94 protein-coding genes, 1 tRNA gene and 3 pseudogenes (2 of these 98 running past the window's edge) are annotated in these 115,343 nt (G+C 40.2%); 36 read left to right on the top strand and 62 right to left on the bottom strand.

Translation table 11 applies throughout. The features are described 5' to 3' along the window. From nrdB to PNIG_RS08125, 3 genes are all read left to right on the top strand, one after another. A protein-coding gene (gene nrdB, locus PNIG_RS08135; RefSeq protein ID WP_011328097.1) for a class Ia ribonucleoside-diphosphate reductase subunit beta crosses the window boundary here: on the top strand, positions 1 to 389 show its end. The gene continues 742 nt to the left of window position 1, outside the view; 389 of the gene's 1,131 nt are visible here — the last part of the coding sequence; its start codon lies off the left edge, out of view; it ends in the stop codon at positions 387 to 389. Next, positions 389 to 658, top strand: a complete 270-nt coding sequence (gene yfaE / locus PNIG_RS08130; protein WP_011328096.1) for a class I ribonucleotide reductase maintenance protein YfaE — start codon at positions 389 to 391, stop codon at positions 656 to 658. Before nrdB ends, yfaE begins: the two co-directional genes overlap by 1 nt. Positions 659 to 937: 279 nt before the next feature. Continuing rightward, positions 938 to 3,304 carry a TonB-dependent receptor gene (locus tag PNIG_RS08125; RefSeq protein ID WP_089368231.1) on the top strand — a complete coding sequence of 789 codons (2,367 nt, stop codon included), beginning with the start codon at positions 938 to 940 and terminating at the stop codon, positions 3,302 to 3,304. 230 nt (positions 3,305 to 3,534) lie between these two features. Here PNIG_RS08125 and bamJ read toward each other — a convergent pair whose 3' ends face one another. From bamJ to PNIG_RS08095, 6 genes are all read right to left on the bottom strand, one after another. Next, positions 3,535 to 4,155, bottom strand: a complete 621-nt coding sequence (gene bamJ / locus PNIG_RS08120; RefSeq protein WP_011328094.1) for a BamJ family beta-barrel-assembly machinery protein — start codon at positions 4,153 to 4,155, stop codon at positions 3,535 to 3,537. Between the two features lie 69 nt (positions 4,156 to 4,224). Then, positions 4,225 to 4,611 (bottom strand): hypothetical protein, encoded by a 387-nt coding sequence (locus PNIG_RS08115; protein ID WP_011328093.1) that lies wholly within the window; start codon positions 4,609 to 4,611, stop codon positions 4,225 to 4,227. A gap of 50 nt (positions 4,612 to 4,661) precedes the next feature. Further along, positions 4,662 to 4,752: transfer RNA gene (locus tag PNIG_RS08110), tRNA-Ser, on the bottom strand. A 154-nt stretch (positions 4,753 to 4,906) separates the two neighbouring features. Further along, complete coding sequence (locus PNIG_RS08105) at positions 4,907 to 5,284, bottom strand: hypothetical protein (RefSeq protein WP_011328092.1); 378 nt, start codon at positions 5,282 to 5,284, stop codon at positions 4,907 to 4,909. Positions 5,285 to 5,608: 324 nt separating this feature from the next. After that, positions 5,609 to 6,157: an NAD(P)H nitroreductase gene (locus PNIG_RS08100; protein WP_089368956.1), complete on the bottom strand. Its 549-nt coding sequence runs from the start codon at positions 6,155 to 6,157 to the stop codon at positions 5,609 to 5,611. Positions 6,158 to 6,377: 220 nt separating this feature from the next. Next, positions 6,378 to 8,339: an oxidoreductase gene (locus PNIG_RS08095; RefSeq protein WP_089368230.1), complete on the bottom strand. Its 1,962-nt coding sequence runs from the start codon at positions 8,337 to 8,339 to the stop codon at positions 6,378 to 6,380. Between the two features lie 316 nt (positions 8,340 to 8,655). Between PNIG_RS08095 and sppA the strand changes: the two genes are divergently transcribed. Then, a complete protein-coding gene (gene sppA, locus PNIG_RS08090; protein WP_089368229.1) occupies positions 8,656 to 10,521 on the top strand; it encodes a signal peptide peptidase SppA in 1,866 nt (621 codons plus the stop codon). Positions 10,522 to 10,593: 72 nt separating this feature from the next. Continuing rightward, positions 10,594 to 11,604: an asparaginase gene (gene ansA / locus PNIG_RS08085; RefSeq protein ID WP_011328088.1), complete on the top strand. Its 1,011-nt coding sequence runs from the start codon at positions 10,594 to 10,596 to the stop codon at positions 11,602 to 11,604. Positions 11,605 to 11,687: 83 nt separating this feature from the next. Here the strand turns inward: ansA and gndA are convergent, their stop codons facing one another. Then, entirely contained in the window at positions 11,688 to 13,061 is a 1,374-nt protein-coding gene (gene gndA, locus PNIG_RS08080) for an NADP-dependent phosphogluconate dehydrogenase (protein ID WP_011328087.1), read from the bottom strand. Positions 13,062 to 13,398: 337 nt separating this feature from the next. Between gndA and pyk the strand changes: the two genes are divergently transcribed. Then, complete coding sequence (pyk, locus tag PNIG_RS08075; RefSeq protein ID WP_089368228.1) at positions 13,399 to 14,835, top strand: pyruvate kinase; 1,437 nt, start codon at positions 13,399 to 13,401, stop codon at positions 14,833 to 14,835. An 81-nt stretch (positions 14,836 to 14,916) separates the two neighbouring features. On the opposite strand, the gene PNIG_RS08070 is transcribed toward pyk, so the two are convergent. From PNIG_RS08070 to thrS, 10 genes are all read right to left on the bottom strand, one after another. After that, positions 14,917 to 15,741, bottom strand: coding sequence for a LytR/AlgR family response regulator transcription factor (locus PNIG_RS08070; RefSeq protein WP_089368227.1), 825 nt, complete (start codon positions 15,739 to 15,741; stop codon positions 14,917 to 14,919). Then, positions 15,741 to 16,811 (bottom strand): sensor histidine kinase, encoded by a 1,071-nt coding sequence (locus PNIG_RS08065; protein ID WP_011328084.1) that lies wholly within the window; start codon positions 16,809 to 16,811, stop codon positions 15,741 to 15,743. The genes PNIG_RS08070 and PNIG_RS08065 overlap by 1 nt, the downstream gene beginning before the upstream one ends. Before the next feature lie 195 nt (positions 16,812 to 17,006). Further along, on the bottom strand, positions 17,007 to 18,563 hold the full coding sequence (locus tag PNIG_RS08060; RefSeq protein ID WP_011328083.1) for a SulP family inorganic anion transporter: 1,557 nt from the start codon (positions 18,561 to 18,563) through the stop codon (positions 17,007 to 17,009). A gap of 133 nt (positions 18,564 to 18,696) precedes the next feature. After that, entirely contained in the window at positions 18,697 to 19,155 is a 459-nt protein-coding gene (locus PNIG_RS08055) for an Lrp/AsnC family transcriptional regulator (RefSeq protein WP_011328082.1), read from the bottom strand. A 94-nt stretch (positions 19,156 to 19,249) separates the two neighbouring features. After that, the gene (locus tag PNIG_RS08050) at positions 19,250 to 19,891 is read right to left on the bottom strand and encodes an MBL fold metallo-hydrolase (protein WP_011328081.1); all 642 of its coding nucleotides are present in this window, start codon (positions 19,889 to 19,891) and stop codon (positions 19,250 to 19,252) included. 1 nt (position 19,892) lies between these two features. Then, the gene (locus PNIG_RS08045; protein ID WP_011328080.1) at positions 19,893 to 21,710 is read right to left on the bottom strand and encodes a M14 family metallopeptidase; all 1,818 of its coding nucleotides are present in this window, start codon (positions 21,708 to 21,710) and stop codon (positions 19,893 to 19,895) included. Positions 21,711 to 21,983: 273 nt separating this feature from the next. Beyond that, the gene (rplT, locus tag PNIG_RS08040; RefSeq protein ID WP_011328079.1) at positions 21,984 to 22,346 is read right to left on the bottom strand and encodes a 50S ribosomal protein L20; all 363 of its coding nucleotides are present in this window, start codon (positions 22,344 to 22,346) and stop codon (positions 21,984 to 21,986) included. Positions 22,347 to 22,361: 15 nt separating this feature from the next. Beyond that, positions 22,362 to 22,562, bottom strand: coding sequence for a 50S ribosomal protein L35 (rpmI, locus tag PNIG_RS08035; RefSeq protein ID WP_004587840.1), 201 nt, complete (start codon positions 22,560 to 22,562; stop codon positions 22,362 to 22,364). Between the two features lie 211 nt (positions 22,563 to 22,773). Beyond that, positions 22,774 to 23,334, bottom strand: a complete 561-nt coding sequence (infC, locus tag PNIG_RS08030; protein WP_080516827.1) for a translation initiation factor IF-3 — start codon at positions 23,332 to 23,334, stop codon at positions 22,774 to 22,776. A gap of 61 nt (positions 23,335 to 23,395) precedes the next feature. Next, a complete protein-coding gene (gene thrS / locus PNIG_RS08025; protein ID WP_089368226.1) occupies positions 23,396 to 25,306 on the bottom strand; it encodes a threonine--tRNA ligase in 1,911 nt (636 codons plus the stop codon). Between the two features lie 382 nt (positions 25,307 to 25,688). Here thrS and PNIG_RS08020 point away from each other — a divergent pair, with 382 nt between their 5' ends. Together PNIG_RS08020 and PNIG_RS08015 are read left to right on the top strand one after the other, a co-directional pair. Continuing rightward, positions 25,689 to 26,135 carry a DUF3010 family protein gene (locus tag PNIG_RS08020; protein WP_011328076.1) on the top strand — a complete coding sequence of 149 codons (447 nt, stop codon included), beginning with the start codon at positions 25,689 to 25,691 and terminating at the stop codon, positions 26,133 to 26,135. Between the two features lie 182 nt (positions 26,136 to 26,317). Next, positions 26,318 to 28,051 carry an AMP-binding protein gene (locus PNIG_RS08015; RefSeq protein ID WP_089368225.1) on the top strand — a complete coding sequence of 578 codons (1,734 nt, stop codon included), beginning with the start codon at positions 26,318 to 26,320 and terminating at the stop codon, positions 28,049 to 28,051. Positions 28,052 to 28,315: 264 nt separating this feature from the next. On the opposite strand, the gene hflX is transcribed toward PNIG_RS08015, so the two are convergent. From hflX to PNIG_RS07980, 7 genes are all read right to left on the bottom strand, one after another. Next, positions 28,316 to 29,668 carry a GTPase HflX gene (gene hflX, locus PNIG_RS08010; RefSeq protein ID WP_089368224.1) on the bottom strand — a complete coding sequence of 451 codons (1,353 nt, stop codon included), beginning with the start codon at positions 29,666 to 29,668 and terminating at the stop codon, positions 28,316 to 28,318. Between the two features lie 208 nt (positions 29,669 to 29,876). Beyond that, positions 29,877 to 31,229 (bottom strand): NADP-specific glutamate dehydrogenase, encoded by a 1,353-nt coding sequence (gdhA, locus tag PNIG_RS08005; RefSeq protein WP_011328073.1) that lies wholly within the window; start codon positions 31,227 to 31,229, stop codon positions 29,877 to 29,879. A 433-nt stretch (positions 31,230 to 31,662) separates the two neighbouring features. Continuing rightward, positions 31,663 to 32,136: a YehS family protein gene (locus tag PNIG_RS08000; RefSeq protein WP_089368223.1), complete on the bottom strand. Its 474-nt coding sequence runs from the start codon at positions 32,134 to 32,136 to the stop codon at positions 31,663 to 31,665. 134 nt (positions 32,137 to 32,270) lie between these two features. Then, on the bottom strand, positions 32,271 to 33,515 hold the full coding sequence (locus PNIG_RS07995) for a lipoprotein-releasing ABC transporter permease subunit (RefSeq protein ID WP_011328071.1): 1,245 nt from the start codon (positions 33,513 to 33,515) through the stop codon (positions 32,271 to 32,273). Next, the gene (lolD, locus tag PNIG_RS07990; protein ID WP_011328070.1) at positions 33,505 to 34,203 is read right to left on the bottom strand and encodes a lipoprotein-releasing ABC transporter ATP-binding protein LolD; all 699 of its coding nucleotides are present in this window, start codon (positions 34,201 to 34,203) and stop codon (positions 33,505 to 33,507) included. The genes PNIG_RS07995 and lolD overlap by 11 nt, the downstream gene beginning before the upstream one ends. Beyond that, on the bottom strand, positions 34,196 to 35,413 hold the full coding sequence (locus PNIG_RS07985) for a lipoprotein-releasing ABC transporter permease subunit (protein WP_041454692.1): 1,218 nt from the start codon (positions 35,411 to 35,413) through the stop codon (positions 34,196 to 34,198). Before PNIG_RS07985 ends, lolD begins: the two co-directional genes overlap by 8 nt. A gap of 138 nt (positions 35,414 to 35,551) precedes the next feature. Next, on the bottom strand, positions 35,552 to 36,424 hold the full coding sequence (locus PNIG_RS07980) for a LysR family transcriptional regulator (RefSeq protein WP_086996014.1): 873 nt from the start codon (positions 36,422 to 36,424) through the stop codon (positions 35,552 to 35,554). Between the two features lie 129 nt (positions 36,425 to 36,553). Between PNIG_RS07980 and PNIG_RS07975 the strand changes: the two genes are divergently transcribed. The 3 genes from PNIG_RS07975 to PNIG_RS07960 all read left to right on the top strand — a co-directional run bounded on the left by PNIG_RS07975 (position 36,554) and on the right by PNIG_RS07960 (position 39,702). Beyond that, positions 36,554 to 37,675, top strand: a complete 1,122-nt coding sequence (locus PNIG_RS07975) for an S-(hydroxymethyl)glutathione dehydrogenase/class III alcohol dehydrogenase (RefSeq protein ID WP_011328067.1) — start codon at positions 36,554 to 36,556, stop codon at positions 37,673 to 37,675. 58 nt (positions 37,676 to 37,733) lie between these two features. Continuing rightward, positions 37,734 to 38,576 carry an S-formylglutathione hydrolase gene (gene fghA, locus PNIG_RS07970; protein WP_011328066.1) on the top strand — a complete coding sequence of 281 codons (843 nt, stop codon included), beginning with the start codon at positions 37,734 to 37,736 and terminating at the stop codon, positions 38,574 to 38,576. A 709-nt stretch (positions 38,577 to 39,285) separates the two neighbouring features. Beyond that, on the top strand, positions 39,286 to 39,702 hold the full coding sequence (locus tag PNIG_RS07960) for an MgtC/SapB family protein (RefSeq protein WP_011328064.1): 417 nt from the start codon (positions 39,286 to 39,288) through the stop codon (positions 39,700 to 39,702). A 72-nt stretch (positions 39,703 to 39,774) separates the two neighbouring features. On the opposite strand, the gene PNIG_RS07955 is transcribed toward PNIG_RS07960, so the two are convergent. Beyond that, positions 39,775 to 41,682, bottom strand: coding sequence for a beta-ketoacyl synthase (locus PNIG_RS07955; protein WP_089368221.1), 1,908 nt, complete (start codon positions 41,680 to 41,682; stop codon positions 39,775 to 39,777). 127 nt (positions 41,683 to 41,809) lie between these two features. Here PNIG_RS07955 and PNIG_RS07950 point away from each other — a divergent pair, with 127 nt between their 5' ends. Beyond that, the gene (locus PNIG_RS07950) at positions 41,810 to 42,820 is read left to right on the top strand and encodes a GlxA family transcriptional regulator (RefSeq protein ID WP_089368220.1); all 1,011 of its coding nucleotides are present in this window, start codon (positions 41,810 to 41,812) and stop codon (positions 42,818 to 42,820) included. A gap of 68 nt (positions 42,821 to 42,888) precedes the next feature. Further along, positions 42,889 to 44,124, top strand: coding sequence for a sensor domain-containing phosphodiesterase (locus PNIG_RS07945; protein WP_172459229.1), 1,236 nt, complete (start codon positions 42,889 to 42,891; stop codon positions 44,122 to 44,124). Positions 44,125 to 44,152: 28 nt separating this feature from the next. On the opposite strand, the gene PNIG_RS07940 is transcribed toward PNIG_RS07945, so the two are convergent. The 8 genes from PNIG_RS07940 to PNIG_RS07905 form a co-directional block, all read right to left on the bottom strand. Further along, positions 44,153 to 44,668, bottom strand: a complete 516-nt coding sequence (locus PNIG_RS07940; protein ID WP_011328060.1) for an MgtC/SapB family protein — start codon at positions 44,666 to 44,668, stop codon at positions 44,153 to 44,155. A gap of 42 nt (positions 44,669 to 44,710) precedes the next feature. Beyond that, the gene (locus PNIG_RS07935; RefSeq protein WP_172459230.1) at positions 44,711 to 45,868 is read right to left on the bottom strand and encodes a GNAT family N-acetyltransferase/peptidase C39 family protein; all 1,158 of its coding nucleotides are present in this window, start codon (positions 45,866 to 45,868) and stop codon (positions 44,711 to 44,713) included. Next, on the bottom strand, positions 45,868 to 47,262 hold the full coding sequence (locus PNIG_RS07930; protein ID WP_086996005.1) for a RimK family protein: 1,395 nt from the start codon (positions 47,260 to 47,262) through the stop codon (positions 45,868 to 45,870). Before PNIG_RS07930 ends, PNIG_RS07935 begins: the two co-directional genes overlap by 1 nt. Positions 47,263 to 47,914: 652 nt before the next feature. Further along, the gene (locus PNIG_RS07925) at positions 47,915 to 48,418 is read right to left on the bottom strand and encodes an REP-associated tyrosine transposase (RefSeq protein WP_089368219.1); all 504 of its coding nucleotides are present in this window, start codon (positions 48,416 to 48,418) and stop codon (positions 47,915 to 47,917) included. Between the two features lie 175 nt (positions 48,419 to 48,593). Beyond that, complete coding sequence (locus PNIG_RS07920; protein ID WP_041454691.1) at positions 48,594 to 49,070, bottom strand: GreA/GreB family elongation factor; 477 nt, start codon at positions 49,068 to 49,070, stop codon at positions 48,594 to 48,596. A gap of 108 nt (positions 49,071 to 49,178) precedes the next feature. Further along, complete coding sequence (gene secF / locus PNIG_RS07915; protein ID WP_089368218.1) at positions 49,179 to 50,120, bottom strand: protein translocase subunit SecF; 942 nt, start codon at positions 50,118 to 50,120, stop codon at positions 49,179 to 49,181. Then, entirely contained in the window at positions 50,113 to 51,951 is a 1,839-nt protein-coding gene (gene secD / locus PNIG_RS07910; RefSeq protein ID WP_089368217.1) for a protein translocase subunit SecD, read from the bottom strand. Before secD ends, secF begins: the two co-directional genes overlap by 8 nt. Before the next feature lie 108 nt (positions 51,952 to 52,059). Further along, a complete protein-coding gene (locus PNIG_RS07905; RefSeq protein ID WP_089368216.1) occupies positions 52,060 to 52,626 on the bottom strand; it encodes a hypothetical protein in 567 nt (188 codons plus the stop codon). Between the two features lie 137 nt (positions 52,627 to 52,763). Between PNIG_RS07905 and PNIG_RS07900 the strand changes: the two genes are divergently transcribed. The 4 genes from PNIG_RS07900 to PNIG_RS07885 all read left to right on the top strand — a co-directional run bounded on the left by PNIG_RS07900 (position 52,764) and on the right by PNIG_RS07885 (position 59,111). After that, on the top strand, positions 52,764 to 54,554 hold the full coding sequence (locus tag PNIG_RS07900; RefSeq protein ID WP_089368215.1) for an ABCB family ABC transporter ATP-binding protein/permease: 1,791 nt from the start codon (positions 52,764 to 52,766) through the stop codon (positions 54,552 to 54,554). 191 nt (positions 54,555 to 54,745) lie between these two features. Further along, entirely contained in the window at positions 54,746 to 56,827 is a 2,082-nt protein-coding gene (locus tag PNIG_RS07895; RefSeq protein ID WP_086995990.1) for a M13 family metallopeptidase, read from the top strand. A 209-nt stretch (positions 56,828 to 57,036) separates the two neighbouring features. Beyond that, positions 57,037 to 57,750, top strand: coding sequence for a YebC/PmpR family DNA-binding transcriptional regulator (locus tag PNIG_RS07890; protein WP_011328051.1), 714 nt, complete (start codon positions 57,037 to 57,039; stop codon positions 57,748 to 57,750). A gap of 74 nt (positions 57,751 to 57,824) precedes the next feature. Continuing rightward, positions 57,825 to 59,111 (top strand): leucine-rich repeat-containing protein kinase family protein, encoded by a 1,287-nt coding sequence (locus PNIG_RS07885; protein WP_089368214.1) that lies wholly within the window; start codon positions 57,825 to 57,827, stop codon positions 59,109 to 59,111. An 88-nt stretch (positions 59,112 to 59,199) separates the two neighbouring features. Here the strand turns inward: PNIG_RS07885 and gap are convergent, their stop codons facing one another. The 5 genes from gap to glk all read right to left on the bottom strand — a co-directional run bounded on the left by gap (position 59,200) and on the right by glk (position 65,104). Then, the gene (gap, locus tag PNIG_RS07880; protein WP_089368213.1) at positions 59,200 to 60,204 is read right to left on the bottom strand and encodes a type I glyceraldehyde-3-phosphate dehydrogenase; all 1,005 of its coding nucleotides are present in this window, start codon (positions 60,202 to 60,204) and stop codon (positions 59,200 to 59,202) included. Further along, positions 60,201 to 60,833 carry a bifunctional 4-hydroxy-2-oxoglutarate aldolase/2-dehydro-3-deoxy-phosphogluconate aldolase gene (gene eda, locus PNIG_RS07875; protein ID WP_089368212.1) on the bottom strand — a complete coding sequence of 211 codons (633 nt, stop codon included), beginning with the start codon at positions 60,831 to 60,833 and terminating at the stop codon, positions 60,201 to 60,203. The genes gap and eda overlap by 4 nt, the downstream gene beginning before the upstream one ends. A gap of 30 nt (positions 60,834 to 60,863) precedes the next feature. Continuing rightward, on the bottom strand, positions 60,864 to 62,717 hold the full coding sequence (edd, locus tag PNIG_RS07870) for a phosphogluconate dehydratase (protein WP_089368211.1): 1,854 nt from the start codon (positions 62,715 to 62,717) through the stop codon (positions 60,864 to 60,866). A gap of 348 nt (positions 62,718 to 63,065) precedes the next feature. Further along, positions 63,066 to 64,079 carry a LacI family DNA-binding transcriptional regulator gene (locus PNIG_RS07865; RefSeq protein WP_011328046.1) on the bottom strand — a complete coding sequence of 338 codons (1,014 nt, stop codon included), beginning with the start codon at positions 64,077 to 64,079 and terminating at the stop codon, positions 63,066 to 63,068. Positions 64,080 to 64,105: 26 nt separating this feature from the next. Next, entirely contained in the window at positions 64,106 to 65,104 is a 999-nt protein-coding gene (glk, locus tag PNIG_RS07860; RefSeq protein WP_089368210.1) for a glucokinase, read from the bottom strand. A 471-nt stretch (positions 65,105 to 65,575) separates the two neighbouring features. Between glk and PNIG_RS07855 the strand changes: the two genes are divergently transcribed. Both PNIG_RS07855 and PNIG_RS07850 read left to right on the top strand, forming a co-directional pair. Continuing rightward, a complete protein-coding gene (locus PNIG_RS07855; protein ID WP_011328044.1) occupies positions 65,576 to 66,592 on the top strand; it encodes a LacI family DNA-binding transcriptional regulator in 1,017 nt (338 codons plus the stop codon). Between the two features lie 293 nt (positions 66,593 to 66,885). Further along, entirely contained in the window at positions 66,886 to 67,503 is a 618-nt protein-coding gene (locus PNIG_RS07850; RefSeq protein ID WP_089368209.1) for a trimeric intracellular cation channel family protein, read from the top strand. A gap of 16 nt (positions 67,504 to 67,519) precedes the next feature. Here the strand turns inward: PNIG_RS07850 and PNIG_RS07845 are convergent, their stop codons facing one another. Continuing rightward, positions 67,520 to 67,816, bottom strand: coding sequence for a hypothetical protein (locus tag PNIG_RS07845; RefSeq protein WP_089368208.1), 297 nt, complete (start codon positions 67,814 to 67,816; stop codon positions 67,520 to 67,522). Between the two features lie 455 nt (positions 67,817 to 68,271). Between PNIG_RS07845 and istA the strand changes: the two genes are divergently transcribed. The 3 genes and pseudogenes from istA to PNIG_RS20380 form a co-directional block, all read left to right on the top strand. Then, positions 68,272 to 69,816 (top strand): IS21 family transposase, encoded by a 1,545-nt coding sequence (istA, locus tag PNIG_RS07840; protein ID WP_024600838.1) that lies wholly within the window; start codon positions 68,272 to 68,274, stop codon positions 69,814 to 69,816. A 14-nt stretch (positions 69,817 to 69,830) separates the two neighbouring features. Continuing rightward, positions 69,831 to 70,586 carry an IS21-like element helper ATPase IstB gene (gene istB / locus PNIG_RS07835; protein ID WP_024603886.1) on the top strand — a complete coding sequence of 252 codons (756 nt, stop codon included), beginning with the start codon at positions 69,831 to 69,833 and terminating at the stop codon, positions 70,584 to 70,586. A gap of 65 nt (positions 70,587 to 70,651) precedes the next feature. Continuing rightward, positions 70,652 to 70,864 (top strand): annotated as a pseudogene (locus PNIG_RS20380) (IS110 family transposase); the annotation flags it as partial. Positions 70,865 to 70,896: 32 nt separating this feature from the next. Here the strand turns inward: PNIG_RS20380 and PNIG_RS07830 are convergent. Further along, the gene (locus PNIG_RS07830; protein WP_011328041.1) at positions 70,897 to 71,214 is read right to left on the bottom strand and encodes a hypothetical protein; all 318 of its coding nucleotides are present in this window, start codon (positions 71,212 to 71,214) and stop codon (positions 70,897 to 70,899) included. 114 nt (positions 71,215 to 71,328) lie between these two features. Continuing rightward, positions 71,329 to 71,550, bottom strand: a complete 222-nt coding sequence (locus PNIG_RS07825; protein ID WP_089368207.1) for a hypothetical protein — start codon at positions 71,548 to 71,550, stop codon at positions 71,329 to 71,331. Between the two features lie 356 nt (positions 71,551 to 71,906). Here PNIG_RS07825 and PNIG_RS07820 point away from each other — a divergent pair, with 356 nt between their 5' ends. Continuing rightward, positions 71,907 to 72,179: a hypothetical protein gene (locus PNIG_RS07820; RefSeq protein ID WP_089368206.1), complete on the top strand. Its 273-nt coding sequence runs from the start codon at positions 71,907 to 71,909 to the stop codon at positions 72,177 to 72,179. Here the strand turns inward: PNIG_RS07820 and tnpC are convergent. From tnpC to tnpA, 3 genes are read right to left on the bottom strand one after another with little or no spacing between them, the layout of a single operon-like run. Next, the gene (gene tnpC / locus PNIG_RS07815) at positions 72,176 to 73,720 is read right to left on the bottom strand and encodes an IS66 family transposase (protein WP_086960352.1); all 1,545 of its coding nucleotides are present in this window, start codon (positions 73,718 to 73,720) and stop codon (positions 72,176 to 72,178) included. The two genes, PNIG_RS07820 and tnpC, sit on opposite strands and share 4 nt — an antisense overlap. A gap of 39 nt (positions 73,721 to 73,759) precedes the next feature. Next, the gene (gene tnpB, locus PNIG_RS07810) at positions 73,760 to 74,113 is read right to left on the bottom strand and encodes an IS66 family insertion sequence element accessory protein TnpB (protein ID WP_254910727.1); all 354 of its coding nucleotides are present in this window, start codon (positions 74,111 to 74,113) and stop codon (positions 73,760 to 73,762) included. Further along, positions 74,110 to 74,415: an IS66 family insertion sequence element accessory protein TnpA gene (tnpA, locus tag PNIG_RS07805; protein WP_010555472.1), complete on the bottom strand. Its 306-nt coding sequence runs from the start codon at positions 74,413 to 74,415 to the stop codon at positions 74,110 to 74,112. Before tnpA ends, tnpB begins: the two co-directional genes overlap by 4 nt. An 81-nt stretch (positions 74,416 to 74,496) precedes the next feature. Here tnpA and PNIG_RS07800 point away from each other — a divergent pair. Beyond that, positions 74,497 to 75,528, top strand: a pseudogene (locus PNIG_RS07800) (IS110 family RNA-guided transposase); the annotation flags it as partial. A gap of 46 nt (positions 75,529 to 75,574) precedes the next feature. Here PNIG_RS07800 and PNIG_RS07795 read toward each other — a convergent pair. Beyond that, positions 75,575 to 76,015, bottom strand: a complete 441-nt coding sequence (locus PNIG_RS07795) for a hypothetical protein (RefSeq protein WP_089368205.1) — start codon at positions 76,013 to 76,015, stop codon at positions 75,575 to 75,577. A gap of 190 nt (positions 76,016 to 76,205) precedes the next feature. On the opposite strand from PNIG_RS07795, the gene PNIG_RS07790 reads away from it, so the two are divergent. After that, entirely contained in the window at positions 76,206 to 77,150 is a 945-nt protein-coding gene (locus PNIG_RS07790; RefSeq protein WP_089368204.1) for a TIR domain-containing protein, read from the top strand. Positions 77,151 to 77,242: 92 nt separating this feature from the next. Here the strand turns inward: PNIG_RS07790 and PNIG_RS07785 are convergent, their stop codons facing one another. The 7 genes from PNIG_RS07785 to PNIG_RS07755 all read right to left on the bottom strand — a co-directional run bounded on the left by PNIG_RS07785 (position 77,243) and on the right by PNIG_RS07755 (position 89,903). Then, positions 77,243 to 77,932 carry a hypothetical protein gene (locus PNIG_RS07785; RefSeq protein WP_089368203.1) on the bottom strand — a complete coding sequence of 230 codons (690 nt, stop codon included), beginning with the start codon at positions 77,930 to 77,932 and terminating at the stop codon, positions 77,243 to 77,245. Between the two features lie 366 nt (positions 77,933 to 78,298). Further along, positions 78,299 to 80,020 carry an alpha-amylase family glycosyl hydrolase gene (locus PNIG_RS07780; protein WP_089368202.1) on the bottom strand — a complete coding sequence of 574 codons (1,722 nt, stop codon included), beginning with the start codon at positions 80,018 to 80,020 and terminating at the stop codon, positions 78,299 to 78,301. Between the two features lie 171 nt (positions 80,021 to 80,191). Continuing rightward, entirely contained in the window at positions 80,192 to 81,679 is a 1,488-nt protein-coding gene (locus tag PNIG_RS07775) for an MFS transporter (protein WP_089368201.1), read from the bottom strand. Then, positions 81,669 to 83,540 carry an alpha-amylase family protein gene (locus PNIG_RS07770; protein ID WP_089368200.1) on the bottom strand — a complete coding sequence of 624 codons (1,872 nt, stop codon included), beginning with the start codon at positions 83,538 to 83,540 and terminating at the stop codon, positions 81,669 to 81,671. Before PNIG_RS07770 ends, PNIG_RS07775 begins: the two co-directional genes overlap by 11 nt. A 106-nt stretch (positions 83,541 to 83,646) precedes the next feature. Continuing rightward, positions 83,647 to 85,503: a glycoside hydrolase family 13 protein gene (locus PNIG_RS07765; protein ID WP_089368199.1), complete on the bottom strand. Its 1,857-nt coding sequence runs from the start codon at positions 85,501 to 85,503 to the stop codon at positions 83,647 to 83,649. Continuing rightward, the gene (locus tag PNIG_RS07760) at positions 85,504 to 86,997 is read right to left on the bottom strand and encodes a tryptophan halogenase family protein (RefSeq protein WP_089368198.1); all 1,494 of its coding nucleotides are present in this window, start codon (positions 86,995 to 86,997) and stop codon (positions 85,504 to 85,506) included. A gap of 104 nt (positions 86,998 to 87,101) precedes the next feature. Then, a complete protein-coding gene (locus tag PNIG_RS07755; protein WP_089368197.1) occupies positions 87,102 to 89,903 on the bottom strand; it encodes a TonB-dependent receptor in 2,802 nt (933 codons plus the stop codon). Between the two features lie 659 nt (positions 89,904 to 90,562). On the opposite strand from PNIG_RS07755, the gene PNIG_RS07750 reads away from it, so the two are divergent. Then, positions 90,563 to 92,203, top strand: coding sequence for an alpha-glucosidase family protein (locus PNIG_RS07750; RefSeq protein WP_089368196.1), 1,641 nt, complete (start codon positions 90,563 to 90,565; stop codon positions 92,201 to 92,203). 53 nt (positions 92,204 to 92,256) lie between these two features. On the opposite strand, the gene PNIG_RS07745 is transcribed toward PNIG_RS07750, so the two are convergent. Continuing rightward, positions 92,257 to 92,811, bottom strand: coding sequence for a TIGR00645 family protein (locus PNIG_RS07745; RefSeq protein WP_028835834.1), 555 nt, complete (start codon positions 92,809 to 92,811; stop codon positions 92,257 to 92,259). A gap of 243 nt (positions 92,812 to 93,054) precedes the next feature. On the opposite strand from PNIG_RS07745, the gene PNIG_RS07740 reads away from it, so the two are divergent. After that, the gene (locus PNIG_RS07740; protein ID WP_016899532.1) at positions 93,055 to 93,297 is read left to right on the top strand and encodes a hypothetical protein; all 243 of its coding nucleotides are present in this window, start codon (positions 93,055 to 93,057) and stop codon (positions 93,295 to 93,297) included. Positions 93,298 to 93,464: 167 nt separating this feature from the next. On the opposite strand, the gene topA is transcribed toward PNIG_RS07740, so the two are convergent. Beyond that, positions 93,465 to 96,182 carry a type I DNA topoisomerase gene (topA, locus tag PNIG_RS07735; RefSeq protein ID WP_089368195.1) on the bottom strand — a complete coding sequence of 906 codons (2,718 nt, stop codon included), beginning with the start codon at positions 96,180 to 96,182 and terminating at the stop codon, positions 93,465 to 93,467. Between the two features lie 250 nt (positions 96,183 to 96,432). After that, complete coding sequence (locus tag PNIG_RS07730) at positions 96,433 to 99,744, bottom strand: Ig-like domain-containing protein (protein WP_089368194.1); 3,312 nt, start codon at positions 99,742 to 99,744, stop codon at positions 96,433 to 96,435. Between the two features lie 189 nt (positions 99,745 to 99,933). Here PNIG_RS07730 and PNIG_RS07725 point away from each other — a divergent pair, with 189 nt between their 5' ends. Further along, positions 99,934 to 101,265, top strand: a complete 1,332-nt coding sequence (locus PNIG_RS07725) for a dicarboxylate/amino acid:cation symporter (RefSeq protein ID WP_089368193.1) — start codon at positions 99,934 to 99,936, stop codon at positions 101,263 to 101,265. An 85-nt stretch (positions 101,266 to 101,350) separates the two neighbouring features. On the opposite strand, the gene sohB is transcribed toward PNIG_RS07725, so the two are convergent. Then, entirely contained in the window at positions 101,351 to 102,367 is a 1,017-nt protein-coding gene (gene sohB, locus PNIG_RS07720) for a protease SohB (protein ID WP_058374553.1), read from the bottom strand. 100 nt (positions 102,368 to 102,467) lie between these two features. Then, complete coding sequence (locus PNIG_RS07715) at positions 102,468 to 104,897, bottom strand: VolA/Pla-1 family phospholipase (RefSeq protein ID WP_089368192.1); 2,430 nt, start codon at positions 104,895 to 104,897, stop codon at positions 102,468 to 102,470. A 206-nt stretch (positions 104,898 to 105,103) separates the two neighbouring features. Here PNIG_RS07715 and PNIG_RS07710 point away from each other — a divergent pair, with 206 nt between their 5' ends. Next, entirely contained in the window at positions 105,104 to 105,850 is a 747-nt protein-coding gene (locus PNIG_RS07710) for a YciK family oxidoreductase (RefSeq protein WP_011328024.1), read from the top strand. A gap of 113 nt (positions 105,851 to 105,963) precedes the next feature. Here the strand turns inward: PNIG_RS07710 and ltrA are convergent, their stop codons facing one another. The 4 genes from ltrA to PNIG_RS07685 all read right to left on the bottom strand — a co-directional run bounded on the left by ltrA (position 105,964) and on the right by PNIG_RS07685 (position 110,180). Beyond that, complete coding sequence (gene ltrA / locus PNIG_RS07705) at positions 105,964 to 107,238, bottom strand: group II intron reverse transcriptase/maturase (RefSeq protein ID WP_089367769.1); 1,275 nt, start codon at positions 107,236 to 107,238, stop codon at positions 105,964 to 105,966. Positions 107,239 to 108,046: 808 nt separating this feature from the next. Further along, positions 108,047 to 108,919, bottom strand: a complete 873-nt coding sequence (gene rluB / locus PNIG_RS07695; RefSeq protein WP_011328023.1) for a 23S rRNA pseudouridine(2605) synthase RluB — start codon at positions 108,917 to 108,919, stop codon at positions 108,047 to 108,049. After that, entirely contained in the window at positions 108,916 to 109,506 is a 591-nt protein-coding gene (gene scpB / locus PNIG_RS07690; RefSeq protein ID WP_089368191.1) for an SMC-Scp complex subunit ScpB, read from the bottom strand. The genes rluB and scpB overlap by 4 nt, the downstream gene beginning before the upstream one ends. Positions 109,507 to 109,658: 152 nt before the next feature. Continuing rightward, positions 109,659 to 110,180 carry an EF-hand domain-containing protein gene (locus PNIG_RS07685; protein WP_058373266.1) on the bottom strand — a complete coding sequence of 174 codons (522 nt, stop codon included), beginning with the start codon at positions 110,178 to 110,180 and terminating at the stop codon, positions 109,659 to 109,661. Between the two features lie 313 nt (positions 110,181 to 110,493). Here PNIG_RS07685 and xthA point away from each other — a divergent pair, with 313 nt between their 5' ends. Genes xthA through PNIG_RS07670 form a run of 3 tightly spaced genes read left to right on the top strand, consistent with a single transcriptional unit; the run spans position 110,494 to position 112,770 of the window. Next, positions 110,494 to 111,300, top strand: coding sequence for an exodeoxyribonuclease III (gene xthA / locus PNIG_RS07680; RefSeq protein ID WP_011328020.1), 807 nt, complete (start codon positions 110,494 to 110,496; stop codon positions 111,298 to 111,300). 4 nt (positions 111,301 to 111,304) lie between these two features. Then, on the top strand, positions 111,305 to 111,952 hold the full coding sequence (locus PNIG_RS07675; RefSeq protein ID WP_089368952.1) for an energy-coupling factor ABC transporter permease: 648 nt from the start codon (positions 111,305 to 111,307) through the stop codon (positions 111,950 to 111,952). Next, on the top strand, positions 111,949 to 112,770 hold the full coding sequence (locus PNIG_RS07670; RefSeq protein WP_011328018.1) for a putative RNA methyltransferase: 822 nt from the start codon (positions 111,949 to 111,951) through the stop codon (positions 112,768 to 112,770). The genes PNIG_RS07675 and PNIG_RS07670 overlap by 4 nt, the downstream gene beginning before the upstream one ends. Before the next feature lie 13 nt (positions 112,771 to 112,783). On the opposite strand, the gene yfbV is transcribed toward PNIG_RS07670, so the two are convergent. Next, positions 112,784 to 113,230, bottom strand: a complete 447-nt coding sequence (gene yfbV / locus PNIG_RS07665; RefSeq protein WP_011328017.1) for a terminus macrodomain insulation protein YfbV — start codon at positions 113,228 to 113,230, stop codon at positions 112,784 to 112,786. 436 nt (positions 113,231 to 113,666) lie between these two features. Here yfbV and PNIG_RS20375 point away from each other — a divergent pair. From PNIG_RS20375 to dapE, 4 genes and pseudogenes are all read left to right on the top strand, one after another. Next, a pseudogene (locus PNIG_RS20375) lies at positions 113,667 to 113,765 on the top strand (ACT domain-containing protein); the annotation flags it as partial. 3 nt (positions 113,766 to 113,768) lie between these two features. Then, complete coding sequence (locus PNIG_RS07660; RefSeq protein WP_011328014.1) at positions 113,769 to 114,266, top strand: PTS glucose transporter subunit IIA; 498 nt, start codon at positions 113,769 to 113,771, stop codon at positions 114,264 to 114,266. A gap of 4 nt (positions 114,267 to 114,270) precedes the next feature. Further along, the gene (locus PNIG_RS07655; RefSeq protein WP_086994314.1) at positions 114,271 to 114,615 is read left to right on the top strand and encodes an ArsC family reductase; all 345 of its coding nucleotides are present in this window, start codon (positions 114,271 to 114,273) and stop codon (positions 114,613 to 114,615) included. Then, positions 114,615 to 115,343 carry the 5' portion of a succinyl-diaminopimelate desuccinylase gene (gene dapE / locus PNIG_RS07650; RefSeq protein ID WP_011328012.1) on the top strand. Its footprint extends 402 nt past the window's final position, so only the first 729 of its 1,131 coding nucleotides appear in the window; it begins with the start codon at positions 114,615 to 114,617; its stop codon lies off the right edge, out of view. The genes PNIG_RS07655 and dapE overlap by 1 nt, the downstream gene beginning before the upstream one ends.

The following is a 115,343-nucleotide window of genomic DNA, read 5'->3' as shown; positions in this document are numbered from 1 at the left end:
ATATTTTAAATATTATGCAAGACGGTAAAGACGATCCAGAAATGGCGATTGTTGCCGCGCAGTGCCGCGACGAAGCAATTAAAATGTTTGTGGACGCTGCAGAGCAAGAAAAAGAATGGGCCGAGTACTTATTCAAAGATGGCTCAATGATTGGCTTAAATAAACACATTTTATGTCAGTACGTTGAATACATTACCAACGCTCGAATGACAGCCATTGGTTTTCCTGCACAGTTTAAAAACAACAGTAATCCTATCCCATGGATAAACTCTTGGTTGGTGTCAGATAACGTGCAAGTAGCACCACAAGAAGCTGAAATTAGCTCCTACCTTGTTGGTCAAATAGACTCGCAAGTTGATGCCTCTGAATTTGGTGACTTTGATTTATAATGACTGATCGACCTACTGCAAGCATTACGCTTGCAGATAACAGCCAGTGCATAGAATTTAGCACTGGCTGCCCTTCTGTTTTACACTGCCTAGAATCTCAACAGATAGAAGTGGCCTTTCAATGCCGCGAAGGCTATTGCGGTGCCTGCAGAGCGACTTTAGTGTCGGGTAAAGTTGATTATAATGAAGAGCCTCTAGCGTTTGTACGCGACGGCGAAATACTGTTGTGCTGCTGCAAACCTAATGGCGACATACATATTAAACTTTAACTTCAACTTCATTTAAACCAAACAGTCTAAAAATCACTCTCTAATCAGTTTTAAGTACTTTTAAACCACTTAGTTTAAAAGTACTTTTTAGCCCTTTATAAAAAGCATATTCATAAACCAAATTAATTAACCTTTATAAATTGTTAACAATCAAAGCCTTGCAGATTTCCCTGCTAATTAATTACTAAAATCGATAAGGTTATACTATAACATCATTGAACCGTCGCTTTTGTAGTGTTATATTATATCACAACATAACAACCACGAACTTAAAGACTCATGACTAAGCTAACATTAATCTCCTCTGCAATTTTTTCTGTTTTATGCTCTCACTCTGCACTTGCTGCTACTGTTAATGGCAAAGTAACAGATGAAAAAAATCAACCTATTGAAAACGCCACTATTCATGTACACGGTAAATCTCAAAGCGTTAAAACTAACAAGCTTGGCGAGTTTGCCATTGAGCTTGATGCGAGCGCCCAGCTGCATATTAGCAAAGATAACTATAGCGATTCACGCATTACGGTAACCGAGTCATCAAACAATATTGCAATTGCTTTAAAGCCAACCTCTATTGAAACTGTAGTTGTGTTTGCATCGGCCTTGCACAAAAGTAGCTTAGAAATGATTTCTCCGGTAAATGTACTCTCTGGTGATGAGCTAAGAAACAAGTCAAAGCCAACGCTTGGCGAAACCCTAAAAGGCTTACCGGGAGTTAACGCGAGTTATTTTGGCCCTGTTTCATCAAGCCCAATTATTCGTGGCTTAGATGGCCCTCGGGTTAAAATTATGCAAAATGGCTTAGACAGCAGTGATGCATCGCGTATTGGCCCTGATCATGCTACTTCTAGCGACAGCTTAGCTGCTGAACAAATAGAAGTACTACGTGGCCCAAGTACCCTACTGTATGGCTCTGGTGCTATTGGTGGTGTGGTAAACGTAGTTGATAACCGCATTCCTACGAGTAATATAGATGAATTAACCGGTGCAGTAGAATACAGTCACGATTCGGTATCCAACGCGAATACCTACGCTGCAAAGTTAGAGACGGGTTATAATAATTTTAACTTTCATTTTGATGGCACTAAACGCAGCGGCGATGACTATCAAACACCACGATTTAACCAGCTTCACGAAGATGGTGATGTTGAAAGTAAAGATTCTGTAGAAAACACCTTTATCGACAGTGAAACCGTTAACTTTGGTACTAGCTACGTAGGTGAGCATTTAACGGTTGGGTTTTCTTACGGTAAAATAAAAACGGATTATGGTATTCCAGGTCATGAGCATGATCACGGACATGAACACGATCATGCAGCCGACGGCGATGCCCATAGTGATGAAGCACATGAAGAAACACCTGTTTTTGCCCAGTTAGAGCAAGATCGCTGGCAAGGTCTATTAAGCTATGCGCTACATAATAATTGGATTGAAACCATTAATTTGCGCTTAGGCTATACAGATTACTTACACAGTGAAATTGAAAATGGTGAAATAGGCACTACATTTAAAAACAAAACCACTGAAGCACGCTTAAACATAGAACATAAATTAGCTGATTGGCACGGCATGGTGGGTTATCACTACAGTGATTCTGATTATGATGCCAACGGCGAAGAAGCATTTACGCCAGCCAGTGTAACGACCACTAATGCTTTATATTTATTAGAAGAACGTGAGTTTGGTGATGTAACTATTGAGTTAGGTGCGCGAGTTGAAGACTATAAAATAAAAAGCCAAATAGCAACGCATCAGCATAGCCATGATGACACGCAAACAAGCAATGCTGAAGTACTTGACTACACTAAAAGCTTTACTAACCTTAGCGCTTCAATGGGTGCTATTTGGCAATATACCCCTGGATATAGTATGGCAATGAGTCTTTCACACTCAGAACGTGCCCCGCTCTCTGCAGAGCTATTATCTAATGGCTTACACATTGCAACTGGTACCTATGAGCTTGGCCTAGGCTATCATATTGAAGACGGTGAAGCGCATTTTGAACCCGAGAATATCAAACAAGAAACCTCAACCAATATTGATTTAGGTTTTAGACGCTTTAGCGGTGACTTTGGTTACTCTGTAAACTTTTTTTATAATGATATTAAAAACTTTTACTTTCAAGAAAATACTGGCTTAGTATTTGATGAAGAACATGGTTTAGAAGCGGCTGATAACGGCCACGACCATGGTGTGGCGGTGTATCAGTTTACCAGTAAAGACGCCGAGCTGTATGGCTTAGAGTTTGATGCGCATTATAAAGTTAACGCAAGCACCTTGGTTAAAGTATTTGGTGACTCTACGCGAGCAAAACTCAAGCAAGACGATGAAAACTTACCTCGTATCCCTGCTAATAAATTAGGCTCTGAGTTGCAATACAACTTAGGTAATTGGCAATTCGCATTAACCGGTACCCATTATTTTTCACAAACCGATATTACCGCCTATGAGACTAAAACCGATGGTTATACTTTATTTGATGCACAAGCTAACTATCAGCTAGATTTAGGTAACCTTGATACACAACTGTATATCAACGTTGATAATATTACTGATGAGCTTGGCTTTGTACATAGCTCATTTATTAAAGACACCGCCCCATTACCAGGTAGAAACTTCCGCTTTGGTATTCGCGGCTACTTTTAACAATATACTTTAATTACCGCTAATCATTAATAAGCCCCTTGCTATGCTGGGGCGTATTTATTGCTTGCTAAAGTACAGTGTTTTACATCCTCTTTATACATATCTCACTTTAAATACTTTTCACAAAAAGAAATAAATGAGCAATAGAAAAAGTTAAATATACCGGTAAGACACAAAAAAACCGCATTCAATTTAATGAATGCGGTTTTTTATTTATTGCTTAAGAATACTTAAGCAATAATTTCGTGTAACTCAACATCAAATACTAGTGTTGAGTAAGGTGCGATTGCAGCACCGGCACCACGTTCACCATAAGCAAGGTCATGAGGAACGTAAAGACGCCATTTAGTACCCGCTGGCATCATTTGTAATGCTTCAGTCCAGCCTTTGATCACGCCACCTACTGGGAATTCAGCAGGTTGACCGCGCTCGTATGAGCTATCAAAAACAGTACCGTTAATTAATGTACCGTGGTAATCAACACGTACTGTAGACTCAGCTGTTGGCTTGTCGCCTTCACCTGTAGTAATTACTTCGTATTGAAGACCTGATTCAGTCACTGTGATTTCAGGACGTTTTGCATTTTCTTCTAGAAATGCAATGCCTTCAGCAGCAAGTACTTGTGATTCTTGCTCACGACGAGCTTGAATTTCTTCATTGATTTTTTCAAAAGCAGCTTGGATCTCAGGGATCTCAACTTGAAAAGCGCTACCTGCGTACGCATCTTTCATGCCTTCAAACACTGAATTTAGGTTTAAGCCTTCAAAAGGATTAGACTTAAGTTGCTCACCCATTTGTAAGCCAATACCGTAACTTGCTTTTTCAGCATCTGTAGTAAAATTATCTGACATAATGTGTTTTTCACGTTTTGTTAGTTAAAAGACGCGACTATGCTATCACAAAATAAACCCGCTTTGGGGCTAGTTTTTGCTGTGTTTTACTTTAATTAGGCCAACAATATAGGTACTCACTGGTAAACTGCATAAAATTCCAGCAAGTAGCGCTAAAGTGAGTAATCCACTAGCACCAAATAATAAAAATGGAATTACCACAAGCCCAACTAAACCTATAAATACTGAGCCAATAACTGGCCAAAATTTATCGTATTTAGTAATTAAATGAGCCACTAAAATATTAAAACCGAGGGCATAAACAAAGGCGGTAATAACAGGGTTATTTGGTTGCGCATCAAGCGCCATTTTGACTAATAAACTTATTGCACTTTGATAACAATAAGCAAACACAATCCATAATAAAACGTGTTTAATTAATTGCTGTGAGGTTGAAAGGTTAGTTGATTTTGACATACAAGTTCCACAAAGCAAAAAACCGCCAATAAGGCGGTTTTTTTAAATAATGGTGGAGAGATAGGGATTTGAACCCTAGATGGGCTATAAACCCATGCCGGTTTTCAAGACCGGTGCATTCGACCACTCTGCCATCTCTCCGCACGGCGCGAATAATAGGGGTAAATGACAAACTTGTAAAGGCTTAAAAGCATAAAATCGTTAAAAATAATTTTATGCTTAAAATTAAAGCAATCTATTAAAATACCAACGGTTATTAATTTAGCGACTGCTAAATTTAACAAAGGAGTTTATTTTAGTAATATTGCTTTGGCCTGCGTGCAATCCAAGAACAAAGCAAACACACAAATAAACTTAAAGTTAAAAATGTTGCACTTTGAAATATTAAATCAAACCGATTTAAATCATCACTAGGCACTACTACAACCAAAAATGCAGGCAATACGGTGAGCAATAACACATAACAACATATTTTAAATGCACGACCAAAGTCATAGCGTTTAGATTGTTGCATCCACCAGGTTAAAACAACTAACACCCCCATTGATGAGGCAACAATAAAATGTGCTTTACTGGTACTCATTGCAACATAAAGGGTTATAAAAGCACCTATGGCGCCCCAAAAAGACCAGGCCAGCCAACTTTCTTTTTCACGTAAAAATAAATTTCCCATTAATTTCGTCTTCTTTATCTTTGTTTTTATTAAGACTTTCCATACTTTATCAAAAAACAATCGATTAAAAAACAAACTGCAGAAGGAGTTTTATAGATTACGCATCCTAGCACTTCTCACAGCTAAACTACTTAACCTGAACTCTGGTTAAGGTATTTACTAACACATTTAATAATAATGATATTTAAACTTATTTTCTCTAGCGTTGAAAATAGCTGCTAGAGATAGATTTATTATCAAGAGTTCTGGTTACTTACACATCCACTCTAACATACAAGCGTTAATGGTGTATGAGTATAAGTAGGGCAAAAAGTTCATCTTATTTTATAAGTAGCTGAAAAAATCAACAGCTTTATGACGAGGCGACTTTTTACACTCAACAGCCGGCGTGCCTAAATACAAATAGCCCACTATTTCGTCTTGCTCATTTAATTTTAATGCCTGTTTAACTGCAGGGCTTTGCGCAAAAAAACCTGTTCGCCAAATACCACTAAGCCCTTGTGCAAAAGCCGCTTGTTGCATAGCAAATACGCTACACCCTGCGCTTTGTATTTGCTCAATTCGCGGGACTTTTGGATGTTCTTGATACTTTGCTATAGCAATAATAATCATAGGCGCGCGCAACGGGTGCTCTTTTGTGCGCTCAATCATTTTTTCGGCTTGTTGCTCAGCAATTGCACTTTGCTGAAAAATGTCGCCTAATTTATGGCGCGCATCGCCTTGTACAACAATAAATTGCCAAGGTGCAATACAACCATGGTCGGGAACACGTAGCGCAGCTTGCTGAATCACCGCGAGTTGTTCTTCATTTGGGCCTGGCTCTGTTAATTTGGCGTCAGATTGACGGGTCAATAATAATTCAATCGCGTTCATAACCATCTCTCAAAATAAAAGCTAGCATAGCATTGATTTAACATAGAAAAATAAAGCGCTGTAATATCAGTGCTTATTTTAGCAAGAATAATAGATAAACAGCCTAAGCTGTATATTAACAGGCGGGATAAACTTATACCCCGCCTAAATAGCGGGGTATAGTATGCAGTAGCCAATTGGTTATAACAAGTTAGACTAGCCTATTGGCTAAGCCAAAATGTTATATTTCTCTGGCAATTTGCAGCGCTTCATAAATAGCACGTTTAGCATCAATTGCAGTGGCAAGCTTAGCGCCCCCAATAACATGCACTTTGGCGTTGTCGCTTTGCTTTGCCAATACTTCATTATTAGAAACCTGACCAATACAGGCAATCACAGTATCTACTGCTAATACTTGCTTATCTCCTGCAACTGTAATGGTTAAACCATTTTTATCAAAACTATGGTACTGACAATCAGCAATTTGTTTAACGCTATGTTGTTTAGCTACTTGGCGATGGATCCAGCCTGTTGTTTTACCCAAATCACTACCAAAGCGACCTGCACTGCGTTTTAGCATGTACAGTTGGCGATCATCTTTATGGGGTTTAGGTTCGCACTCAATACCCCACTGGCTTTTAAAGTCACTAATACTTTGCGACTTTTGCTCGCTTAAAAAAGCCACCATATCAAACCCGATTCCACCGGCGCCTAATATAGCAATTGACTTACCTAACTCTACTTCACCACGAATAACTTCATCGTAGGCAAATACGCGTTTACCATCACTGCATTCAATACTTGCCTCACGCGGCCTTACCCCTGTGGCAAATACAATGTCATCATAGTGTGCAAGCATGCTGTCGTTGTATGCTTTACCTAACTCAACCGTTACGTTTAAACGTTCAAGCTCATTAGTGTAATACGCTAAGGTATGATTAAAGTCTTCTTTCCCAGGTATTTGCATGGCTAAATTGAATTGCCCACCCATTTGCATTTTTTGATCAATCAGCGTTACCGTATGGCCTTTTTCTGCCAAATAACAACTTGATGATAAACCCGCAGGCCCTGCACCAACTACTAATACCTTTTTAGCTTTAGTCGTTTTTTCTAGTGGGTAGTCGAGCTCAAAAGCCGCTTGTGGGTTAACTAAACAAGTAGCACGTTTGCCTTTAAATACGTGATCCAAACACCCTTGGTTACACCCTATACAAATATTAATATGCTTTGATAACTGATTATTATATTTATTAAAAAACTCCGGATCAGCCAGTAATGGCCGCGCCATCGAAATTAAGTCGGCATCGCCTGCGTTTAGTATTTCGTTAGCTATTTCTGGGGTGTTAATACGGTTTACCGCGATAACGGGTACTTTAATTACATCTTTTAAGCGTTTTGATGCTTCTTTAAACGCCCCAGGCGGAACCATACTTGCAATTGTAGGAATGCGCGCTTCGTGCCACCCTATTCCTGTATTAAAAATATCAACACCCGCTTTTTCAAGTTCAAGCGCTTGAATAGTTACTTCTTCAGGGGTAGAACCATTAGGAATTAAATCCATTACCGACAGTCTAAAAATAATTAAAAACTGCTCCGATACCTTAGCCCTAACCGCTTTAACTATTTCAACGGCTAAACGCATTCTATTTTCTAAACTGCCACCAAACTCATCATTTCGTTTATTCGTATGCGGTGCCATAAACTCATTAATTAAATACCCTTCAGAGCCCATTACTTCTACGCCATCGTAGCCTGCTTTTTCAGCCATGTAGGCTGAATGTGCAAAGTCTTTAATAGTTTTGTTAATTGAGCTTAACGACATTGCCTTTGGCTTATAAGGACTTATAGGTGCTTTAATTGCGCTCGGAGCTTGATTAAAAGGGTGATACGCATAACGCCCGGCATGAAGTAATTGCAAACATATTTTACCACCATGCTTGTGTACTGCATTGGTGTAAGCACGATGTTTAAAAACATCGTAATAGCTATTAAAGGATGACGAAATAGGCGTTAATTTACCGCGCAAATTTGGGCTATAGCCCCCGGTAATTAACATGGCAGTACCACCTTTAGCACGTGCTTCGTAAAAAGCACGTAGGCGTTTGCGGTTATGCCAACCTTCTTCAAGACCGGTGTGCATTGAGCCCATTACTAAGCGGTTACGTAATTGTGTGTGTTTTAATTGTAATTGTTGTTCTAACATCCTGTGCCCCATTAACTGGTCTAACCTGTATGCATTGATCAATTCTGCTTTAATACCGACCAATAAGCAATATCTGAACTTAGTATTTTAATAAACTGTTGCACATTAGGCTAACAATACCCATTTTTCGGCTATTACAAGCCTACTTTTTTAATTTCAAAAAGTGCAACTGAAGTTTATATTGATAAAAATGTGAATAGCAACAGTGGCATAATTAGCTTTATAAATACTTCGTTACGATTTAGCAGTTAAATTTATTTATATTCTGAGCTAAGATGCTTGTAATGTATTAGTTGTACCAAATTAAGGATCTATTTTGATTGCAAAAGTATTTAAAGGTATTTGGACTGGGATAAATTTTTCTCGTCGTTTAATACTCAACATTTTATTTTTATTACTGGTTATTGTTTTTATTGTGTCTCTTTCAAGTGACGGCGATAAAATAATTGTAGAAAATGGCTCAGTACTTAGACTAAACCTTAACGGCCCTATTGTTGAAGAAAAAACCTATATAGATCCTATTGAAGCAGCAATTAGTGATGCTACTTCAAACGCTGAATCACCGGGTGAAATTTTACTCGATGATATAGTTGAGGTTATTAACGAAGCCGCAAAAGACGACCGCATCAGCGTAATACTGTTAGATTTACAAGAAATGCCAAAAGCGCATTTAAATAAATTAAAACAAATTACCAAGGCACTTGAAGCATTTAAACAAACGGGTAAAAAGGTTATTGCCTCTGGTTATTACTACACTCAAGCTCAATACTACATTGCAGCACATGCAGATGAAGTCGCTATGCACCCTTATGGCAGTGTAGCAATTGAAGGCTTTGGTATGTACCCACTGTACTTTAAAGAAGCACTTGAAAAGTTAAAAGTAACGCAGCATATATTCCGTGTTGGTACGTTTAAATCGGCAGTTGAGCCGTTTATTCGCAATGACATGTCGGATGCAGCTAAAGAAGCTAACCGCGTATGGTTAACTGCACTTTGGAATGAATACAAACAAGATGTTGCTGCAGTACGTCCTTTTGATGAATCAAACTTTGACGAAACCATGGATGTATTTTTAGCAAAAATGACAGCTGCAAATGGCGACGCGGGTCAATATGCGCTAGATAATCAATGGGTAGACACATTAAAAACCAATCAACAAGTTCGCCAACAGTTAATTGATTTAGTTGGCGCTGATGAAAAAGGCAAAACTTTTAAACAAGTTTCATTTCGTCAATATTTAAGCTTAGTTAAGCCCCCTGTTGTATTTGATAACCCAATGACAGAAAAAGTCGCGGTAGTTGTTGCTAGAGGTACAATTGTAGATGGTGAGCGCAAAGCCGGCGAAATTGGCGGCGACTCTACAGCTGCACTACTGCGTAATGCACGTTTAGATGACAAAGTTAAAGCCGTAGTACTGCGCATTGATTCGGGTGGCGGCAGTATGTTTGCCTCTGAAGTTATTCGCGCTGAGGTGTTAGCACTTAAAGCAGCAGGTAAACCTGTTATTGCTTCAATGAGCTCTGTTGCGGCTTCTGGCGGTTATTGGATTGCTTCAGCAGCGAATGAAATTTGGGCTGCGCCAAGCACAATTACCGGCTCTATTGGCGTATTTGGCACCTTTATGACCTTTGAAAACACCTTATCTAACCTTGGTGTTTACTCGGATGGCGTGGCAACAACCGACATGGCTGGGTTTTCTATTACTCGCCCGCTTGATGACAAAATGGCGCAAGTAATTCAAATGAGTGTTGAAGAGGCCTACGGACGCTTTTTAAATGTGGTTGCAGATGCACGTAACATGACACCTGAGCAAGTTGATAATATTGCGCAAGGCCGTGTATGGATCGCAGCAAAAGCACAAGAGCTAGGCTTAATCGATAAACTAGGTGATAAGCAAGACGCAATTAAAGCGGCAGCAGCACTTGCTAAACTAAATCATTACGATGTTAAAACGATTAAACAAAGCTTGAGCCCGCAACAAAAAATGATTCAAGATATTTTAGGTAATGCGTCGGTTAAATCTATGCTTGGCAGTAACAACGCAACAACCTCGGTGCTTGCAACGCAAGCTAACTTACAAAGTGTGGTTAAGCGTTTAAGTAGTGAAATAGATAACCTTAAAGATTATAACGATCCACAAGGTGTTTATGCGCGCTGTTTAGCTTGCTCTGTCGCACAATAAAAGTGCATCTGCCTTTATAAGCAGTTGTATTTAAAGTTATACTAAGCCCAGTTATTTTACTGGGCTTTTTTTATGAAACGTAAACGCATTTACATCGCTTACACTGGCGGTACAATTGGGATGAAAAAATCGAGTCGCGGCTATATTCCTGCAGAAGGGTTCTTAACTCAGACTGTGGTCAATAATGCAGAATTTAACCGTGAAGAAATGCCACTTTTTGATATTCACGAGTATTGCCCTTTAATTGATTCCTCTGATATGACGCCTGCTCACTGGCAGTTAATAGCAGATGATATAAAAAACAAATATCAAGACTATGATGGCTTTGTTGTCCTCCACGGCACCGACACTATGGCGTATACCGCCGCCGCCTTATCTTTTATGTTTGAAAACTTAACTAAGCCTGTAATCGTTACCGGCTCACAAATTCCCTTGTCGCAATTGCGCTCAGACGGGCAAGTGAATTTACTCAATGCTATGTACTTAGCAGCAAACTACCCTATTGCTGAAGTAAGCTTATTTTTTAATAATCAGTTGTTTCGTGGTAATCGAGCCACTAAAGCCCATGCCGATGGATTTGATGCATTTGCCTCACCAAACCTTGAGCCTTTAGCGCTTTCTGGTATTAATATTCAACTTATAAAAGGCCAATTAAGCCCCTATGTTGAAAACGATTTACAAGTAACCCCCATTACAACGCAGCCTATTGGTGTGCTGCATTTATATCCGGGTATTAGTACCGAGGTTGTGAAAAGCTTAGTAAACGGTAGCATTAAAGCATTGGTATTATTAAGTTTTGGCGTGGGCAACGCACCACAAGATCCTGAATTTTTAACTATTTTAGAGCAAGCCAGCAAGCGCGGCGTTATTATTATAAATTTAACCCAATGCATAAAAGGTCATGTAAATATGGGCGGCTATGCAACGGGTAACGCGCTCCTTAATATAGGTGTGATCAGTGGTTACGATATGACATTAGAGGCTTGCTTAACTAAGCTGCATTACTTATTAAGCCAAAACCTTGAAGTAGAGACAATTCGCCATTTAATGCAAGACAATTTACGCGGTGAGTTAACCCGTTAATTTAGCGGACTTAAAATTAAAAAAGCACGCTAAATTTAGCGTGCTTTTTTGTCGTTTTAATAATTAACCTGCACTCTGGTTGATTAACGTACTTTCGCGTCAATCTCAACTAGGTCTGTTAAATGACACACTTCACCTGTATGGGTTTTAACCCCATGCTCACCAAAGTAATCACGCTGGGCTTGTACTAAATGCCCATTACTTGGAGTGGTTAATGTAGCAAAGTAAGTTTGCGATGAGCTAAGCACCGGAAACGCTAAGCCTGTCATCATTGCTTGGCCTGTTATTTTACGCAGTGCAAATACTTCTTTATCAAGGGTGTCAATAAATTCAACGCCTTGTGCAACACTATCTAAATAATCAGCACGAATAATACAACCCGCACGCCATGTTTGCAGTGTTTTAGACAAATCTACTTTCCACTGATGCGTACGCGACGCGCCTTTAATTAAAGCCAAACCTTGGCGATAAGCAAGTAAGCTCGCTAAGGTAAATGCATCTTTAAGCTCAACTAAGTCAATTTCAACTTTAGTGGTTGCTCTATCGGCGTAAGTCATCTCTTGTGCAGCAGTTGTGTCATAAACATTCGTTAAATGACGTGCTTGCACTGCAGCTACTAAAGACGGTACTGCAATACCAAGCTCTAATGCATTTTGCGCAGTCCATAAACCTGTGCCTTTAGCACCCACTTTATTATCAATTAAGTCCACAAGTGGTACATTATTTTGATTTTCAAGTGACAATATGTGGCTAGAAATAGACAATAAGTAGCTGTTTAAATGCTCTTGCGACCATTCGTCAAAAATTTCTGCTACTTCTTTAGGTGAACGCCCAGTGCCATGACGCAGCAATTGATACACTTCAGCAATAAGTTGCATTAGCGCATATTCAATGCCGTTATGAACCATTTTTACAAAGTGACCACTGGCTGATTGGCCCACACGAGCGAAACATGATTCACCCTTATAACTTGCAGCAACCTTTGTAAACCATGGCTCGACACGCTCCCAACCACCTTCAGATCCGCTTGCCATCATAGCAGGACCATGACGAGCACCTTCTGCGCCGCCTGAAATCCCCATAGTGGCAAACTCAAATTTATTTTGGTATTTAAGCTTGCGGTTAATACCGTCTTTATAATTACTGTTACCACAGTCAACTATAATATCGCTGCACTGTACGCCTGCTTCTATTAGCTCACTGCATACAGCATCAACCAACTCGCCCGCAGGAACAAGCAACAAAATAGAACGCGGTGCTTCTAAACGTCTAACCATGTCTCCTAAATCAGAAACAATGTGCAGCTTATCAGCTAAACCTTCTGACTTAGCGCAGCTCAATAACTCTTCACCCGCATGGGGGTTTTTGTCATAAGCGACCAGCGTTATGCCCTTTTCAATTAAGTTTAGGGCAAGGTTTTTCCCCATAACGCCTAACCCTACTAATGCAACTTGCATTTAGTGCCCTCCTCGGTAACAACTAATTGGTTAGTTAATTTAAATAAATACTTTGGCACGTGTATTATATCATGAGCAAAAAAATATACTTTTATCACAATGTAATTATATCAAACAACAGCGGACTCAGGGGGAGAAATAGTCGCTAGATTAAAAATTTATAGATCATTGACGCCCCCTGACACCGGTGTCATAATGATCGCACATTCATTTTGTATATAATAGTGGCAATACAATAAAAATTGCCCATAACTAAAACTTTACCTGCTAATGGTAACTGCTTTATAAAACAAAATAACCGTCAATCTGCTTAAAATTAAGCATACAGGAGAATTAAATGCTAAGACGCACAAAAATAGTCGCGACACTAGGGCCTGCTACTGATAGAGATAACAACTTAGAAAAAATTATTTGCGCAGGTGCAAATGTCGTACGTTTAAACTTCTCGCACGGTGTGGCACAAGATCATAAAGACCGCGCCCAAGCGGTACGCGAAATTGCTAAACGCTTAGGTAAACATATTGCTATTCTTGCTGACTTACAAGGCCCTAAAATTCGTGTTTCTACCTTTAAAGAAGGTAAAGTAACCCTAGCTGTTGGTGCCAAATTTACCCTTGATGCAAAAATGGAGTTAGGCGAAGGCAATATTAACGCTGTTGGTATAGATTACAAAGAACTACCTAACGATGTAAGCGCTAATGATTTACTGCTGTTAAACGATGGCCTTATTCAGCTACGCGTTAACGAAGTTGTTGGCCACTTAGTACATTGTACTGTAACTGTTGGCGGTGTTTTATCTAACAATAAAGGGATTAACCGTTTAGGCGGCGGCTTAACTGCGCCGGCATTTACAGAAAAAGACAAAGAAGACCTACTTACAGCTGCAGAAATTGACGTTGACTATATAGCCGTTTCATTCCCACGCAGTGGCGATGATATGCGCTACGTACGCTCACTGGCTGAAGCCGCAGGTTCAAAAGCGCAGTTATTGGCAAAAATTGAACGTGCAGAAGCCGTTGAAACACAAGAAGCCGTTGATGATATTATTCTTGCGTCTGATGCGGTGATGGTTGCCCGCGGTGATTTAGGTGTTGAAATTGGTGATGCCGCGCTAATGGGCAAGCAAAAACTCATTATTCGCCGTGCGCGCTCATTAAACCGTACCGTTATTACTGCGACGCAAATGATGGAGTCGATGATCGACAATCCAATGCCAACACGTGCTGAAGTAATGGATGTTGCCAACGCAGTGCTTGATGGTACTGATGCCGTAATGCTTTCGGCTGAAACAGCCGCGGGGGATTATCCTGAAGAAACCGTTGCAACTATGGCGCGAGTTTGTTTAGGTGCTGAGTCGCAAAAAGAAACGCATGTTTCTAAACATCGTTTAGACAGTCGTTTTTCAAGTAATGCAGAATCTATCGCCCTTTCGGCTATGTATGCAGCAAACCACTTAGATTCAGTAAAAGCAATTGTTACCTTAACTGAATCAGGTAGTACGGCTAAGTTAATGTCGCGTATTAGCTCAGGTTTACCTATTTACTCGTTATCTCGCCATGCCAGTACACTAGGACAAACTGCGCTATACCGTGGTGTTTATCCAGTATTTTTTGATTCTACTAAAACTGAAAAAGACGGCATGGTTAAAGCGGCACTTGCAACACTTGTTGAACAAGGTGCTTTAGAGTCTGGCGATACAGTTATTATTACTCACGGCGACTCTATGGAAACTGTGGGCGCAACTAACACCATGAAAATTGTTACTGTAAGCTAATATTTAATACAGTAACTTAAATACAAAAAGCGAGCTAAGCTCGCTTTTTTTGTATCTACTCTGCAATCACTAACTGAAATATTAACTCGCTAATGCTGCTTTTACTTTATCGCGGTAGCTACGGCTTACTTTAAGCTCTTGACCGTTTTCAAGTACTAATAAATATTCACCACTTACTTGAGTGACCAATTTACTGATTTGTTTAGTATTTACAATTGCACTGCGATGCACGCGTACAAACAACTGCGGATCAAGCTCTTGTTCAAGCTCTTTCATGGTTTTACGTAATATATGCGTTTGCCCATCTTGGCAATGTAGGCACATATAATCACCCGCAGCATCAACCCATTGAATAGTAACAACTGGCACACGAATTATTTCGCCCTGCTCTTTTACGGCAAGCGACTCTGGGTAACGTCTATCCGTTAATGTGTCGCCTGTGGCTAATTTTTTAAGTATTTCTTCGCAATTATTACCTGTGATCCCAGCGACAAAGCTTGCTAGTTTTTTCTTATGGGCGTTGTCTTGCTGCGTTTTTAAATAAGTATGCACTTTTTCTACCGCCTGCTTAAGTCTGTTGTCATCAACGGGTTTTAAAATGTAATCTAAAGCATGTATTTCAAATGCTTTAACTGCAAACTGATCAAAAGCAGTAACAAAAACAATCGCTGGTAATACTCGTGTACTTTCGCTTAACGCGCGTGCAACTTCAAAACCGTTCATACCAGGCATTTGAATATCTAAAAAAATGAGATCTATTTTTTGATTTTTACATATTTCAATCGCATCGGCACCGGAACTACATTGTTTGATCACTTCAATGTCAGCAAACTCTTCAAGCCTTACAGCTAAGCCTCTACGTGCTAATGGCTCATCATCAACTATAAGTGTTTTTATTTTTATCATTACTTTACTGCCTTCTCAAACGGTACTCGCAGATTAACTTTTAACCCACTTGGCGTATTATGCGATAATACAAACGAATAATTATTTTCGTAGAGCGTTTTTAATCTATCCTTGGTATTTGCAACGCCTACACCTTGAGCATTTACCAACTGACCATTAATTAGTTCTGTTCCTGGTCCATTATCACCTACTTCAAGTAATAATTCATTAGCAAACACTTGCGCCTTAATATCTATTACACCGCCCTCTACTAAGTGTGCAATTGCATACTTAATCGCATTTTCTATAATAGGTTGTAAAATCAAGCTCGGCACTAATGCCTGCTTTGCTTGCTCACTAATTTCTATATTTACTTTTAAGCGTTCATCAAACCGCACTCGCTCTATTTCTAAATAAAGCATTAAGGCATGTAACTCTTGCTCTAGCGGCACTTTTTTAATTGGATCTGTATTAAGTGTATAACGTAAAAAGTCGCTTAATTTTGACACCATTAAATTAGCATCTTTGTTCTCTTTTACCAAAATTAATGTAGAAATAGCATTGAGGGTATTAAATAAAAAGTGCGGATTTAACTGATACCTAAGCATTTTTAATTGAGCTTCGTGCGCCATGGTAGTGGCTTTTAGTGCTTTTTGACGCTCACTTTGTAATAGCTGGTAATACTTAACGCCAAAGTATAAACCACTCCAACATAAAATTATGTATACCGAATCTAAGCCTTGCTGCAGGTAGTAAAACCATTCTTCTGGCCGATAGCCATGGCGGTATATTTCCCATAAATTAAATTTTTGTACCACAGCCCATAAAGTGCCCGTAATATAGGACGCGCTAAATACAACCAGCATTAATACCCAAGGTGAAGCATGCCAAATTTTTCGGTAAATATAGCGCAGCGGCACTGTCATTAAACAGCCTGCGTAGGCATTTAATAAAATAACAAATACGTAAATATCGCGCATTTCAAATACTTTAGAGCCGATATAATTTACCAAGGCGTAACCAATCCAGCCTGCTACTTGCAAGAGCCAAAAAAAACGCTGTCTGTTATCAATCAAAGATTGCCAATTCAAAATAAATTATTACCCTGTGTATTTGTCACTATTATATCGAGTTATGTAAACGCTTAGCACTACCAACTGTCTTGCTTTTTAAGAGCCTTGCCGCAAACAGGTATTGATCGCATCGATTGTTACGCATAAAAAAGCGAAAGGAATAAACCTTTCGCTTTTAACGTATTTATTTACTAAATTATTGCTTAATTTAAATTAAGCAAGCTTATCAGATACCACTTTATAGGTTGGATCTTCAATTACATTAACTTGAACTAAATCGCGTGCTTTATGCAGCAGTTGCGTACAGTCTTTACTTAAGTGTCGTAGGTGTAATTTTTTACCTGCTTTTTTATATTTATCAGCTAAGCTGTCAATTGCCTCAATGGCACTGTGATCGGCCACACGACTATATTTAAATTCAATAATAATATCGTTAGGGTCGTTCTTTACATCAAATAATTCAACAAAGTTTTTAACCGAACCAAAAAACAGAGGTCCATGTAATTCATATACTTTAGCACCTTGTTCATCAATATAGTTGGTTGTGTATATATGCTTTGCATGCTGCCAAGCAAATACCAATGCCGATACAATCACACCCACACACACTGCAATGGCTAAGTCGGTAATAACGGTAACACCCGACACTAATACAATTACAAATGCATCAGACAGTGGTACACGCTTCATCATTTTAAAGCTTGCCCATTCAAAAGTACCCAACACCACCATAAACATTACACCAACCAAAGCAGCCAGTGGGATCATTTCAATTAAACCTGAGGCAAAAATAATAAACGCAAGTAATATTAGCGCAGCACTAATGCCCGATAAACGCGAACGCCCACCTGAGTTAATATTGATCATTGACTGACCTATCATGGCACAACCGCCCATAGCACCAAACATGCCACAGGTAATATTTGCAGCGCCTTGGCCTATACATTCTTTGTTACTATGCCCACGCGTTTCTGTTATTTCGTCAATTAGGCTCAGCGTTAATAAAGACTCAATTAAACCAATTGCCGCTAAAATAAGTGCATAAGGAAAAATAATAATAAAAGTATCTAGGGTAAATGGCACCATAGGAATATGAAATTCAGGTAAACCGCCAGCAATCGTTACCGCTTCATCGCCGGTCATCCCTTTTAGGAAATCAAGTACAGTGTGCGCTTCTAAATCAAAGCCAATAACCAAGGCTGTAACTGTTACAATAGCAACTAACGACGATGGGATTGCTGTAGTTAATTTAGGTAAAAAATGAATAATAGCCATGGTTAGTGCCACTAACCCCAACATAATATACAGAGGATTCCCTGTCATCCATTGCTGACCGCCCATGCCATCGGGAACTTTAAACTGCCCCAACTGAGCTAAGAATATAACGATGGCTAAGCCGTTCACAAAGCCAAGCATTACCGGATGCGGCACCATACGAATAAACTTTCCGAGCTTAAAAACTCCAGCCAGTATTTGCAGTATGCCCATTAGCAGCACAGTGGCAAATAAATATTCAACCCCATGATCAAATACTAAACTTACCATAACAACAGCTAAGGCACCGGTTGCGCCAGAAATCATGCCAGGGCGACCACCGAAAATAGCCGTAATTAAACCAACGATAAACGCGGCATAGAGTCCAACTAAAGGTTCTACATTTGCAACAAAGGCAAACGCAACAGCTTCTGGGACCAAGGCTAATGCCACGGTTAATCCAGATAGGATATCGTTTTTAGCAGAGCTTGGCGCTTTGCTGAGTAAGTTAAACATTGAGTTCCTCAAGTGTTTTCATAGACGGGTAACAAAAAAAAGCGCTGAATTCTATCAAATTAGCGCCCAGTTAACAATTGTCAGTAGGGCATTAACGCTAAGTAATAAGTACTTAGCGTTAATAGATATTTGGTTACAGAGGTAGAGCGGTACTGCGTTTAACGCAAGTCATGGTCACATTAGAATGTACTTCTTGAACGTACTCTAAGCTAAGCAAGTTATCACGTACAAAGTGCTCATAGCCCTCAATACCTTGTGAAATAATACGCAGCATAAAGTCCATGGTGCCTGCCATAGTGTAACATTCCGTTACTTGATCGTAACTCAATATTAGTTTTTCAAATTCAGCAAGATTCTTTTTACCATGATTCGATAAACGCACGTGAGCATAAACCAGCATATCAAAGCCCAGCTTTTTCTCATCTAAAAGTGCAACTTTACTTTTTATGTAACCATCTTGCTCTAGCTTAGCAATACGGCGCCAACAAGGAGATTGCGACAAACCTACTTTATCTGCTATTTCAGCGGTTGATAAACTAGCATCTTGCTGCAAAAGTGCCAAAATTTGGCGATCTACGTGATTTAGAGACATTTTATTTCTTATTTATCAGATAAACTGGCTAAATTATACATGTGTTTTAAAAAACAGTCTGCTTGTTTTTGGCAAAAAAATTATTTACTCAGCATTAACCAAACTGCCCACTTATAAAAGGATTGTTCTGTTTTTCGTAGCCTACGTTCGTATCGCTGCCATGCCCTGCAAGTATGCGGGTATTATCGGGGAGCGTCATTATTTGCGTTTTAATTGAGGTAATTAACTGCTGAGCATCTCCTTTTGGGAAATCCGTGCGCCCTACTGAGCCTTTAAATATTACATCACCCACAATAACACACTGCTGTTGTGGCTGATAAAACACCACATGACCAGGAGTATGCCCAGGGCAATGCCTTACGATAAAGCTCAACTCCCCAACGCGTATTATATCGTCGTGTGCTAGCCACTCATCTGGATAAAAAGCAGTAACCGCTGCAAAACCAAACATTTGTGCTTGCATTGGTAAATTTTCAAACCAAAAGTGCTCATCTTTATGTGGGCCAATTATTTTTACGCTATAGGTATTACGCAAGGCATCAGCCGCACCAACATGATCTAAATGGCCATGCGTTAACCAAATTGCTGTTAACGTTAAATCGTGCTGTTTTAATGCCGCCACAATTTTGTTGTAATCGCCACCTGGGTCTACTACCACAGCTTGTTTGCTTTGCGAGCATGCAATAATGCGACAGTTTTGTGCAAAAGCAGTAACGGGTATTGTAATTATATGCATCTTAAATTTCTTTATCTTTTTGCTCAGCAAGTACAATGTCTTCTTCAAAAGACATTAATATTGGATATTTTAAATAAGCTTGATCGTAAAATGGGCTCTGCTCATATAACCAATTTAAGCGCGCATCGGCATCTTTGGCAAATACCTTATCGTCATTAATCTTTTTATCGAACGCGAGCGCTAATTTAGGATTATTTTTGAGCATTTGGCGGGCATAAGGAATTAATGCATAGTTTTCCATGTACTCAGTACGCTGAAAAATAGTATTAAATTCGCCCCACGCAAAAAATGAGTCAGGCGCTTCGGGGTGTAATAAATGCACCGCCAACTCGCCTGCTTTTTGCTGCGTGTTCACTTGATACCAGCCATTTAAATCAACATTAATTGCAGCAACATAATCAAAGTTTGCCGAGACTCTAAATCGCCCTTCAAAGGGGGCTTTATCAAAAGTGTAATCTTTTACTTTCGCTACTTTTAATGGTTGAGTATTTACCCCCTCAAGCTGAGTAAACTCCACACCATGCAATTTAAGTTTTGCTACAAGGTCGCTATACACTGGCGGAATAAAGAATGCTTTAGGTACTTCAACTGTATGCAGCACCTCTTTTTGCCAATAAATAGGAAGATTAGTGTAGTCTTGCTTATTACCTAAATATTTAACTTCTACTTGTCCAGAAAGTGCATTTTGTTCTCGCGCGTAACTTATGCCTTTAAATTCTATTTCGTTTGCTTGCTCAGCATAGCCGCGCTTAACACTAAGTTGCTTAGGAATAAATGCTTGCTCTTTTTTTACCGCAGCTAATAGTTCATTACTATGCTCAGCAAGCGCACTTATTGCGCCATCTAAAAACACATACGTCCCCAAAACTCGTTGTTTATAGGGTTTTAATGAATGGTTTTCAACGAGAATGGTCGGTAATGACTTTAAGTCTCCCCAGCCGTTAGAGTATCTTGGCGTAGCCACCCAACCCGCTAGGCCACTTTTAAACTCGCGCTTGTCCATAACAAATACCAGTGGTCCTGGTATATGTCCTTGCGATACCAGCTTTTCATCTATTAAAGGTTTAAAAAGTTGATTGAGTGTATCTGATACCGCCGGCGACTCGCTAGCAAACACCGGATTGTAGCCATAGGTTACATCGTATTGATAATCTGCACCGTCGGTTACATGTACATCAATATACAAATTAGGGTTGTAGTCGTTAATTACTTTTAAAACACTTTTAATTTCTGGTGTATCGAGTTTAGTAAAATCACGATTTAAATTTAGATTATTGCCATTGGTTCTAAAGCCCATTTTTACCGGACCGCGCTGATTAATACGGTTAAATGCACTACTGCGCTCGTGGCCATCTACGTTTAAAATAGGAATAAATAAAATATTAACGTTTTTTAATATATCGCGGCGCTTACCTGTTGCTATATCTCTGAGCAACATAAACATGGCATCTTTACCGTCAATTTCTCCGCCATGAATACCGGCTTGAACAAAAATGGTTGGTTTAGTATCGTTTGCTATTTGACTGGCTTGAAAATACCCTTGCTCGCTGGCAATCAACATTTTTATAGCCCGTTGGCTATTGCTGTAACCAATTGTTTGAGCTTTAAATTGCGTTGGGTTCGCAGCAACCAGTCTGTCTACAAAAGCCATCGTCTCGGCATAACTTGGTGATGCTTCACCAGAGGAAAGTTCAAAGTCAGTGGTCAGTGGACCTGCTTTTTGCATTAGGGATATGCTTTGCCCTTGCCATGGCAACAAAGGAGGTAAATGGCTGTCATACGCCACACTAGCTGATAAAACCAATAAACTTGCAAACATAAAATTCTCTAACAAACGCCTTAATTAAATAAATTATATCAATTAAACATTTTTATATGATGAAAGTGCGGTGATTCAACAAAAAAAAGCAGCCAATAACATTTAGCACTTTGTTTGTGTTTAGCGAATTATTAAGGGGAACAATAAATTTACTAAAATTCAATATACTATACAGTTTATACTAATGATAAAAGCAAACTGCGGAATAATTACTATACGCCGAACACAAAAAAAGGAGCCATAGGCTCCTTTTTAATACTTATATAAAAAAGCTTAAGCGGCCGCTAGGCCTTCTTTTGCTTTTTCAACAAGCGCTGCGAATGCAACTTGGTCATAAACAGCGATATCTGCAAGGATCTTACGATCGATTTCTACAGATGTCTTTTTAAGACCACTGATAAAACGGCTGTAAGACAGACCATTTTGACGTGAAGCAGCATTGATACGTGCAATCCATAATTGACGGAAAGTACGTTTCTTCGCACGACGGTCACGGTAAGCGTATTGACCCGCTTTAGTAACAGCCTGGAAAGCTACACGGTAAACACGTGAACGTGCTCCGTAATAACCTTTTGCTTGTTTTAAAACTTTTTTGTGACGTGCACGTGCGACAACGCCGCGTTTAACTCTTGCCATTTCTAAAAACCCCTATTAAGCGAACGGTAACATACGTGAAACTAGACCATGGTCATTTTTATGAACCATCATCTTAGGACGTAGGTGTAACTTACGCTTAGAAGTTTTCTTAGTCAGAATATGACGAAGATGCGCTTGTTTACGCTTGAAACCGCCAGAAGCAGTCTTTTTGAAACGCTTAGCTGCGCCTCTGTGACTTTTTAGCTTATAAGCCATTGCAATAACTCCAAATTGTATTGCATTTAAATTAGTAAGCAGGCGTGAGATATATTGCTATAGCTCCACTTTCAGGCCTAACTTACTGCCATGTTCCGGTGAAAACCCAGCATAAATGCTGCAATCTTACTTTAAACCGGTTAACTCAGGTGAATATTTACATATTACTTGCAGACCTGAGCTATTTTCGGTGCGTATTATCGCTTAAAAATTATTTTTTAGCAACAGGCGCCATCATCATAACCATTTGGCGACCTTCAACGCGATTAGGGAAAGACTCAACAACTGCAAGCTCCTCCAAATCGCCTTTGATACGGTTTAATAATTCTATACCAATTTCTTGGTGAGCCATTTCACGACCACGGAAGCGAATCGTAATTTTAGCTTTATCGCCAGCTTCTAAGAACTTACGTAAGTTGCGCAGCTTAACCTGATAATCACCTTCATCCGTACCAGGACGGAATTTGATTTCTTTTATCTGGATTTGCTTTTGCTTCTTCTTCTGCTCTTTTAGTTCTTTGCTTTTTTCAAAGATGAACTTACCGTAGTCCATGATTCTACAAACAGGCGGCTCAGCGTTCGGGCTAATCTCTACAAGATCAACACCCGCTGCATCAGCCATAGTTTGCGCGTCTTTTAATGACTGAATTCCAGCTTGCTCGCCGTCAATGTCAATTAAGCGAACTTCTTGAGCTGTAATTTCTTCGTTAATACGATTTTTTTGGGCTGTTTGTTGCCCTTTCTTGCCGCCTCTAATAGTACGTTCCTCCAAGAATATCAATAATAGTAAGCGTGTAATTGGCTGTTTGTAAATGCCTTACACGCTCGATTTTTTATTGTCGACTTTTTATCTCTTCGCTAATTTTAGCTACAAAGTCATCAACATTAAATTTGCCAAGGTCTTCACCTGTGCGGGTACGTACTGCTACTTCTTGTTGTTCAACTTCTTTATCGCCAACAACAAGTAAGTAAGGAATACGCTTAAGTGTATGCTCTCGGATTTTAAAGCCAATCTTCTCATTTCTCAAGTCAGCAGTGGCTCTAATTCCAAGTTTATTTAATTTTTGTACAACTTCTTTAACATAATCGGCTTGTTTATCGGTAATATTCATAATTACCACTTGCTTTGGCGCAAGCCACGTAGGGAATAAACCAGCGTATTCTTCAGTTAAAATACCAATAAAGCGTTCAATAGAACCTAAAATAGCACGATGTATCATAACTGGGGTGCGGCGTTCGTTATTTTCAGCAACATAAGTTGCGCCTAAACGACCCGGTAATGCAAAGTCTAGTTGCACTGTACCACATTGCCACGCTCTGTCTAAACAATCGTACAAAGTAAATTCAATTTTAGGGCCGTAAAATGCGCCTTCACCTGGTAGGTAATCAAATTCAATCTCGTTTAGTTTAAGTGCTTCGGCTAATGCCAGCTCTGCTTTATCCCACATATGGTCTTCACCAATACGTTGCTCTGGACGTGTTGAGAGCTTAACCACGATTTTTTCAAAACCGAATGTCTCATATGTATCATAAACCATCTTAATACACGCTGAAACTTCGTCCATTATCTGCTCTTCGGTACAGAAAATGTGCGCATCATCTTGGGTAAAGCCACGTACACGCATTAAGCCATGTAGTGCACCCGATGGCTCGTTACGATGACAACAACCAAACTCAGCCATACGTAGTGGTAAATCGCGGTACGATTTTAAACCTTGATTAAATATTTGTACGTGACCTGGGCAGTTCATTGGTTTAATCGCGTATTCGCGCTTTTCAGATACTGTGGTAAACATAGCATCTGCATATTTTTCCCAGTGACCTGATTTTTCCCATAACGAACGATCCATCATCATTGGACCTTTTACTTCTTCGTAATCGTATTCACGTAGTTTTTCACGCACAAACTCTTCAAGCTCACGGTAAATGCTCCAACCATCGTTGTGCCAAAATACCATACCTGGCGCTTCTTCTTGCCAATGCCATAAATCAAGTGCTTTACCAATACGGCGGTGATCACGCTTTTCAGCTTCTTCAAGGCGTTTTAAATACGCTTTAAGTTGCTTTTTATCGCCCCACGCTGTGCCGTAAATGCGTTGTAGCATTTTGTTTTCTGAATCACCACGCCAATATGCACCCGCTACTTTCATTATTTTGAAGTTTTGGCAAAATTTCATGTTAGGTACGTGAGGGCCACGACACATGTCTACATATTCTTCGTGATGATATAACCCTGGACGGTCATCTTTAGCGATATTTTCATCCAAAATTTCTATTTTGTATGTTTCACCACGCGCTGCAAATACATCGCGTGCTTCTTGCCAGCTTACGGTTTTTTTAACTACATCGTAGTTTGTTTTAGCAAGTTGCAACATACGCTTTTCAATCGCGTCAAGATCATCTTGAGATAACGACTGTTCCATATCAATATCGTAATAAAAGCCGTTATCAATAGTAGGACCAATTGCCATTTTTGCATCTGGGAAAAGCTGCTTAACCGCATGCCCAATTAAGTGTGCACACGAGTGACGAATAATTTCTAAGCCGTCGTCGTCTTTTGCGGTGATGATTTCAAGGCGCGAATCTTCACTTATTAGGTCACATGCATCAACACGCTCGCCATTAACACGGCCAGCAATGGTCGCTTTAGCGAGTCCTGGGCCAATATCGTTGGCAACATCTAGCGTACTTACTGGGTTTTCAAAACTACGTTGACTTCCGTCAGGGAGAGTAATAACTGGCATTATAAATCCTTGCTACAGTGGTGACACCTACAATGTATCACGTGTATTTTTTAAATTAATTAAATGAGAATGACTCGACAACGCTCTTACGAATAAGCATTGACTATTTTTCGCCAAATTTGGCTAATGTAGATGCTGAGTCTGCTCAACTACAAAAAAGATATTGTCGCGTGCAACGCTACTAATTACAAGTTTAAAGCGGCTAAAACACCTGCTATTTTGTTATAAAGGCTAAATTAATAATGTTTCGGCGCAGATTTTATTGCATCAATATAATAAATCTAATCGCCGTTAAATTTACAACTGACTTAAGTGCTTACTCTCGCAATTTAATGGATGTTGCGTATAATACTGGGTAATTAAGTTATATTAGAGAATAGTAATGAGAACATGTGGTGTAGATATTACCGGTAGTGATGTACTACTTTGTATTTTAAGTAAAGATAATGACGTATTTGATATTCGCGACGTGCGCCAAACACGCTTTACCTTAGGTAACGGTAACGACACAGAAGTAATGCGTAAGTTTCAGTTTGATTTTGCCAAGCTAATGCAAGATTACCAAATTGATTCTGTTGCAATACGTCAACGTGCTCCAAAAGGTAAATTTGCTGGTAGTGCTAATGGTTTTAAAATGGAAACCGCGATTCAGCTAATCGAAAACCTTGATGTAAAATTATTTACAACAACCGAAATTAAAGAGCAAGTTAAACGCAACCCTATCCCCATTGATTTTGAGGATACCGGTCTTAAAAAGTATCAAGAAAATGCTTTTGTAAACGCTTACGTTTATATTATGAAAAAAACTTACCGCAGCGACGAAATGTAACCTCATTTAGTCGTTGCTAAAAGCGCGTACTTACAGTGTAAGGCGCGTTTTTTTTGCTTTATTTTTGCTTATTTCATTTTCAGCAACAAACCTAAGACATTAGTCTACCCCCCCTCCCTTTGTCGACAATATATGTTTATTTATCATTCAAGCAATTCATATCTACTGATACGGAGAATGACATGAATGTAACAACAAAAGCGGTTAAAGAAATAGAAAAAATAAACCCTATGCCGCTATTGCAGAGTTATTTTAAAGGAATACAAAGCACCCCATTAACCAAACAAACCATAGGTGACTACTTCGACAGCATTGTCGACAATACCCCCGACGCATTAGCCGTGGTTGTGCACCATCAAAACATTCGCTTGAGCTATAAAGAATTTCAGCATCAAGTTAATCAATTAGCCATGGGTTTACTTGCACTGGGTATTAAGCCTGGAGAAAGAGTAGGTATTTGGTCACCAAATAACATCCAATGGTGTTTAACTCAGTTCGCCACCGCTAAAATTGGCGCAATTATGGTCTGTGTAAACCCAGCTTATCGCCCCAGCGAATTGCAGTACGCTTTAAACAGCGTTGAGTGCACCACCTTAATTACTGCTTCCGAATTTAAAGGCAGCAACTATCTGCAAATGCTACAAAGTTTGGCGCCAGAGCTAGCAGAGTGCGAAAAAGGTCAGCTTAATGCCGCTGCTCTTCCCACGCTTAAAAACGTAATTAGAATTGGTGATGAAGCAAGCTCTGGCATGTTTTCATTCGCTGAAGTAACCGCACTTGCAACTCAAGAGCATAAACAGCAGTTAGATTCAGTCGCCGCAACTCTTAATTGCAATCAAGATATCAATATTCAATTTACGTCTGGCACCACTGGCAACCCCAAAGGGGCAACGCTTACCCACAAAAACATTTTAAATAATGCGTTATTTGTTGGTGAAGCCATGCACATTACCAATAAAGATAAAATATGCATACCTGTGCCACTTTATCATTGCTTTGGTATGGTACTTGGCAGTTTAGTGTCTATGAGCAAAGGGGCTACAGCAGTTTATCCTGGGGGTGCATTTGATCCAAAAACAACTCTCGAAGTAGTACAAAATGAGGGCTGTACAGCACTGCATGGTGTACCGACCATGTTTATTAGTGAGCTTGAATTAAGTAACTTTAATGATTACGACTTAAGTACATTACGCACTGGTGTAATGGCCGGCTCTACCTGCCCAGAGCAAGTAATGCGCAAAGTACAAACTTTAATGAATATGCACGAAGTAGTTATTGCATATGGCCAAACTGAGTGTAGCCCTATTAATAATATTACTGAAACCGACTCATCAATTGAGCGCCAAGTAACCACAGTAGGCCGTGCATTAGCGCATACCGAAGTTAAAATAATTGACGAGCTAGGTAATATTCAACCCGTAGGGCAATCGGGTGAAGTATGTAGTCGCGGTGCAGGTATTATGCGCTGCTACTGGAACGATGAAGAAAAAACCAAAGCGACTATAGATCAAGATGGTTGGCTGCATTCTGGCGACTTAGGGGTAATGGACAGTGAGGGCTTTGTTAGTATTGTTGGCCGCATTAAAGACATGATAATTCGCGGCGGCGAAAATATTTATCCCCGCGAAATAGAAGAAGTGCTTTATACCTACCCAGGTGTTCAAGATGCCGCTATATTTGGTATTAGCGACGAAAAATACGGTGAAGAAGTATGCGCCTGGATCCAACCAAAAGAAGATGCGGTTTTAGATGAAGAGCAAATACGGTTATTTTTAAAAGACAAATTGGCTTACTTTAAAGTGCCTCGCCATATTCGTTTTGTTGAAAATTACCCTATGACGGTAACCGGTAAACTGCAAAAGTTTAAAATGCGCGAACAAATGCAAGAAGAGTTAGCAGAAAAAGCATTTTCATAATTATCAACTTTAACAAAGCGCAGCCTAAAACAGGCTGCGCTATTATTATAGCAAACGTGCACTAACTAACCTGAGCTCCGGATAATAAACTTATCTCAAGCAGCTATTTTCAGCGCTAACTGCGTTGAATTTACTTGCAATAGGCCAGCTATTGACGCGTAAATTCGCCTTGTTTTCACTGAAAACCTCTGGCTAGAGAAAATAAAATTAAATATAACGATGATTCAATATGTTAGTAAATCTCTTAACCAGAGTTCAGGTTAACTATAAATTAAGCATACGCTTTTTTAGCCTTTCTAAGTCAATCGCATTGGAGCGTACTGTGAGCTTAATATGGCTATATTCATATTCTTCTTTAATGACACTCATGGTCGAGCGAATTTCACCCACTATACCTTTGGCGGTGTAAGGAATAATAACCTCTTCTTCAATCATGTCGCTTTGTGCAGTATCAACAATGTACTTATGCAGTTTAGCTATATCAGCAGGGTTACGTGTTGATGTCATCATAGCATCAGGAAATTCAGCCATTAATGCTTGTTGTTGCGCATCGCTAAGTTGGTCTGATTTGTTCAGTACTAATAACTTTTTACTGCCTTGAACACCCACTTCTGCCAATACATTATGCACTACATCAAGTTGTGAGCGAAAAGACGCATCCGATGCATCAACTACATATAACAACAGCGACGCATCATGTGCTTCGGCTAAAGTTGAATGAAATGAAGCAACTAAATCATGCGGTAGTTTTTTAATAAAACCAACTGTATCTGATACTAATATGCGTGGTTGCGTTATTGGATACAAAGCACGAACTGTGGTGTCCAACGTGGCAAAAAGTTTGTTTTCGCCCTCTACATCACTGCCCGTAATTGCGCGCATCATCGACGATTTACCCGCATTGGTATAACCAATTAAAGCCACTGAAAATAGCTCTGAGCGCTGTTCTCGTCTGTCCATCATTACATCTTGAACATTTACCAGTTCACGCTTTAACTCAGCTAATTGGTCGCGTACTTTACGACGGTTAAGCTCAAGCGTTGTCTCCCCTGCGCCCTTACCCATTTGGCGTTCTTTATCGCCGGTAGATGTTTCACGCAGACGCGGCGCTACATAGTTAAGGCGAGCAATTTCAACCTGTAATTTTGCTGTTTTAGTACGCGCATGGCGGCTAAATATTTCAATAATTATGCCGGTGCGGTCAAATACTTCCACACCTAACTGGTTTTCCACATTACGTAGTTGAGAAGGCGTTAAATCGCAGTCAAACACGACAACATCGGCACAAGCAAAATCTAAACCGTCTGATGGAATTTCTGATGGCATGTCGGATAATGGATCGTCATCAAGAAAATTCTCACCCTCTTTCTCATCTGCAGCAGAACCTTTATTACCAGTAAGGTGCGCTATTTCAGCCAGTTTACCTGAACCCAGTACATTTACTTTTTGGGTAGAACTTTGCTTTTGTGATTGTGTACCAACTACTTTAAAGCCAAGAGTGGTAACTAGGCGTGCCAATTCTGCAAGCGACTCAATTGCTTCATCGCCTTTAAAGTGAGGTGTACTAATAGAGATAAGTAATGCGTTAGGAAGTGATGCTTTTGCAGTTAGTTGCATAATTTTTTATGTTAATGCACCGCGAAGTGCAAACCTATTTTCATTCGAAAGTAGCCTGATCCTACGCTGTTATAGCTTGGCTTTATAGCGTTATAACTAACTTAAGCGGTTATTTAAATAAAACACCCTGTAAATAGCTAAATTTATGGGGTGTTTTTAAGTACAGGCTCTCACAGCAATAAGCTGCAATTGCTTTAAACTATTTTAGTTAAACTACGCCTTGCTCTATCATTGCATCGGCAACACGGCGAAAACCAGCAATATTAGCGCCAAGTAACAGGTTAGTAGGTTGGCCAAATTCTGCCGCTGTTTCGTTAGCAATATTAAAAATGTTTTTCATTATGTGCTGTAATTTTGCATCCACTTCTTCAAAAGTCCAGCTTTGCATACTGGCATTTTGCGCCATTTCTAATTGGCTGGTTGCAACGCCGCCCGCATTAGCAGCTTTACCTGGGCCGTAAGCTATTTTGGCTTTAATAAAGCAGTCAATCGCGTCTTTGGTCGAAGGCATGTTTGCACCTTCACTCACCAAAATACAGCCATTGCTTAGTAGCGCTTTTGCATCGCCTTGAGTTAACTCATTTTGAGTGGCACACGGGAACGCAGCATCGGCTTTAAAACGCCACACTGCATGCCCATCTTCTGGGTAATCTGCGCGAGCAATATAAGTAGCTTCTGGGTAGCTTTCTTTATATTTGCTTAAACAGCCACGTTGCTGCTCTTTTAACTCTTTAATAAGCGTTAAGTCTATACCCGCGTCATGAAATAGTGTACCGCGAGAGTCACTACAGGTAATTGGTTTTGCATTTAATTGATACAGCTTTTCCATCGCATAAATAGCAACATTACCCGAGCCCGAAATTAAACAACGTTTTCCAGCTAGGCTATCATCGCGGTTTTGTAGCATGTAGTTTGCAAAGTACACTGCGCCGTAGCCAGTTGCTTCTTTACGAACTAACGAGCCACCCCACATTAGGCTTTTACCGGTTAACACACCATCGTAACGCCCTGTTAAACGCTTGTACTGGCCAAACAAATAACCAATTTCGCGTGCGCCAACACCAATATCCCCTGCAGGTACGTCGGTAGTTGGGCCAATGTGGCGGTATAACTCGTTCATAAATGATTGGCAAAAACGCATTATTTCACCGTCTGAGCGCCCTTTTGGATCAAAGTTAGCACCGCCTTTACCACCACCAATAGGTAGGCCGGTTAATGAGTTTTTAAACACTTGCTCAAAACCCAAAAACTTAATAATACTGGCATTAACACTCGGGTGAAAACGCAAGCCCCCCTTATATGGGCCCAAGGTAGAGCTAAATTCAATGCGATAGCCTTTATTTACTTGAATATTACCTTCGTCGTCAACCCAAGGTACACGAAACATTAGTTGACGCTCTGGCTCTACCATTCTTTCTATAATGGCTTCTTTTTGATAATTTGTAGTTTTTGCAAAAAGAGGTTCTAAAGATTCTAGTACTTCTTCAACAGCTTGATAAAACTCACTTTGCGCGGGGCTAGTTTGCTTTAATTGAGCTATCGTACTATGTATATAATTCATAATTATTCTTCCGTGTAAGCTATTTTTAAAATTTGAGAATTCGGGTAAGTATGATTGAGTTTGTTTTTTGAATATAAATCTATTTTAAAATCATAATTTTCATACACCTTACCATTAGAAAGAGTGGTGTTGCACGTCATTCAAGTTGAATTATTTTACTGTTGTGTAAAAATAAAACAGCGACTAGGCGAATTTTTATTCACTTTAACGATATAAAAATACAGTGCACGGTTACTAAAACCAAACATACAGCTAACAAAGGAGGTAATTACTTGATATTTAAATGATCTCATTCAATTGCTAGTTTATTAAGCGGTATTGAACAATTTTAAAGTAGGCGTGTAACAAGTTGAAATATATTTAACTTAAAAACAACAAAACGCTAAAACAAGGGCTGTTTTAGCGTTTTGAAAGAGTAATGGCTTTACCTTGCTTACTCAGCAGTGCTTTGTGGACGAACCTGCTGTTGTACACCCGTTAAAAATAAACGAAGTACCTGGTTGTTACATACGCGGTAGTGCTTGTTATCTACTTTACGAGAAAACGCGCTTAGCTCATGCTTACTCAAATTAAAGTCAACGAGTGCCAGCGTCGCAATCACATCTTCCGCTTTCATATTTAAAGCAATACGCAGCTTCATAAAAATAATATTGTTATTTAACTTGCTCTCAGGAGCAGGTTGCTCGCCTTCGCGCTTACCACGTTGCGTATTAATAAAACCATTTAAAAAAGTTGCAAACTCTGTATCACTTATTTCAGTGTAAGCCTCTTCGCCTTCTTTAGTTAACCAAGCAATTACTTGCTCTGTAGTAACCGTATGCTCAGCTGCAGCAAAAACATTTACCATAGCGGTGTCGGTTAAATTAAAAGTGTAGCGAATGCGGCGTAAAATATCGTTATTTGTCAAAGTAAATCCCAGAGTAGTAAATGCTAACCCAATGGTTAGTTATTGTTAGCTTGTAAATAAGCGCTCTAGTTTAACAGACTTGCCAATACTGCCCTATTAGTTTTTATTTAGCAGCGCACACGCTACCAATGCCGCTAATTACCCAGCACTTTTGCAGGGTCAACTCTTGTTGCTTGCCACGCCGGATAAATAGTAGCTAACGCCGCTAAAATAAAAGTAACAACAACTGTTACCACAATATCTTGCCACACTAACTTACTGGGTAAAAACTCTATAAAATAAACTCCTTGAAGTGGGTTTGCGCCAAAGAGTTGGCTGAGCCAAGTAAATAATTCGCTAATATTTATTGCCAGTACCACACCAATTAAGCTGCCTAATACCACACCTACAAAAGCTTGCGTTAACCCCTGCATTACAAAGGTAGCTAAAATGGTACTGTCTTTTGCGCCCATGGTTTTTAAAATAGCAATATTGCCTTGTTTTTCGCGTACTTCCATTACCAATGAGGACACAATATTAAAACTTGCCACAGCTATAATTAAAAACACCACAATATAAACTATGGTACGCACCATTTGTATATCTTGGTATAAGCTGCCTTGCGTTCTAAACCAACTAGAAATATATACATAGTCGTCTATGGTTTGCCCTACCCGTAGCGCAATTTGATGCGCGGTAAATACGTCATCAACGCTTAGGCGAAGCCCGGTTACTTGGCTTTCATCGTAACCTAATGTTTGCTGCGCTTTATTAAGGTGGATAAATGCAGCTGTGCTGTCTATTGGCCCCCCCATTTCAACAATACCTGCAAGTAACAGCGTTACTCGCTTAGGGGCTAATAATGACTGCCCTTGCTGAGCTATTTGAGGAATAAGTAAGGTAATACTATCGCCCACGCTGGCATCGAGTTGGTTAACTATTTGCTTGCCTAAAATAACTTCATCAATGCCAAGCTGGCTCACCAATTTGCCTTTGGTAAATTGATTAATAGCCGACACGCTCCCCTCTAATGAAGGCTCAACCCCGCGTATTTCTACTGCTTTTAATTGGCTTTTAAATTGCGCCATGCCGTTAACTGCAATAAATGGCGCGGCGCCGGTTACATGATCTTGCTGTTGAAGCTGCTCAACTTTTTGTGGCCAATTAGCAATTGGCCTATTAGGCGCTACATATTCCACCTGCGGCACTACGCTTAATAAGCGATGCACTAATTGCTGCTCAAAGCCATTAATTACCGACAGCGCAACTATTAAAACCGCAACGCCCAATAAAATACCCACAGTAGATGCTTTAGCTATAAAGCTTACAAAGCCATTTTTTTCATCTTTATGACCAGAATACGCTCTAAAGCGTTTACTTATAAACGCACTAAGCAACATGTTGCGACTCTTTAATAGTAAGTTTTCCATCATCTAAATAGGCTATTTTACCGAGTTTGTCGGCCAGCTCTAAGTCGTGTGTTACCACCACAAAGCTGGTATTTAAACTTTTATTAAGCTCATTTATTAAGTCGTATATTTTAATCGCGTTTTGTTTATCTAAATTACCGGTTGGCTCATCGGCAAGCACTAATGCCGGTTTAGTAACGAGCGCGCGCGCAATTGCCACTCGTTGGCGCTCACCACCAGACAGTGCCGACGGCTTATGAGAGCTACGATGTGCTAGGCCCACTTTTTCAAGCATTTCTAATGCAGCTACTTTCGCAGCTTTAGCACTTAGTCCTTTAATTAAAAGCGGCATAGCTACATTTTCTACCGCGCTAAATTCCATCAGTAAATGATGAAATTGATAAATAAAGCCTAAGTTTTTATTTCTAAATGCCGCTTGCTCTGTACGGGAGAGCTTAGCCACTTCTTGATTTTTAATTTTAGCACTGCCAGATGTTGCAGTATCGAGCGTACCGAGTATATGCAATAAGGTACTTTTACCCGAACCAGAGCTGCCCACAATAGCCAGCATTTCACCTTGTTGCAGGGCTAAATCAACCCCTTTTAATACTGCAACTTGGTTACTACCATCTTGATAAACTTTATTTAAATTTTCACAACTAATAACTAAATCATTCATAACGCAATACCTCGGCTGGTTTTACTTTTGCGGCTTTGCGCGCTGGGTAAACAGTGGCTAAAAAGCTCATAGCAATACTCGAACAAGCGATAACAATTAGGCTTGGCACATCAAATTTTACCGGCAACTCTATACCTGCCATCAAATTTAACCCTACTAATGCTAATAACTCATTAATATATAAACTAAGTAATACACCTAAAAATGCCCCTACTGCGGTGCCAATCACGCCATTATAAAGTCCTTGCACCATAAACACTTTTTGTACTTGCGATGGTGTTAAACCCAAGGTTTGTAAAATAGCGACTTCGCCTTGTTTTTCACTTACCATCATCGTTAGCGCAGAGACAATATTAAATACCGCAACCAGCACAATAAGCCCTAATAACATCGACATAATCCGTTTTTCCATTGCTACAGCAGCAAATAATGTGCCTTGGCTGCTGCGCCAATCTGTATAGGTATGATCTTTTAATATTAGTTTGCTGGCCTGTATAAATTCATCCAATGCAAAGGGTTCATACAAAGAAATACTTAAATTAGGTGCAGTGTTTTGATCCAGCTTTAATACGCGTTGCAACGACGCACCACTGGTAAAAGCCAGCCCCATGTCAATTTCAGAGCCAGTTTCGTAAATGGCTGCTATTTTAAACAAGCGTTGGCTAGGCATTCGCCCAAGCGGTGTATAGGTAGAAGCATTTGGCATAATAACCCGCAGCTTATCTCCCAAACCAACACCTAATTTACGGCTCAGGTAGCGACTAATGGCAATGCTATAGTTTTTATTAAGTACTGTTTGCCAATTTCCTTGTACTATTTTATCGGTAATTTTATAGAGCGAGCCGTCATCGCCATATAAGCCTTGCAGCAACACACCGTGTAAATCTTTATTGGTTTGTAATATAGCTTCACCATGCTGATAAAGGCTTACAGTACTTACATAAGGAGATTGTTCAAGATCTGCTTTTAAACTACTCATTTGCGCTGCAGTACGCTTATTAGCTTGCACTTCAACATGCGGAATAAGCCCAAGCATATTGGTTTTTAAGCTGCTTTCAAAGCCATTCATTACTGAACTGACAGTAAATAATGCCATTAAGCCAATCGCAATACCGGCAATAGAAAAAAACGAGATAAATGAAATAAACGCATTCCCTTTTGAGGAGCGACTATATCTAAGCCCAATAAACAAACTAACCGGTTGAAACATATTGTTTTTAAACACTTATCCTAAAAATAGTAACTTATAATAACACGAATAATCCGTACTTGGGTATGCCACTAAATGTAATAAATATTTAAAAATCTGATACTTGGCTAGAATAAAAATTAAATGATTAACCCGCTATTAAGCTTTTAGTCCTGCGACTAAATAATCAAGTAGCACCCTTACATTAGTTGCCACAAACTGTCGAGGCGGATACACACCCCATACCCCTTCTTGCAGCGGCTGATAGGATGTTAAAATAGGCACTAACTGCCCTGTTTTTAACTCGTTTTCAATGTAGTAATTAGGGAGCTGAATAATCCCTAAACCTTTTTTAGCGCCATCTACCAACGCCCAGCCACTATTACATTGCAGTCGCCCAGCTATTTTAATATGCTTTTCGCGCCCTCCTTCGTTTACCCGCCAATAACGACTATTCCCCACTAAACATTGATGATTTATTAGCTCACCTAATGTGTGTGGCTCGCCAAATCGGGTTAAATAATCAGGGGCACAACACATAATAAAACGCCGTGCACTTAAGCGCCGTGCTTTTAAGCTCGAGTCTTTTAAATGCCCCAGTCTAATAGCTAGATCAAAACCACCTTCTAATAAGTTTTCTTGCTCATTACTGAGCGTAGCAACGACTTCTACATCGGGGTGGTCGTGCATAAAATTATGCACTATTGGCATAATAAAGCTCTCGCCATACATTACCGGGGCTGTTAGATTAATTTTACCTTTTGGCGTACTTTGCTGTTGCGCTAAACTTTGCGTGGCATCATCCATTGCATGTTGTAAATGCTTTATTTGGTGTAAAAACACCTCACCTTCTTTGGTCAAAACCACTTTACGCGTTGTGCGCGTTAGCAACTGTGTATTTAAGCGTTGTTCAAGCGCACTAACATGGCGGCTAATATGCGCAACCGACAGCCCAATTGCTTTGCCTGCAGCGGTAAAACTACCTTCTTCACCTACCGCAATAAATTCGTCTATTCCATCCCATCGTGCCATTGTTACAGTTCTGAAAAAGTGTTTTAATAAAATTGAGATTATCATTATTTGAGAAACAAATACAATAGCTACATCACCCAAGCAAATTGGGTCTACAATTATTATCTACCCACTACAAAGGATAAGCACATGTCAGAATTTATTAAATCAAAAGCAGCTATTGCTTGGGGTCCTAATCAACCACTTAGTGTTGAAGAAGTTGATGTGATGATGCCTAAAAAAGGCGAAGTAATGGTAAAAATTACCGCTACTGGTGTATGTCATACCGATGCATTTACATTATCGGGTGAAGATCCTGAAGGTATATTCCCTGCAATTTTAGGCCACGAAGGCGCTGGTGTTGTATATGCAATCGGCGAAGGCGTAACCAGCGTAGAAATTGGCGATCATGTTATTCCTTTATACACCGCAGAATGTGGTGAATGTAAAATGTGTACCTCGGGCAAAACTAACCTGTGTTCTGCTGTGCGCGAAACCCAAGGTAAAGGCTTAATGCCAGACGGTACAACACGTTTTTATAAAGACGGTCAGCCAATTTACCACTACATGGGTTGCTCAACTTTCTCTGAGTACACAGTACTGCCAGAAATCTCTTTAGCTAAAGTAAACAAAGAAGCGTCTTTAGAAGAAATATGCTTACTAGGCTGTGGCGTAACAACAGGTATGGGCGCAGTAACAAACACAGCTAAAGTAAAAGCGGGCGACACTGTAGCTATTTTCGGTTTAGGTGGCATAGGTTTATCAGCTATTATTGGCGCAAAAATGGCCGGTGCGAGTCGTATTATCGGTATCGATATAAACAACTCTAAATACGAGTTAGCAACCAAGCTTGGCGCAACCGATTTAATTAATCCAAAAGACTTCGACAAGCCAATTCAAGACGTAATTGTTGAAATGACCGATGGCGGCGTTGACTACTCGTTTGAATGTATTGGTAATGTTGATGTTATGCGCTCAGCACTTGAGTGTTGTCATAAAGGTTGGGGTGAGTCGGTAATTATTGGTGTAGCAGGCGCTGGCCAAGAAATTGCTACTCGTCCATTCCAATTAGTTACTGGGCGTGTATGGCGTGGTAGCGCATTTGGTGGTGTTAAAGGCCGCTCACAACTACCTGAAATTGTAGAACGTTACATGGCTGGCGAGTTTGCACTAAATGACTTTATTACCCACACAATGGGCCTTGAAGACATTAATGATGCATTTGATTTAATGCACGAAGGCAAAAGCATTCGTACCGTTATTCATTACTAAGCAATAAACCAATCGCTTGTATTCACGGTGTGGATATAAGCGGCTTTTGAGGATTATCATGTTAGAAAATATCTCAAGTGTAAAAGTATCCGGTGGCTGGCATAAACAATATACGCACAGCGCTGTAAGCACTCATTGTACTATGCGTTTTGCCGTTTTTTTGCCGCCCGGCGCTAGTGAAAGTAATAAAGTACCGGTACTTTATTGGCTTTCAGGTTTAACCTGCACCGACGAAAACTTTATGCAAAAAGCAGGCGCATTCAAAAAAGCAGCTGAGCTAGGTATTGCTATTGTGGCACCCGACACTAGCCCTCGTGGGGATAATGTTCCTAACGAAGACAGCTACGATTTTGCTCAAGGCGCTGGGTTTTATGTTAACGCGACACAAGCCCCTTACAACACTCACTTTAATATGTACGACTACGTAGTGAATGAATTACCCGCGCTTATAGAGCAGCACTTTCCAGTGACTAGCACAAAAGCAATTAGTGGTCATTCAATGGGCGGCCACGGTGCGTTGATGATCGCCCTTAAAAACCCACAGGATTATGTTAGTGCCTCGGCGTTTAGCCCTATAGTAAACCCTATTAATTGCCCATGGGGCGTTAAAGCGTTTACGGGTTATTTAGGAGCCGATAAAACAACATGGGCACAATACGACAGCTGCAAATTAATGGCTAAAGCTGAGCAAAGTAACTACTTGCCAATGTTAGTGAGCCAAGGCGATGCCGATAACTTTTTAGACGAGCAATTAAAACCGCAAAATTTAGTGGCTGTTGCAAAACAAAAAGACTACCCACTGACCCTAGAAATGCAAACCGGGTACGATCATAGTTACTTTTTTATCAGTAGCTTTATTGATCAGCACTTGGTATTTCATCATCAGTATTTGTCTGCATAACAATATTATTGTTTGTAGTAATAATGTGTAGAGAACCCTCTACACATTATTTTAAACTATTAAAAAAACGTCCTTACTTGCATCAGTATTCACTCGCCTTTTATTACCCTGCTTGCTGTGGCTCTACCCATAAGCTTATTTAGAGCATGCTGACCTTGTAAAATAAAATCAAATTTTAAATTTTAAATTGTAACGGTGTTAAACAAAGCACATTACTCATGCACTTCCTTTTTTATAAACTCCTTAACAAAACCAATTAATTGCAGTAAATATATAATCAAAAAAGGGAATGCACCTACAATCGCAACGCTGTGATTTAAAGGCTCGTTATTTTCAACTAATAATACGCAAGCATACAATCCCAACGCAAACGACCAGGCGTATAACCAAAACGGCAGAATCATCAGAGGTTGCTAACGCGCAGTAATAACGCGTTTTTTTCAAGTTTAGTGGCTGTATTTATTGTTTTTTTTAAAAGGCAAGTGATGTACATAATTACCTTTAATATAAGTAAAAGAATATGGATATTCAAAAGCGATATCAAACTAACTACTTAGTAAAATAGTAAAATAGTAAAATAGTAGTGTAACTATTACCAAGCCAGGCAGAATAAAAATAAAGGCAAACCTAAATTACTGAATTTAAAATATTAAATAAATGGCTTACAGATTGCTAGCTAGTTATTAAGATTAACTAAAAAGGCAAGATCATGGAAATTGATTTACAGTGGCACGAAATCGTTGATAATCTGATTCACTTAGGCATAGCTTATTTACTCGCTTTGCCAATGGCCTACGACAGAGAGCGCAGCCAAGATGGTGCGGGGCTGCGTACCTTTCCGTTAGTAGCGGTGGCATCATGTGGTTATGCGTTAATTGCGTTGTCTGTACTTGACTCCTCTGAAGCACAATCAAAAATGTTACAGGGGATCATTACCGGTATCGGCTTTATTGGCGGTGGCGCAATTTTAAAAAATAACCAGTCCACCTCAGGTACTGCCACCGCGGCGAGCATTTGGAATATGGGTTTAATTGGTATTGCTGTGGCCTACAGTCGCTACGAAATAGCTATTTTACTGGCCATTATTAACTTTATAACATTACGCTATATTAAAAAGTTTAAGTAACCTCTTAATTTTATATCTTAATAAAAACAAAAAAGGCGCTATAAAAGCGCCTTACCAAACAAGAATGTGTGCTTAAAACATGTCTTGATAGGGATTTTTTGTATTAAAAGCAATCGCTTTTTCAAAGCCAGGAAGGTGTATGCTTTGCTCATCTATAACAATGTCGTTGTCGTCAATTAAGCCATCACCAAAACGATAAATTAGTTGGTATTGGCCTAAGTCTGCTTGTGATTGATAGCTTTGTTGCGCTGCTTTTACAGCCACATTTTTATTAGCATAATCATCCATAACGCTTTTGCCATGGCGCTTGGCAAGCATTTGCAGTGTTATTTTTGCAGACAATACTGTAGCGGTAGCATTGTTACCACCAAAGCCTTTTGAGTTAATAAATGCAATATCCATATCACCGCAATCATAGTGGCTGTTTCTAATATCTAGATGATCAGCGTAAACATCGTCGGCTATTTTATCTATAGTCGTAATACCAGGCATAATATTGTGGCTAAATACACCTAATGCTATAGCTAACTGATCGCCACTTGCAGGAGCAATAGTATGGCCAACATATGCTTTTGGCGCAGTTACTTTCCAGTTATCAATAGCAAAGGTTTGTGCCACTTTATGATAAATCAATGACTCGGTTACACGGTTTAATGGCGTGCTTGAACCATGGGCTAATATAAAGCTGCGCTGTTGCAGGGCTTCTTTACCTAATAAGCTACTTGCCAGTGCCGCCGATTTTGCCATAGTAATGTAGTTACCCGGCCCTGGTGAAGTAATTGACTTTTTAATCCCGTCGGCATTTACAAATACATCTGGCACACACCCCATAATGTCAGCGCCTAACTCTAGTGCTAGAGCATCATCCATTAAAATAGCCACTTGCGCGCCTTCACCTAGCGTAAAGCCACAGTTTTCGCCAAACGGACGGCTACTTTTACGATAGTCGGGCTCATCTGTATTACTTAAGTTATCTAAACGGCGCAAACCTTCAACGTTTGCCAGTGCGCTCATGTTACCAAAGCCTTCTATAACCTCTGGCGTAATAGCACATTCAACACTGGCTACTACAGCAACGCGAGTGCGCCCGGCTTGTATATCGTTAACCGCTGCGCGTAAGTTATATAAAAACGTAGCACATGCGCCCGAAGTTGAAAACGTAGTACCTACGTTGCCCGTTACATACGCATTAATAAAATCGGTCGACATAGTATTTAAACCCAGCGCTAATTGCTTAGTGCTTACGCGGTCGCCTTGCTGGCGAGCTTTAACTAAGCCACCTAAACCTGTGTCATCCATTTGGCCAATAACCGACGCCGAATAGGTACCAATTTTGTCTGGCTCTACGCTATTCATTATATGTTGCCAATCAAGCCCGGTTGACTTTATTGCATCGGTAGCAGCAAAAATAGTTGCTTGCAAACCACGTGGCTGATAGCGGCTGTTATACATTACTGACGGATCAAACCCAGTAGGAAACTGCCCTGCCGATTTAATCGGGTTGTCACGAGTTGAAGCGTGTTTAACATCTATATCTGCGGCAATAGTAACTTTAACTTTTTTACCTTCGAGCTGCTCTACCTGCCAGCTTGCAGGTATCGGTTGTGGTAAATCGCGAGCACGGGTTTCAAACACAATCGCATTCTCATCCGAGTTGCTTAGCGTCATTTTTTGCTGCCATGGGGTAGCGTCTGGATCAAAATGTTCGTTTTCGATTTTACGAATAAGCGTGCCGGCAATTATTTGTTCACCAAAACGTGCTTCTATGTCGCTTTGCTCAACATTGTTACCTTGAGTGTCTTGTAGTTGATTATCAACAACACTAACTAAATTCATCAAGGTGGCGAGGCCTAAAAACGTTTCTTGACGATCTTGTGCACTTAAACTGTCTAACACAATACGGCGGTAACCTTGGTGAAAAGAAGTACGGCCAGCGGCATTAATGCCTCCCATGCCTACAATTACGGGTAATGCGGTCATAATTTACCTTTAAAAAACGTGTTATAAGAATATGACACTAGTTTAAATGGATTGCGCACCACTCTTTGTGCTTTAATAGCCAAATATTAAGCATAAAAGGCCAACTCTAACTGGTCGGAGCATCTATATGACTGATAAACAGAGTAACCCCCCATTAAATATAGCTATTGCTGTTTACCAACACTTATTAATAACGAGTTTAACCCTCCCTATAGAAATGTTGAGAGCGGGCGAAGCCTTTGCAAAAGGCCATATTAATAAACAAAACTTTAGGCCACTCGCTATTCATTTAGTTGCTAAAAACCTTGAACCAATAAGTAATCGTACCGGCTTGGCAATCCTTCCCGATTGCGCCACCAGCAATACCCCCAATTGCGATTTAGTAATAGTGCCCGGTATTTGGCGAAACCCGCGCCCAGTTGTACGCACTAATCAAAATATAGTTACTTGGTTGGGGCAAAGTTTTACTAATGGCAGCCATATTATAGGTGTAGGCACTGGCAACTGTTTACTAGCAGAGGCCAAGTTACTTGACGGGCACCCAGCAACCACCCATTGGCATTACGCTAAACAATTTAGTCACGACTACCCCAAGGTACTGTTAAAGCCTGACTTTTTTATTACTCAATCCGAGCGACTCTATACCGTAGCCAGCCTAAACGCCCTAGCCGATGTAATAGTGCATATTATTAGCCAGTATTATGGCAAAGCTGCAGCGCAGCATGTTGAGCGCAATTTTTCCCACGAAATACGCAAACCCTACGAAGATCAGCGCTATCTTGAAGGTGCGGTTGATCGCCATCCCGATGAATTAATTGCCCAAATTCAATTTTGGTTAAAAACTAACTTAGCAACAGAGCTTAATTTACAGGATGTAGCCGCACAGTTTAATTTAAGCTATCGCTCTTTTACGCGGCGCTTTAAAGCAGCTACCAACCAAAGCCCTATTGAGTATTGGCAACAGTTACGAGTAGAAGGTGCTAAAGAGTTGCTCGCTTCGTCAAATTTATCAATTCAGGAAGTAGCGTTAGAAGTAGGCTATAATGATCAAGGTCATTTAACGCGAATATTTAGAAAAATATTGAACCAAACACCCAGTGAGTATCGTAAAGTAGTGAGAAAAAAATTGTTTGGTTAATACTTTAAAAACAAGCCAAGCTACTGTATTAATATAAACCATTAACTAAAACACAGGAAGTTGGAAATATGCATGTAAATTTTAGTGAAAATTTACTATTAGATATTGAAGCAGAGACTGATCTCAATACTAGACTAACTCGCTTGCTAGCACTTATTCGTAAACACCTTGATATGGACGTTGCTTTTATTTCTGAGTTTAAAGACTCTAAACGTATATTTAAATTAGTTGATACCAAACGCCCTAACGAGATTGTAAAAGTAGGTAATTTTGATCCCATAAACGAAACCTACTGTAATAAATTAGCCAATAATGAACTAGATAATATAATACCTGACATCAGTAAAAATAGTATAACCCGCAATATGCCGGTTACTAAAAAGCTTAATATTGGCGCTTATATTGGCGTGCCAATTACCTTATCTAACGGCGATATTTATGGCACATTTTGCTGCTATAACGAACAAAAAGACGACACATTAAACAAGCGTGATCTGGCGTTTTTAAATTTAATTTCAGATCTGGCTTCACAGCTTATTGATACACAAATACAAGACAATGAAGCAAAACAACTTATTAAATCTAACGTACTTAATATTATAAATACAAATAATATTGAAATTTACTACCAGCCTATATATAGCTTAAACACAAATAAAGTTTCGGGTTACGAATCCTTGTCTCGCTTTTTTGTTGAGCCCTATAGAACACCTAATATTTGGTTTGATGAAGCAGCACAGTTTGGTTTAGGTGAAGCCCTAGAAATGTTGGCAATAAACAATGTTTTAGGCAATATGAGTCATTTTAATAAAGAGGTGTATGTGTCAATTAACACCTCTCCAGAGCATATACTAAGTGATGCCGTTGCCAATGCATTAGCTGCTATTTCTGATTGCAGCAATATAGTATTGGAGGTAACCGAACACTCTCCTATTGCCAACTACAATGAAATGTTAACGGCACTCGCGCCACTGCGTAAAAAAGGCATACGCCTAGCTATAGACGATGTTGGTGCAGGGTATTCTTCTTTTCAGCATATTTTGGAGCTACAAGCAGATATTATTAAACTTGATATTAGCCTTACCCGAAACATAAATAGCGATCGTCGTAAATATTTATTAGCTAAAGCGTTATGCGGATTTGCTAAAGACATTGGCTGTAATATTATTGCCGAAGGCATAGAAACACTAGAAGAAATAAACACCCTCCGCAAACTAAGTGTCGATAAGGTTCAGGGCTATTATTTAGGCCGCCCACAAGCACTTTGCGATGCTTTAGTGCATCAAAAATCAGTATTAAGTTAGTTATAAACTTAATTATAAAAACGCCACTTTATAAGTGGCGCTCTGTTTCATTTTCACTTTTGCGATAATAGCGTTTTGAATAAATTTTAACTTTAGTGTGCACACCTTTACTTAAGCTTTTAAACTTAGCTTCAAGCACATCAACACCGTATAAAATACCGACCACCAGCACAGAAAGCTTAATAGCTGCGCCCAAGTTTTCGGTGGCTATCATTACACCAATAGACGCTAACACCCAAATGGTTGCTGCCGACGTTACTCCTACCACAGCGCCGTCTTTAGCTAGCATTACGCCTGCACCCAAAAAGCCAATACCAGTAATTATTTGTCCCACTACGCGAGAGTGGTCAATTACATCGCCTTGTAAATTAAACGCGGTCGATAAAAATAAATAGGTACCTAAAGTAATTAACGCAGAAGTACGAATACCCACAGGTTTGCCACGTAATTGGCGCTCAATACCAATAATAGCGCCACAAAATGCCGCCGTACCAATTGCAGCCCATGAGTACGGAGCTACATCAAATAAATCAGGTAAAAACACGTAATTTCCTCGTTATTCATATATGAATAGTTTAATTTTATTTTAACAATCTTTTGATTTAGCAATAGCCACAGCTGTTCTTAAGCGTTGGCTACCAAACGCCGACATTTTACTAAAGTCGCTGCGGGCAATAGGCACATATTGGCAATCTATAGCCAATTGACTATCACTTCCTGGCTCACAAAACGGATCATGAACATACACACAGTGCTCATCTAAATGCGTAACGCACACCCAATGCGGCGATTTTTTACCATCAAACCGATAAGTGCTTATTAATAGCAACACGCTAAAATTTTGCTTCAGCCAACGCTCAATGTCTTCAAGCTCAACATCTTTATTACTAAGCGGTATTTTGGCAGCGGTTATGCCATCTACAAACTGCTGATGTACCGTTGCTAATACTACTTTTTTATTTTCACTGCGCACGCCATCTAAAAACAACGGCTCTAGGGTATTAACAATTACCTCGCTGTTAAAACCACGTTTATGTGCCGCCAGTGCTAAACCAAACGGATGGCAGCCGCCATGCCCAGAGGTCATAAAAATAGTAGTGCCTTCTCGCCATAACGACAACTCATGCGATTGAGTCAGTTCAGTGCTAGCATCTAAGCTCCCCATAGCCATTAACAACGCCGCAGGACCACAGGTAAACTCAGTAGTTTGCTGATACCACGGAGTTAACCGTGCTAACTTAAGCTCACTGGTTTTACGAATGTTTTTTTGCATGCGTAGCGCATCGCTGTGATCGTCGTAATAATCGCTATATTGACCAAACACCCGATAACCTAAGCTTTTATACAAACCAATTGCGCTGTCGTTATTTACAGCCACTTCTAAACGCAGATAAATTCGCCCACGCTCTGCGGTGGCTTTTTCAAGTGCAATAAGTAGCATTTTTGCAATGCCTTTGCCTTGCATGGTAGGTAATACAGCAAGCGAATAAAGACGCGCTAGACGAGTGCCTTTATGGCACCAAATTAGCCCATAACCGCATAACGCATTATTTTGCTCGGCAACTAATAAAATACCGTGCTTAGCACTTAGCCAGCGCTTTAAACTGCGCGGGCTAAGCTTGTCGTTACTAAAGCAAGCATTTTCAAGTGCTGTAAGCGCGGTTAAATCACTGATAAGCGCTTGGCGAATAACCACTTGCTCAGTCTGTTCATTAACCACACTCTCAACCATGGCTTTTGCCATTAACCACGCCCCCTCGCTTCAAGGCGTTGTTTAAACTCATCCATAATGATCATATAAAGCTCATCGCCTAAATAGCCGTCTTCTACTTTATGATCAATACTTGGGTTATCGTTTACTTCAAGTACATAAGCACGCCCTTGATGTTCTTTTACATCAACGCCATATAAACCCTTACCCACTGTTTTACACGCTTTTAATGCTGCATCTAATACCGCTTTTGGTAATTCAAAAGTAGGCAATGTTTCAAAGCCACCCGAAAAAAACCGCTTTGCATCGTGGTTATAAATTTGCCAATGGTTACGCGCCATTAAGTAACGACACGCGTAAATTGCACGGCCATTTAGTACCCCTACTCGCCAATCGTATTCGGTGTACATGTATTCTTGTGCAAGCACTAAAGCACTAAATTCAAATAGCTCAGTTAACTTAGCTTCCAGCTCAGCACGGTTCGTTACTTTATATACCCCTTTTGAAAACGAGCCTTCTGGCATTTTCAATACTAACGGGTAGGTAAACGCCGCTTCTAACTGCTCAAGAGTCTCGCTTGACTGATCAGCCACAACCACTGTTTTTAAACTAGGTACTTTTTGATAGTTAAACGCATCGTGTAAATACACTTTATTACAACAACGTAAAATAGACTCCGCATCGTCAATAACCACTAAACCTAAGCTTTGTGCCTTGCTAGCAAGGCGATATGTTGGGTGGTCAATTGCTGTAGTTTGACGAATAAATAACGCATCAAACTGGGCTATATTGTCTATTTCGTCAAAGCTTAATGCTTGGGCATTAATACCATGTTTAGCCGCTGCTTTAATAAACTTTGCTATTGCGTCTTTATCGCTTGGTGGCACCTTTTCATTGTGATCAACAAGTATTGCCATGTCCCAGCGAAAACGACGTCGCTCCGCAGTAATACGCCATTGCGTTTGGGTAAAGTTATTCAACTTAGCTACAAAATCGCTGTACTGTTGCTCATCTAATGACGATAACGACCCTTGTTGTAATAAGCCTTGGTTATCAACAAATAAAATAGGCGCCGGGTATTGTTTAAATACCGATTTAGCCGCTTTTGTTTGCTCATCGTTAGTGGCATTACCAAAGTATAGAGCGCCATCTATTTGGCCAACATTGTGCATAGGTGCTTGGCCGCTACGTAACGCATTTATTGTTTTTACACTTGGTAATACTTGGTGCTTACGCGCTTCAGCGAGTAGCGAGCAATAGTAACCTTTGCTCAAGTATTGGCTTGAGTCACATAAGTTAATAATGCGAGTTTTAGGTTCATCACGTTTTGGATAGTCACGTAGGTAAGTATTAAACGTAATAACATTTTCGAATGATTGAGCAAGAGTTTGCTCGTTGTTATCAACCACAATTAAGGTTTTAAACACGACTTTTCCTAGTTAAGTCTAATTATAAAAGCATGCTTAATTTTTTATAATTAAGCATTAAAAATAGAAACACCCATCGTACTAAGTGGTGCATTGCGCGTGTCACTTAATAAGATGGGTGCTTTAGTTTAGGTAATCCTAAACCACATCTGCTTTATAAGGCCTTTTTGATAAACTAACAAACGAGATATTTTTAGCGTGAAGATGAAAATTATTGATGTAGGTCGAATAAGTGGCGAAGCCACGCCATCCGACACATAATTTATGGGAACGGTAAGTGTTTATAACCTTGGCTTGGCTCTTTCGGGTGATAATATATTATTGTGATGCGGCTTGATTGTCGGATGGCGCTTCGCTTATCCGACCTACGTTTAAATATTCCATATGTATGAAGTTACACAATAAAACATTGCTGTAGGTCGGATAAATGGCGAAGCCACGCCATCCGACACATAATTTATGGGAACGGTAAGTGTTTATAACCTTGCCTTGGCTCTTTCGGGTGATAAAATATTATTGTGATGCGGCTTGATTGTCGGATGGCGCTTCGCTTATCCGACCTACGTTTAAATATTCCATATGTATGAAATTACACAATAAAACATTGCTGTAGGTCGGATAGATGGCGAAGCCACGCCATCCGACACATAATTTATGGTTTTTCACCACACCAATTATTCGTGTAAACACCTTGCTTAACTGCTCTGTGAAAACTTGAATAAGGCCAATCAGCAACCCTACTAACTAAGCCATGTTTCATAGGGTTAAAATGCACGTAGTTAACATGATGCCAATAATCATTATCATCCCTAATTGTATGCTCCCAAAAGCGGCGTTGCCAAACTCCCCGCTCATTTTTACGTTTTCTTGTTTGAGTTAAAAATTCTGTTTTTGGGAGTGATTTTGAAAATCGCTTTTTAATTTCACGCCAACGCCCAGAGTAATCACTATCGTTATCTGGCAAAGTTAAAACTGCATGAAGGTGATCGGGTAGCACAACCCATGCGTCAATGTAAAATGGTCTTCGTAATTTAACAAAGCGAATAGCCTCGCGTAATAAATCAATATGTTCAACTAATAACGACTTATTACGATCGAGCAAATTAACAGTAAAAAAATATGACCCTCCTTTTACATAATTCCTACGATATTGCATTTTATTCTCACTATATTATTTAAAGCGCATCAAATAAATAAAGCGTAAATTTAGGATATATACAACATTGACGTAGGTCGGATAAATGGCGAAGCCATGCCATCCGACAATAAAATGAGGGGGAATAAATACGTTTTGTGGTGCTTAAAAATGGGCTTTGCTTACAACCAATATTTTATAAAATTTCTACAATGTCATAATCGTGCTTTACATCGGCAATGGTTAAACTAATGCCATCATCAATTTGTTTATTTAATAACAGCTTACCTAGTGGTGCGCCGGGGGTTACAACGGCAATCGTTAAGCCTTTAACCTCTACGGTTAACCCACCTGCGCTTGGGCCTAAATAAAACCATTTTTGCTGCTCATTTGTATCCTCTAGGCACACTAGCGAGCCAATGGCTATTTTACTACTGGCTGGCTGATTAAATATGGGCTTAAATAACTCCATGCTTTTATAGCAATCGTTTACGCGCTGCGCTTGGCCTTGGGCTAAATAGGCGGCCTCTAACCCTAGGGTATCGTATTTGTTTTCTGCTATGTTTTCTTCGTGCGTGGCGGTGTCGTGCGCTGTTTTAGCGGCCACTTTTGCGGTGGTAAGCTGCGCCTCTAGGGCAAACTTAAGGTGTTCAATAACGTGGGCTTTGTTCATGGGGTTTACACACATACAGTAAAATATTGCGAGCAGTTTAACATTGCTACGGGGGCTAAACACAATAGTTTGGCCCCTAAGCTTTGTTTATTTGTATGCTTTGAGCCTTTATGGCATATCCATGAGCGCTTGGCTTTGGCTATCTATTTTCACTTCGTAGTTTTTAGCACTTAACCCCATTAGCTCGGGCAAGGTGGCGGCAATACAAACAGATGAAAACGTACCCACAACAATGCCACTAAATAACGCAATAGCAAAGCCTTGCAGCGGTGTTCCAGCTAATAGCCACACACTTGCTACTGTGGCTAAAGTGGTACCTGAGGTAATTAAGGTACGCGTTAGGGTGCTTTTAATCGCACTATTTATAATGCTGGATACGCTCATACTGGCATTTAATTTAACTCTTAATAGCTCACGCACCCTGTCGCCAACAATTATAGAGTCATTAAGTGAGTAGCCTATAATTGCTAATAAACTGGCTAATACGGTTAAGTTAAATTCAAGCTGTAATAGCGAAAACAAACCCAGCACCAATATTAAGTCGTGTGTTAAAGCAACTACCGAGCCAAGGGCTAAACGCCATTCAAACCTTATCGCTAAATACAGCATTACTGCAACCATAGCTGCTAGAAGTGCCAAACAGCCTTGTTCAAATAGCTCATCGCCCACTTGCGAGCCAATATAGGCCGATGACAATACCGTGGCATTTATGTCGGTGCTTTGTGTTACCGCACTTTGCCAATCGTTGCTACTATTACTCGCAGATTGATTAATAGCTGGCGCTTCTCTTAATTGAAAGTGGTTATTCCCTTGCGCTGTTAGTTCAAACTCACCGTTGTGGTTTTTAGCTATAAAAGTTTTAAGCTGCTTTAGCTCAATACTTTGGCTAGTCGTAAATTCTGTTAAGTAACCACCGGTAAAATCTAGGCCAAAGTTAAGCCCTTTTTGCGCTAAGGTTACTACCGATAGCAATACTAATACTGTACTTAAAACCAAGCCCATAAAACGCATGCGTGTGCCGGTTTCGCCTTTTAAAAAATAATTAAGCATCTGTACTTACTCCGCTTTTTTTACCCAATTTTAAATACAAACTTTGGCTCAACACTTTCGATACATACACGCCTGTAAACATACTGGTTACTAAACCCAGCGCCAAAGTAATTGCAAAGCCTTTCACTGGCCCATAACCTATACCGTATAAAATAAGTGCAGTGATCATAGTGGTAATATTGGCATCAAAAATAGTGCTAAATGCTTGCTTATACCCTTGCTCAATAGCTTGATAAGGCGCGCGGCCTTTACGGCGCTCTTCTTTTATACGTTCGAATATAATGACGTTGGTATCTACTGCCATACCTATGGTTAGCACCAATCCGGCAATGCCGGGAAGCGTAAGCACTACCCCAGGCAATAACGACATTAAACCCACTAAAGAGGTTAAATTTAAAATAAGTGCTACGTTGGCAATTAACCCTAAACGTCTGTACCACATAGCCATAAATGCCAAAGTAATACCCATACCTAACATTAGGGCGGCTAAGCCGTTACTTATATTTTCGCTGCCTAAGCTTGGCCCTATGGTTTGTTCGTGCACTATAGTAACCGGCGCACTTAACGAGCCTGCACGTAACAATAGCGCTAAGTCGGCCGCGGCTTGTGGGCTTTGCATATTGGTTATGCTAAAACGCGAACTTAAGTGCTGAGCAATATTGGCTACATTAATAACCTCACTCTTTTTAACTACCTCTCCTTTAGCATTTTGCGAATACTCTGAGTAAACCGTCGCCATAGGTTTACCTATATTAGCTTTAGAAAATGCCGACATAGCATCGCCGCCTTGGCTATCAAGGCTTAACTGCACTAGCGGTTTGCTCCAATCGTCGCGCCCAGCATGAGCGTTATTAATATGCTCACCGGTAAAAATTGGCACAGGGTCGAGTTTTATAGTACCGCCCGTCTGTAAATTAAAGGTTTGCCCACCCACAGCTTTTAATTGATAAAACCCCAGGGATGCCGTTGCGCCAATAATGCGTTTCGCCTCGGTAGGATCTTGCACTCCAGGTAGTTCAATACGAATGCGCTGCTTACCTTGGCGTTGTGTTACCGCTTCGGTTATGCCCAGCTCTTCAATACGCGAACGTAGAGTTGTGAGGGTTTGGCTCATAACTTCTTTGTTAAACGCGCTTCGCCCTTGCTCTGAGTAACTAAATTGCGCCGTTTTAACTGTGCCATTATTATTTGTTACTACTGCTAAGTTAGCAAAGCGGCTTTGCAGCTCTTTAATAACAGGGGTTAATTTATCACCAGCATTAGGTAGAGCATTTATTACAAACCCAGTTTGAGTTTGCAGCGCTTTTACTCCATGTGCCTTTTGCTTAATTATGATTGATTTAGCTTGCTGATACGCACTCACTAATTGCTCATCAATTGCTTTGTCTAAATCTACATCGAGTACAAATAGCACCCCACCGTTTAAATCTAGACCTAACTTTATTGGCGAAAGTCCAAAGCTTTGTAGCCAGCTTGGACTGGTAGCGCGCTCAACAATTTTGGTCTGAGTATTTGCATATTGCGCTTTTATAGCCGCTTGTGCCTGGGCACTTTTTGTTGGCTCGTTAAGTAGCACATTTATTGTTGCTTGCGACTCATACGCTTGCGCCGCATTTAAGCCTTGCTCATTTAAAAATGTAACTAAGGTATTAGTGCTCGGGGGTGTTTGCATTTTGCTGTGTGGGGCTGCACTAATATACAACCATGACTGGTTTGGATATAAATTAGGTAACGCACTCATTGCCAGTAGCAGTAATACCACCAGCATAGCAAAGGTGCTTAATTTAAATTTAGCCATAAACGGCTTTTTATTATTTTTAAAACTCAACATTGTTATTCCTTACTATCAGCAACTAGCTGATAAGCGCTTAAAAAAGCACAATTAATCTGCAAGCTAAAACTTTAAAAGTTAAAACCTATTAATTATTAAATAAGGAAATTAAGCGTGATGGGTGTTGGTAGCGCTGTAAAGTAAGTTAGCTTCTTTCCAGCCACTAATACGAGACTTTTTACTATTAGAAACAACTGTATACCAAGGTAGTGCCGTGCTTATAGCTTTAGGTTGTAAATAAAACTGCCTTGCTAGCGTATGAATAAAAAATTCATAAATAACGTCGTATTCAGGCTCTGTTTGCGCACTAAATAAAAACAACGATGAATTACTGGCAGTTAGCCTAGGTTGCAGTGCATCAAACGCTGTTTTATTAGGCTTAGTTTGTTGTTTAGCATGCAATACTTTAACTAATATGGAGGGGTGACTTATATCTAATGAAACATTACCTAATGAAGTAGCACCTAATGAAGTAGCATCTAATGAAGTAGTATCTAATGAAGTAGTATCTAATGAAGTAGCATCTAGTGAGAAAGGAGCTGCTGAAAAAGCAGCAGATATTAAAGTAGAATTTGCAGTGTTTAAACCATGTTTAACTGGCGCGGCTTCGCTACATGCACTAAAAAGTGCAGTAATAAGCAAAAATGCAGTTAAAAACAAACGAAATTTAAACATCAATTTTCAAACTTTAATTAAGGATTACTAGTATATAAGGGCAGCTATTTAAAATACAATAGTCTAATTAAGTATTTAGCTTGATGAAAAATTAAATCCACAGCAATTTATACCCATTATAAAAACCGAGATCATTCATGCGCTCTAAACAAAGCTCAGTAAAACGCCCCGACGCAATGAACCTGCGCCAAAGTATAAAAACACTTTGGCCTTATATCACACAATTTAAAGGGCGAGTTTTTATTGCAGCTATGGCACTGGTAGGCGCTAAAGGTGCTACTTTACTTATGCCGTGGGCACTAAAAGAAATTATTGATAGCGTTGATAAATCTATTCACCCAGTGCTTTTTATTCCTACCCTACTGCTTATTATGTACGGTGCACTGCGCTTTGCCAGCGTATTTTTAGGTGAAATACGCGATGCGGTTTTTTCGCGAGTTACCGAACACGCCATGCGCGACATAGGCCTAAAGGTGTTTAAGCATTTGCATTCGCTTGAACTGGCTTTTCATTTAGATCGACAAACCGGTGGCATAAGTCGCGATATAGAGCGTGGCACCAGCGGTTTGAGCTTTTTAATGCGATTTTTAATGTTTAACATTGTGCCTACTCTATTTGAAATTCTTACCGTTGCATTAATTTTTGGCACTTTGTTTTCTATCTGGTTTGCGCTTATAACCCTACTTGCAGTTGCCATATATATTACCTTTACAGTAACCGTAACCCAGTGGCGCAATCGCTTTATTCGCGAAGCTAACACCGCCGACAACTTAAGTAATACCCGCGCTATCGACAGCTTACTAAACTACGAAACAGTAAAATACTTTAACAATGAAGAGTTTGAAGCCAGCACCTACGACACCTTTTTAGCGCGCTGGGAAAAAGCCCGATTAAAAAACCGCATGTCGTTATTGGCACTAAACTCTGGGCAAGCGTTAATTATAGCCAGCGCCATTACCGCACTTATGTGGTTAGGCTCAAGCGAAGTAGTAACCGGTACACTTAGCATTGGTGAACTCGTAATGATAAACGCGTATATGATCCAACTGTTTTTACCGCTTAACTTTTTAGGCTTTGTATATCGCGAAATAAGACGCGCCCTTACCGACCTTGAAAACATGCTTGGGCTGCTCAACAAAAAACCACACATTGCCGACACTCCTGCATCACAACTACTAACACTCACTAAAGGTGAGGTTAGCTTTAACAATGTAAGCTTTAGTTACGATGCTAACCGCCCTATTCTTAACAATGTAAGTTTTAGCGTAAAACCCGGCACTAAGGTAGCAATAGTCGGTGCAAGTGGCGCAGGAAAAAGCTCATTAGCTAGGCTCTTGTATCGTTTTTATGAAGTGTCATCAGGTAGTATCACTATAGATAAGCAACCTATAAACACCGTAACTTTGCACAGTTTACGCCAAGCTATAGCCATAGTGCCGCAAGATACCGTGCTATTTAATACTTCAATACGCGAAAACATTGCTTATGGCAGGCCAACAGCCAGCGAGGCCGAAATAGATCAAGCCATTGCTATGGCGCATTTAACAGCGTTTATAAACAGCCTTGATAAAGGCGATAAAACCTTAGTAGGCGAGCGCGGTTTAAAAGTGTCGGGCGGCGAAAAACAACGCATAGCCATTGCCCGCGCAATCTTAAAAAAATCGCCTATTTTAATTTTTGACGAAGCCACCTCAGCCCTCGACTCCCATGCCGAGCAAGCTATTTTAACGGCTATGCGCGCTGTCACACAAAACCATACCAGCATAGTGATTGCCCATCGCTTATCAACCATAATAGATGCCGATAATATTTTAGTATTGCATAAAGGCGAGCTTCTTGAGCAAGGCACACATTCTGAGTTACTAGCCCTTAACGGCCAATATGCGCAAATGTGGCAATTGCAGCAAGAACAAGCAAAAAACACATAAATACCATTAATATTGCTCGTATAAAGGCTTTATTTGCTATTTTATCGACCTCTAGGGTGATTCACCTCAAAAGGTTTGTTTAGCAGCCTCTTATAAATAACAATTACTAAAATAACCTGAACCTAGGTTAAGATAATATTTACAATAATAAAAAATATTAATTAAACAGAGTGAAAGCTCAGGGGAACACAATGAAAAAGAGTTTAATTGCAGCTGCATTAGCTGCCACATTTATTACCGGCTGTTCAGAGCCACAAACATCAAAAACGCAAGTACAACCAGCACCTACTGCACCAATAGCCGCAACAACAGAAAAAGCAGAGTTGGGTAGTTTTGGTGTTGATTTAGCTGCACGTAACGAAGCGGTTAAACCAGGCGACGATTTTTTTATGTACGCCAGTGGCACTTGGTATGACAATTACAGCATGCCTGCTGATAAAACCCGCTATGGTGCATTTTCGGCATTGGCCGAGCGCAGCGAAGACCGCGTTAAAGTAATTATTGAAGAAATTGCCGCGCGTAAAGACTTAAATGCCGATGAAAAACTAGTAGCCGACTTTTACAACGCCTACATGGACACCAAAGCACTTAATAAGCTAGGCATAACACCAATTAAGCCGCTTTTAACGCAAATAAGTGAAATATCATCAACCGACGACTTAGCCAAAATGTTTGGTCAGTCTTGGTTAACCGGTGTTAAAGCCCCGCTTGGTGGTGGCATGTGGTTTAACCGCTTAGATCCTAATAAATACGAAATGTCGTTAGGGGCTGGCGGTTTAGGCTTACCCGATCGTTCATACTATCTTGAAGACTCAGAACGTTTTGTTAATACGCGTAGCGCCTATGTTGCTCATATTGCCGACATGCTTAAATTTGCCGATGCAGATAACGCCAATGAGCGCGCACAGGCAATTTTAGAGCTAGAAACCAAAATTGCACAAGGCCATTGGCCACGCGAAAAGCGCCGTAACCGCGACCTTACATTAAATCAAATTAAACGCGACGAACTAAGCACTGCCTACCCTGACTTTAACTGGGATGCATATTTTGCTCAAACAGGCTACAAAGTACCGCAGTTAAATGTATCGCAACCCGAGCCAATAAAAGCCATGATTGAATTAATCAATCAAGAAGACTTAGCGGTATGGAAAGATTATTTAACCTACCACGCAATAAGTGGTAACGCTAACTTGCTCTCTGAAGATATTTTTAATACTAATTTTGCATTTTTTGGTAAAGAGTTAAATGGTCAGCAAGAGCCGCGTCCACGTTGGAAGCGTGCTATAGATGAAATGTCGAGCACCAATTCACTTGGTTTTGCTATTGGTAAAATATACGTAGCACGTTATTTTCCTGAGTCGTCAAAACAACAAATGTCTGAACTGGTCGAAAACTTGCGTACCGCATTAGGTGAGCGTATTGATAACCTAGAGTGGATGGGCGCAGAAACCAAAGTAAATGCGCGCGCTAAACTAGCTGCATTTGTACCAAAAATTGGTTACCCAGATGTATGGCAGTCGTACGAAGGTTTAACTATTAGTAATAACGACTTAATCGGCAACGTAAAAAACATGCGTGAGTTTTTTCAAGCCGAAAGCGTTGCAAAAGAGCTGCAAAAAACAGATCGTAACCGTTGGGGTATGACACCACAGCGCGTTAACGCTTACTACAACAGTTCATTTAACGAAATTGTATTTCCAGCGGCAATTTTACAACCACCATTTTTCGATCCAAATGCCGACGCAGCAGTAAACTACGGCGGCATTGGCGCAGTAATTGGCCACGAAATGGGCCATGGTTTTGACGACCAAGGTTCTAAATCAGACGAAAATGGGATCCAACGTAACTGGTGGACTGATGCCGATCGCGCCGCATTTGACGCAAAAGCCGACCAGTTAGCAGCGCAGTACAATAAGTATGAGCCAATTGAAGGTAACTTTGTTAACGGGCGTAATAGCCTAGGTGAAAATATTGGTGATGTGGGTGGTTTAGCCATGGCTTATCATGCCTACAAACTGAGCTTAAACGGTAAAGAAGCACCGGTTATTGACGGTGTTACTGGCGATCAGCGTTTCTTTCTTGCTTGGGCACAAGTATGGAAAGAAAAACGCACCGAGCAAAGCATGTTAAATCAGCTACGCGGTGGCACGCATGCGCCGGGTCGCTTTAGAGCACAAGCCCCGCGTAACCACGACGCATGGTACAAAGCATTTGATGTAAAACCAGGCGATGAGCTGTATCTTCCTGAGGATCAACGCGTACGCATTTGGTAATAGAGCGCTAAATTGCAATTAAATATAACCCGCCATTGCGGGTTATATTTTTTCTGCCCAGTGTTTTTATAGCCCTTAGTATAAAACTCAACCCATCCTGTTTTTATCTGCATTAATCTATTTAATAGTTACTAGCCCTACCCCACATTTACCTTTAAACTATGCCCCTGAAAATTATTTTAATACTTATATTTAAAGGCGAAACGCAGATGGGAAGAGCTTACCAAAACAAAAAAGATTCAATGGCTAAAACTGCGGGTGCTAAAACTAAAGTTTATTCTAAGTACGGTAAAGAAATTTATATTTGTGCTAAAAATGGCGGTACCGATCCAGACGGTAACTTATCGCTACGTCGTTTAATTGAGCGCGCTAAAAAAGACCAAGTACCGGCGCATGTTATTGACCGCGCAATAGACAAAGCAAAAGGCGGCGGCGGTGAAGACTACGTAGCCACACGTTACGAAGGTTACGGCCCGGGTAACTGTATGATTATTGTTGATTGTTTAACCGACAACAATAAACGTACCTTTGCTGATGTACGTGTTTGCTTTACTAAAGCTAACGCTAAAATTGGTGCACAAAACTCGGTTTCGCATTTATTTGATCACCTTGCAATTTTTGTATTTGACGGTGATGACGACGAAACAGTACTTGAAGCACTAATGATGGCTGATGTAGATGTAACCGACGTAGAAGTTGAAAACGGCAAGGTAACTGTATTTGCACCACATACTGAGTACAACAATACTCGCACAGCACTTGAAGAAATGGGCGTTACTGAATTTGACGAAGATTTAATTTCGTTTGTACCCCAAATAGCAGCGCCTATTGAAGGCGAAGATGTTGAGGTTATGGAGCGCTTTTTAGCTATGCTAGAAGATTGCGACGACGTACAAAACGTTTACCACAACGCAGAGTTTTAAGCGTTAATAATAAAACGTGATCAAAGGCCAACTTAGTTTGGCCTTTTTGTTTTTGTAAAATGGATTAGTTAATTTTGAATACCCTTGAACAACTACGCAGCGGTGCTTTAAGCGGTGCTCGCCACTTACAATTGGTGGAAAACCTCACTGATTTCCCAAAAGAAATTTTTACCCTTGCCGACACCCTAGAAGTACTCGACCTATCTAATAATAACCTGAGTGATTTACCCGCAGAGTTTGCCAGTTTAACCCGCCTTAAACGGGTGTTTTTATCGTTTAATCAGTTTAAGCATATTCCTGCTGTTTTAGCACAATGCCCAGCACTTGTTATGATCGCATTTAAAGGCAATCAAATTAGTGAGTTTGCCCAGCATAGCCTGCCGCTTACAACACAGTGGTTAATATTAACCGACAACCGTATTGAGCAATTACCCGCATCATTCGGCGAGCTTAAACAGCTGCGCAAACTTGCTTTAGCGGGTAACCGGTTACGCACTTTGCCAAGCAGTATGCAGCAGTGTACAAACTTAGAATTAGTGCGCTTATCTGCCAATAACTTAACGCACCTAGATAACTGGTTATTTGAGTTACCAAAGCTTACTTGGCTGGCCTTTGCTGGTAACACCTTTAATAAAGCCCAGTGCCTAACAAAAAGTAGTTTAGAGAATAAGCCACTGAGTGATTACACATTACAGCAGGTTATTGGCCAAGGTGCCTCTGGGGTTATTCACCTTGCAAAAGCAGCAAATAAAGCGGTAGCTATTAAGCTGTTTAAAGGCGCAATTACCAGCGATGGTTATCCGCTTGATGAAGTTAATTGCTGCTTGCAGGCAAATGAACATGCCAATTTAATTAAGGTACTTGCCTATATAGAGCAAGGCAGCCAACTTGGTTTAGTAATGGAGCTAATAGATAATAGCTTTAGCAATTTAGGATTACCGCCAAGTTTACAAACGTGTACTCGCGACACCTTCGCAGATGGCTGTAATTATAGTAGCCAAGCTATTTATAAAATTGTGCAACAAATGGCCAGTACCCTACAACATTTGCATGCAAATAAAGTAAGCCATGGCGATGTGTATGCGCATAACACTATGGTAAACCAAGACGCAGATGTGTTATTTGGCGATTTTGGTGCAGCAACTAATTTAGCTATGTTGAGTGAGTATCAGCGCCAGCAAATGCAATTAATTGAAGTACGCGCGCTAGGTTGTTTAATTGATGATTTACTAAGTGTTTGCAGCGACAATAATGCAATAGCAGTTAAGCTTGCGCAACTAGCTAAGCAATGCATGACAACTGATATTATACAGCGCCCCACACTTTCGCAGTTAAGCACACAGCTAACTACACAGTCATAAAGTAAAGCGTAGTAAATTTATAAATGGCACAAAAAAACCACGCAATGCGTGGTTTTTAACGTTCTTTATATAATCTTAAACTCTAAAATTATAAAAACTTACCTAACGCTTTAACTTGATCTAACATGCGGTTTGAAAAACCCCATTCGTTATCGTACCAAGCCATTACTTTAACCAATTTACCATTCGCTCTGGTTTGCGTTGAATCAAACACACAAGACGCTGGGTTATGGTTAAAATCAATAGAAACAAGTGGCAGCTCATTATATTGTAAAATGTCTTTCATTGAGCCCGTTGACGCTTCTTTCATAATTGCATTAATTTCTTCAATGCTGGTATCGCGCTTAGCAATAAACGTAAAATCAACCAAAGATACGTTAATTGTAGGCACACGTACCGACATACCATCTAACTTGCCTGCAAGTTCTGGTAGCACTAAACCAACAGCTGCAGCTGCACCGGTTTTAGTTGGGATCATCGACTGCGTTGCACTGCGTGCACGGTATAGATCAGGATGATATACATCCGATAAGTTTTGATCGTTGGTATATGCATGAATTGTGGTCATGCTGCCTTGATCAATGCCTACCGTGTCGTTAATTGCTTTAGCAATCGGTGCTAAACAGTTAGTAGTACACGAAGCGTTTGAAATAATTTGGCTTTGTGCATTAATTACTTCGCTGTTAACGCCGTGCACTACGGTTGCATCCATATCTTTGCCCGGCGCCGAAACAATTACTTTTTTAGCGCCAGCAGTAATATGCTTAGCGGCTGCTTCGCGCGTAGTAAACAAACCGGTACACTCTAAAACAATATCAACATCGAGTGCTTTCCACGGTAAATTTGCTGGGTCGCGCTCTTGCGTTAAAGTAATAACATCGTCGCCAATTAGCATAGTGTTATCGGCTAGCGTTACTTTATGAGAAAATTGTCCATGTACTGAGTCAAATTGCGTAAGATGAGCATTAACATTAGCTGGGGCTAAATCGTTAATTGCAACAATTTTAATCTCATTATTTTGTGCCGACTCGTAAAGTGCACGCAATACATTGCGACCTATACGGCCATAGCCATTAATTGCTATGTTAATCATTTTTGACTCCTATTTACTTCACAAGCTTGTCGAGCAAGCGCTTCAATAGCTTGCCAGTCTTTATTTTCAATTAGTTGTTTATCTAACATCCACGTACCACCAACACAAATAACATTATTTAGTGCTAAGTAGTTAGGTGCAGTAGCGAGCGTTATGCCGCCCGTTGGGCAAAAAGTAATATCGGGTAATGGCCCACCGATTGATTTAAGCATGGCGGTTCCGCCTGCTGCTTCTGCCGGGAAAAACTTTAAATACTTAAAACCGTGCGACGCTAGTTTCATAACTTCGCTTGGCGTAGCAGCGCCTGGTAAAAACGGGATGTCACTGGATTTTATCAGTTCAAGTAGCTCGTCACTAACCCCTGGGCTTACCATAAAGTCAGCGCCTGCAGCTACCGAAGCATCAAAGCTAGCTTTATCAACTACCGTGCCTGTGCCTACATAGGCCTCAGGTACGGCTGCTTTCATTAGTTTTACCGCTTCTGCCGCAATGGGCGTGCGCAAAGTAATTTCCAGCGCTTTTAAGCCACCGTTATATAAGGCTCTAGCAAGTGGCGCTGCATCTTCTAATTTTTCGATTACCACTACTGGCACAACTGGCGCCGATGCTAATATTTTTTCAATACTCATTACGTGTTCCTCATTACCCACAATGGCTGATTATTCTTCAATTCCGAAAGCACTCGCACCTAAATCGGCGCTGCTTACGATATTTCTAAATCCGGTAAATAACTCTCGGCCTGTGCCAAAGGTTAAGCTTGGTAGGCTTAATTGCAGTTCACGTTTAGCAAGCTCTTCATCGCTAACATGTACTTTTAATATGCCGCTTGGTGCATCTAAAGTAACTAAATCACCTTCATGAATTTTAGCAATTATGCCGCCTTCAACTGCTTCTGGCGCTAAGTGAATCGCCGCAGGTACTTTACCCGATGCGCCCGACATACGACCGTCAGTTACAATAGCTACTTTAAAGCCTTGATCTTGTAGCGTTGCCATTACAGGTGTTAATTTATGTAGCTCTGGCATACCTTTAGCTTTAGGGCCTTGCTCTTTTAGCACTGCAATAAAGTCTTGGTTTAATTCGCCGCGGCTATAAGCATCTTGTAACTCACCTTGCGAGCTAAATACTTTAGCTGGGGCGGTAACTACTTGATGTTCAATTGCTACTGCCGATACTTTAATAACCGCTTTGCCTAAGTTACCCGTAAGCAGTTGTAAACCACCTTGCTTACTAAACGGATTATTCACTGGGCGAAGTACATCTTCATCGTGTGAGTTATCAGGGCAAGATACCCATTTAACTTTACTTGGGCCGGTTGCATCACTCATTATTAAGCTATTGTCTTTATCAAGACGAGGCTCGGTCATGTAAGGTGCTAAGCCATCGCCTAACATAGTTTTAACGTCGGTATGTAAATAGCCTGCGCTGGCAAGTTCACGTATTAAAAAGCCCATACCGCCGGCTGCTTGAAAATGATTTACATCAGCAGAGCCATTAGGGTAAATACGCGTTAATAGTGGAACCTCAGCTGATAAATCAGACATATCTTTCCACGTTATTTGAATACCTGCCGCTTTGGCAATAGCCACAATGTGAATGGCGTGGTTAGTAGAGCCACCAGTAGATAGCAAACCAACCAAACCATTTACTATGGTTTTTTCGCTGATCACATCCGCTAAACACGGGCTGTCTTTATCGTCGGTTAATTGCTTAAGCATGGTTTCTACCGCATTACCGGTTAAACCATCGCGAAGCTCTGTGTATGGGTTAATAAACGAGCTACCAGGAAGGTGTAAGCCCATTATTTCCATTAACATTTGATTTGAGTTAGCAGTACCGTAAAAAGTACAGGTACCAGCACTGTGGTAAGACGCGCTTTCGGCTTCTAGCAAGTCTTCGCGGCTTACTAAGCCTTGCGCAAACTTTTGACGAATACGGGCTTTTTCTTTATTTGGAATACCTGATTGCATTGGTCCTGCCGGTAAAAAGAACACCGGTAAATGGCCAAACGACAGTGCACCAATTAATAACCCTGGGACTATTTTGTCGCATACGCCTAAACAAAAAACGCCATCAAACACATCGTGCGATAACGATATTGCCGTAGACATAGCAATTACATCGCGTGAAAAAAGTGATAATTCCATGCCGTCACGCCCTTGCGTAACGCCATCACACATTGCTGGTACGCCGCCTGCCACTTGAGCTGTAGCGTCGTATTTAGTAGCAATGCTTTTAATTAAATCTGGGTAATCTTTATAAGGCACATGTGCCGAAAGCATATCGTTATATGAGTTGATAATTGCAAGGTTTGGTTGCTCATCGGCTTTTAAACGCGCTTTGTCATCGGTGCTACACGCAGCCATAACGTGGGCAATATTACCGCAGCCTAATCCAGCACGAACTCTTGTTTGTTTTTTTGCGTGCGAAATGCGATCTAAATAAGCTTGGCGGGTTGCTTTACTGCGCGTAATGATACGTTCGGTGACTTCTTGAATTCGTGGATGCAACATAATTAAACTCAGCTCTATTCGTTAGAGGATAAAGGCTCAGTGGCAATTAAAGACTCCACGTAATTAATTGCACTGAGCATCTTTGGCTTACCCGTTCAAAGGTACCTTATCAGAGGGCCTCTCACAACCACCCTGACACCGGTGTCACTGTATTAACGCACGACCATGACACCGGTGTCAACCCTGTCTAATAAAAATAGTCACTTTTTTTAACATAGCCAACTATTTTTTATAAATAGACATTTAATAATGTTGTATAGCATCGTTGTATTTAACGACAGCCAACAAAAAGCCCGAATATGCTTTGTGCACATTCGGGCTACTGTAAATATTCGTTTTAAGTTGAGTTTATTTAACCTGCGCTGTCGACTCGCGAGTAATTAAACGCGCCTCTAGGGTCACCTGATACGCAACCTCTTGTGGCTGAATAATATGAGCAATAAGCTGAGTAACCGCCTGTTTGGTCATTTCTTCAACTGGCTGCGCTATGGTAGTTAACCCAGGCCAAATATGGCGTGCTATAGGGGCGTTATCAAAGCCAGCAATTGAAATATCATCGGGCACACGTAAACTGCGTTGAGTTGCTAATTTAAGTACGGCGGCTGCCATGTAATCGTTTGAAGCAAATACTGCGGTTGGCCGTGGCGATAAATCTAAAATACTACGGGCACTGTCTACCCCTGAATGATAACTAAAGTTACCCTCTTCTACTAAACGCTCTTCAAATTCAATGCCATGGCTTGCTAACGCCCGTCGGTAACCTTTAAAACGCTGTTCAGTGGCACTGTGATCGGGATGACCTTTAATAAAAGCAATTGATTTATGACCCAGTGTAATTAAATGCTCGGTTATTTCAAATGCCCCTTGCTCGTCATTGCTGCGCACCGAAATCGAATCATCTTCAAGTACTGCAGAGGCAACGCGTGCATAAGGTATTTTTTTCGATTTTAAAAAATCAACTAGTTCAGCAAAGTCCGAAAAAGGCGGCGTTAATACAATGCCATCTAAGCGTGATGACTGCAGTAACTGATCAATATTATTGATTAGTGCTTCACCGCGCAGCTCACAAGGATGAATTAATAAATTGTAATTGTTTTCTTGGCAGGCAGCCAATGCGCCTGTTTGCACGCGGGTAATATAACTTTTACTTGGATTATCGTAAATACAACCAATAATAAAACTGCGATTTTGAGCAAGACCACGGGCAATAGGATTAGGCGTATAATCAAGCTCTTTAAATACTTTAAGTACCTTTTCGCGGGTAGCTGCACTTACATTTGGCTCGTTATTTAACACCCGAGAGACTGTTTTTTTAGAAACCCCCGCATAACTCGCTACACTATTTATGGTGACTTTTTTCATCTATTTACTTCCAAATACCAGCAGCATTATTCCTGCTTACTATTATGCAAACACGCCGCAGCGCCAATCAAAGGTATATTATCTTGGGTTACTAGCGTAACAGGAACTTGCCCGTTATATTGCGACATAATACCTTTTTGTGAAAAACGTTCAACAAAACGACTCTCTAACAAGCGCGATTGCATGCGTGGCAATATACCACCGCCAATAAATAAACCGCCCAACGCACCATAAGCTAATGCTAAATCGCCTGCGGCACTGCCAAGCCAGTCACAAAACTGGTTTAGAGTTGCATCGCAAACCTCACACTCGCCTGTATTGGCTAAATTACTAATTTGCGCGGCATCTAAATGCTTAGCAGTAATACCTTTAACCGCCGCCATCGCTTTATATAAATGGGCAATACCCGGGCCTGAAAAAACAGTTTCTAAAGACACATGCGGATGTTCTTTGCGTAATTCTATAAGTAACTTTGCATCTAAATCGGTAACGGCAGCCAGCGAAATATGCCCGCCTTCAGAGCTAAGCACCGCACTAGACTGCGCTGTTCTAACTAGGCAAGCTGCACCAAATCCTGTGCCTGGGCCCATAACTGCAATGTTTGAGTTTTCATCGGCTTGCCCTGCTTTAATAACCACATTTTGGTTACTATCTAAATAAGGGGCAGCGTAGGCAAATGCAGCAAAGTCGTTAATAATTTCAAGCTGCAAAAAAGAAAAAGCCTGTTTAAACTCACTAACGCTAAAATGCCAACCTAAATTAGTAAGGTGAACCTGCCCTGCTTTTATAGGGCCTGCCACTGCCAAACACGCGCGCACAGGTTTAATATGAGGCACAGTTGATAAATAATGGCGTGTTGCATTTTGTAACGAGCCAAAGTCGGCACTAGGAAAGGTATGATTATATTCTATAACAAATTCGTTTTTTGCTGCATCAAAGGCAGTAATTAGTGCAAACCGCGCATTGGTACCACCAATATCGGCAACTAAAATAGGATCAAATTGGGCAGAAGAGTGTAAGCTCATAGTGTTATCTCTTTTGTATAATACTAATCTTATTAAAAAAATGAACATTTTAACTAATTAAATAACTTACTCACTGCGTTAAAACAATTCATATAAAACAACTCTATATGATTACTTTCGCCTTGTGATTAAACCATTTTTTGGCGGTATTTTTTTTGCGTTTTAATAGTCCACTCTTTAATGCGATTAGTATAAGCGATTCATGCTTATTATTTTACAACGGGTAACCCATTGTTCTTTTTATTACTTTAGGCTATCACCCCAAAGCAGCTATCACAGTAAAAAAATGCTGCCTATAAAAATATAGGCAGCCAATACGTTTTGACAACAAAATGATAAAACGCCCTCATTATGACACCGGTGTCATGGGTAGATCAACTAAAAAAGTGCTTAATTGATAAATTAGCTTGAAATAAATCATTAATAAACGAGAATGGCTGCATTATTCTCTTTGTTATTTAAGTAGTGCTCATGAAAGGTAAAGCAACGTCATTTGATATAGCCCATTATGCTGGAGTATCGCAATCAACTGTATCTCGTGCTTTACGTAACAGCCCCTTGGTAAACGAAGAAACCCGTAAGCGCGTTTTCGATATAGCTAAAAAACTCAACTATAAAGTAGACAAAAACGCCAGCAATTTACGCACCCAACAAAGTAGCACCTTAGCGCTATTATTGTTTGAAGATCCAACCTCTGATGAATCACAAATTAACCCGTTTTTTTTAGCCATGCTAGGCAGTATTACCCGCGCTTGTGCTAAAGAAGGTTACGATTTACTGGTGTCGTTTCAATCGGCCAGTGCCGATTGGCAAGCCGACTACGAAGATAGCCACCGCGCCGATGGTATTATTTTACTCGGTTATGGTGATTACTTAGATTATCAACCTAAATTTAACACCCTGCTTGAGCAAAACACCAAGTTTGTTTGTTGGGGTGCAACGGTCGACAATCGCCCCGATCTGACTGTGTGCTGCGACAATTATGGTGGCGGAAAACTAGCTGCAGCGCATTTAATTGCGCGCAACAGAACCGACTGCGCGTTTATAGGCGACGCATCGGATCATAGCCCTGAGTTTTTTGCCCGTTTTCAAGGTTTTAAAGATGAACTAAGCGCTAATAACGTAACCTTAAACGAACGTAAAACAGCAAATGCAATATCGACTGAAGAGTCGGGGTATCATGCCACTCGCTCACTAATAGCCAATAACATAAAATTTAATGCACTCTTTGCAGCCAGCGATTTAATAGCCATTGGTGCAATACGCGCACTCAAAGAAGCCGGTATTAGCGTACCAAAAGATGTTGCCGTAATAGGTTTCGATAACATCGCCATTGCCAGCTATACCAACCCACCTTTAACCACGATAGAACAAAACACCACAGTAGCCGGACAAATGTTGGTAGAAAATCTATTAAAACTAATTCGAGGCGAAGCAGTACAAAGTACCCTACTCCCGCCAATATTAATTGCCCGAGGCTCAAGTTAACAGCCTGCATTACCTTGCTTTTAAATACCACCCAACAATATAAAGTGGCTCTAGGGCAATAACGGCTTAAAATTCAAAGTAACTTATTTTATTGTTTGCGGCCTATTGTCCTTCACCTTTTACAACCAACCCAAAGGTTCACCCCAATTTAACAGCCTATTTACGCATAAGTTTCGTATTAGTTTTTCTTATCTGAAGTAAGCGTTTTTAGCGTGATTTCTCACTCGTTATTTTGCTATTTTATCTATACAATCACGCCTTTATTATAAGTGTAAATTTCAAGTGACTATCTCATGCTATTAAGTATTGTTTTTATTATTGGTATTACAGCAGAAGCCATGACCGGAGCCCTAAGCGCTGGCCGAATGAAAATGGACTGGTTTGGCGTTAGCTTGGTAGCCAGTGCCACCGCCATAGGTGGTGGTAGCGTTCGAGATATTTTACTAGGTAACTACCCGCTTACGTGGGTACAAAATCCAGAGTATTTATTAATTACCTGTATGGCCGGCATTATCACCACTTGGTTGGCTAAATGGGTAGTTAAGTTTAAAGGCATATTTATGCGCCTAGATGCCCTTGGCCTAGCTGCTTTTAGTATTATTGGCTGCCAAGTTGGGCTAAATATGGGTTTACACTATGGTATTTGCGTGGTTGCAGCTATAGTTACTGGCGTATTTGGTGGTTTGTTACGTGATTTAATATGTCGTCAAGCGCCATTAGTATTACACCACGAGCTGTATGCCAGCGTTTCACTTATTGTGGCGTGTTTATACCTAGCACTGCATCACTATAATATTGATGACAATATAAGTATTATTGTTAGCTTAGTTACAGGGTACTTAATACGTATGGCATCGGTACGCTTTAAATGGCGCTTACCTGTGTTTAGTTTATTAGAACCCGCTAAGTAACTAATATTGCATGTTATTATGTGAAAGCTAACTTAATAATGGCACCACTATAAAGTAAGGTGATTAGCAGCCCAATTACTAAAGTAAGTTTATCTTTCATTGTTTGCTTTGGCTTTTGCGTAAATACAAAAACAGTTCTATACAGCGTACTAGGCACTATAAGCAACATGCTAAGTAACGTAGGAAGTACCCCCATAATAAAACCAAAACCGAATCCTGAATTTTCTACTTGGGAATATAAAGCTACAAACCCAAACCAAGCTATAGCAATTAAAAAGAAAACAGCTCCGAGTGAAATATAAAAAAGTGCCATTATTAAAAATCCCTTTTCACATAACGAGCCTGTATATTAACTCGTTTTTTATTTGTTTTTATTGATAAACAAACCATAGCCGAGTTCCTATTTTGGTTCAATTTATTACGTTATTTTATGCAGAATATAAAGTGAGAGCTAGGTATTGTTTTAATTGGGTGTTTTAATTGGCTTTTTTAAAGCTCCCCCTCATTTTCATGAGGCTAGCTGTTGAGAGAACTGGCTTTTTATTAGTTATCCGTTTTGTGCATATTCCGGAGCATCGTGAACAGTGATTCCGGCCCATCGTGAACACCCGTTCTGGTTTTAGCGTGAACGCTCATTCCGGTTTTATCGTGAACACTTTTGACTGATTTTCCGGAATCGGTGTTCACACCAAACCAGTACAATTTCAACGCATTGATTATTAATTACTTTGTTAAGCTATTTCCTTTTTGTATTACTGAGGAAGGGATATGGCGACTAAGAGGATCACAATGCGTAAAATTCGAGAAGTGTTGAGGCTACATTTTGCTGCCCAACTCAGTGTCAGAAAAATAAGTGCCAGCACTAAGATCAGTGTCGGTGGTATTCAAAAACTACTCACTAAAGCCAGAGCTTTATCGTTAAGTTGGCCACTGCCCGACGAGCTTGATGATTCTGTGCTTGCTAGTCAGTTCTATCCTCGCGCCGACACTCGGCCATCCCAGCGATTTGAAGTGCCAGATTGGCCAGCCATTCGAAAAGAATTAACGGGCAAAGGCGTCACCAAGAACTTACTCTGGGAAGAATATACTCAGCAATATCCGAATCGTTGTTACAGCTATTCTCAGTTCTGCGATCGCTATATGACCTGGCTTAAAAAGCAAAAACGTTCGATGCGACAAGTGCATAAAGCAGGAGAAAAACTCTTTGTCGATTATGCGGGTCAAACGATGCCCATTGTTTGTAATGCGACGGGTGAAGTGAAGTTCGCCCAGATATTCGTGGCGGTGATGGGCGCATCAAATTATACATTTTGTGAAGCAACCTGGAGCCAAAGTCTACCCGACTGGATCGGCAGTCACGTGCGAGCATTTGAATTTATCGGCGGTATACCTGACATGGTTATCCCCGATAATTTACGCAGTGGTGTCAGTAAAGCGTGTCGCTACGACCCTGATGTTAACCCGAGTTATCAGCAATTGGCCGCGCATTATGGCACCGTGATTGTGCCTGCTCGTCCCAGAAAACCACAAGATAAAGCCAAGGCCGAAGTGGGCGTGCAAATCATTGAACGCTGGATACTCGCCAAGTTACGACACCAAACCTTTTTCTCATTAGCTGAGCTAAACCATTGCATCAAAGCCTTACTGCTTGAGGTCAATAATAAGCCCTTTAAGCAACTGAGTGGGACACGACAATCATGGTTCGAGTCAATCGACAAACCCGCCCTCGCGCCCATGCCCAAACTAGCTTATCAATTCACGGATATTAAACACGTCAAAGTGAATATTGATTATCACGTTCAGTATGATAACCATCTTTACTCGGTACCCCATCACTTGGTGGGTGAAAAGCTTGAACTTCATGCCAAAGACAACTTGATTGAGGCTTATTTCAAGCATAAACGCATCACCAGTCACCCGAGAAAATATCATCCGGGCATGACCACCACATCCGAGCACATGCCTGTAAAGCATGAGAAGCATCATAAATGGTCACCAGGGCGTTTAATGAATTGGGCGAAAGATATTGGAGATGACGTTTTGCTCTGGGTGAAAGCACAATTGGCACAGAAACAACATGAAGAACAAGCGTATCGTGTGTGCTTAGGCTTACTCAACCTATCAAGAAGCTATCCCGCCGATCGGCTCAATAACGCCTGTGCGATAGCCAATCAATACAGTTTATATCGGTTAAAACATATCAAAGACATACTCAGTAGCAACCAAGATAAATTGCCGCGAACGCAAGAAGAGCCGTCGACGTTATTGCCACAATCCCATGAAAATATCCGTGGTCCTAAAAGCTTCCATTAAGGTAAGGAAATTCTATGTTAGAACAAACGATAACTCAGCTTCGTCAACTCAAACTCAGTGGTATGGCCAACGCCTTAGTGAGCCAAATAGAACAACCAAGTACTTATGAAGGGTTGTCCTTCGATGAGCGACTACAACTGCTAGCAGACAGTGAAGCCCAAGACCGAGAGAGCCGAAAACAACAACGCTTACTTAAAGCGGCAAAACTTAAATTAGCCGCTAACGCCAGAGACATAGATTATCATCACCCGCGAGGTCTCAATCAATCGATGATGGCATCGCTACTGCAATGTGATTGGCTGAATAAATCACAAAACTTACTCATCACAGGCCCTTGCGGTAGCGGTAAAACCTATATCACTTGTGCGCTTGCGCATACAGGATGCATGAAAGGCTACAGCGTTAAATATTACCGACTCTCAAGGTTGATGCTTGCGCTGACACAAGCCAAAGCAGATGGCACTTACAGTCGAATGTTACAGTCACTCGCTAAGATCGACTTACTCGTTTTAGATGATTGGGGGCTTGAGCCACTTAAAGCGGCACAACGAAATGACTTAATGGAGATCATGGATGATAGGCACGGCAGTTCATCAACCGCCATCATCAGTCAATTACCCACCGAAGAATGGCATCAATCCATCGGCGATAATACCTTAGCCGATGCCATTTTAGATCGACTAATGCACAATGCTCATCGGATAAAATTAAAGGGGGAGTCTATGAGAAAAATTCAATCTAAAATTGACCATCGTGAACACTTAGGTTAAAAATGTCATGAACCCAATGCGTGGAATTTAAGTGTTCACGATAAAACCGGAATCGGTGTTCACCATCACCGGAATACGCATTTTGGGCTAAAGCGTATTATGAGCAACAAAAAGCTAAGGGCAAGCCACATAAAAGCATTATTTAATCGCTGGCATTTAAATGGATAAAGATTGTATTTAGGTGTTGGAAAACGAATACACCCTAAGATGAATCGACGTATTTAGCAGCATTAAAACGCAGAGGCTCACCACTAGTAAAATTTGCAATTAATAGCTAAATTTTACTAGTGGTGAGCCTCAGGGCGTGTTGTTAGGTATACTTTAACTGCACTATTTTTTTAAGGCGCCTTTTAATCAATCTTTGTTCACAATAAAGTCCAATAAAACCGCCAACACCAAAAGAAACAATAACTAGCATCCAATATAAAGGACTGGTAAATGATTGAATACCAGAGATATAAAGATATAGGTTAAACGGGAGAATAAAGAGCAAACCTCCTAAGACTTTAATAAACTCTCTAAGAAGTTCAGTATCAGATTTCGCTTCATCAACATATGAGATAATAATTTCATTTGGGGTATCTTTCAGTTTAGGAAATACCTTTTGTAACCAATTTAAATAATTCAATTATGCACCCTTGTTTGCTTGTATACCTAACGCCGCCAGCATGCGCGGCTTTGTAGTGAAGGCGAAGCCGCAGCGGAAAAGACCTCGCCGTGACTGGCCTTGTTATAAACCACCTTACTCACTTACTGCCGCCGATGCTGAACCAACATCTTTTTTAAACAGCAGTATGAATAGATAAATTACGCTAAAGATTGGAATAAGTGACAAAACAGCACCGAGCAAACCCGCAGCCGCTGGCTTTTGCATTTTACGACGAGCTACGTAATAGCATAGTGCGCCCATGATCAGCGCGAAAATGATTACAAATTGGCCGTACAAAGTAGCATTGATATTCAAATGAACTCTCCTTGTGGTTTATAACGCCGCACTAAGCGGACTAAAATTGTGGGTTGAAATGTGTAGCGAAGCGAAACCTAACCCACTGTTTTAGTTCCGTTTAAATGCCTTATAGTTACTCCGTTCCATTAATTAATGTATTTACCTATCTCATTAATACATGGAATATGCTTCTGTTGATCACGAATATTTGAGCGGAAACAATCAATGTTTGTAACAAGACTTTCGGATCAACAGGAGTAATTTGTTTCAATACGCATACTCAGGGATTGTCGTAATGCCGACTATCTATAAGACTTGCGAGAAACACTATTAGCCTCTATTTATTCTTTCACTTTACCTCTAGGAGGCCCAAAATGGAAGCCTTTAACGTCTCAGGTTTTGCTGCCCTTATCTGGATCGATTGGGCCGACCGTAAACATGATATTTGTGAAATAAACCGCGACACAAACACACAACATTTAAGTGTGATTTCCTCTGAACCTAAGTCAATTAATGCATGGGCGCTTGAGTTAAAACAACGCTACAACGGCAGACCCGTTGCTGTCGCGTGTGAGCTAAAAAAAGGTCCACTTATATATGCACTCAGTAAATTTAAGCGTAAGCGCGCATTTAAGCAGTGCGCTTAGCTATAATCGAAGTCTAGCTGCACATTCCACGGCATTAGGTCGGTAAAATCATCATCACCCTCATCTCGATTCGGCAACGTTTTAAATAAATGCACAAAGTAGTAATAAGGATTGATGTCATTGGCACGGCAGGTCATCACAATACTATAAAGTATCGCGCTGGCCTGAGCACCATTAACCGATTTTGAGAATAGCCAGTTTTTTCTACCAGTGGTAAACGGCCGAATATCTCGCTCAGTAATATTATTATCAATCCCTAGTTCGCCATCTTCACTATACCGCATTAATTTCGGCCATTGATTAAGCGTGTATTTTATCGCTTTGCCAATATAACTCCCCGCCGTTACTTTACCTTCGGCTTCATCAAGCCACGCTTTAAAGTGCATTAATATGGGTAAGGCTTTTTCTTGTCGTAACTGATACCGCGCTTGAGGAGATAACTGTTTGTTTTTAGCGTGGGTTTCCAGTTTATATAATTGGCTGATAAAGCTGATGGCTTTATGCGCTCGACCTTTGTTTTTCGACTCTGCTTTTAAGGCATCGTTATATTTGCGTCTAGCGTGTGCCCAGCAACCAACAGGGGTAATGCCTTCAATACCGTCATAAACACGGTAACCGTCGCACTGTAAATAGCCTTGATAACCGGCAAGAAATTCTTTTGCGCAAGCGCGACTTCGACCTGCTTGGTAATCGTAAATCACGACAGGCTCACGGCTGACCTCATTGCTGCGATAAACCCACATGTAGGAATTGCTGCTAGGGTTGTCACCTTCATCTAACACTTGTGTACGGGTTTCATCGGCACATAAACTATGCTCACTAAGCAAGTGACGTTGCATGGCTGCCACTAAGGGGCTGATTAGCAGGCCCGCTTTAATACACCAATTAGCTAATGTTCCGCGCGATAGTTCAAGGCCGCCACGGCCCAGTATGTCAACGAAACGATAAAGCGGTAAGGCATCGCAGTATTTGCCCGTAACAACCGCCGATAACGCTTCTGGACTCGCAATGCTGCCAGGAATAGGCTGCTTGGGTTTAGGCGCGGTGATTATTTTACTGGCCAATTGTTCATGCTCGCAATGTCTGCAAGCATATTTAAATTGTTTGTGCTTAATGACACTGACTTTCGCCGGAATAATCTTCACTTGCTCGCTGTCTTCACTACCACATTGATGTAGTTGTTCACCGCAACACTGACACGTTAACTCGGTTAAGGTGTGCTCAACTTCTTCTCGTTCAAAGTGCTCAGCCAGTATTTGTTTACCTTTCTTATGGTGTTTAGGCGGCTCAGTCGTTTTATGCTGCTCCGCTTCGTTGAAGGTACCTCGCGGGGCTTTTTCACTTTTTTTACCGTATTTTTGGGATTTACTTAACTTAAGCTCAGCAAGCAAGTGGTCAATCCGCGATTGCATTTCAACCTTATCTTCTTGCAGTGAAATTTTATCTTTTTCTAAGCCATCAAGCTTAGCCTGCATAAGTGCAAGCTGATTTTGTAGTTCGGTGATGAGAATAGTGTCTGGCATTTTAATAGCATGACACATGGGAAAGATCGTTCAAGTAAAAAAAACGATCTGGTTAATTTATATCACTGATAACCCTGATAAAGTTGAGTGGCGGGTTTTATTATTTACCGGTAAGCCAGATAATAACCATTGTAACTGCCGTTGTTCAATCCCCATGGCTACGTGTGCTTGAGCATGATTTGGCCATTGAAATCGTCCTTGCTCTAAGCGACGATAATAAAGCCAAAAACCATTGGTATCCCAAAACAAAATTTTTAATTTATCGCGTTGTTTATTACAAAAAACGAACCACGCTTGGCTTAAAGGATCGAGAGATAGGGTATCGCTGACAATAATACTTAACCCATTGATTGATTTTCGCATGTCGGTGAATCCCGTGACCAAGTAAACTTGGTGGGTGCAAGGTGTCACAGTACGCTCAATAATTTGGCGAGTGCTTGGTGCGCTAATGTCGACTCGAAGTCTATTTGATAGCCGTTTGGTGTGGTGAGTTTAATGATTGAAGGGTGTGTAAAGGCTTGCTCATGAATAACAAACGGGATCACCTGTTGCTTTTTAACCCTTATCGTTTCGTCAGAAAGGCGTTTACGCCAAACATAGAAAGTCGATGCGTTAATGTTGTTATCACGACAAAATTGAATGATGGCTAAACCACTCGATTTTTGCTGCTCAAAAATGCCTTGCCAGTGTTTTATTTTTTGCTGTTTATTCATAATTACCTCAGGTTAATATGCTGAGTAAATTATGCATAGGTAGCATTAATATTGGTATGTGGGTTTAATTGCGCGCTTACATTTAAGCACATTATATTATTTGTGATTAACCCATCAAGTGTCGCCAAATACCGTGCAGCATTTTCGCACAGCGGGGCTAAAGATGATCCTACTGATGCGATTATTCAAGTTGAAATTCTACAACTTCACATGGATAAATTAACGGTTATTAGACCTGACTCAGAAGAAGTTAGGTGCCTTGCACAGCTTGTCGAATACAGACGTAAATTAGTACAAGATCGTGTTAATTTAACCAATAAAATAGCCACAACGCTAAAAAATTATTACCCCCACGTGATTGATTGGTTTAAAGAAAAGGACACTCAAATATTCTGTGACTTTTTACTGCGTTGGCCCTCTCTTACTCACGCTAAAAAAGCGAGAAAGCAAACACTACTCGACTTCTTTAATCAACATAACTCCCGCTACCCACTCGTTAATGAAAAGCGGATAAAAGAAATAAAGGATGCTGAAATTCTCACCGATGATATGGCGGTGATCACGCCAAACTTATTGCTTATTGAATGCCTCGTTCCTCAACTCAAACATCTAATGCAGGCAATAACCCGATTTGATGACGAAATTAAAACGCTTTATAAGCAACATAAAGATCGCGCTATTTTTGATAGTTTACCAGGTGCAGGACCACAATTAGCGCCTCGGTTATTAGCCGCTATGGGGTCAAATCGTGACCGTTATAAGTGCGCTGCTGACATACAAAAATACGCAGGCATTGCCCCTGTTACCGAGCGCAGTGGCAAGAAGGAATGGATACACTGGCGATATTCGTGCACTAAATTTTTAAGGCAAACATTTGTCGAATGGGCAGGATTATCTGTACGTTATTCATTTTGGGCAAAAGCATATTATCGGCAGCAAGAAGCCAAAGGAAAACCCCATAATACCATCATCAGATCATTAGCATTTAAGTGGATAAGAATACTATTTAGGTGCTGGAAAACACATACGCCCTACGATGAATCAACTTACTTAATCGCATTGAAAAGTAAGGGATCACCGCTGTTAAAATTTGCGGTGGAAAGTGAGCTTTAGTGCTTGCTGTCCACCTCAGGGCGTGTTGTTAGGCATTTTATAGAGATTAGTCTAATTCTATTTGACATATATCATTTATCCACACGCCACCTTTTAATTGACACTTCTTAGCTAACTCATATATTTTTTTATCTTTTACAACTGTCTTCTTGTTAATATGCTTGAAGCCTACAAGAGTCACAGATGCTGTACCTAATGTGCCTGCATCCTGCGCTTGTATAAATGCTTTATTAGCACCACAATCACATACCTTATTACTATGTTTATTAATGGCTGTTCCTACAGTATGTGAAAAGCTTCCTGAACTAGTTCCAGTTACGATACATAACTCTTCAATTTCACCATGTTTTTGTGCTGATTGAAGTGAGCTATATATTTTAACATTGCACTTATCAGCACTAATCGGTGTTTCACTTTTAATGATGTGGGTTGATGAACAACCGTATATAAATAAAATGGCTATTAATATTAGTATTCGATTTACCATGTAACCTCCTTTGGTTGCTAAATGCCTAACGCCCCACCAAGAGGCAAAAAATTGTTGGTTAAAATAAGCGAGGCACGAGAAAAAACCAACTGTTTTTTGTCCTGCTTAAGTGTTGTTATAAGCCTTTTACAAGGTTAATATAAACCAATGAAACAAGCTAGTTGTCTGATTTAATTAATAAAGGTCGAAAATGTCTGATTTAACCACTAAAGAACGTAGAAAACTAGAAACTTTTTTTGAAATGAGTGGTGGTTATTTTTTAGATTTTTCTAATAATTCTTTAGCGCAATTTATTGCAGAATCTGTAGATATAGAGCTTTATTCAGATAAATACGAAATTGGTTCAGGTTCAAAAGCGAATAGAATGCGCGCTATATGGGATTTAGAATCTAATCAATTAGTTGGTAAATTAATTCGTGAGATAATTGAAGATGATGACGATAAACATTTACTATACCCATACAACAAAAATAGGAATCAGGAATTAAAAAGTCATTGTTTACAGATTGCTATGAGGTTAGAAAACACTAGTTTTCCTGTAGCTCCCTCCCCAACAAAACAACCAAACATTATAAATACCCAAGTTCACAACGCTCCAGTTATGCGTCCATCCGCTGCAGGGGTATTTAAAGCAGTGTCGCAACATTTCCCTCAAGAGAATCCAGTTTACAACACGCCTATTACACCCCAGAAGAATAAGGTGTTTATTGTTCATGGTCATGATGATTTGGCAAAAGAACAATTAGCTCGATTTGTAAGTCAAATAGGGCTTGAGCCAATAATATTGCATGAGCAAGCTAGTTCAAGTAAAACGATAATTGAAAAAATTGAAAAGTATGCTGGTGAAGTATGTTTTGCCATTGTTTTATATACACCCTGTGATCAAGGCTCTAAGGCTGGGTTAACTGAGCTATCACCAAGAGCTCGTCAAAATGTAATTTTTGAACATGGGTATTTCATAGGGAAACTAGGTAGAGAAAACGTAACTGCAATAGTTAAAGGAAATATCGAAAAACCAAACGATATTAGTGGAGTTGTTTACGAAAATTTTGATGCTGCTGGAGCATGGAAGTTCAAATTAGCAAAAGAAATGAAAGAGTCAGGCTGTGAAATAGATATGAACAGAATTATTTAAACATACGCCAAACCTATCAGGGCTTATAACGCCTCAATAACCGGCGTAGCTTCGCTGCGTCCGGCGCCGTAGGCGCGAAGTTGATTGACTTGTTATGCAGTTTTAAGCTCTGCCAACTCTTTAGAGAAGTCTTTTTCAAGCATTTCAATAACCTGAATTACTTCTTTTTTCTTTCTAAAACCTTCAATTTGTTTAAAAGTCATTTCATTTCTTTCTAACAAATCAGATATAACTTGAAATTGATGAATCATTTTACTGTATTTGAAGCCTTCATCATGTTGCGCTTTTACTGCTTGCATCATAGGCTCAATTAAATTATCTCTATTTTCACTAATTTTATCTGTCGTTTCTTTCATACGGATAACATCAATTATTTCATTTGTAAGCATGATATTGGCATGTAAAATATAAGATAAAGCTAATTGATAAGTACTCCAAAAGATACCGCTACCGCTAAGTATTTGTAATCTATGGTTCGCAACCAAATGGAATTGAGGTTTATCTATATCAATAAAGCCTTTCTTTAACTCAGTTAGATCAAAGGTATCTTCTTGGTCTCTGTATGCCTTTATTATGTTTAATGCTCGAGTAAAATTATGGCTTGTTATATTAAGGCCATTTTCAAGTTCAACTAATAGTAAGTCTACAGAGCCGTCGAGGTATCGACTTTTTACAAGTTCATATTCTTTCTGTTTAAAAAAGTAATAAATACCGACTCGAGCTGCTCCTACAGCAACAAGAAAAGCTACTAATCCTTTTACAATAATTCCACATAATTCCATTTGATACTCAAACCTTTGATAACTGCATAACAGCTTATTGAACACCACTATGGGGGTTTATAACCCCCCAAAACGGCGTATATTACATAGCTAAATAGTTGCACCAAACAACTCCAATGTAAACAGGTAATTACGTGCGTTATAAAATTGTCTTTGTTAAAATATCCCAAAACGACTTTTAATAATGTTATAGGGCAAAATGCAAGTAAGTGCTTATATGCACAGCTTTACTTTAATGTGATCTGATGTGTGACTTTGTGAAACTTCTCTTTTTAATTGTGTATTACAACAAAGGGCGAACGGGGGAGCTGTGCGTAGTAACAAATAGGGGCTAACGCATGTTAACCCCTATAATAAGTATGCTATTTACAGTGTGTTATTTAGTAACAATAAACCGTAAGCGGCAAGTTGATCGCCATTGAGATCGTGCTGCCAACTGGCTGTTAAACCGTCGCGTGTAATACTGCTGATGCTTTGAGCTTTGTCCGTTAGGTTAAGTACAAAAACACTTTTGCTGCCGTTTAACTCTCGCGTTATTTCTACTATGCCATTGTCGTGCTGCGTTAGCTGGTAACTGCCGTTAATAGTAAACTCTGGGCGCTGCTTTTTCATTGCGATTAAGTGCTGATATAAACGCCAAACTGAGTTTGGTTGTGCTTGCTGCGCTGCAACGCTGCGATCGCCTGCTGCTAGTTGCTTAGCAAGAAACTCTGGCCACCAGTTTGCAAAATCATCACCAAATAATGCCGTTTCTTCAACCCAACTATTGTCACTTTGCGTAAAGCCCGCTTGATGACTATTGTCCCACTGCATAGGCGCACGTTTATAAACATCGTCACCGATGCGCTGCTGCGTTAAGCCTATTTCTTCACCGTAGTAAATATACGGCGTACCTGGCGAGCTAAATAACATGGCCGCAGCTAGTTTTGCTTTACCATCGTGCTCTTTAAGTTGATAAGCAACACGTTCTTGATCGTGATTAGTTAAAAACGGTGTAAAAAAGTGCAGTGGTGCTTGTGAGTCTTTACGTTGTTGTAGGTTTTCATCAAGGATGAGTGCATTTTTACCTTTGTGCTGCTCATTAGATGGCATAGTACCAAAGAGCACATCTGTGTCGGTATCGGTTTTAAGTAAGCTCAAAATTTTATAGCCTACTTCAAAGTCAAAGCCTTGATCTAGCCCCTTACCTTCCCCATAGTACTTTGCGGCAATAGGAAGGTCGGCCCATGCTTCGCCTACTAGGTAAGCTTGTGGATTTACACTTTTTATATATTGATTAAAGTCTTGCCAATATTCTATCGTTTCTTGGGTGTCGGCTTGTGCATTTGCACCGCCTTCCATAGCAAAGCGTACTGCATCAAGCCTAAATCCTGCTACGCCTTTGTCGAGCCAAAACTTTGCCATTTTTTTCATTTCATTAGCCACATCTGGGTGGCGTAAATTTAAATCGGGTTGGCTTGCACCAAATGCACCATAATAATATTGCTTACGCGTTTCACTCCAATGCCATACGGCTTCTGGCTTGTCGTTATCGCTCCAAGCATGCCCCCAACCACTGCCTGCTTTAGGCATATCGTCACGCCATACAAAATAGTCGCTAAATGGCGCTTGTTGTTTTTCAGATTGTTGAAACCAATCATGCTGACTAGATATATGATTGATCACTAAATCTAGTATAACTTTCATACCTTTGTCATCAGCCGCTTTTATAAACGCTTCAAACTCAGCCATGCTGCCATAGTCACTTTCAACTTTATAAAACTCTGTAAAGTCATAGCCATGATAAGAAGGCGCTTCGAAAATAGGTGTTAACCACAGTGCATTTACACCTAACTCTTCTAGGTATGGGAGTTTTGCGCTCATGCCATTAAAGTCGCCATGACCATCGTTATTGCTGTCGTAAAAGCTGCGCGGCCAAATTTGATAAAATATGGCAGTTTGCCACCAATCTGCTGGCTGTTCTACTGCTTTAGTTTGCGCAGTAGTTACTGCGTTATTAGTGTTAGTATTTGTTGATGGCGCAGGCGCTGGCTTACAACCTGTTAATGTTAGTGCCAGTGCTAATGCACTCAAGGTAAAGGTTTTCATTTTATCCCCTTTGTTTTTGTTGTTTATGCTAATTGCTGTATACCATTCAATTAAAGTGCAACTGTAATATGTTGCGAATGGTTTTAGCCTAATGGTTAGTTATTTTGCTGCCTCTGCCCTTGCCTTAAAAATGCAATGGTAGAGGCAGTAATTTGCTTTTATTTATAAAAATTAAGATTGTTTAACGCGCAATACGGCAACGGCTGCCAGTAAAAACGACACCGCGCCTATTAACAAAGCGTATATTGGTTGATTCTCAAAAAAGTGGCGTAATATAAGCCCTAAAATGCTGGCGGCTAACAGCTGGGGTATAACAATAAAAAAGTTAAATATGCCCATATAAACACCCATTTTACTGCTCGGCACCGAGGTACTTAACATGGCGTATGGCAGTGATAAAATAGACGCCCACGCAAAACCAATACCTATCATTGGCCAAATAAGTAAGCTCGGATCTTGTATAAACATAAAGCTCGCCAAACCTAACGCACCTAAAATAAGGTTAAGTGCATGTGCTAGTTTTAAACCAACACGCTTAACGATGATCGGGATACATAAAGCCGCCAATGCAGCAAAACCGTTGTAAGCCGCAAATAAAATACCCACCCAGTCTGCACCATTGTTATACGCCGCTGAACTTGTGTCGCTGCTACCATAATGAAAACTTGTTACCGCTGAGGTGGTATAAATCCACATGGCAAATAAGGCAAACCAGCTAAAAAACTGTACCCAAGCAAGTTGTTTCATCGTCTCTGGCATGGTGAATACATCGTTAACGACTTGATAAAAGCCACCGCTGGTGTGGTTTTTTGCCTGTAGTGCGGCTGCAATAAATTGAATAACACCAAAACTCACTAAGCCAGCTGCTAAAAGGTACAGCTCTTTTTCTAGGTTTAATCCCGTGACTAAACCAAGTACGGCAAGCCCTAACACGGTAAATACACTGCCGCCTTTACTAAAGTTAATTTGTGCACAAACCGCCTGTTCAACTTCAGCTTGCTCTTGTTGATTAAATGCGGCCAATTCTTCAGGTGAATATTCTTTGGTGGTTATAATTGTCCAGCCCACTGCGACCAGCAATACAACTGCACCAAAGTAAAATGAGTACTTTACTGAATCAGGAATTTGCCCTGCAGCGGCGGTGTTGGCAATATCAAACCAGTTTGTCATCATCCAAGGGAGTGCTGATGCAACCACCGCTCCCACACCAATAAAAAAGCTTTGCATTGCATAGCCCGTAGCACGCTGTTTGTTTGGTAGGTTATCGCCTACAAGGGCGCGAAATGGTTCCATGGTGACGTTAATCGATGCATCCATGATCCATAACATGCCCGCTGCAATCCAAAGTGTTGGTGAGTTTGGCATAACAAATAACGATAATGTGGTTAAAATAGCACCGTATAAAAAAAACGGACGACGGCGGCCTAATTTGCCCCAGGTTTTATCGCTCCAGTAACCAATAATTGGCTGTACAATTAAACCGGTAAGTGGTGCTGCCACCCACAAAATAGGAATGTCATCTACATTCGCCCCAAGGGTTTGAAAAATCCGGCTTACGTTAGCGTTTTGCAGTGCAAAGCCAAATTGAATGCCTAAAAAGCCAAAGCACATGTTCCATATTTGCCAAAAGCTTAAGGTTGGTTTGTTATTATAATTCATGGTCAGCCTTATTTGTTAAAACGGCACTACTGAGTGCATCAAGGGTCAGCGTAAAGGTTGTATTTTGTTTCTCATCGCTCACCAAAATACCGTTATGCGACTCTAATAGATCGTAAAGCGTTGAGTTTGGTTTGAGCATTGTTGCTTGATTGGGCGTGAGCGTAATAGTGACTGTTTGCGCTTGCTGACTAAAGTTACTCAGCACCCATAATGATTGCTGTCCTAAGGTACGCACAAAACCAACCACGCTGTCACTCCCCGTGTTCATCAGCTGCGCCATATCGCCGGCAACAATCGCTGGTAAATCGTTAAGTGCCATAATTGAAATATAATATTGGCGTAATTGCGCTTGTTCAGCTGTTAACTGACCACCATCAAATTTACCGTTGTTCATCCACGCTTGGTGAGCAGGAACACCAATATAGTCAAAAATACTGGTGCGAGTTGGGCTACCAAACCCCGCGTTTTCTGAGCCATCTTCACCGACATCTTGACCAAAATAAAGCAAGCTTGGCGAGCGACTGATTAGGTGAGAGACCACCATTGCAGGCTTGCCCAATGCGGCATCGCCGGCAAAATCAGGACTTGCGATACGTTGTTCGTCATGGTTTTCTAAAAAGTGCAGCATGTGCTGTTCTATATCGGCAACTTGCTGTTGTGCATCAAAAATAGTGCTCGCAGCTTGCTTATTTTGCATAATAGCTTTTAGCGTGTCGTAAAAACCCACCTTGTCGTATAAGTAATCCATTTTGCCCTGATGAATATAACCTCGGTACATTTTTGGGTTATATACTTCGGCAAGTAAAAAGGCATTAGGGTTTTGCATTTTGATTGCCGAATTTAAAAAGCTCCAAAATTCAACTGGCACCATTTCGGCCATGTCATAGCGAAAGCCATCTACGCCTTTATCTAACCAAAATAGTGCAATATCGCGAAATTTATACCAGCTGTTAGGTAGGTTTTTGTCTTGCCAAAATTCATAGTGCGCTCGGGCATCTTTAGTTGCAAAGCTTGCAGGTAGGGTTGGAAAGTCATAACTGCCATCGGGTTTAACCCCGTAGTTTACTTTTACAGTTTCGTACCAGTCGTTTATATCGGGCTTGGCTGCACGCGCGCCGTTTCCTGTCCATTTAGCAGGGCTTTCGTTAAACAAGCCATCGGCTAATGGGTTTGCATCTCCTCCTAAAACTTGGTATTGATCAGAGCTAGGTACTTGAAACGACTGCCCTGGCACATAATAAAAGTTATTATCACGCGCATATTCTTTGCTGGTATCGTCTTGCTCGCCAAAGTCTTTTACACCAGCAGGCCTAGCAATTGAATGATAGTTACGCGCCACATGGTTTGGCACAATATCAATAACCACTTTCATACCATGTTGATGAGTGCGCTCAATAAGTGCAGAAAACTCCACTAAGCGACGCTCTGGGTTTACTGCAAGATCTGGGTTTACATCGTAGTAATCTTTTATTGCATAAGGCGAACCCGCACGGCCTTTAACTACATCAGGGTCGTCTTGTTTTATCCCGTATTGGCTATAATCGCCCACCAGCGCATGATGCAACACGCCGGTATACCAAACATGGGTGGTGCCTAAATCTTTAATGCCTTGCAATGCGGCGTCATTAAAGTCGGCAAATTTACCAACCCCATTTTGCTCCTTAGTGCCCCAAGGTACATTCACCGTTTGGGTGTTACCAAACAAACGAGTGAATACTTGGTATACAACTGGTTTGCTGATCTCATCTGCAGATTTAGTTAATTGCTCATTAACCTGATTAGCTTGTGTTTCGCTATCTGAGCAGCCTGTTAGGTAAATGCTGCTGGCTAAAAACAAAGGGCTATATTTAATTATCTTCATTATTGTCATAGTCTACTCTACTACTTTGTCGTTTTTGTTATGAATTTAATACTAGTGTGAAGCGCGACTGACTGACAGTCGCTGCATACGTATTCAGTTAAGCAATTTACTCTATCACTAATACTGTGGCACTCATGGGTGCTAATGTTATTGCATCAGTTAAATTAATTTGCTGCTTAGTAAACAAGTTTGTTGCTGTTGTATGCAGCTTAAGCACCTCTTGCATATACTCTAATGACCAATTTTTAGCCTGCTTATTTTTATTCAAAAATACCAACACTATTTGCTCATCGGCTATACGTGCATAACTGTAAATACCTTGATGTGGACTAAAATGCGTTAGCTTGCCATAACCTAATGCAGGGCTTTGCTTTCTAAAATTAAGTAACGTACGTAGGGTTTGGTGCATATCACGCTGTGCATTTGTGAGCCCTTTACCTGTAAAGGCATTAACTGTTTGCCCAGCAAAGCCGCCCGGAAAATCAATACGAATATCGCCGTGGTCATTACTGCCTGTGTTATCGAGTAATACTTCGGTGCCATAATACATTTGTGCAATACCGCGGGTGGTAAGCAGCATGGTCATCGCCATTTTGGTTTTATTTAGATTTTGCTTTAGCTCAGTATAAACACGGCTCATATCGTGGTTATCGGCAAATACTAAAAGGTTATTTGGATTAGGGTATAAAAAATCATTGGCAAGTGATTGGTATACTTTAACCCAACCTGTGTTCCAGCTTTCATCTTCGTTTAAAGCTTGAATGAGCGCCTCTTGCAGCGAAAAGTCCATCACACTGGGTAAACTTGAAGTATAACCGTCGCTGTTATTTTTGCCCGCTTGCCAATACGATGCAATTGCTGGATTGGTAGTCCACTCTTCACCAACAATATTAAACGCTGGGTATTCGCTCATAATTGCTTTGGTCCAATTGGCTAAAAAAGCTTTGTCTGAGTATGAATATGTATCTACTCGAATACCGCTTAAATTTGCATACTCAATCCACCAAATGGTGTTTTGAATTAGGTAGGTTGCCAACAAAGGTTGACGCTGGTTTAAATCGGGCATGGTTTCTACAAACCAGCCATCGCTAAATTGACGTTTATCGAACTGGCTGGCGTGAGGGTCTTGAATGGTTTGCCTTGCATGACTAGTGGCATGTTTACCATTGGCAAACTCACCATTAAAATTAATCCAATCAGACGTTGGCTTGTCATTCATCCACACATGCTCAGAGCCAAAGTGATTAAGTACAAAATCCATCACTAAACCAATCCCCTGTTGCTGCGCTTTATTTGACAGCTCTTGGTAGAGTTCATTACTGCCCATACGGGGATCTATATTATAAAAGTCAGTAATAGCATAACCATGGTAAGAGTAGCTTGGCATATTGTTTTCAAGCGCTGGGGTTAACCACAATTGAGTTACCCCTAAATCATTTAAATATGGAAGTGCATTGATCACCCCTTGTAAGTCGCCACCGTGGCGCCCGCCTTTACTTTTTGGATCAGCGGCCTCTAACATGCCTGCTGCGGTGTCGTTACTGCTATCGCCATTTACAAAACGGTCTGGGTTAATTAAATAAAGGGTATCTTGGCTGTTAAAGCCTTTACGCTTGGCACTGTTGCTGCTGCGAGTATGTAACGGGTATTCAAAGCGCTCACCCGTTGGGCTGGTAAACACTAAGTCACCAGGCTTTGCTTGCGGCGTTATTTTTAGGTTTAAAAACGCATAATTAGGGTTATCTGTTTTGCTAATACTGATTAACTTAACCCCATTGTAGGGGATTAATTGCCACTGTTGTTTAGCAATGTTTGGCTCATGCAACATAACTTGCAATGCCTCATTTTGCATGCCAACCCACCAATTTTGTGGCGATACAGACATGGCCTGTGCCTTTGTTGCAGTAAATGGTATTGCAGTAAACAATGTTGTAGCAAACAGTGCTTTAATTAGCTTTTTCATTTAATTATTTTTCATCCTAGATAAAAATTCACTATGGGAAGGGAGTTGTTCAACCGTGTGGTTAATCAAAGCTTTTAAATCAGAAAATAATGCGAGCAGCGGCTCATCAGTTAGGGCGTTGGCTAATGGGTGATAATCATCTGCTTCAAGCCCCTGACCTATCATTACTTGCTGCCACGCTGGCTCGGAAAAAAGTTCGTCGTCTTCTCGAGTGAGCTTGCCTGTTTGCTTGAACAAGGTTATTTTTTGTTGCAGAGTTTCGGGAATACTCATTTGCTGACATTGACGCCCAAATGCGCTATCTGTGCGGGTGGTAAGCTTATAATGTAAAATTATAAAGTCGCGTATGCGTTCTATTTCGGTTTTACTTTGCAGGTTATATGTAGTTACTTGCGAGTGTTTAATCCCATTATGCGGAAACAACTTAATTAATCGAATAGCCGCTGTTTGAATTAAATGAATACTGGTTGACTTTAACGGCTCTAAAAACCCACTTGAGAGTCCAATAGCAACTACATTTTTATGCCATTGTAAGCGTCGGCGCCCCGTTTTAAAACGGATCACCCGCGGCTCTGTTATTGCTTTGCCGGGCAAATTAGCGAGTAATTGCTGCTTTGCTTCATCATCTGTTAAATAGCGGCTCGAGAACACTAAGCCGTTACCAACTCTGTACTGTAAAGGTATTTGCCATTGCCAACCAGCATTTTGGGCAATAGAGCGAGTATAAGGTACTGGCTCATTCGCTGATTCACTTTGCACTGCTACTGCGCTGTCGCAAGGTAGCCAATGCGACCAGTCTTCAAAGCCTGTATTTAAGGTTTTTTCAATTAATAATGCACTTAGCCCAGTGCAGTCAATAAATAAGTCGCCCTTAATTACTGAGCCACTCTCAAGTGTTAATGCTTGTATATCACCTGACTGCTGACACTGCTGCACGCTTTTTATTTTACCTTCTACACGTTTAACACCGCGCTGCTGCGCAAGTTTTTTTAACAGTTTGGCATATAAGGTTGCGTCAAAATGATAAGCATAATGTAACCCTGGTAATTGGGTATTAGGCAAATTACGTAAATGGGCGAATTTACCTGCTTTTGCCGCTTGGTAGTTAACAGAAAAATCCCACAAGTCGGGGGCGTGGTTTTGCTGTTTTGCTTTTAGCCAAAAGTGATGAAACTCACAAAATGGAAAATCTTTACCAAACGAGCCAAATGCATGCATGTAGCTATGCCCAGGTGTTTTCCAATTTTCGAACTCTATACCCAGTTTGATAGACGCATTAGTGGCTTTGATAAAATCTTGCTCATTAATACCGAGCGCATTATTAAGCCCAATAATAGGAGGAATAGTGGCCTCTCCCACACCTATAGTACCAATGCTACTTGATTCAATAAGGGTAATATTAATTACTTTACCTAATACTTTATTAAGTAGTGCTGCGGTTATCCAACCGGCTGTTCCACCGCCTGCAATGACGACGTGTTTTATTGGTTTCATATTATTGCTCACGTTCATAAAGGTTGATAAAACTTAGGCAAAGTAGCTATAAAAAAGCCCTTGTAAAACTAATAACAAGGGCTAATATCTTAACTAAATTTCAGTTAAAGCTTGTAGCTGAAACCAAGGATAAAGTTACGTCCATAATCTTGATAATCACGAACTTGCAAAGCGTTATCACCACTTAATGTTGTAAATGGTTCTTCAGTGATATTTTGTACTTGGAATGTCACATTTAAGCCATCTAAGCTCTCAACACCCGCTTCGCCAAAATCATAGCCAACTTGTACATCCCAAATTGTTTCACCTAAGATGTTTACTTGCTGTGTTTCATAACCTGCGTTGTAAATATCACCTTTAAAGTCGCTGCGTTTACGCATACTAGTACGTGCTTGGAAACCACTACGCTCGAAGTAAACCGTTAAGCTATCAATTTGGTCTGATAAGCCTGGTAACTCGTAATCGTTGCCGTTTTGATCTTCAACATCTTGTTCAATTCCAGTATGGCTGGCAATTAAACCAAAGCCTTCTAGTGAGTCGCTAAAGACATTAAATGGTAGAGCAAGAGACAATTCATAACCCCAAAGGTCTCCACCACCGCCATTCACTTTACCTGATGCAGTACCACTACTATTCTCTGGTATCTCACCCGTTGAAGGGTCAGCAACCCCTGACATATCAACTTCGTATACGCCATCAAATATCCATTGACTTAAGTCTTTATAAAATACAGCTGCTGAGAAGTAGCCTTCTGCACTAAAGTAGTTTTCATAAGTCAAATCAAAACCCGTTGCTTCTTTTGGTTCAAGTGTAGGGTTACCACCCGATACTGACCAATAGTTGCCATTCTCATCAGGACGCTCTGAATTATAGCTCGCATTAACAGAAGCATTCATTTCATCTAGGCGGGCTCGTGAGATAGTTTTAGCGGCACCAAAACGCACAGTTTGATTTTCATCTAGCGCTAAAGATAAATTAAGACTAGGTAAAACATGACTATAATCATGAGACACATTGCTAGGAACGGCCTCAACTAGACCAGTCGCTTCGTTCGGTACGGCGGCAAAGCCTTGCGAAGATTGCTCAGTTCTAACATAGCGAACACCAAAGTTACCTGTTAGTGGTAGTTCACCTACTTCAGCATTAATATCAGCTTGTACAAAAAACGCCGTGACTTTTTCTTGCACTGTGTATGATTGCGTCGTGTGTTTTATATCCGTTAAACTTTCTTGGATTGAGCTATAATATCCATCGTCAACTAGTGCACGGGTATCATAGGCGATCATATCACCCATACCGATAAAATCTAAACTAGCAGTTCCGAGACGGTATTGCTCTGGAACGACAAGCATACCTGGGTTATCTAATGAGAAGTCACTTAATGTTAAGTAGTACCCCTCAGACTTTTTGCTCTTCTCGCGGTCGCGATATGACATACCAAAACTAACTTTGCTTAAGTAATCGTTTTCTAATAGCTTACTTGCCGCTAGCTTTAAAGTATGTAGTTCATCATTAACCTCAGGGGCATTAATAAAGCCGTCTTGTGCTGTATTTTCGTAAGGCGTGCCAGTTAAACCATATTTATCATTAAGCGCTGCACTCTCTCCCCAAGATAATGGCCCGCCTAATTGAATTAAGCCGTAATCACTGTAATCGAGTTCATGTGAGAACTGCGCACCAGTGTTACCACCATCAAGCGAATAACCTATGTTGTCAGGATCACCATTAATATCTCCACGGCCTGTGCCAGAATAACTTTGTAAGCTCCAATCCTTTCGCTCAACTTCAGATAAGCTCGCATCCAACTCTACCGACCATGAGTCGTCAATGTTATATTTAGTATTAAAACCAAATTGCGTTAATTCAGCATCACGTTCTTCAACATCATTACGAACTACTACACGTTGACCTTGTGTTACTGCACTGGTGATAAACCCAGATTCTTCATCTATAGCTAGGCTATTTGGATCAATATAGCCTTGCCCACCCCAATCAGGAAAAAATGGAGTTTCAATACCACGTAGGATTTTTTCATCTGTAAAATCAACATACAACGCATCAAATGTCATGTTTAAACGGTCATTTGGTGCAGCTTCAACTACTAGCATCGCTGAATCACGTTCAAGTGTTGATGAACGTACAAAAGGTTTAGCGCCGCCTAAGATTGAATAATTCTGTCCATCAACGTCGAATTCAGGGTATCCCCAAGAATTCCAGCGTTTTTCTTGGTTAGGTGAGCTCATAGTATTGTAAGCAAATGCAACACCTATAGTGTCATCTGCAAACTGATCAATGTATGAAACCGTGCCACGAAAGCCTTTGTCATCACCATCTGGGTTTAGCTTATCAAAACCTGACTGCTCTAACTGACCATTAAACATGATCACGCGCTCGCCTTTACTTAAAGGTTTTACAGTTTGCATGTCAATAACACCAGCAATACCTTCTGCATCTAAACTAGCACTTGGTGTTTTATATACGGTTACACCGCTCATTATTTCTGATGGGTAAAGGTCAAACTCAACACCACGGTTGTCACCAATCGATACTTGCTCACGGCCATTGAAGGTTGTTGCACTTTCGTTTTCACTAAAACCACGAACGCTTACACGACTGGCACGGCCATCTAGGCGCTGCGCGGTCAAACCTGGTAAACGTGCGATTGATTCGGCAATTGACGAATCTGGTAATTTACCAATATCTTCTGCAGAGATAGACTCAACAACCTGTGTTGAAAAACGCTTAGTATTAATTGATTCAACAACACTACCGCGAAAACCTTTTACCTCAATAATTTCTACATCATCATTTTTTATTGTTTCTTCTTGTGCCGCAGTGGTGGCAAAGCTTGATAGTCCGGCAGCAGTTAATGCTAGCGTTAATATACTTGGTTTGAACATAGCCATAATGTTTTCCCGTTACCCATAATGTGATACCCGCTTTGTTTGAGTGATAGTCAAACAAAGTGAGCTAATTTTGTTGTCAGGATTAATGTTAACGCTCTCTTCATTTTATTAACAACTTTATGCATACGTATTCAACACTTGCACATTGACATTGCATTAACATAAAAACAACCTAAAACACCATAAGCCATTGTTTTAATTACTTTTATAACTTTACATTAATTTCTTAATAAATTTAGTTAAGTAATTATATTTATCAATAAAAGGAGCATGTTGTTAAATTTAAACTGAATAAAAATAACCATATTTAAGCTGATCCCTGCTCTGTATACGCTTATTGTTGGGCGTACAATTGGTAAGACCAATGAGGTATAGAGGCGATTAACTCAAGCCATTGTTAATAATGATTAAAATAAGAATTAACCTATAAATCAATTTAAAAACCTTAATTGGTAAGGTTGTTTTCTCGCTAATTTAAAATATTTAATTGGTTTTTAGTGATTTTTTTAATACTTAAAAAGTGTGTATTTTACTGCATACGTATGTAGTATTTTTACAGAATCACGGGCTTCACGTATGCTTTTTAGAAATATTATATGGTGAGTTAACAAACCATATTTAGCGTAATCGAAATACGGTGTACAATGACGGAGAAAAGCATGACCCAACAACAGTGGTACAAAGGTGCGGTAATTTATCAGGTTTATCCGCGTAGCTTTCAAGATAGCAACAATGATGGTATTGGTGACTTAAAGGGGATAATTAATCGCATTGATTATATTAAAAGCTTAGGTGTTGATGCTATTTGGATTTCACCTTTTTTTAAATCGCCAATGAAAGACTTTGGTTACGATATTAGCGACTACCGAGATATTGACCCAATATTTGGTGATTTAAACGATTTTGATGCGCTAATTGAACAAGCGCATGCCCGCGATATTAAAATTATTATTGACCAAGTACTCAGCCATACTTCTGATCAACATCAATGGTTTTTAGATAGCCGCGAAAATACCACTAATGATAAGTCTGATTGGTATGTTTGGGCTGAGTCAAAAGAAGATGGTACAGCACCAAACAACTGGTTGTCTATTTTTGGTGGCGGTGCATGGCAATGGGAGCCGCGTCGTGGACAATACTACTTACATAACTTTTTCACGGAACAGCCTGATCTTAACTTTCATAACCCTGATGTTCGCAAAGCTGTATTAGATAATGTTGAGTTTTGGCTTAAAAAAGGCGTTGATGGTTTTAGGTTAGATGCAATTAACTTTTGTTACCATGACGCACAGCTTCGTGATAATCCTGCAAAACCAAAAGAAAAGCGTCAGGGCCGTGGTTTTAGTGAAGACAATCCGTATGCTTTTCAGTATCACTACTACAACAACACACAGCCAGAAAACATTGAGTTTATGCGTGACATTCGCACCTTACTCAATAAATACCCAGGAACCGTGTCTTTGGGTGAAATATCATCAGAAGACTCACTTGCTACTATGGCTGAATACACCGCCGGTGGCGATAAATTGCACATGGGTTACAGCTTTGAGCTACTAACTGATGACTACTCAAGTGAATATATAAGAAACACCGTTACTACACTTGAACAACGTATGACTGAAGGCTGGCCTTGCTGGGCATTTAGTAACCATGACGTAGAGCGCGTTGCAAGCCGTTGGAGCGAAACGGGTGAAGTAAACCCTGCGCAATGTAAGATGTTAACCGCCCTATTGGCCTCGTTACGTGGTAGCGTGTGTATGTATCAAGGTGAAGAACTCGGGCTCGGTGAAGCAAGCGTTGCGTTTGAAGATTTACAAGACCCATACGGCATTACGTTTTGGCCAAACTTTAAAGGCCGTGATGGTTGTCGTACCCCAATGCCTTGGGAAAACCTTGATAGCTCACATGCCAATGCTCACAATGCGGGCTTTAGTGAAGTAAAACCGTGGTTACCTGTTGATCAACAACATAGGCTGCAAGCAGTTGCTGAACAAGAGAATGATTCAAACTCAATATTAAATGCGTACCGTGAATTTATGGCATGGCGTAAAAACCAGCCGGTATTACTTGAAGGTGATATTGAGTTTTTACAAACCGAAGAGCCAATCTTAGCGTTTTACCGTACTCGAAACGATGAAAAAATGTTGTGTGTATTCAATTTGAGTGCTTCACAAGCAAAACTTACTATTAATGCAAGTGTTGAAAATGAACATAACGACCTTTATCATCACAACGCAAAGCTTGATAATGAAACACTGACAGTTGAGCCATTTGGTTGTTATTACGCCCACTGCAGTTAATATTTACATTATTATAAAAAACCCGAGCACTGCTCGGGTTTTTTTAGCATTTTTTAATGGCTAATTGTTTTACTATTTAAGTAATCAGTAAATGCAAACAGTACACCCGACACAACAAAGGTCACGTGTATCAGCACTTTCCAGAGTAATTCATCATTTGAATGAGATGCAGAGCTTATAAACACCTTTAGTAGCTCAACGGCTGAAATGGCGACTATTGCACTAATCAGTTTCATTTTTAAACCAGAAAACCCTACTTTTCCCATCCATACGGGACGGTCCTCATGATTTTCGATATTAAGCTTAGAGACAAAGTTTTCGTAGCCACTGAATATAATAATTAATAAAAGTCCAGCTAACAAAGCGGTATCAACCAAAGTTAATATACCCACCAACAACTCTTGATTACTGGCAGTAAACGTTGCGATCCCCATCAAATACAGCTGTTTAAAAAATTTTATTAGTAATAAAACCACAGCAAATAGTAAACCGACAAAAAATGGGGCGAGTAACCAGCGTCCTTTGAATATAAACGACTCAAGAGCATGCTCTACTTTATGAACAGGTTGTATTTTTTTATTTATATTATTTGTATGTGGCTCTGACATAAGAACACCTAAAAATTAAAACGCGACATTAGCCTAAATTTAGCTGTAACACAATTAGTTAAGGTTAAACACTTTTACGCGATACGCTCATCTTGACGATAAAAATATTTCGTTTCCCTTTATTTTATATTCGATTAAAAATCAATATACCAACAGAGATGTTCTGGCTTGGTTACACTTGTTTTATGTAGGCATTGTATGAATACATAACTCGATTGTTACTCCATTTTTAGGAATAAGAAAATGAATAAAGCATTACTCGCGTTAATCGTTGCACCATTTTTCGTTTTATCTGCTGCTAATGCAGTGGCAAACGATGCTACAGACGCTTCAGCTGAGACGATTCAAGAATTCACAGAAATGTGTGTTAGTTGGGCTAAAGAAGACGACGTAAGCAATGAAGAGCTTTATAACTATGTTTTAAAGTGTGTGAATGATGAACTAACATCTGAAGGCTATAACAAAGTCACTGCTGTTAAGATTTAATGAATAATTGAGTGAATTGAACCTAAATTGGTTACATTTTTTAATCCTGTAAAGTAAAAAATCAGATTAGAAATGCCATTGCGATAGGTTTGATTTGACAAAAAAAACCGGAACTGTCACAGGCTGTGCGTTCCGGTTTTTTATTACTTAAAGCGGTGAATAATTAATTATTTATCGTCTTTTTTTACTTTTGCTTTCGCTTTACTTTTAGCAGGCGCTTTTTTAGCGGCAGCTTTCTTTTTAGGCGCGGCTTTTTTCTTAGCCTCTTCTACCCATTTACCACCTTCGTAGTGTGCCGTCCAACCAGTTGCTTTGCCATCAACCTCAGTCATTACATACTGTGATTTATTCTTACGACTGTAACGCACAACAGCAAGATTACCATCAGGATCTTTAGCTGGTGCATCAGCTAGGTAGTAAAACTTAGGCGAAATACGATCTCTAAAACGCTGTAACTCTTCTACTTTGGGGGCGCGTGTTTCTCGTGATTTAGGGAACGTATTTGCTGCTAAGAAAATACCTGCAGCACCGTCACGTAATACAAAATAGGCTTCAGACTTTTCACATTCTAATTCAGGAATATGAACGGGATCTTCTTTTGGTGGCGCAGCTTCGCCATTTTTTAATAACTTACGGGTATTTTTACACTCGTCATTGTTACAGCCAAAATACTTACCAAATCGACCTGATTTTAATTCCATATCAGCGCCACATTTATCACATTCAATAATAGGGCCGTCGTAACCTTTAATTTTAAACGTACCCTCTTCAACCACATGCCCATGACACGCTGGGTTATTACCACATACATGTAATTTACGGGTTTCGTCGATTAGGTATGAATCCATTGCCGTTTCACAAATTGGGCAACGTTTCATTTGCATTAATGTTTCGGTTTCAAGATCTTCTGCATCGGCACTGTCTGCGGCAACTGCTTCATCGCCCGATACTAAGTTCATCGTTGTTGTACAACGCTCTTTAGGCGGTAAGTTATAACCAGTACACCCTAAGAACACGCCAGTAGATGCGGTACGGATACCCATTTTACGGCTACAAGTCGGACATTCAATATCAGTTTCGACCATTTCATTAAGACGCATTCCGCCATTTTCAGGCTCGTCTTTCGCAACAGTTAATTGCGTTGAAAAGTCGGCATAAAACTTATCGAGTACTTCGGTCCAAATGCGCTTGCCTTCGGCGATATCATCTAAACGACCTTCCATTTTGGCAGTAAAGTCAAAGTTCATTAAGTCTTCAAAATTTTCTACTAAGCGGTCGGTAACTATTTCACCCATTTTTTCAGCGAAGAAACGACGGTTTTCAACCCGTACATAACCGCGATCTTGAATAGTAGAAATAATAGATGCATAAGTAGATGGGCGGCCAATACCACGTTTTTCAAGCTCTTTTACTAAACTCGCTTCGCTAAAACGCGCTGGCGGTTTAGTAAAGTGTTGCTTAGGGTCAAGTTCAATTAACGTTAATGTTTCGCCTACTGTTACTGCAGGTAAAGACTGATCTTCTTCGTTCTTTTTACGAATAGCAGGCTGTACTTTAGTCCAACCATCAAAGCGTAGCACACGGCCTTTGGCTTTTAGTTGGAAGTCATTTGCTGCTACCGTTAATGTCGTTAAGTCGTATTCTGCAGGTACCATTTGGCACGCTACAAATTGACGCCAAATTAGCTCATATAGTTTTTTAGCATCGGCATCAACCCCTTCAATATGCCCCGAAAGCACAGTTACACTTGATGGACGAATTGCTTCATGCGCCTCTTGTGCATTGCCTTTTGAGCTATAATTAATAGGATCTTTAGGTAAGTACTTTTCACCAAATTGCTCTGTTACATATTCGCGACACATAGCAACCGCATCTTTTGACAGATTAGTTGAGTCGGTACGCATATAGGTAATGTAACCGCCTTCGTACAAGCGCTGCGCTAGCATCATGGTTTTTTTAACGCCATAGCCTAAACGTGTACTGGCTGCTTGTTGCATAGTTGAGGTGATTAAAGGCGCACTTGGGCGACTTTTACTTGGTTTTTCGTCAACGCTTATAACTTTATATTCTGCATTCTCAAGGCTTTTAACTGCTGCGCTTGCCTGAGCTTCATTTACTGGCTTAAATGGCTTGCCTGCTTGTTTGGCTACTTCTAAGCGTAACTCTGACTCTGCATTTTTAACGTCAGCATGAATATCCCAAAACTCTTCAGGTATAAACGCTTTAATTTCGCGTTCACGCTCAACGAGTAAGCGCACTGCTACCGATTGTACGCGTCCAGCCGAAAGTCCACGTGCCACTTTTGCCCACAGTAAGGGAGATACCATAAAACCAACAACACGGTCTAAAAAACGACGTGTTTGCTGTGCATATACCATATCGGTATTAAGCTCACCGGGTGTTTCGAATGCTTGCTGAATTGCGTTTTTTGTAATTTCGTTAAAAACCACACGCTTATATTTTGCAGGCTCACCGCCAATAATTTCTTGAAGGTGCCAAGCAATTGCTTCCCCTTCTCTATCCAAATCCGTTGCGAGATATATTTGGTCAGCGTTTTCGGCAAGCTTTTTAAGCTCTTGTACTACCTTTTCTTTTCCTGGCAGTATTTCGTAATGTGGTTCCCAGCCTTTATCAGGGTCAATGCCCATACGCGCGACTAAGTTAGAATAGTCTCGTTGCTTTTTATACGCTGCTTTCTCTTCAGGTGGTAATTTACGCACTTCAGCCGGCGTTTTAGTCGCTGGCACTTTGTTTTTTCCAGAACCTGAAGTAGGTAAATCTCGCACGTGTCCAATACTGGACTTTACGATGAAGTCATTACCTAAATATTTATTAATTGTTTTAGCCTTAGCAGGTGACTCTACAATTACTAGCGATTTGCCCATAGTTGCCTATTTCTAACCAAGTTTTTTAAAATGTGTTTAGCCGACATAAGCGGCACGAATATTTATAGGTATATCTACAAACACTAATTGTTACAAGCTTTTAATACAAACTTTTCAGTTTTAAGCGAATAAACGAACAATTTCTGCGTTTAATTTAAACAAACAGGTGTTTTTAGAGTAATTGATGGGGAATATATAGAATAGAAACAAAAAATGCCAACCTTATGGTTGGCATTTTTCAATTTAGTTTTTATTTACTGTCAAATATCGCGATACCTTTTTTAACTGTTTTAGTACTACCCGACTGAGTTTTGAACTCGAATGCTATAGATAGTATGCCATCAAACTTATCGTTACCATCGGCTTCTCGTGAGATCCTAACATCTGAATACATTGGCGTATCGCGGTTAGTATTCGGAACCACATCACTACTTTCAATGATGGATAAGTCACCATTAGTAGTTGAAAGCGAAATAGTTGTACCTGCTGGTAATGGATTACCAAATTCGTCAGTATAATGGATACGAACTGTGATGCCGCCTAAACCAATATCTACTTTCTCTGGTACTGAAGGATCGGTCCCATCGTATGCCGGATTATCGACACTCACCGTAGATAAATCGATTGCATCAACATCACAACGCTCTATGGTATCTGAGGTTTCGAAATTACCCGCAATAGAAGCGGAACAATCTGCCGGCACATAAACTTGATAAGGCGCTGGCAATATATTGTTAGTTTTTAATACTGAAAAACGCAAATATGGATCATCGCCTGACATTACTAGCTCAAACTGCTTGCGTACTTCAATCAATTCGCGTGAACATTCGCCTGCCGTACTAGCCGCTTCACTACATAATAAACCATTGTATTTACCATCAGCTAAATTATAAATCCCGTCATTATTTAGGTCACGCCAAGTTTCGTTATGGCCACCACGTGAATTGAGTTCTGAACACGCATCACTTGCTGGATCATTAGCGTCACCGCAATTAACTTTATCGAACGAGGCATTTTCATTATGGTCAATAAACGCTTCTGGTAAGTCGTAACTTGCATAGTATTCACCGATATCAAATAAGCCATTTCTGCGTTGCACTGTCGCTGTTGACTCTTCATCAACAAAGTTTTCTTGACCTTTTGTAACAGCCAGAATGCTCACGCGACCACCCATAACAACACCATCGGGACTATTTTTAGCGCGCTTAATACCATTAATACACGGCGCTGCAGAGCCAAAGTAAGGGTCACAGTTTACTAACCCTGTTTTTGGGTTAATTCCTTCTGTTGTTGAAGGATCGTTGTCAATTTCGCCAATACGATTACCCCATTTCTTTTCATAAAAAGGGCGGTCGCCTTGTGATCGCCAAGTAACAACACAGGTCGCATCATTTGTTTTACAGGTAACTTCATTACTTGATGAGCCTATAACGCCGGCTTCTGCTAAAATGGTGGCTTCAACACCGTCGCCATTATAGTTATTAAACTGGTCACCAAAAAACACCGTAATATCAGTAGTTACGCCATTATAATTTAATGAATTTGTATTGAATATAACTGGGCTCGCATCAAAACTATTTTGATCAGTTACTCCAGATGCCAAAGTTAATTGTGATGAAACTGAGCTAATTTGCTCCGATAGTGGTACTAAGTTAAGTGTACCTTCCGGACAAATTGCATTATTTGGATCCGTTTGGCAAAGTTCAAAATCATCAACCCAACAGGTTAAATCATCACCTGCAGGTAAATTGCTTACATCAACTTTAGAAATGTAACAGGCTTTAACAACTAACGGGCCTGGAACTATACCTGACGTTACAGTAGTTTGGACAAAGCCATTACTATCTGTGTTGCCACTTAACGATGTTAACTTAGCAGCACCAATTGAATCGGTTAGTTTAAAATCGATACGTTGTTGTGTTGATACAATGCCGTCTGCATCTAACAATTTAAATTTAACAATAGATTGTGTTGGCGCACCGCCTTCACCCGGAGGAAGCGCTATAAATGTTTCACTTACATCAACAAATTGAATTGACTGCACCGCTGAGGTTTCTACTGGGATAGTCGTCGCTATAGTAAAGTTTTTACCGCCAGTTTCTACCGTGATATTAATATCGTCATCAATGCTACAGCCTGTTGCACGATACGTGGAGGTCGCGATACCACCAGAAGATTTAACCGAGGCGTCTATTACTGACTGACCACTAATAACACAAGTTGAACTAAACTCAACATCCGTCGGGGTTAAATATAAATTGCCTGCTTCATCACGCAGTGTTACTTCGATAACTGTACTGCCGCCTGCTTTTAAAGGAATAACATTTCCAGCAGCATCTTTATTTAAACCGTTGTTAACCTCAAGGGTTAAATCTGCAATCCCTACAGCAAAGTTAATGGCTGCACTTTCACCTAACGATCTCGCTGTTACAGTTCCTGCACCGCCTGTATTTCCTGGTTGTAATTTAAGTAATGCAACACCAAAATTATCGGTAAGTGCTGTACCAGAAGAGGGCAATACTGACCCTAAGTTAGTCGATATATTTACTAGTGAACTCTTAGTACCTTCGCCACTTTGCTCATCTGTTACCTCTATAAATAACTCACCTAACTCAGAAGATGAAATAGTATTCGCTATTGTACATCCAGATGAAACTTGAGTTGGATCGAGCTTAACCGCATCTCGATTATCATCCCAGCCAGGCAAACATCCGGTTAATAATTTAACCGATACCGAAAAGCGTGCCAAATTAATTGGGGCAGAGTCACCCGATGAATAAAAAACGGCTGTATTACTTACTGAAGCTGAATTACTTGATGTATAACTAGCAACAACTTGGCCAGCACCTTTAAAGTTACCACTAGAGAGTGTTACACGTGCTTCGCCTGCGCTATTTGTAATCGCAGTACCAAGATCTGGAGTGATTTTGCCAGTAAACTTAGTTGTAAACGTGATCAGTTGTTCACTAAGTGCAACGCCATCATTTTGTAACGTAGCTATTACTGTGCCTGGATTAATTGCAGTGACTGGATTAGTGTCTGAAAACTTTTCACCTATCTTATCAACAATATTAACCGTTAGCGTGGTGGAACCAGACACGCCAGTATCGTCGCCCTGACCTCCTGTTGATTGAAAAGCAAAGGTCCCCTCATAACTCTCACCATCAACAATGTATGACGCAGTAACTTCACCAGCTCCGGCATCTACGCCTGCAGTTAATTCCACGGTAGCAATACCATCATTTTGTGTAAGTGCTGACAAAGGATTCAAATCACCAATATCGTCAACAAGGGTAAAAGTAATTCGTTTACCGGCAACCACTTCACCATCTCGTTTTAGTGTAGCCCGTAAATCTAGCGCAGAGGCCGCTGTAACAGTATTCGATGCGCTGCCATCCTCTTGGGAGTAGCCTTGAAGTGTAACGGCGTAGGTGGGTACATCAGGTGTTGTTCCTCCGTTACCATCACCTATACTGCCCTCCTTTTCAAGTGAGCCACCACCACCACAAGCTGTGATAAAAAAGCTGAGCATCATAATGCTTAGCAGTCGTGTTAAAGGCATAAACCTCTCCCTAGCGTTATTATTATTAACTTTGTATTGTTTACCTCATGTTAACCTATAACTTAGTCTAAAATCACAGTTTTTTGATACTTTCTTTGATAAAAAAATTTAAATTATTAATAAATTTTTCTGTATAAATATTTACATGCTGGTAGGCTGTGCCAAATTTATAAAAAATAGATTGGAAATATGTCGAAAATACGTTCAATGAGCTTAACAACTCGCATAATGATAGGCATGGCATTAGGTATTGCCGTAGGCTTTTTATTTCAAGCTATATTAGCTGGTGAAGACGATTACCTAATACCACTTGGGTTATTCTCTTTGCCAATTAAAGCTTTTTTTGTTGATGGAATTTTTCACATTGGTGGGCAAATATTTATTGCCAGCTTAAAAATGCTGGTTGTTCCTTTAGTATTTGTATCTTTAGTGTGTGGCACATGTAGCTTAAGCGATCCTAAAAAATTAGGCAGCTTGGGTGGTAAATCAATTGGTTTATATTTAATTACCACAGCCTTAGCTATTACTCTGGCTATTACTTTGGCTTTACTGTTTAGCCCTGGCGTAGGTATTGACTTGCCAACAGATGCAAGTTACGACGTATCTGAGGCACCTACCTTAGCGCGCGTTATTATAGATATGTTCCCTACTAATCCTTTTGAAGCTATGGCAAAAGGTAATATGCTTCAAGTTATTGTTTTCGCATTACTGTTTGGTATTGCTATGGCACTTAGTGGTAATGCCGGGAAACGCGTAGCGGTGGTTTTTGAAGACCTTAATACGGTAATTTTAAAACTAGTTACTTTATTAATGAACGTGGCGCCTTACGGGGTGTTTTTCTTAATGGCAAAGTTATTTACTACCATAGAGTTAAACTTAATTGTTAGCTTGGCTAAGTACTTTTTTGTAGTGGTTGCCGCTTTATTATTACATGCGTTTGTAAATTACAGTTTGTTATTAAAACTATTGACGGGTTTAAACCCTGTAACTTTTTTAAAGAAAATGAAACACGCCTGTTTGTTTGGTTTTAGTACTTCAAGTTCAAGTGCAACTATGCCAATTACTCTTGAAACAGCCACTAAAAAACTCGGGGTTAATAACTCTGTTGCTTCATTTACTATTCCGCTAGGTGCAACCATAAACATGGATGGCACTGCCATTATGCAAGGTGTTGCCACTGTATTTATTGCGCAAGTATTTAGTGTTGATTTAACTATTTCTGATTATTTAATGGTAATTTTAACGGCTACGTTAGCGTCTGTTGGCACGGCCGGCGTACCGGGTGTTGGCTTAATTATGTTAGCAATGGTACTTAATCAAGTAGGCCTACCAGTAGAGGGTATTGCAATAATTATTGGTGTAGATAGATTGCTAGATATGACCCGCACTGCAGTTAATATTACGGGTGACTGTATGGTTACCTGTGTGGTTGCTAAATCTGAAGGTCAGCTAGATGAGTCTATTTATAATGACCCAAATGCAGCGAAAGATTTAGAAAACATAAGTAAATCTATGAATTAGTAAATAACTTCGCATTAAAAAACCCTTGATTAATTCAAGGGTTTTTTATTGGCCAAAGCTAATTAAGCTTAAAGTAATCCACTATTTATGGATTTAATGATTTAAACTTAGAAACTAAATTAACCCCTGCCTTATTAACTGCACTACTAAAGCCAAGTGCTAATTTGTCACTTAAGCCTTTTTTAATCTTATATTTAATCTTATAAATTTGACGCTCATCTTGTTGTTCAAGCAAGGCATCATCACTGGTTTTTATAACATCCACCAAGCCTTTCTCTATTGCTTGAGTTGCAAACCAATGCTCACCTGTAGCCACTGAGCTTATATCTAAACTTGGGCGCTGCGTGCTTACAAAAGTTTTAAATAAGCCATGAGTTTGCTCAATTTCTTCACGAAATTTTTCACGCGCTTTATCGGTGTTCTCACCAAATAAAGTAAGAGTACGTTTAAACTCGCCTGCGGTTATTTGCTCAAATTCCACATCGTTTTTCTTTAATATTTTATTAAAGTTAGGTATTTGCGCTATTACACCAATCGAGCCTACAATAGCAAATGGCGCTGCAATAATTTCATCAGCAACACAGGCCATCATATAACCACCGCTTGCTGCTACTTTATCTATAGCAACACTCAAAGGTATACCTGCATTTTTAATGCGCTGTAACTGTGAAGCTGCAAGTCCATAACCATGCACTACTCCGCCACCACTTTCTAAGCGAATAAGTACTTTATCTTTACTCGCATCAGCAATAGAAATAATAGCAGTTATTTCCTCTCTTAAACTCTCTACTTCATGTGCATCCATACTGCCTATAAAGTCAACCACATATAATCGCGGTTTTGGCTCTTTACTGTCATTTTTTTTATTATCTGCCTTAAGCTTTTTTTGATGTGCTTTAAGTTCTTTTTTACCTAAAGTATTGTGTAAAAAGCTTTGTTTAATATTATCTAGTTGCTCAGAAATATTATCTATTTGTATTTCACCCTTTTTAGCTTTTGGCTTAACTGCCGCGCCAACTATCAGCATTAAAATGATGGCTATAGCAATAACAAAAGTAACCGTTTTAGCGAAAAACAAACCGTATTCGTATAAAAATTCCAACACTTTTCTCCATTTATAAATTTCAGCTAATTTAGCATGCTTTTTAACAAAAAAAAGCCACTAAACAGTGGCTTTGGTTACTTAATTGCGTTGTAAGCTATTAATCGGTCACAACATCACTATTTGTAATTAACAACAAACGACCACGAGCGGCTAAGTAAGTTGCAATTTGCAATTGCATTTCAGAGTTAGCAGCAAAGCTACCTGCAGCATCCGATCCCGCCTCTTCACTAGGCGCTGGTGTTAATACTGAACCATGATGCCCTTTTGTAAATTTAACTAAATAGCTAGACGGCGTGGCACTAGGTGCTTGTGATGTGCTCACTGTTTCTAAGCCCATAAAGTTGGCCAGTGGTAAACTACCTGCAAGCGGATTGCTAGCAACACTTGGAGGTATAACTTGGTCTGGCTTATTGCCTGCGCCATCGCCCACTACCACGTTCATATATACAGGCGTTTCGAGTGCTTTAACGGTTGCGGCATAATTAGTTGGGTCGCCACTATCTAGTGCAGTTTGTGCTGCAAAAGCAAATTGTGTCATTACGCCTTTAATATTTGCCAGCTTACCCGTTTCGCCAGCCATAGTTAAAGCCGTTGCATATTCGGTGTAACCACATGATAGGAAATCTTGCATATTTGGCAGTAATACACCGCAGTTAGAAATTGCATCACCTTGTAAAAATGCATTAAATTCCGTTGCTTCGGTTGTACCTGCTTGTGATAACACCGAGCCTTGAATAAATGGGCCAAACGCAGGTGATTCTAATAAGAAACTGGCAATACCACCGCCGCCACTTGCAAGCGCAACTGTATTAACGTTAAACAGTGGATCAAGTGTTTCAGCCATTGGGCTATTTGCTTGGGCAATAAACGCCGGCGCTACAATTGAACCCAGTGAGTGACCAACATAGCTCACATCTTTACTGTTTATACTTGTATCATTAATAAAGTTTAGGCCAAGACGCAACCCTAATAAATCGGCGCTTGATTGACGTAAACTATCACGGGCAACAAGCAGTGAGCTTAGGTTCATATAACTAAGTACTGAACCTGTGGTTGCATTAAAGTCATCGTTACCGTCTGCATCTACGTCAATTCCTCGCTCGCCATGGCGCGGGTGATCAATTGCAATTGTGGCAAAACCCTGAATAGAAAGCTGCGCCGTTAATGTCAGCATGGTTTCTTTATTGGTAGTAATACCGTGCTGCATAATAACCACAGGCCAGCCACTTTCAGGCATAGCAATAGGTGCTAATTGTAAACTTGCGCGCACACCATTAATTATAGGCAAAATAGGTTTAGTCACTTGCACTGGCACATTGGCCATACTTTGCACTTTAGGAATTGAATTATATTTGGTTAAATGACGCGTGCTATCTAACCCTAAATCACGTAATTTACCACCGCTTAATGCGGCACATGCGCCGTCATTTTCACTAATTGGATCAGTAGGAAATGCAGCACCTGCTTGTGCTTTATAACCCAATACAACAACTGCGTTATCACACATGCCTTGCCAATAAGTGTCGTTTAAATCGCTAATTTCTTTACCTGTAGGCGTACCTAAATACATAGGTAACATAATGCTACCTTTTTGGTATTGCACACCTTGAAAGGCATCACTAACAGTAACACCTTGTGATTGAAATACTTGCTGTACATTTACCATTGGCTGAGTAGGTACAGTAATTGCTGGTGTCGGTAAATTTGGATTTTGCAGGCTCGCTGCTAATAACTTTTTAATTGTACCAAGCACAGGGCCTGCCGATTGCATGGTCATTGCAGCAGAAAAAATAATTTCATCTTTAGTAATATTGCCTGAACTAACAACCACATTTTCGTAGCTATTAACAGCCCCCTGTAGCGCTAGTTGTGATGGCGTAATTAACGGCGCTTCTTGTTTTACTGTAGCGTAAGTAGATGACGGCTCAATAGCACGCCCTTGTGAGTCTTTAAGCTCTGTGGTTAATACATTAATATAAGAGCTGCCGGCTTTAAATGGCTTAAGTGGAATAACCGCCACCGCATCACCAGATGCTTGGGTGATAAAGTCCACACCAAATTGTAGTTCACCTACTAATTTACAGGCAGCACCTGCAGGTGCTTGTGAGCATTGTTCATCTGTTAAACTTGCTCCCATTATTACTTCAAAAATACGTACTGAACCTGGTGTACCTGCAGAGGTGGCATCTAGGCTTACATTTGGTGGGAAAGTTAAATCTATTTTAAAAGGAACTTGAGTAGACCAGCCATCAAGCGCACCTAGTGCAAGTTGAGGGTTAGCATAAGCAGCACGAGGAATTGACACATTAGCGTCATTTAACTCCCCAGGAATATTTAAAGTACCATCTTGGGTACCGCTCATTAATAAATCATTGGGTACAGATATAACCCCATTAGCGGGATCAAACTTTACCGTCGCCTTTGGGATAACTGTAACCGAATCGTTTTTAACATCTTCTAGCGTTTCTCCGCCGCCACAACCTGCAAGAGCAGCTGTAACCGAGAGTGAGAGTAGCATTTTTTTCATATTGTTGGCTCCGCACATATCTTATTTTTATAGTGTGTTTATTAAGTATATTAAGTTAAAACAATGTAATCAGTTTATTAATGAGACATTAGACCAGTTAAACTTAACGTAAACTTTCTACTTTCGCCACCTAAATTTACAATAAATTCGATTACTTAATGTTTTGCTATGTTAAAATCAAAAAAAATTCATCCATGGGTACTTTTATGAACACCTATCAAGCTGCTGAAAATGCACTTAAAGATAAAGTTATTTTAATCACCGGCGCAGGTGATGGAATTGGCCGAGTAGCTGCAATTACATACGCTAAATACGGCGCAACTGTTATTTTATTAGGCAAAACAACTAATAAACTAGAATGTGTTTATGATGAAATTGTTAAAGCAGGTTATCCACAACCGGCAATAGTCCCTATGGATTTAAAAGGCGCAACTAAGCAAAACTACCGCGATCTAGCTGCCACTATAGAGTCTCAATTTGGCTGTCTTGATGGTTTATTAAATAATGCGGGCATTTTAGGCACGTTAGGGCCACTTGAGCATTTTTGTTCGTCAACCTTTGAAAACATAATGAAGGTTAATGTCACCGCGCAAGCTATGATCACTAAAGCGCTGTTTCCGGTACTGCGCAAATCTAAAAATGCATCCGTGGTATTTACATCATCTGGCGTGGGCCGTAAAGGTCGCGAATTTTGGGGGCCTTATGCTATTTCGAAATTTGCTGTAGAGGGCATGATGCAAACATGGGCATGTGAAGTAGGTAAAACCAATATACGTATTAATTGTATTAACCCTGGTGCTACACGCACTTCAATGCGCGCTAGTGCTTATCCTGGTGAAGACCGAGATAAACTTGCAACACCTGAAGACTTAATGCCTACTTACTTATATTTAATGAGTGATGATTCGAGTAATGTGAATGGCGAGTCGCTTGACGCTCAAGTAAAAAAATAGCTATTACTCTAATGTAGATACATCGAGTAGGGTGAGGCTTTTGCCTCATCCCTCTCACAGAACCGTACGTACGGGCCTCGTATACGGCTCCTGTATTCTTCTATCCCTTCGGCTTATTTTCTAAACGCCGATTGAGCAAGCCATCCTGTACTTACTTTTTCCATTGAATATAAACCTTGCTCCTCAAACCATTGGTTTGGCATCGCTACATTCGATAATGGACTTAGAGAGTTTCGCCATGAGTTCATTTTGATGAACTTAAATGGCGGCTTTTTCCCTAATTGTTTTAGTCGCTTATGCAACCTCGCTGGGTTTTTCCACAACCTTAACTGAATTGCCCTTAATCGTCGTCTCACCCACCTTGCCAACAAATTTAGCACTCGTTTACAATTGGCTATACTGAAATAATTTACAAAGCCGCGCACCACTGGATTGAGTCTTTTTATTACTTCAATTAAGTTCATGCCACTATTTCGCTTTGTTAATCGTTTAACTCTTTGTTTAAAGCCTTTGAGTTTTGTGGCTTTGGTACGCGTCCAATTACTGCCTATCTCCCCTCCCAAAAATTTTACGCCTTCACTACTATGCGCTATGTGCGTTTTCTTTTCGTTGACTGTTAACTTTAAGCCTTTTTCGAGTATCTGAGTCGCTACTGTGAGTGCATTCTTGGCTGCTTTTTCTGTGCAGCATAAGATCAATATGTCGTCGGCGTACCTCACTATTCTGTGATTTCGCTTTTTCATTTCTTGATCAAATGCATCTAGGTAGATATTCGCCAACAGTGGACTGATAACACCACCTTGTGGACTTCCTAGCTCACTCGCTTCCCAATTATTGCCTATCATTACTCCGCTTTTTAAAAACTGTTTGAGCAGTTTTAAGATGCTACCGTCTGTCACTTTGCTTTTGACGCTGCTTATGATCAAGTCGTGATCGAGTAGGTCAAAACACTTCGACAGATCCATATCAACCACCCACTCACGGTGATATTTACGAATAAATACCGTGGCTTTGCTGATGGCGTCATGACAACTTCGTTTCGGCCTGTACCCATAACTTGATGGGTGAAAGTCGATGTCGAAGAGCGGTTGGAGAATGTTCAATAGTGTTTGTTGTACTATGCGGTCGCGAACTGTTGGAATTCCCAGCAGTCTCACACCACCATCATCTTTCGGTATTTCTATCCGTTTGACTGGCTGTGCGCGATACTGCTTGCTTTGCAGTTCACCTTGCAGTTGTTTCAAGTTTTCTTCTAAATTCAAGGCGAACGCGGCTATGGACTGCCTATCTATTCCGGCCGCTCCTTTCGCTGCTTTCACTTTTTTGAATCCCTTGTACAGGTTATTAATATCTAATAATTGCCCATACAAGCTGTAGTAAACTGTCATCAATTGCCTTTGCTTACGGTATGTCTGTCGTTTCACATTGATGTATAGTGGTGTTCTTCATGAGGACATTAGGTGTGCTAGCCGAATGGCAATCTGCCTAAGTGGTCGCTCATTACTCCCATGCTCGGCCTTCAGTTCTCAGCGTCCACATTCCTGCTTAGCCGTCATCTCTTGCCTATTTCCGTCGAAATACATGTGAGCCTATACGTCGATACTCCTGATTTTCATACACTTAAAGAATACTTCCCCCCTTCGCAATCAATTAAAACTTTTGATTAAAATTGACCCTATCAAACATTCTGTTGATAGTCGGCTTGGTTTTGTCCTCCACACCATTACTGGCTTTCATCGGCCTAGCCTTACTCACTACTACGGGTTCATCTGCCACCTCACACCGACGTTAAACCTTGGGTTTCCCCTTGAGTTTAGGCCACTTATTTACACTAAGTTTAGATGCCAGGCTTCCCCAGTTACTGCACTGGCTCCCTGTTAGAAATCCCACCCTCAAGCACAGTATTGGTCTGACTAAGTATAGGGCGTTGCGCTATTTTGCACGCTGACCCACCAATACTGCCGAAACAGGTTACGGTTAGTTGTGTACCTCTAACTTCTTATGGCTTCCTTCAGACCCCACCGTTGGCCAGTGACGCCCTTGCCATTCAGATTATCTTCCCCTTAGTCAGGGTAATAAGGCATCTTTCAGCCTATCGGGTTTGCCAGCTTCGCTGGGCAAACAAAAAAGCCGCTCAAAATTTTGAGCGGCTTTTTTAATGCCTAACTAATTTAACTAATTTAACTAAATAGCAGGTTACTTACGTTTAGTTGGTTTAACACGCTGATTGTGCTTTTTAACCGCTTTACGTATTTGGTTTATTTTGGCACGCTTATCTTTGCGTTTTTCAGGCATTACAGAAAGCTTAGTTTGTGTTTCACGTCCTAACTTAACTGTTTTTCGTAAATAGTTTACAGTGTCTAGGTCGTATTCAATCCAACCACCTTGTGGTACGCGCTTATCCAGCTCTAATTTACCGTAACGAATACGGATCAGGCGAGAAACTTCCACCTCTTGTGATTGCCATAAACGACGAACTTCTCGGTTACGTCCTTCATTAAGCGTTACATTGTACCAACGGTTTATACCTTCACCGCCCATAGGGTTAACCGTTAGAAATTTTGCTGGGCCATCTTCAAGTTCAACACCACGGGTTAAGTTTTTAATGGTTTCTTTGGTTACTTCACCAAATACACGGGCTGAGTATTCACGTTCAACCTCGTAACTTGGGTGCATGAGTCGGTTTGCTAATTCACCATCGTTAGTAAATAGCATCAAGCCTGCGGTATTAATATCTAATCGGCCAACCGCAATCCAGCGCTCGCCATCAATACGAGGGAGTCGGTCAAATACAGTACGACGACCTTCAGGATCTTTACGCGTGCTTAACTCACCTTCAGGCTTGTTATACATAATTACGCGACAAATTCTATCCGCTTTTTCTTCAATTTTTACTGTATGGCCATCAACGCGAATTGAATCTGTTTCTTCAACACGATCGCCTAATTTAGCCACTTTGCCGTTAACGCTAACGCGGTTTGCATCAATGTATTTTTCCATTTCACGGCGTGAGCCTACGCCAGCACGGGCTAGGACTTTTTGTAACTTTTCACCTTGTATAACACTCATTCGGATGGTTCTCTCACAGAAGGATCACTTAATAACTGGTTAATTTTACTTTGCTGTTGCTCTGGCAAGGCAGGTAAATTATCTAAACCTGTTATCGAAAAATAATCTAAAAATTGTTTAGTAGTCGCATATAGCGCCGGCTTACCCGGCACTTCTTTGTGGCCTACCACTTTAACCCACTCTCTTTCGAGTAGTGTTTTAATAATATTTGCCCCCGTAGTAACACCACGCACTTGTTCAATTTCGGCGCGTGTAATTGGTTGCCTATAAGCAATTAGCGATAATGTTTCGAGCAAAGCACGCGAATATTTGGGCGCGCGTTCTTGCCATAAATTACTTAGCCAAGGGCTTAAGCTACTACATGCCTGAAAACGATAACCACTGCCTACTTCTACCAAACGAATACCACGGGTCTGAAAATGTGTTTGTATTGCTGTTATTGCATCGTTTATACGCACCATAGATATTGCTAAATCGGCTAAAACAACATCCTTTAGATGACGTTTACTTAATGGTTTGTCAGCAACAAAAATCGCCGCTTCAATGATCTCAATTAATTGCTCATCACTAACTCGCCGACCCACCATAAACGCTCTTAAACTAATAAACACACACAGCCAACTATTATGCCAGAACTACAGCAAAGTAGGAAAACATATCGAGCAATTTAGTAAATCAAAGCCACAAAAAAAGCCAGTGCACAGCACTGGCTCCTTCCTCACACTTTAAAATGGTGTGCTTAGCTGTTATTGGCGCTTTTAAGTGCGTCGTCTTCAGCGACTGCATTGCCATATTTTTTTATGTAAGTTACAAATTCACGTTTGCTAACACGCTTGTCTTTATTTACATCCATATAGCCAAAGTGATTTGAAATATCATCATCGTCTGCTTCTTCTACCGAAATATAGCCACTTTTATCGTTATCTAAACTCGAGAAACTGCTTTGTATTTTATCAAATTTAGTAATATCCGCTTTAAATGCTGATTCGCTTACTTCACTGTCTGTGGCAACTTTTCCGGTATTTAATTGCATGTACGCATTAAATTCATTGCGACTTATTTGATTATCCATATTGGTATCAATATTTGAAAAGTGTTGCCAAATATTATCGTCATCGGCTTCAACTTTCGAAATAAAACCATCACTATCGTTATCTAAACTTGCAAAGTCACTATCAATTTTATCTAACCCTTGGTTAGATGCACAAGCTGCTAAGCTTAACGTTGCTAAAATAGTAGAGGCTAATGTTAACTTTTTCATAAGACGTATCCTTGTAGTTAATTAATGTCACTTTAACTAATACAAGTTAAATGCCAAAAACACTAACCCCTTAAAATCAATTAGTTACAACTAAAATATAAGTAAAAAACTAACGTAATACATTATAGTAATGAAAGCTTTGCTTCATGCCTTGTAATTTTTGCAAAAATATTGGTGTAATACCGGACATTACAGCGAGTGTTTTTACACTTAAAAGTTCAGCCAATAACTTCCTTGTTTCGGGCGTGTTATGTAAGTGTATTTACTGATATAATTTAACGCATTATATAGAACCAATTTTAAGGTATATGCTATGAAAGTGATTTCTTTCAATATCAATGGTCTGCGTGCGCGTCTTCATCAATTACAAGCTATTATCGACAAACATCAACCCGATATTATTGGCCTACAAGAAATTAAAGTTCATGACGAAGCGTTCCCACTAGAAGATGTACAAAAAATGGGATATCACGTTTATTATCATGGCCAAAAAGCCCATTACGGCGTAGCTATGTTATGCAAAAAAGAACCTAAATCGGTATTTAAAGGCTTTGCCACTGATACTGAAGAGTCACAAAAGCGCATGATCAGTGTTACCGTAGAGCAAGACAATGGCCGTGATTTAACGGTAATGAATGGTTATTTCCCGCAAGGTGAAAACATTAATCACGAAACCAAGTTCCCGTATAAACGTCAGTTTTATAAAGATTTAATGACCCACCTGCAAACAAATCATACCCCTGATGAAGACGTGATTGTAATGGGCGATATTAATATTTCACCTACCAACCTAGATATAGGTATTGGCGAAGTAAATGCTAAACGTTGGTTAAAAACCGGTAAATGTTCTTTTCAACCGATAGAGCGTGAATGGCTGGCAACATTACTTAATTGGGGCTTTAAAGACACCTTTAGAGAGCAAAACCCAGAAACCAGCGATCAATACTCGTGGTTTGACTACCGCTCAAAAGGGTTTTTAGATAACCGTGGCCTACGAATTGATGTTGTACTTGCAACACATGAGCTAGCCGCGCGTTGTATAGACACAGGTATAGATTACGAATTACGTGGCATCGAAAAGCCATCGGATCATGCCCCTATTTGGTCTGAATTTAAATAACCCTATGCTTAGCCTCCCAATGCAAGGGCTACTTTGGGCCCTTGTAATCGCTATAAGCTTATTTAGTATTGATAAAGCGACCTATAAAGCACTCTACAATGTACCCATACGCCAAACAGGAGTACTTGCATGTGCGTTGGTGTTTGCTGTTTTATGGCGCATTAAAGCTGGTATTTTAACGGGCCTTGATTTACATATTTTAGGTATTACTGCAGCTACACTTATACTCGGTTGGCGTTTAACTATTTTAAGTAGTGTTCTGGCAACGGCGCTATTAGCCGCATTTGGTTTAATTGAGTTTGAGTTACTGCCAATGCAATTGCTTATTGGCGCATTTATTCCTATTTTATTGAGCTACTTGGCTTTTATTGTTAGTTATCAGTATTTACCGCGCCACTTTTTTGTTTATATATTTGTATGTGCGTTTATTACGGCTGGGTTTATCGCCTGTATAAAAATAGCTTTAGGGGCATTATTTTATCTTGCTATTGGTCAATATAGCTGGCAACAATTAGCAGATAATTACGTTTACTTAAGCGCTATTATTTGGCTGCCAGAAGCCATGTTAAACGGTATGGCTATTACAATTATGATCACTTATCGCCCACATTGGGTAAAAACTTTTTACGATAAGGACTACCTAGGCTCATGAGTCTTGAATATAGCTGCCCACTGTGTAGCAACTTACTAATAAAAACAGCTAATATGCTTCGCTGTGAAAACAACCATAGTTTTGACTTTGCAAAAGAAGGCTATGTAAATTTATTGCCTGTACAGCAAAAAAACTCAAAACAACCTGGTGACTCATTAGAAATGGTGCAAGCTAGGCGCGCTTTTTTAGAGCGCAACTATTATGCCTTTTTACAGCACGAACTTGGCCAAATTATTAGTAATATAGCAGCTAATAATATTATTGACTTAGGGTGTGGTGAAGGATTTTATACCCAAGCTTTAGCTAGTAATACCCAAGCTACTGTGTACGGGGTTGATATATCGAAGGCGGCGGTAAAATATGCGGCAAAACGCTACAGCAATTGTCACTTTAGCGTGGCATCCATTAGCCAAGCACCTTTTAAAAGCTACTTTGCCGATGTATTGGTCAGTGTATTCGCACCATTATTTACTCAAGAACTAGCAAGGCTTGCTAAACCCGGTTCAACACTCGTAGTGGCAAGCCCCGGACCTCAGCATTTAAAAGAGTTAAAAGAGTATATTTACTCAAGTGTTAATGAACATACACAAATAGAAGTACCTGCAATGTTTACACAAACATCGCAAACACTCATCACTGAGCAAGTTACCTTAAACTTTAGCGACGTTAAAAACTTAATAATGATGACACCATTCGCGTGGAAGTTCAGACCCGAGCACTGGCTAGCACTCGAAGAAAAAGGTGAACATAATGTCACCTTATCGTTTTATATTACACAATTCACAAGAGATAAAAGCATAGCTGTTGCGCACATATAAAGGCAACAGGCGCTTAAAATTGCTCTTTAGTGAACGTTTTGTCCATTTTATCAAACATATCGTTAAGTAATTCTTCAAGCTCCAAGTAACGGGGCTTTTTTTCGCTGCGCTGTGCTTGATAGCCATTAGCCACCATTTTAGCATAAAGCTCGTTATACCAACGTTGCATGGCAGGCTCTAACTCGGTTTGCGCTCGTTTTCCTAACCATAACAAACCTTGTAAAGGGAGCGATATAAAAAAAAGCGCGCTTGCAATTGCTTGCGGTAAAAAGTCAGAGCCAAGGTAATTTAACTGAAAAAATAACGTTAGCATGGCTAATATTGGCATTACCGTAATCGCCAACTCTGTCGCCTTTATTACTTTAAACTCAGCAAACAAAGGAGCTAATTCTTTTCGCATTGGCCATTTTTTAGCGTACACACGCCCTATTTGTACTTGCGACATCACACTTTTTTGCATCATGACTCCTCATACATAATATCAACACTACCAATAATATTGGTTGTTATCATAATAGTGTAACACAAATTATTTTATATGGAATTTTCATAAAAACGCACTAAACGAGTAAAAAATCACTCATACTTTAAGGCCTTTTGTTTGAACAGGTTTTGTCTCAATATTAATACATACGCTGTTAAGTGCTAAATGGATCTTTTCTAATCTAATAATTTTAAACATTATAATCAGTACGTTAAGCCACTTATACGCCACAATTCCCACAGTTATCCACAGAAAATGTGGACAACATAATTAACCTCACTTTTGCTAACGTAACCACAACTAGCTTAGTTACTGTTACTGCTTTAATTTAAGGTTAATAATCTATACTATAACCTTATAGTTATTGCTGTTCGTCGGGCTTTTAATGTCAAAAAAAACATTACAATTGCATAGTACAGTCGATACCGATTATATATTAGTAAAAAAACACACCGTAGATTTAGCTATTACCGCTTTGAAAAAAGATGGCTATAACGTAATTTTTGAGTGACTTATGAAACCGCAAACAATAGATTATTTAGCTCAGAATAAATTACCTCGTCATGCCATTAATATTACTAGCCCATTTTCAGGAAAAGTAATAGCACTTAACGAACACCCCGAACCACTTTTTCGCTTTGGCACATTAGGCCCAGGTATTATGGTACAGCTAAGCAACCATAAAATATTAGCCCCGTTTGACGGCACTTTGCTGCAGGCAAAAAATGCCGGCACCGAATTTATTTTACAAGCTAAAAACGGCCTAAAAGTACTGATTAATTTAACTATTGCGAGCTCGCAACACATTACCCATACCCACATAGCTCAGTTAAATGGTAGCAAAATAAGTAAAGGCCAACGCCTTGCTTATTTTGATTTACGCGAACTTGATACACCTATGCTAGCAAGTTTAATTTTGCTCAATGGCCACAGCCTAGGTACATTTCACTTTTCACACTTGCAGGTAAATGCGGGTGTCGATACTTTATTAACTATTATTAAAAAGAAGTAGATTTATGATCACCCTTTACGGCATAAGCAATTGCGACACTATAAAAAAAGCTAAAAAATACTTAACCGATAACAACATTGAGTTTACTTTTCATGACTATCGCAAAGATGGCGTAAACGAGAGTATGGTTAGCAACTTTGCTGATAAACTTGATTGGGAGCAGCTTGTAAACAAGCGTGGCACCACTTATCGCGCTTTAAGCGATGATGAAAAACAAAGCTTAACTAAAGAAAAAGCGATACCATTATTAGTTGAGCAGCCTGCAATGATAAAACGCCCTGTACTGGTTAATAATAACGAGTACCACTTAGGTTTTAAAGCAGCACAATACGATGAGATTTTTAAATAATGACAAATGACGTAATCGCTCTAGCGCAAGCCTTAATACAACGCGAATCAGTAACACCTGAAGATGCTGGCTGCCAGCAAATGATGAACGATAGATTGCAAGCAGTTGGCTTTAACATCGAATCGTTATTTTTTACCGATACCTTAAATACTTGGGCACGCAAAGGGACGCAATCGCCACATTTTTGTTTTGCCGGGCACACCGATGTAGTCCCCACAGGCCCTGAGAAAAACTGGCAGTACCCACCATTTTCTGGCCTAGTTGAAAATGGTTTATTACACGGGCGCGGTGCAGCCGATATGAAAGGCTCATTGGCTGCTATGCTGGTTGCTACTGAACGTTTTGTAACAAAGCACCCAGATCATAAAGGCTCTATTTCTTTTTTAATTACTTCAGATGAAGAAGGCCCATTTATAAACGGCACTACTCGGGTAATTGACACCCTTGAAGCTCGCGGTGAAAAAATAGATATGTGTTTAGTTGGCGAGCCTTCATCTCGTGATGTATTAGGCGATGTAGTTAAAAATGGACGCCGAGGCTCACTGACCGGCTTTTTAACTGTTAAAGGTATACAAGGGCATGTGGCATACCCGCAGTTAGCGCAAAACCCTATTCATTTAACTACCCCTGCACTCACTGAGCTAAGCCAAACAGTATGGGATCACGGTAACGAGTACTTTCCCGCCACTAGTTTTCAAATTTCAAATATAAATGGCGGCACTGGGGCC

Origin of the sequence: Pseudoalteromonas nigrifaciens (assembly GCF_002221505.1) — a bacterium.
Lineage (GTDB): Bacteria > Pseudomonadota > Gammaproteobacteria > Enterobacterales > Alteromonadaceae > Pseudoalteromonas > Pseudoalteromonas nigrifaciens.
Note: the sequence above shows the minus strand (reverse complement) of the source record. Positions and strands in the feature narration are given on the sequence as shown.

Excerpts from the sequence above, each read along its gene's own strand:
- PNIG_RS07730 (WP_089368194.1), bottom strand. The coding sequence starts at position 99,744 with ATGCCTTTAACACGACTGCTAAGCATTATGATGCTCAGCTTTTTTATC.
- PNIG_RS07960 (WP_011328064.1), top strand. The coding sequence starts at position 39,286 with ATGGAAATTGATTTACAGTGGCACGAAATCGTTGATAATCTGATTCAC.
- PNIG_RS07660 (WP_011328014.1), top strand. The coding sequence starts at position 113,769 with ATGAAACCGCAAACAATAGATTATTTAGCTCAGAATAAATTACCTCGT.
- PNIG_RS07935 (WP_172459230.1), bottom strand. The coding sequence starts at position 45,868 with ATGGCAAAAGCCATGGTTGAGAGTGTGGTTAATGAACAGACTGAGCAA.
- PNIG_RS08125 (WP_089368231.1), top strand. The coding sequence starts at position 938 with ATGACTAAGCTAACATTAATCTCCTCTGCAATTTTTTCTGTTTTATGC.
- PNIG_RS07710 (WP_011328024.1), top strand. The coding sequence starts at position 105,104 with ATGAACACCTATCAAGCTGCTGAAAATGCACTTAAAGATAAAGTTATT.
- PNIG_RS07945 (WP_172459229.1), top strand. The coding sequence starts at position 42,889 with ATGCATGTAAATTTTAGTGAAAATTTACTATTAGATATTGAAGCAGAG.
- PNIG_RS07845 (WP_089368208.1), bottom strand. The coding sequence starts at position 67,816 with ATGGCACTTTTTTATATTTCACTCGGAGCTGTTTTCTTTTTAATTGCT.
- bamJ (WP_011328094.1), bottom strand. The coding sequence starts at position 4,155 with ATGTCAGATAATTTTACTACAGATGCTGAAAAAGCAAGTTACGGTATT.
- PNIG_RS07740 (WP_016899532.1), top strand. The coding sequence starts at position 93,055 with ATGAATAAAGCATTACTCGCGTTAATCGTTGCACCATTTTTCGTTTTA.
- yfbV (WP_011328017.1), bottom strand. The coding sequence starts at position 113,230 with ATGCAAAAAAGTGTGATGTCGCAAGTACAAATAGGGCGTGTGTACGCT.
- glk (WP_089368210.1), bottom strand. The coding sequence starts at position 65,104 with ATGAGCTTACACTCTTCTGCCCAATTTGATCCTATTTTAGTTGCCGAT.
- istA (WP_024600838.1), top strand. The coding sequence starts at position 68,272 with ATGGCGACTAAGAGGATCACAATGCGTAAAATTCGAGAAGTGTTGAGG.
- PNIG_RS07750 (WP_089368196.1), top strand. The coding sequence starts at position 90,563 with ATGACCCAACAACAGTGGTACAAAGGTGCGGTAATTTATCAGGTTTAT.
- hflX (WP_089368224.1), bottom strand. The coding sequence starts at position 29,668 with ATGCAACTAACTGCAAAAGCATCACTTCCTAACGCATTACTTATCTCT.
- PNIG_RS07950 (WP_089368220.1), top strand. The coding sequence starts at position 41,810 with ATGACTGATAAACAGAGTAACCCCCCATTAAATATAGCTATTGCTGTT.
- PNIG_RS08100 (WP_089368956.1), bottom strand. The coding sequence starts at position 6,157 with ATGAACGCGATTGAATTATTATTGACCCGTCAATCTGACGCCAAATTA.
- PNIG_RS08015 (WP_089368225.1), top strand. The coding sequence starts at position 26,318 with ATGAATGTAACAACAAAAGCGGTTAAAGAAATAGAAAAAATAAACCCT.
- yfaE (WP_011328096.1), top strand. The coding sequence starts at position 389 with ATGACTGATCGACCTACTGCAAGCATTACGCTTGCAGATAACAGCCAG.
- istB (WP_024603886.1), top strand. The coding sequence starts at position 69,831 with ATGTTAGAACAAACGATAACTCAGCTTCGTCAACTCAAACTCAGTGGT.
- lolD (WP_011328070.1), bottom strand. The coding sequence starts at position 34,203 with ATGAATGATTTAGTTATTAGTTGTGAAAATTTAAATAAAGTTTATCAA.
- gndA (WP_011328087.1), bottom strand. The coding sequence starts at position 13,061 with ATGCAAGTTGCATTAGTAGGGTTAGGCGTTATGGGGAAAAACCTTGCC.
- PNIG_RS07975 (WP_011328067.1), top strand. The coding sequence starts at position 36,554 with ATGTCAGAATTTATTAAATCAAAAGCAGCTATTGCTTGGGGTCCTAAT.
- PNIG_RS08050 (WP_011328081.1), bottom strand. The coding sequence starts at position 19,891 with ATGCATATAATTACAATACCCGTTACTGCTTTTGCACAAAACTGTCGC.
- PNIG_RS07725 (WP_089368193.1), top strand. The coding sequence starts at position 99,934 with ATGTCGAAAATACGTTCAATGAGCTTAACAACTCGCATAATGATAGGC.
- PNIG_RS07675 (WP_089368952.1), top strand. The coding sequence starts at position 111,305 with ATGCTTAGCCTCCCAATGCAAGGGCTACTTTGGGCCCTTGTAATCGCT.
- tnpA (WP_010555472.1), bottom strand. The coding sequence starts at position 74,415 with ATGAATAAACAGCAAAAAATAAAACACTGGCAAGGCATTTTTGAGCAG.
- PNIG_RS07760 (WP_089368198.1), bottom strand. The coding sequence starts at position 86,997 with ATGAAACCAATAAAACACGTCGTCATTGCAGGCGGTGGAACAGCCGGT.
- rplT (WP_011328079.1), bottom strand. The coding sequence starts at position 22,346 with ATGGCAAGAGTTAAACGCGGCGTTGTCGCACGTGCACGTCACAAAAAA.
- gap (WP_089368213.1), bottom strand. The coding sequence starts at position 60,204 with ATGATTAACATAGCAATTAATGGCTATGGCCGTATAGGTCGCAATGTA.
- edd (WP_089368211.1), bottom strand. The coding sequence starts at position 62,717 with ATGTTGCATCCACGAATTCAAGAAGTCACCGAACGTATCATTACGCGC.
- PNIG_RS07770 (WP_089368200.1), bottom strand. The coding sequence starts at position 83,540 with ATGAAGATAATTAAATATAGCCCTTTGTTTTTAGCCAGCAGCATTTAC.
- ansA (WP_011328088.1), top strand. The coding sequence starts at position 10,594 with ATGAAACGTAAACGCATTTACATCGCTTACACTGGCGGTACAATTGGG.
- PNIG_RS08055 (WP_011328082.1), bottom strand. The coding sequence starts at position 19,155 with ATGTCTCTAAATCACGTAGATCGCCAAATTTTGGCACTTTTGCAGCAA.
- PNIG_RS07895 (WP_086995990.1), top strand. The coding sequence starts at position 54,746 with ATGAAAAAGAGTTTAATTGCAGCTGCATTAGCTGCCACATTTATTACC.
- PNIG_RS07920 (WP_041454691.1), bottom strand. The coding sequence starts at position 49,070 with ATGAACAAAGCCCACGTTATTGAACACCTTAAGTTTGCCCTAGAGGCG.
- secF (WP_089368218.1), bottom strand. The coding sequence starts at position 50,120 with ATGCTTAATTATTTTTTAAAAGGCGAAACCGGCACACGCATGCGTTTT.
- pyk (WP_089368228.1), top strand. The coding sequence starts at position 13,399 with ATGCTAAGACGCACAAAAATAGTCGCGACACTAGGGCCTGCTACTGAT.
- eda (WP_089368212.1), bottom strand. The coding sequence starts at position 60,833 with ATGAGTATTGAAAAAATATTAGCATCGGCGCCAGTTGTGCCAGTAGTG.
- PNIG_RS08045 (WP_011328080.1), bottom strand. The coding sequence starts at position 21,710 with ATGTTTGCAAGTTTATTGGTTTTATCAGCTAGTGTGGCGTATGACAGC.
- PNIG_RS07790 (WP_089368204.1), top strand. The coding sequence starts at position 76,206 with ATGTCTGATTTAACCACTAAAGAACGTAGAAAACTAGAAACTTTTTTT.
- PNIG_RS08060 (WP_011328083.1), bottom strand. The coding sequence starts at position 18,563 with ATGTTTAACTTACTCAGCAAAGCGCCAAGCTCTGCTAAAAACGATATC.
- PNIG_RS07925 (WP_089368219.1), bottom strand. The coding sequence starts at position 48,418 with ATGCAATATCGTAGGAATTATGTAAAAGGAGGGTCATATTTTTTTACT.
- PNIG_RS07995 (WP_011328071.1), bottom strand. The coding sequence starts at position 33,515 with ATGTTGCTTAGTGCGTTTATAAGTAAACGCTTTAGAGCGTATTCTGGT.
- PNIG_RS07955 (WP_089368221.1), bottom strand. The coding sequence starts at position 41,682 with ATGACCGCATTACCCGTAATTGTAGGCATGGGAGGCATTAATGCCGCT.
- PNIG_RS07655 (WP_086994314.1), top strand. The coding sequence starts at position 114,271 with ATGATCACCCTTTACGGCATAAGCAATTGCGACACTATAAAAAAAGCT.
- PNIG_RS07855 (WP_011328044.1), top strand. The coding sequence starts at position 65,576 with ATGAAAGGTAAAGCAACGTCATTTGATATAGCCCATTATGCTGGAGTA.
- PNIG_RS07980 (WP_086996014.1), bottom strand. The coding sequence starts at position 36,424 with ATGGCACGATGGGATGGAATAGACGAATTTATTGCGGTAGGTGAAGAA.
- PNIG_RS07900 (WP_089368215.1), top strand. The coding sequence starts at position 52,764 with ATGCGCTCTAAACAAAGCTCAGTAAAACGCCCCGACGCAATGAACCTG.
- PNIG_RS07785 (WP_089368203.1), bottom strand. The coding sequence starts at position 77,932 with ATGGAATTATGTGGAATTATTGTAAAAGGATTAGTAGCTTTTCTTGTT.
- PNIG_RS08095 (WP_089368230.1), bottom strand. The coding sequence starts at position 8,339 with ATGTTAGAACAACAATTACAATTAAAACACACACAATTACGTAACCGC.
- rpmI (WP_004587840.1), bottom strand. The coding sequence starts at position 22,562 with ATGGCTTATAAGCTAAAAAGTCACAGAGGCGCAGCTAAGCGTTTCAAA.
- thrS (WP_089368226.1), bottom strand. The coding sequence starts at position 25,306 with ATGCCAGTTATTACTCTCCCTGACGGAAGTCAACGTAGTTTTGAAAAC.
- gdhA (WP_011328073.1), bottom strand. The coding sequence starts at position 31,229 with ATGAATTATATACATAGTACGATAGCTCAATTAAAGCAAACTAGCCCC.
- PNIG_RS07890 (WP_011328051.1), top strand. The coding sequence starts at position 57,037 with ATGGGAAGAGCTTACCAAAACAAAAAAGATTCAATGGCTAAAACTGCG.
- PNIG_RS07745 (WP_028835834.1), bottom strand. The coding sequence starts at position 92,811 with ATGTCAGAGCCACATACAAATAATATAAATAAAAAAATACAACCTGTT.
- PNIG_RS07755 (WP_089368197.1), bottom strand. The coding sequence starts at position 89,903 with ATGGCTATGTTCAAACCAAGTATATTAACGCTAGCATTAACTGCTGCC.
- PNIG_RS08115 (WP_011328093.1), bottom strand. The coding sequence starts at position 4,611 with ATGTCAAAATCAACTAACCTTTCAACCTCACAGCAATTAATTAAACAC.
- PNIG_RS08070 (WP_089368227.1), bottom strand. The coding sequence starts at position 15,741 with ATGATAAAAATAAAAACACTTATAGTTGATGATGAGCCATTAGCACGT.
- PNIG_RS07795 (WP_089368205.1), bottom strand. The coding sequence starts at position 76,015 with ATGGTAAATCGAATACTAATATTAATAGCCATTTTATTTATATACGGT.
- PNIG_RS07820 (WP_089368206.1), top strand. The coding sequence starts at position 71,907 with ATGGAAGCCTTTAACGTCTCAGGTTTTGCTGCCCTTATCTGGATCGAT.
- PNIG_RS07715 (WP_089368192.1), bottom strand. The coding sequence starts at position 104,897 with ATGAAAAAAATGCTACTCTCACTCTCGGTTACAGCTGCTCTTGCAGGT.
- PNIG_RS07905 (WP_089368216.1), bottom strand. The coding sequence starts at position 52,626 with ATGTTTAAATTTCGTTTGTTTTTAACTGCATTTTTGCTTATTACTGCA.
- ltrA (WP_089367769.1), bottom strand. The coding sequence starts at position 107,238 with ATGACAGTTTACTACAGCTTGTATGGGCAATTATTAGATATTAATAAC.
- tnpC (WP_086960352.1), bottom strand. The coding sequence starts at position 73,720 with ATGTGTCATGCTATTAAAATGCCAGACACTATTCTCATCACCGAACTA.
- xthA (WP_011328020.1), top strand. The coding sequence starts at position 110,494 with ATGAAAGTGATTTCTTTCAATATCAATGGTCTGCGTGCGCGTCTTCAT.
- PNIG_RS07865 (WP_011328046.1), bottom strand. The coding sequence starts at position 64,079 with ATGAAAAAAGTCACCATAAATAGTGTAGCGAGTTATGCGGGGGTTTCT.
- PNIG_RS07850 (WP_089368209.1), top strand. The coding sequence starts at position 66,886 with ATGCTATTAAGTATTGTTTTTATTATTGGTATTACAGCAGAAGCCATG.
- PNIG_RS07670 (WP_011328018.1), top strand. The coding sequence starts at position 111,949 with ATGAGTCTTGAATATAGCTGCCCACTGTGTAGCAACTTACTAATAAAA.
- rluB (WP_011328023.1), bottom strand. The coding sequence starts at position 108,919 with ATGAGTGTTATACAAGGTGAAAAGTTACAAAAAGTCCTAGCCCGTGCT.
- PNIG_RS07685 (WP_058373266.1), bottom strand. The coding sequence starts at position 110,180 with ATGAAAAAGTTAACATTAGCCTCTACTATTTTAGCAACGTTAAGCTTA.
- fghA (WP_011328066.1), top strand. The coding sequence starts at position 37,734 with ATGTTAGAAAATATCTCAAGTGTAAAAGTATCCGGTGGCTGGCATAAA.
- PNIG_RS07775 (WP_089368201.1), bottom strand. The coding sequence starts at position 81,679 with ATGAATTATAATAACAAACCAACCTTAAGCTTTTGGCAAATATGGAAC.
- PNIG_RS08105 (WP_011328092.1), bottom strand. The coding sequence starts at position 5,284 with ATGGGAAATTTATTTTTACGTGAAAAAGAAAGTTGGCTGGCCTGGTCT.
- topA (WP_089368195.1), bottom strand. The coding sequence starts at position 96,182 with ATGGGCAAATCGCTAGTAATTGTAGAGTCACCTGCTAAGGCTAAAACA.
- PNIG_RS07780 (WP_089368202.1), bottom strand. The coding sequence starts at position 80,020 with ATGAAAACCTTTACCTTGAGTGCATTAGCACTGGCACTAACATTAACA.
- PNIG_RS07985 (WP_041454692.1), bottom strand. The coding sequence starts at position 35,413 with ATGTTTCAACCGGTTAGTTTGTTTATTGGGCTTAGATATAGTCGCTCC.
- scpB (WP_089368191.1), bottom strand. The coding sequence starts at position 109,506 with ATGGTGGGTCGGCGAGTTAGTGATGAGCAATTAATTGAGATCATTGAA.
- PNIG_RS07765 (WP_089368199.1), bottom strand. The coding sequence starts at position 85,503 with ATGAAAAAGCTAATTAAAGCACTGTTTGCTACAACATTGTTTACTGCA.
- PNIG_RS08020 (WP_011328076.1), top strand. The coding sequence starts at position 25,689 with ATGAGAACATGTGGTGTAGATATTACCGGTAGTGATGTACTACTTTGT.
- secD (WP_089368217.1), bottom strand. The coding sequence starts at position 51,951 with ATGTTGAGTTTTAAAAATAATAAAAAGCCGTTTATGGCTAAATTTAAA.